The 89,865-nt window shown below is 69.2% G+C and carries 85 protein-coding genes and 1 pseudogene (1 of these 86 only partly in view); 54 read left to right on the plus strand and 32 right to left on the minus strand.

Features of this window, described 5'->3' with window-relative positions; all coding sequences use genetic code 11:
• Both ON41_RS12990 and ON41_RS12995 read right to left on the minus strand, forming a co-directional pair.
• Positions 1 to 2,153 carry the 5' portion of a HelD family protein gene (locus ON41_RS12990; RefSeq protein WP_051161344.1) on the minus strand. The gene continues 154 nt to the left of window position 1, outside the view, so 2,153 of the gene's 2,307 nt are visible here — the first part of the coding sequence; it begins with the start codon at positions 2,151 to 2,153; its stop codon lies off the left edge, out of view.
• 128 nt (positions 2,154 to 2,281) lie between these two features.
• Complete coding sequence (locus ON41_RS12995; protein ID WP_306307779.1) at positions 2,282 to 3,619, minus strand: diguanylate cyclase domain-containing protein; 1,338 nt, start codon at positions 3,617 to 3,619, stop codon at positions 2,282 to 2,284.
• Between the two features lie 256 nt (positions 3,620 to 3,875).
• Here ON41_RS12995 and ON41_RS13000 point away from each other — a divergent pair, with 256 nt between their 5' ends.
• Positions 3,876 to 5,018, plus strand: coding sequence for a beta-ketoacyl synthase N-terminal-like domain-containing protein (locus ON41_RS13000; RefSeq protein ID WP_040747916.1), 1,143 nt, complete (start codon positions 3,876 to 3,878; stop codon positions 5,016 to 5,018).
• 169 nt (positions 5,019 to 5,187) lie between these two features.
• Positions 5,188 to 8,169, plus strand: coding sequence for an excinuclease ABC subunit UvrA (gene uvrA / locus ON41_RS13005; protein ID WP_040747833.1), 2,982 nt, complete (start codon positions 5,188 to 5,190; stop codon positions 8,167 to 8,169).
• A gap of 4 nt (positions 8,170 to 8,173) precedes the next feature.
• Here uvrA and ON41_RS13010 read toward each other — a convergent pair whose 3' ends face one another.
• The 4 genes from ON41_RS13010 to ON41_RS13025 form a co-directional block, all read right to left on the minus strand.
• A complete protein-coding gene (locus ON41_RS13010) occupies positions 8,174 to 9,490 on the minus strand; it encodes a hypothetical protein (protein ID WP_040747834.1) in 1,317 nt (438 codons plus the stop codon).
• A complete protein-coding gene (locus ON41_RS13015) occupies positions 9,490 to 9,711 on the minus strand; it encodes a hypothetical protein (protein ID WP_040747835.1) in 222 nt (73 codons plus the stop codon). The genes ON41_RS13010 and ON41_RS13015 overlap by 1 nt, the downstream gene beginning before the upstream one ends.
• A 152-nt stretch (positions 9,712 to 9,863) precedes the next feature.
• A complete protein-coding gene (locus ON41_RS13020) occupies positions 9,864 to 10,565 on the minus strand; it encodes an alpha/beta fold hydrolase (protein WP_040747836.1) in 702 nt (233 codons plus the stop codon).
• 60 nt (positions 10,566 to 10,625) lie between these two features.
• Positions 10,626 to 10,985, minus strand: coding sequence for a DUF1844 domain-containing protein (locus ON41_RS13025; RefSeq protein WP_040747837.1), 360 nt, complete (start codon positions 10,983 to 10,985; stop codon positions 10,626 to 10,628).
• A 386-nt stretch (positions 10,986 to 11,371) separates the two neighbouring features.
• Here ON41_RS13025 and infC point away from each other — a divergent pair, with 386 nt between their 5' ends.
• From infC to ON41_RS40190, 5 genes are all read left to right on the plus strand, one after another.
• On the plus strand, positions 11,372 to 12,046 hold the full coding sequence (gene infC / locus ON41_RS13030; RefSeq protein ID WP_083905309.1) for a translation initiation factor IF-3: 675 nt from the start codon (positions 11,372 to 11,374) through the stop codon (positions 12,044 to 12,046).
• A 68-nt stretch (positions 12,047 to 12,114) separates the two neighbouring features.
• Positions 12,115 to 12,309 (plus strand): 50S ribosomal protein L35, encoded by a 195-nt coding sequence (gene rpmI / locus ON41_RS13035; RefSeq protein ID WP_040747839.1) that lies wholly within the window; start codon positions 12,115 to 12,117, stop codon positions 12,307 to 12,309.
• A 63-nt stretch (positions 12,310 to 12,372) separates the two neighbouring features.
• Positions 12,373 to 12,753: a 50S ribosomal protein L20 gene (rplT, locus tag ON41_RS13040; RefSeq protein WP_040747840.1), complete on the plus strand. Its 381-nt coding sequence runs from the start codon at positions 12,373 to 12,375 to the stop codon at positions 12,751 to 12,753.
• A 7-nt stretch (positions 12,754 to 12,760) separates the two neighbouring features.
• Positions 12,761 to 13,672, plus strand: coding sequence for a TrmH family RNA methyltransferase (locus tag ON41_RS40185; protein WP_083905310.1), 912 nt, complete (start codon positions 12,761 to 12,763; stop codon positions 13,670 to 13,672).
• A 71-nt stretch (positions 13,673 to 13,743) separates the two neighbouring features.
• Positions 13,744 to 14,460 carry an HAD family hydrolase gene (locus tag ON41_RS40190; RefSeq protein ID WP_083905323.1) on the plus strand — a complete coding sequence of 239 codons (717 nt, stop codon included), beginning with the start codon at positions 13,744 to 13,746 and terminating at the stop codon, positions 14,458 to 14,460.
• Here the strand turns inward: ON41_RS40190 and ON41_RS40195 are convergent.
• On the minus strand, positions 14,457 to 15,941 hold the full coding sequence (locus ON41_RS40195; RefSeq protein WP_083905311.1) for a helix-turn-helix domain-containing protein: 1,485 nt from the start codon (positions 15,939 to 15,941) through the stop codon (positions 14,457 to 14,459). The genes ON41_RS40190 and ON41_RS40195 overlap by 4 nt on opposite strands.
• Positions 15,942 to 16,102: 161 nt before the next feature.
• On the opposite strand from ON41_RS40195, the gene ON41_RS13060 reads away from it, so the two are divergent.
• The 5 genes from ON41_RS13060 (at position 16,103) to ON41_RS13075 (ending at position 19,088) form a co-directional block, all read left to right on the plus strand.
• Positions 16,103 to 17,266, plus strand: a complete 1,164-nt coding sequence (locus tag ON41_RS13060) for a radical SAM protein (RefSeq protein ID WP_083905312.1) — start codon at positions 16,103 to 16,105, stop codon at positions 17,264 to 17,266.
• Positions 17,263 to 17,886, plus strand: a complete 624-nt coding sequence (locus ON41_RS13065; RefSeq protein WP_051161346.1) for a 3'-5' exonuclease — start codon at positions 17,263 to 17,265, stop codon at positions 17,884 to 17,886. Before ON41_RS13060 ends, ON41_RS13065 begins: the two co-directional genes overlap by 4 nt.
• The gene (locus ON41_RS13070; protein ID WP_157185448.1) at positions 17,883 to 18,509 is read left to right on the plus strand and encodes an AAA family ATPase; all 627 of its coding nucleotides are present in this window, start codon (positions 17,883 to 17,885) and stop codon (positions 18,507 to 18,509) included. The genes ON41_RS13065 and ON41_RS13070 overlap by 4 nt, the downstream gene beginning before the upstream one ends.
• Positions 18,510 to 18,620: 111 nt before the next feature.
• Positions 18,621 to 18,881 carry a hypothetical protein gene (locus tag ON41_RS41525; RefSeq protein WP_157185449.1) on the plus strand — a complete coding sequence of 87 codons (261 nt, stop codon included), beginning with the start codon at positions 18,621 to 18,623 and terminating at the stop codon, positions 18,879 to 18,881.
• Positions 18,882 to 18,890: 9 nt separating this feature from the next.
• Positions 18,891 to 19,088 (plus strand): hypothetical protein, encoded by a 198-nt coding sequence (locus tag ON41_RS13075; RefSeq protein ID WP_083905324.1) that lies wholly within the window; start codon positions 18,891 to 18,893, stop codon positions 19,086 to 19,088.
• A gap of 34 nt (positions 19,089 to 19,122) precedes the next feature.
• Here the strand turns inward: ON41_RS13075 and ON41_RS13080 are convergent, their stop codons facing one another.
• Positions 19,123 to 19,803, minus strand: coding sequence for a cysteine hydrolase family protein (locus ON41_RS13080; RefSeq protein ID WP_040747845.1), 681 nt, complete (start codon positions 19,801 to 19,803; stop codon positions 19,123 to 19,125).
• Positions 19,804 to 20,154: 351 nt separating this feature from the next.
• Between ON41_RS13080 and ON41_RS43760 the strand changes: the two genes are divergently transcribed.
• Both ON41_RS43760 and ON41_RS13090 read left to right on the plus strand, forming a co-directional pair.
• A complete protein-coding gene (locus tag ON41_RS43760; protein ID WP_373281345.1) occupies positions 20,155 to 20,610 on the plus strand; it encodes a MarR family winged helix-turn-helix transcriptional regulator in 456 nt (151 codons plus the stop codon).
• Entirely contained in the window at positions 20,607 to 21,449 is an 843-nt protein-coding gene (locus tag ON41_RS13090) for a DMT family transporter (protein WP_246829519.1), read from the plus strand. The genes ON41_RS43760 and ON41_RS13090 overlap by 4 nt, the downstream gene beginning before the upstream one ends.
• Here ON41_RS13090 and ON41_RS13095 read toward each other — a convergent pair whose 3' ends face one another.
• From ON41_RS13095 to ON41_RS13105, 3 genes are all read right to left on the minus strand, one after another.
• Positions 21,450 to 22,064 (minus strand): hypothetical protein, encoded by a 615-nt coding sequence (locus ON41_RS13095; protein ID WP_157185450.1) that lies wholly within the window; start codon positions 22,062 to 22,064, stop codon positions 21,450 to 21,452.
• Positions 22,065 to 22,205: 141 nt separating this feature from the next.
• Positions 22,206 to 22,841 carry a DUF1345 domain-containing protein gene (locus ON41_RS13100; RefSeq protein ID WP_083905313.1) on the minus strand — a complete coding sequence of 212 codons (636 nt, stop codon included), beginning with the start codon at positions 22,839 to 22,841 and terminating at the stop codon, positions 22,206 to 22,208.
• A gap of 129 nt (positions 22,842 to 22,970) precedes the next feature.
• Positions 22,971 to 23,435, minus strand: coding sequence for a hypothetical protein (locus ON41_RS13105; RefSeq protein WP_040747848.1), 465 nt, complete (start codon positions 23,433 to 23,435; stop codon positions 22,971 to 22,973).
• Positions 23,436 to 23,559: 124 nt separating this feature from the next.
• Here ON41_RS13105 and ON41_RS13110 point away from each other — a divergent pair, with 124 nt between their 5' ends.
• Positions 23,560 to 24,183: a PadR family transcriptional regulator gene (locus ON41_RS13110; RefSeq protein WP_040747849.1), complete on the plus strand. Its 624-nt coding sequence runs from the start codon at positions 23,560 to 23,562 to the stop codon at positions 24,181 to 24,183.
• Positions 24,184 to 24,475: 292 nt separating this feature from the next.
• Here ON41_RS13110 and ON41_RS13115 read toward each other — a convergent pair whose 3' ends face one another.
• On the minus strand, positions 24,476 to 26,806 hold the full coding sequence (locus ON41_RS13115; RefSeq protein WP_040747850.1) for an MFS transporter: 2,331 nt from the start codon (positions 26,804 to 26,806) through the stop codon (positions 24,476 to 24,478).
• A 257-nt stretch (positions 26,807 to 27,063) separates the two neighbouring features.
• The gene (locus tag ON41_RS13120) at positions 27,064 to 27,669 is read right to left on the minus strand and encodes a TetR/AcrR family transcriptional regulator (protein ID WP_246461688.1); all 606 of its coding nucleotides are present in this window, start codon (positions 27,667 to 27,669) and stop codon (positions 27,064 to 27,066) included.
• A gap of 68 nt (positions 27,670 to 27,737) precedes the next feature.
• Here ON41_RS13120 and ON41_RS13125 point away from each other — a divergent pair, with 68 nt between their 5' ends.
• The 9 genes and pseudogenes from ON41_RS13125 (at position 27,738) to ON41_RS13165 (ending at position 38,575) form a co-directional block, all read left to right on the plus strand.
• Positions 27,738 to 29,165 carry a DHA2 family efflux MFS transporter permease subunit gene (locus ON41_RS13125; protein WP_040747852.1) on the plus strand — a complete coding sequence of 476 codons (1,428 nt, stop codon included), beginning with the start codon at positions 27,738 to 27,740 and terminating at the stop codon, positions 29,163 to 29,165.
• 137 nt (positions 29,166 to 29,302) lie between these two features.
• Complete coding sequence (gene pheS / locus ON41_RS13130) at positions 29,303 to 30,364, plus strand: phenylalanine--tRNA ligase subunit alpha (RefSeq protein WP_040747853.1); 1,062 nt, start codon at positions 29,303 to 29,305, stop codon at positions 30,362 to 30,364.
• A gap of 31 nt (positions 30,365 to 30,395) precedes the next feature.
• Positions 30,396 to 32,899 (plus strand): annotated as a pseudogene (gene pheT / locus ON41_RS13135) (phenylalanine--tRNA ligase subunit beta).
• Positions 32,900 to 33,009: 110 nt separating this feature from the next.
• Entirely contained in the window at positions 33,010 to 34,329 is a 1,320-nt protein-coding gene (locus tag ON41_RS13140; protein WP_040747922.1) for an ABC transporter substrate-binding protein, read from the plus strand.
• On the plus strand, positions 34,326 to 35,231 hold the full coding sequence (locus tag ON41_RS13145) for a carbohydrate ABC transporter permease (RefSeq protein WP_040747854.1): 906 nt from the start codon (positions 34,326 to 34,328) through the stop codon (positions 35,229 to 35,231). Before ON41_RS13140 ends, ON41_RS13145 begins: the two co-directional genes overlap by 4 nt.
• Positions 35,231 to 36,088: a carbohydrate ABC transporter permease gene (locus ON41_RS13150; RefSeq protein ID WP_040747855.1), complete on the plus strand. Its 858-nt coding sequence runs from the start codon at positions 35,231 to 35,233 to the stop codon at positions 36,086 to 36,088. The genes ON41_RS13145 and ON41_RS13150 overlap by 1 nt, the downstream gene beginning before the upstream one ends.
• Before the next feature lie 39 nt (positions 36,089 to 36,127).
• Positions 36,128 to 36,910, plus strand: coding sequence for an alpha/beta hydrolase (locus tag ON41_RS13155; protein ID WP_040747856.1), 783 nt, complete (start codon positions 36,128 to 36,130; stop codon positions 36,908 to 36,910).
• Between the two features lie 127 nt (positions 36,911 to 37,037).
• Positions 37,038 to 37,520: a PspA/IM30 family protein gene (locus ON41_RS41055; RefSeq protein WP_040747857.1), complete on the plus strand. Its 483-nt coding sequence runs from the start codon at positions 37,038 to 37,040 to the stop codon at positions 37,518 to 37,520.
• Positions 37,521 to 37,555: 35 nt separating this feature from the next.
• The gene (locus ON41_RS13165; protein WP_040747858.1) at positions 37,556 to 38,575 is read left to right on the plus strand and encodes a hypothetical protein; all 1,020 of its coding nucleotides are present in this window, start codon (positions 37,556 to 37,558) and stop codon (positions 38,573 to 38,575) included.
• 2 nt (positions 38,576 to 38,577) lie between these two features.
• Here ON41_RS13165 and ON41_RS13170 read toward each other — a convergent pair whose 3' ends face one another.
• From ON41_RS13170 to ON41_RS13180, 3 genes are read right to left on the minus strand one after another with little or no spacing between them, the layout of a single operon-like run.
• The gene (locus ON41_RS13170; protein ID WP_040747859.1) at positions 38,578 to 38,985 is read right to left on the minus strand and encodes a RidA family protein; all 408 of its coding nucleotides are present in this window, start codon (positions 38,983 to 38,985) and stop codon (positions 38,578 to 38,580) included.
• Positions 38,978 to 39,751, minus strand: a complete 774-nt coding sequence (locus ON41_RS13175; protein ID WP_040747860.1) for an IclR family transcriptional regulator — start codon at positions 39,749 to 39,751, stop codon at positions 38,978 to 38,980. The genes ON41_RS13170 and ON41_RS13175 overlap by 8 nt, the downstream gene beginning before the upstream one ends.
• Positions 39,748 to 40,785, minus strand: coding sequence for a sugar kinase (locus tag ON41_RS13180; protein WP_040747923.1), 1,038 nt, complete (start codon positions 40,783 to 40,785; stop codon positions 39,748 to 39,750). Before ON41_RS13180 ends, ON41_RS13175 begins: the two co-directional genes overlap by 4 nt.
• A gap of 233 nt (positions 40,786 to 41,018) precedes the next feature.
• Here ON41_RS13180 and ON41_RS13185 point away from each other — a divergent pair, with 233 nt between their 5' ends.
• The 4 genes from ON41_RS13185 to ON41_RS13200 are packed head-to-tail and all read left to right on the plus strand — an operon-like array spanning position 41,019 to position 46,011.
• Positions 41,019 to 42,290, plus strand: a complete 1,272-nt coding sequence (locus ON41_RS13185; RefSeq protein WP_040747924.1) for a type III PLP-dependent enzyme domain-containing protein — start codon at positions 41,019 to 41,021, stop codon at positions 42,288 to 42,290.
• Between the two features lie 14 nt (positions 42,291 to 42,304).
• Positions 42,305 to 43,915, plus strand: coding sequence for an N-acyl-D-amino-acid deacylase family protein (locus tag ON41_RS13190; RefSeq protein ID WP_040747861.1), 1,611 nt, complete (start codon positions 42,305 to 42,307; stop codon positions 43,913 to 43,915).
• A 22-nt stretch (positions 43,916 to 43,937) separates the two neighbouring features.
• Positions 43,938 to 44,558 carry a bifunctional 4-hydroxy-2-oxoglutarate aldolase/2-dehydro-3-deoxy-phosphogluconate aldolase gene (locus ON41_RS13195; RefSeq protein WP_040747862.1) on the plus strand — a complete coding sequence of 207 codons (621 nt, stop codon included), beginning with the start codon at positions 43,938 to 43,940 and terminating at the stop codon, positions 44,556 to 44,558.
• A gap of 10 nt (positions 44,559 to 44,568) precedes the next feature.
• Positions 44,569 to 46,011 (plus strand): GntP family permease, encoded by a 1,443-nt coding sequence (locus tag ON41_RS13200; RefSeq protein WP_040747863.1) that lies wholly within the window; start codon positions 44,569 to 44,571, stop codon positions 46,009 to 46,011.
• Between the two features lie 404 nt (positions 46,012 to 46,415).
• Here ON41_RS13200 and ON41_RS13205 read toward each other — a convergent pair whose 3' ends face one another.
• Both ON41_RS13205 and ON41_RS41530 read right to left on the minus strand, forming a co-directional pair.
• Entirely contained in the window at positions 46,416 to 47,393 is a 978-nt protein-coding gene (locus ON41_RS13205) for a glycoside hydrolase family 43 protein (RefSeq protein ID WP_051161352.1), read from the minus strand.
• Positions 47,394 to 47,442: 49 nt separating this feature from the next.
• Positions 47,443 to 47,814 (minus strand): antibiotic biosynthesis monooxygenase family protein, encoded by a 372-nt coding sequence (locus ON41_RS41530; RefSeq protein ID WP_051161354.1) that lies wholly within the window; start codon positions 47,812 to 47,814, stop codon positions 47,443 to 47,445.
• Positions 47,815 to 47,937: 123 nt separating this feature from the next.
• On the opposite strand from ON41_RS41530, the gene argC reads away from it, so the two are divergent.
• Genes argC through ON41_RS13240 form a run of 6 tightly spaced genes read left to right on the plus strand, consistent with a single transcriptional unit; the run spans position 47,938 to position 53,758 of the window.
• Positions 47,938 to 48,996 carry an N-acetyl-gamma-glutamyl-phosphate reductase gene (gene argC / locus ON41_RS13215; RefSeq protein WP_040747864.1) on the plus strand — a complete coding sequence of 353 codons (1,059 nt, stop codon included), beginning with the start codon at positions 47,938 to 47,940 and terminating at the stop codon, positions 48,994 to 48,996.
• Positions 48,993 to 50,210, plus strand: a complete 1,218-nt coding sequence (gene argJ / locus ON41_RS13220; protein WP_040747865.1) for a bifunctional glutamate N-acetyltransferase/amino-acid acetyltransferase ArgJ — start codon at positions 48,993 to 48,995, stop codon at positions 50,208 to 50,210. Before argC ends, argJ begins: the two co-directional genes overlap by 4 nt.
• The gene (gene argB / locus ON41_RS13225) at positions 50,207 to 51,133 is read left to right on the plus strand and encodes an acetylglutamate kinase (RefSeq protein ID WP_040747866.1); all 927 of its coding nucleotides are present in this window, start codon (positions 50,207 to 50,209) and stop codon (positions 51,131 to 51,133) included. The genes argJ and argB overlap by 4 nt, the downstream gene beginning before the upstream one ends.
• Complete coding sequence (locus tag ON41_RS13230; RefSeq protein ID WP_040747867.1) at positions 51,130 to 52,320, plus strand: acetylornithine transaminase; 1,191 nt, start codon at positions 51,130 to 51,132, stop codon at positions 52,318 to 52,320. Before argB ends, ON41_RS13230 begins: the two co-directional genes overlap by 4 nt.
• Positions 52,317 to 53,258: an ornithine carbamoyltransferase gene (gene argF / locus ON41_RS13235; protein ID WP_040747868.1), complete on the plus strand. Its 942-nt coding sequence runs from the start codon at positions 52,317 to 52,319 to the stop codon at positions 53,256 to 53,258. Before ON41_RS13230 ends, argF begins: the two co-directional genes overlap by 4 nt.
• A complete protein-coding gene (locus ON41_RS13240) occupies positions 53,255 to 53,758 on the plus strand; it encodes an arginine repressor (protein WP_040747869.1) in 504 nt (167 codons plus the stop codon). Before argF ends, ON41_RS13240 begins: the two co-directional genes overlap by 4 nt.
• Before the next feature lie 23 nt (positions 53,759 to 53,781).
• Here ON41_RS13240 and ON41_RS41535 read toward each other — a convergent pair whose 3' ends face one another.
• A complete protein-coding gene (locus ON41_RS41535; RefSeq protein ID WP_157185451.1) occupies positions 53,782 to 53,949 on the minus strand; it encodes a hypothetical protein in 168 nt (55 codons plus the stop codon).
• A gap of 386 nt (positions 53,950 to 54,335) precedes the next feature.
• Between ON41_RS41535 and ON41_RS13245 the strand changes: the two genes are divergently transcribed.
• The 10 genes from ON41_RS13245 to ON41_RS13290 all read left to right on the plus strand — a co-directional run bounded on the left by ON41_RS13245 (position 54,336) and on the right by ON41_RS13290 (position 62,830).
• A complete protein-coding gene (locus tag ON41_RS13245) occupies positions 54,336 to 55,538 on the plus strand; it encodes an argininosuccinate synthase (RefSeq protein ID WP_040747870.1) in 1,203 nt (400 codons plus the stop codon).
• A 67-nt stretch (positions 55,539 to 55,605) separates the two neighbouring features.
• Positions 55,606 to 56,508, plus strand: a complete 903-nt coding sequence (locus tag ON41_RS13250; RefSeq protein ID WP_040747871.1) for a class I SAM-dependent methyltransferase — start codon at positions 55,606 to 55,608, stop codon at positions 56,506 to 56,508.
• A complete protein-coding gene (argH, locus tag ON41_RS13255) occupies positions 56,508 to 57,929 on the plus strand; it encodes an argininosuccinate lyase (protein WP_040747872.1) in 1,422 nt (473 codons plus the stop codon). The genes ON41_RS13250 and argH overlap by 1 nt, the downstream gene beginning before the upstream one ends.
• Positions 57,930 to 57,978: 49 nt before the next feature.
• Positions 57,979 to 58,149 carry a hypothetical protein gene (locus tag ON41_RS42670; RefSeq protein ID WP_157185452.1) on the plus strand — a complete coding sequence of 57 codons (171 nt, stop codon included), beginning with the start codon at positions 57,979 to 57,981 and terminating at the stop codon, positions 58,147 to 58,149.
• A 118-nt stretch (positions 58,150 to 58,267) separates the two neighbouring features.
• Positions 58,268 to 58,567: a helix-turn-helix domain-containing protein gene (locus tag ON41_RS13265; RefSeq protein WP_040747927.1), complete on the plus strand. Its 300-nt coding sequence runs from the start codon at positions 58,268 to 58,270 to the stop codon at positions 58,565 to 58,567.
• Between the two features lie 110 nt (positions 58,568 to 58,677).
• Complete coding sequence (locus ON41_RS41545) at positions 58,678 to 59,514, plus strand: heavy-metal-associated domain-containing protein (protein ID WP_157185453.1); 837 nt, start codon at positions 58,678 to 58,680, stop codon at positions 59,512 to 59,514.
• 62 nt (positions 59,515 to 59,576) lie between these two features.
• On the plus strand, positions 59,577 to 59,900 hold the full coding sequence (locus ON41_RS13275; protein ID WP_040747873.1) for a DMT family transporter: 324 nt from the start codon (positions 59,577 to 59,579) through the stop codon (positions 59,898 to 59,900).
• Between the two features lie 113 nt (positions 59,901 to 60,013).
• Complete coding sequence (locus tag ON41_RS13280; RefSeq protein WP_040747874.1) at positions 60,014 to 60,775, plus strand: ATP-binding cassette domain-containing protein; 762 nt, start codon at positions 60,014 to 60,016, stop codon at positions 60,773 to 60,775.
• Positions 60,772 to 61,824 (plus strand): ABC transporter permease, encoded by a 1,053-nt coding sequence (locus ON41_RS13285; protein WP_040747875.1) that lies wholly within the window; start codon positions 60,772 to 60,774, stop codon positions 61,822 to 61,824. The genes ON41_RS13280 and ON41_RS13285 overlap by 4 nt, the downstream gene beginning before the upstream one ends.
• A gap of 28 nt (positions 61,825 to 61,852) precedes the next feature.
• The gene (locus ON41_RS13290) at positions 61,853 to 62,830 is read left to right on the plus strand and encodes an ABC transporter substrate-binding protein (RefSeq protein ID WP_040747876.1); all 978 of its coding nucleotides are present in this window, start codon (positions 61,853 to 61,855) and stop codon (positions 62,828 to 62,830) included.
• A 10-nt stretch (positions 62,831 to 62,840) separates the two neighbouring features.
• Here the strand turns inward: ON41_RS13290 and ilvA are convergent, their stop codons facing one another.
• From ilvA to ON41_RS13315, 5 genes are all read right to left on the minus strand, one after another.
• The gene (gene ilvA / locus ON41_RS13295; RefSeq protein WP_040747877.1) at positions 62,841 to 64,067 is read right to left on the minus strand and encodes a threonine ammonia-lyase; all 1,227 of its coding nucleotides are present in this window, start codon (positions 64,065 to 64,067) and stop codon (positions 62,841 to 62,843) included.
• Positions 64,068 to 64,260: 193 nt separating this feature from the next.
• Positions 64,261 to 64,821, minus strand: a complete 561-nt coding sequence (idi, locus tag ON41_RS13300) for an isopentenyl-diphosphate Delta-isomerase (protein WP_246829520.1) — start codon at positions 64,819 to 64,821, stop codon at positions 64,261 to 64,263.
• On the minus strand, positions 64,818 to 65,696 hold the full coding sequence (locus tag ON41_RS13305) for a geranyl diphosphate 2-C-methyltransferase (RefSeq protein WP_040747878.1): 879 nt from the start codon (positions 65,694 to 65,696) through the stop codon (positions 64,818 to 64,820). The genes idi and ON41_RS13305 overlap by 4 nt, the downstream gene beginning before the upstream one ends.
• Before the next feature lie 66 nt (positions 65,697 to 65,762).
• A complete protein-coding gene (locus ON41_RS13310) occupies positions 65,763 to 67,178 on the minus strand; it encodes a family 2 encapsulin nanocompartment cargo protein terpene cyclase (RefSeq protein WP_040747879.1) in 1,416 nt (471 codons plus the stop codon).
• A 13-nt stretch (positions 67,179 to 67,191) separates the two neighbouring features.
• Positions 67,192 to 68,598 (minus strand): family 2B encapsulin nanocompartment shell protein, encoded by a 1,407-nt coding sequence (locus tag ON41_RS13315; RefSeq protein WP_040747880.1) that lies wholly within the window; start codon positions 68,596 to 68,598, stop codon positions 67,192 to 67,194.
• A 446-nt stretch (positions 68,599 to 69,044) separates the two neighbouring features.
• Between ON41_RS13315 and ON41_RS13320 the strand changes: the two genes are divergently transcribed.
• Entirely contained in the window at positions 69,045 to 72,008 is a 2,964-nt protein-coding gene (locus ON41_RS13320; RefSeq protein ID WP_040747881.1) for an AMP-binding protein, read from the plus strand.
• 75 nt (positions 72,009 to 72,083) lie between these two features.
• On the opposite strand, the gene rffA is transcribed toward ON41_RS13320, so the two are convergent.
• On the minus strand, positions 72,084 to 73,220 hold the full coding sequence (gene rffA, locus ON41_RS13325) for a dTDP-4-amino-4,6-dideoxygalactose transaminase (protein WP_040747882.1): 1,137 nt from the start codon (positions 73,218 to 73,220) through the stop codon (positions 72,084 to 72,086).
• Positions 73,210 to 74,244, minus strand: a complete 1,035-nt coding sequence (locus ON41_RS13330; RefSeq protein ID WP_051161371.1) for a glycosyltransferase — start codon at positions 74,242 to 74,244, stop codon at positions 73,210 to 73,212. Before ON41_RS13330 ends, rffA begins: the two co-directional genes overlap by 11 nt.
• Before the next feature lie 355 nt (positions 74,245 to 74,599).
• Between ON41_RS13330 and ON41_RS13335 the strand changes: the two genes are divergently transcribed.
• From ON41_RS13335 to ON41_RS13345, 3 genes are read left to right on the plus strand one after another with little or no spacing between them, the layout of a single operon-like run.
• Positions 74,600 to 76,801 (plus strand): putative glycosyltransferase family protein, encoded by a 2,202-nt coding sequence (locus ON41_RS13335; RefSeq protein WP_040747931.1) that lies wholly within the window; start codon positions 74,600 to 74,602, stop codon positions 76,799 to 76,801.
• Positions 76,798 to 77,265, plus strand: coding sequence for a GtrA family protein (locus tag ON41_RS13340; protein ID WP_246829521.1), 468 nt, complete (start codon positions 76,798 to 76,800; stop codon positions 77,263 to 77,265). The genes ON41_RS13335 and ON41_RS13340 overlap by 4 nt, the downstream gene beginning before the upstream one ends.
• A 10-nt stretch (positions 77,266 to 77,275) precedes the next feature.
• Positions 77,276 to 77,497 carry a Trm112 family protein gene (locus ON41_RS13345; protein ID WP_040747933.1) on the plus strand — a complete coding sequence of 74 codons (222 nt, stop codon included), beginning with the start codon at positions 77,276 to 77,278 and terminating at the stop codon, positions 77,495 to 77,497.
• Here ON41_RS13345 and ON41_RS13350 read toward each other — a convergent pair.
• The 5 genes from ON41_RS13350 to ON41_RS13370 all read right to left on the minus strand — a co-directional run bounded on the left by ON41_RS13350 (position 77,457) and on the right by ON41_RS13370 (position 82,090).
• The gene (locus ON41_RS13350) at positions 77,457 to 78,146 is read right to left on the minus strand and encodes a TetR/AcrR family transcriptional regulator (protein WP_051161358.1); all 690 of its coding nucleotides are present in this window, start codon (positions 78,144 to 78,146) and stop codon (positions 77,457 to 77,459) included. The two genes, ON41_RS13345 and ON41_RS13350, sit on opposite strands and share 41 nt — an antisense overlap.
• A complete protein-coding gene (locus ON41_RS13355; protein ID WP_083905317.1) occupies positions 78,143 to 78,928 on the minus strand; it encodes an ABC transporter permease in 786 nt (261 codons plus the stop codon). Before ON41_RS13355 ends, ON41_RS13350 begins: the two co-directional genes overlap by 4 nt.
• Positions 78,925 to 79,656: an ABC transporter ATP-binding protein gene (locus ON41_RS13360; RefSeq protein WP_040747883.1), complete on the minus strand. Its 732-nt coding sequence runs from the start codon at positions 79,654 to 79,656 to the stop codon at positions 78,925 to 78,927. The genes ON41_RS13355 and ON41_RS13360 overlap by 4 nt, the downstream gene beginning before the upstream one ends.
• An 82-nt stretch (positions 79,657 to 79,738) precedes the next feature.
• Positions 79,739 to 81,253 (minus strand): multicopper oxidase family protein, encoded by a 1,515-nt coding sequence (locus tag ON41_RS13365; RefSeq protein WP_040747884.1) that lies wholly within the window; start codon positions 81,251 to 81,253, stop codon positions 79,739 to 79,741.
• Between the two features lie 135 nt (positions 81,254 to 81,388).
• Positions 81,389 to 82,090, minus strand: a complete 702-nt coding sequence (locus ON41_RS13370; protein ID WP_040747885.1) for a DsbA family oxidoreductase — start codon at positions 82,088 to 82,090, stop codon at positions 81,389 to 81,391.
• 145 nt (positions 82,091 to 82,235) lie between these two features.
• Here ON41_RS13370 and ON41_RS13375 point away from each other — a divergent pair, with 145 nt between their 5' ends.
• The 4 genes from ON41_RS13375 (at position 82,236) to ON41_RS13390 (ending at position 85,652) form a co-directional block, all read left to right on the plus strand.
• A complete protein-coding gene (locus tag ON41_RS13375; RefSeq protein WP_040747886.1) occupies positions 82,236 to 83,420 on the plus strand; it encodes an NAD(P)/FAD-dependent oxidoreductase in 1,185 nt (394 codons plus the stop codon).
• 17 nt (positions 83,421 to 83,437) lie between these two features.
• Positions 83,438 to 84,331 (plus strand): RNA polymerase sigma-70 factor, encoded by an 894-nt coding sequence (locus tag ON41_RS13380; RefSeq protein WP_040747887.1) that lies wholly within the window; start codon positions 83,438 to 83,440, stop codon positions 84,329 to 84,331.
• A gap of 313 nt (positions 84,332 to 84,644) precedes the next feature.
• Positions 84,645 to 84,983, plus strand: coding sequence for a DUF3761 domain-containing protein (locus tag ON41_RS13385; protein WP_063709872.1), 339 nt, complete (start codon positions 84,645 to 84,647; stop codon positions 84,981 to 84,983).
• Positions 84,984 to 85,028: 45 nt separating this feature from the next.
• Positions 85,029 to 85,652: a DNA-3-methyladenine glycosylase gene (locus tag ON41_RS13390; RefSeq protein ID WP_040747888.1), complete on the plus strand. Its 624-nt coding sequence runs from the start codon at positions 85,029 to 85,031 to the stop codon at positions 85,650 to 85,652.
• On the opposite strand, the gene ON41_RS13395 is transcribed toward ON41_RS13390, so the two are convergent.
• A complete protein-coding gene (locus ON41_RS13395) occupies positions 85,653 to 87,089 on the minus strand; it encodes a 2-isopropylmalate synthase (RefSeq protein WP_246461686.1) in 1,437 nt (478 codons plus the stop codon). It abuts the gene before it with no gap.
• Between the two features lie 172 nt (positions 87,090 to 87,261).
• Between ON41_RS13395 and ON41_RS13400 the strand changes: the two genes are divergently transcribed.
• Entirely contained in the window at positions 87,262 to 87,930 is a 669-nt protein-coding gene (locus tag ON41_RS13400; protein ID WP_040747889.1) for a FadR/GntR family transcriptional regulator, read from the plus strand.
• Between the two features lie 162 nt (positions 87,931 to 88,092).
• Positions 88,093 to 89,376: a tyrosine--tRNA ligase gene (tyrS, locus tag ON41_RS13405; RefSeq protein ID WP_040747890.1), complete on the plus strand. Its 1,284-nt coding sequence runs from the start codon at positions 88,093 to 88,095 to the stop codon at positions 89,374 to 89,376.
• Positions 89,377 to 89,865: the final 489 nt, after the last annotated feature.

Below are 89,865 nucleotides of genomic sequence, written 5' to 3' on the forward strand. Positions count from 1 at the left end.
GCGTCGAATTCGAGGCCCTTCGCCTCCGACACCGTCAGCACGCGCACGGAATCACTCGCCAGGCCCGCGTAGTCGGCGACCCGCGCGTGCGGGGCGAGGACCGCGGTGATGCCGGGTCGTTCGGCCTCCGCGCCGACCAGCCGGGCCACCGTCGCCACGGCCTCGTCGTCGGTCACCCGGAACGCCTCCGGCTCGTGTCCGGATTCGCGCACCGAGCGCGGCGCGGACGCCTCCGGATCGATCGCGGCCAGCACGTCGGCGGCCACCGCCATGATCTCCGCGGGCGTGCGGTAGTTGACGGTCAGCTCGGTGAGCTTCCACCGCCGCGCCACATACGGTTCCAGCATCCGCTGCCAGGACGAGGTCCCGGCCGGATCACCGGTCTGCGCCACGTCGCCGACCACCGTCACCCAGCGATTCGGTATGCGCCGCATGACCATTCGCCACGCCATCTCCGAAAGTTCCTGCGCCTCATCGATGATGACGTGGCCGTAGGTCCAGGTGCGGTCGCCCGCGGCGCGTTCGGCGGTGGTCTGGCGGGTGCCGACGTTCTGGCGCTCGGCCAGCTGGCTCGCGTCGATCAGGTCGTAGGCCATCAGGATCTCCGGATCCAGATCGTCCTCCAGATCCTGTGGCGCCGAACCGGTCAGGATGTCGAGGGCCTCCTGCGCCTCGGCGAGCTGGGCGCGCCAGCGGCGGCGGGCGCGCTCGCGCTCCTCGGCGTCGTCGACGCCCAGCAGTTCGGCCAGCTCGTCCAGCAGCGGCGCGTCGGCCGCGCCGAAGCGGCCGTCGTCGGGGCGGTACAGCTCCTGGCGGTCCTCCGGCGACAGATCCCCGGCGGCGCGGGCCAGGCGGTCCGGATCGGCCCACAGCCCGGCCAGCACCTCCTGCGGCGACAGGATGGGCCACAGCGCGGCGATCTCGCGCTGGATATCGGCGTCGGCGCGCATCTCGTCGCGGATCTCGGTGAGATCGGCCTGGCTCAGCAGATTCTTGCCGCCCGTGAGGTCCCGCCCGAGCACCTGCGCCAGCTGATCGGTCAGCGCGTCCACCACCGACGCGGCGAAGATGGGCCGGGCCAGGTTGTGCGGACGCCGGGACGAGCGGGCGCGGCCCCGGGCCTTGGTGACGATCTTGCGGTCCAGGGTGAGGTCGTAGCCGTCGAAGCTCAGCCGGATCGGCTCGCGGGGCACCTGCTGCCAGTCGCGCACGCCCTTCTTGAGGACCTCGAGCATGTCCAGCGAGCCCTTCAGCTCCCCGGCCCGCAGCGAATCCTCCAGTTGCGCACGCACTCCCGGATACAGATCGCCGATCGTCGAGAGCAGCACGCCGGTCTCACCGAGGGACGGGAGCACCTGGCCGATGTAGTCGAGGAAGGTCGTATTCGGCCCGATGATCAGCACGCCGGCCTTGTCCAGCTGCTGGCGATAGGTGTACAGCAGGTAGGCCGCGCGGTGCAGCGCCACGGCCGTCTTGCCGGTGCCCGGCCCGCCCTGCACCACCAGCACGCTCTTGTGCTCCGAGCGGATGATGGCGTCCTGCTCGGTCTGGATGGTCTCGACGATGTCGCTCATATGCCCGGTGCGGGCGGCGTTGAGCGCGGCCAGCAGGGCGCTCTCGCTGCCCACCCCGGCCTCGTCGGAGTCGATGGCCCCGGCCCGGCGCGCGGTCTCCAGATCCAGATACTCGTCGGTGACCGCGGTGACCTTGCGGTTGCGCGAGCGGATGTGCCGCCGCCGCGTCACCCCGTCCGGCTGGGCGGTGGTCGCCAGGTAGAACGGGCGAGCCAGCGGCGCGCGCCAGTCCAGCAGCAGGGTGGCGTAGTCGTCGTCCTCGTCCAGGATGCCGAGCCGCCCGATGTAGCGATGATCGTCGCCGTCGTTCTCCGCCAGATCGATCCGCCCGAAACACAGACCGTGCTCGGCAGCGTCGTACTTGGCCAGATCCTCGGTGTAGAGCTGGGTGAAGGATTCGCGTTCGCTGCGGGCCTGCGGGGTGCCGCCGGCCTCCAGCAGGACGGTTTTCAGGCGGCGCTGGGCGTACTCGCGCATGGCGTCGAGCCGCTGGTACAGCAGCGTCAGATGATCTTGTTCGGCCAGCGTTTCGGCCGCGCGGTCGGTTGCCGGGTGATCCTCGGTGAGGCGGTCGGGCAAGACGTCAACTCCTTGTCACCACGGTCGGCCGGGCACGGGGCCGTGCAACGGAAAACAGAGTTGTCGAGTCTAGTTCGGGTTCGGCGCGCTCGCCGTAATCGCAGGTGAGGCGTCGGCCACCGCGGCCGTCAGGAGGCGTGCGTGCTGTTGGGCCGCCGCCCGAGCGTATTGCCCTCGCGGCCGGTGGCCGGCTTCGCGCGGTACATGGCCAGATCGGCATCGTGCAGTACCGCCTCCGGGGTCCGGGTGTCGCCGGGGTGCAGGGGAGTGACGCCGATGGAGGCGTCGATGTGGATCCGGTGCCCGCGCGCGATGATGGGCTCGGCCATGCTCTGGCGCAGGCGTTTCACGAGGGCGTCGAGATCGACCGGCAGGGTGTGGCCCGACAGCAGCACCAGGAATTCGTCGCCGCCGAGGCGCCCCACCACGTCGTCGTGGCGCAGGCTGCGCTGCAGGCGCTGCGCGACGATCTGCAGCACGGTGTCGCCGATGGCGTGGCCGAGCGTGTCGTTGATGGCCTTGAAGCCGTCCAGATCGATGAACAGCACCGTCGAGACCGGCAGGTCCTCGCTGGTGCCCAGGGCGGCCGCCAGCCGCGACAGCACCAGCGAGCGATTGGCCAGCCCGGTCAGCGGATCGTGCGTGGCCTGATACTCCAATTGCCGCCTGCTTGCCCGGAATTCGGTGATGTCGTTGAACGACGAGACGGCCGGCGACGCCGGGTCGCCGGGATTGAGCAAACGGCTCGAGCCCGACAGCCACCGGCGCTGCCCGTCCGGGCGGTCGACGCCGAACACGTAGCGGGTGATGGTCTCGCCGGTGGCGAGGGTGCGCGCGACCGGATGCCGCAGCGGCGGCAGCGGCTGGGCGTTGGCGTCCAGCAGCGCCAGCGGCAGCGCGTCGATCCGGATGCCGACCAGATTGCCGTCGTGGCCGAAGATCCGCTTGGCGGCGGGATTCACCGATTCGATGCGCCCGTCGCGGTCGATCACCACCACGCCCTCCTCCAGCTGGGAGACGACGGTGGTGAAGTGCTGCTCGGCGCGGCGCTGCGCGGCCTCCGCCCGGCGCTGGGCGGTGAGGTCGTGGATGACGACCTGATAGGCGATGTGGTCGTGCCAGGCGGTGAGGACGGAGACGGTCTCGACGTCGACCATCCGCCCGTCGCTGCGGATCAGGGTCATCTCGGCGGGGTCGGACGCGTCGCCGGTGGACTCCAGGCGGCCGATGCGCTCCAGCATCGCCGGGATCGAGCGGGGGTCGACGAAGCGCGTCACCGGCTGTCCGACAAGCTGATCGGTATCCTCGACAGCAAGTAGCCTTACTATTGCTGGGTTGGCAAAAACGATGATGCCGCGCTCATGGACCACCACCCCGTCGGGGCTGTGCTCGACCAGGGTGCGGTACCGCTGGGCAAGCTGTTCGGCATCGATCGGGGCCTCCCGGTCGTCACCCACCTCAACCACACGTACCCCCTGATCTCGATGACTTGCGTCAATGGCACATGGGATCATTCTGGTATCGGCGTGCAGAGATCACAACGCCGACGGTATTGGATCAGTCACAGTTCGGGCACTTCATCGGGCCCTGATTGGCGATCATTACAGCTACCGGTTTGCTCAGTGATGGCGGTTTATTCGCTATTCGGCCCGGGACCGGTGAAGGAGCGAGGCTATGCCAGGCACCACCACTCCGCAGCCCGCGGAACACTATCAAGATCATATGACTATCGCCGGGATCGGTGTCGTCAGTGGTTACGGCTGGGGGCGTGAAAAGCTCTGGCAGGGGCTGCTGAGCGGTAAGTCCGCGGCCGGGTTGTATCCAGGGTACGGCCCCGGCCGCGACGAGCACGCCTGGGTCGCCCGACTACCCGAGGGCGGCGATCCGGCGATCAGCCCGCGCCGCTACGGCCGGGCGACCCACGCCTCGGCGCAGGAGGCGATCACCGACGCGATCGACCGGGGCTGGCAGCCGGGCCGGACGGTCGGCGTCCTGCACGCGATCGTGCTGGGCGACGTCTACGACTGGCGCGAGTTCTACACCGTCGACCACGGTCATCGCAGATCCCGGGACTACCTGCGATTATTACCCTCGACCCCGATCTCGGTACTGATGCAGGAATACGGCTTCCACGGTCCGTCGATGAACGTGTCGGCGGCGTGCAGCTCGGCGAACGTCGCGCTGATCACCGCGAAGCTGTGGCTGGACCAGGGTTTCGCGGACGACGTGATCTGCGTGACCACCGACGTGTCCGGCAGCCCGGACATGGTCGAACATTTCGTACGGATGGGCGCGGCGGTCTCCGATACCGAGCCGATGGAGGCGTGCCGTCCGTTCCAGGAGGGGAGCCGGGGCTTCAGCTTCGGCGAGGCGTCGGTGTCCTTCGTCGCGACCCGCTCGGCCGCGCGGCCCTACGCGCGGATCCTCGGCGGCGCCATGACCAACGACGCCTACCACGTGGTCTCGGTGGAGCCGAGCCTCGAGCAGATCTTCGAATGCACGCGACGCGCACTGGATTTCGCGGGCGTGCGGGCGTCCGATATCGCCTATTACAACGCCCACGGCCCCGGGACCGCGCAGTGTGACGTGGCCGAGACGACCGTGCTGCGGGAAATATTCGACGACCGCCCGCTGCTGTACTCGACGAAACAGCTGACCGGCCACTGCATGGGCGCGGCCGCCGGCGTGGAGGTGGCGGCCGCGGCGCTGGGATACGCGCGCGGCATCCTGCCCGCCCCGCCGATCGTCGCCCGGGCGCACCCGCGGCTCATCGACGGCCCGACCCGGTTCGAGGGCGGCCTGACCGTGAAGACGTCGCTCGGCATGGGCGGGCACAATTCGGTGCTCGTGCTCGGTCCCGCCTGAGACCCCCGCGGCACGTAGGCTGGACGGGGCCGGCCGGCCGCGTGGCCGCCGGGAAATCCCACGTCCGGAGCCTCTCGGCCCGCTGGAACCCGAACTTGTCGGTGGGTGGTTCTAGCATGTCGGCGGGGGCAATTCTGGACGCCGAAAAACGATCGAGAAGGGACGACCTGTGGCGGATCGCCTGACGGTGCGCGGAGCGCGGGAGCACAACCTCAAGGGAGTGGACCTCGACCTGCCCCGCGACAGTCTCATCGTCTTCACCGGGCTGTCCGGATCGGGCAAGTCCAGCCTCGCGTTCGACACCATCTTCGCCGAGGGACAGCGCCGCTACGTGGAGTCGCTGTCGGCCTACGCGCGCCAGTTCCTCGGCCAGATGGACAAGCCGGACGTGGATTTCATCGAGGGCCTCTCGCCCGCGGTCTCCATCGACCAGAAGTCCACCAACCGCAACCCGCGCTCCACTGTGGGCACCATCACCGAGGTCTACGACTATCTGCGCCTGCTCTACGCGCGCGCCGGTACCCCGCACTGCCCGGTCTGCGGCGAGCTGATCGCCAAGCAGACCCCGCAGCAGATCGTCGACCAGGTGCTGGAGATGGAGGAGGGCGTCCGGTTCCAGGTGCTGGCCCCAGTGGTCCGCACCCGCAAGGGCGAATTCGTCGACCTGTTCGACCAGCTGAAGACCCAGGGCTACTCCCGCGTCCGGGTGGACGGCGTGGTCCACCCGCTCACCGACCCGCCCAAGCTCAAGAAGCAGGAGAAGCACGATATCGAGGTGGTCGTCGACCGTCTCGCCGTGAAGCCGGGTTCCAAACAGCGCCTGACCGATTCGATCGAGACCGCGCTGCGCCTGGCCGACGGCATCGTCGTCCTCGATTTCGTCGACCGCGACGAGCACGCCCACGACCGCGAGCGCCGCTTCTCCGAGAAGCTGGCCTGCCCCAACGGCCACCCGCTCGATATCGAGGATCTCGAGCCCCGCTCGTTCTCGTTCAACTCGCCCTACGGCGCCTGCCCCGACTGCGTCGGTCTCGGCATCCGCAAGGAGGTCGACCCGGACCTGGTGGTTCCGGATCCGGACCTGAGCCTCAACGGGGGCGCGATCGCGCCGTGGTCGCGCGGCCAGACGGCCGAGTACTTCACCCGGCTGCTGTCGGGCCTGGCCGAGTCGATCGGCTTCTCCATGGACACCCCGTGGAACGGGCTGCCCGCCAAGGCCCGCAAGGCGGTGCTCGAGGGCAGCACCGACCAGGTGCACGTCTCCTACACCAACCGCTACGGCCGCAAGCGCTCCTACTACGCCGACTTCGAGGGCGTCATGCCCTTCCTACAGCGGCGCATGGACAACACCGAGTCCGAGCAGATGAAGGAGCACTACGAGGGCTACATGCGGGACATCCCGTGCCCCGTCTGCCGCGGCGCGCGCCTGCGGCCCGAGATCCTGGCCGTCACGCTGAATTCCGAAGGCGGACATCGCTCCATCGCCGAGGTCTGTGACTTCTCGATCCGCGACTGCTCCAAATTCCTGAACTCCCTGGAACTGGGGGAGCGAGAGGCGGCCATCGCGGGCCAGGTGCTCAAGGAGATCCAGGCGCGGCTGGGCTTCCTGCTCGATGTCGGCTTGGAGTACCTCACGTTGTCGCGGGCTGCGGCCACGCTGTCCGGTGGTGAGGCACAGCGCATTCGCCTCGCGACGCAGATCGGCTCGGGCCTGGTGGGCGTGCTGTACGTCCTCGACGAGCCGTCGATCGGCCTGCACCAGCGCGACAACCGCCGCCTGATCGAAACCCTCTCGCGCCTGCGCGATCTCGGCAACACGCTGATCGTCGTCGAGCACGACGAGGACACCATCCACGCCTCGGACTGGGTGGTCGACATCGGCCCGATGGCCGGCGAACACGGCGGCCAGGTGGTCTACAGCGGCCCGTACAAGGGCCTGCTCGCCGACCGCACCTCGCTCACGGGCGGGTACCTCGCGGGCCGCGAGCGCATCGAGGTGCCGATGGTCCGGCGCCCGGTGTCCAAGAAGAAGCAGCTCACCGTCGTCGGCGCGAACGAGCACAACCTGCGCGGCATCGACGTCGACTTCCCGCTGGGCGTGCTGACGGCGGTCACCGGCGTCTCCGGTTCCGGCAAGTCCACCCTGGTGAACGACATTCTCGCCACGGTGCTGGCCAACAAGCTGAACGGCGCCCGCCAGGTCCCCGGCCGGCACACCCGCATCAACGGCCTCGACCACCTGGACAAGCTGGTGCAGGTGGACCAGTCGCCCATCGGCCGCACGCCGCGCTCGAACCCGGCCACCTACACCGGCGTCTTCGACAAGATCCGCACCCTGTTCGCCGCGACCACCGAGGCCAAGGTGCGCGGCTACCAGCCGGGCCGGTTCTCGTTCAACGTCAAGGGCGGCCGCTGCGAGGCGTGCTCGGGCGACGGCACTCTGAAGATCGAGATGAACTTCCTGCCCGACGTCTACGTCCCGTGCGAGGTGTGCCACGGCGCCCGCTACAACCGCGAGACCCTCGAGGTGCATTACAAGGGCAAGACCATCGCCGAGGTGCTGGATATGCCCATCGAGGAGGCGGCCGAATTCTTCGAGCCGGTCACCTCGATCCACCGCTACCTCAAGACCCTGGTCGACGTCGGCCTCGGCTACGTCCGCCTCGGCCAGAGCGCGCCCACGCTCTCCGGCGGCGAGGCGCAGCGCGTGAAACTGTCCGCCGAACTGCAGAAGCGCTCCACCGGGCGCACCGTCTACATCCTGGACGAGCCGACCACCGGCCTGCACTTCGAGGACATCCGCAAACTGCTCGGCGTCATCAACGGCCTGGTGGACAAGGGCAATACGGTCATCGTCATCGAGCACAACCTGGACGTCATCAAGACCTCCGACTGGGTGATCGATATGGGCCCCGAGGGCGGCTCGGGCGGCGGCACGGTCATCGCCCAAGGCACCCCGGAAGACGTTGCCGCCGTAGCGGAGAGCTACACCGGCCAGTTCCTCCAGGGAGCCTTGGCGGCCGCCGCGCCGCAGGCCCCCGCGAAGACGGCCAGGAAATCCGCCGTCAAGAAGGCTCCGGCGAAGAAGCCCGCCGAGGCCGATCCCAAGCGCGCGGCGGCCGCGCGCCGCAAGGCCGCCGCCCTGCGCTGATCGCTCAGCGGTGGAATCCGCCCGCGGCGGCGCCGAATTCGGTGCCGTCGCCGGGGCCGCGGCGGCGCATCTGGCGGCGGCGGAAGAACACTTCCTCGACCGAGACGTCGGGGACGGCGGCGTGCAACCCGGCCAGGCGCGGATCGGCCCCGCGCTGCTCGAGGTGGCGTTGCAGGCCGACGCGGCGCTCCGACGGCAGCGCGGCCCACACCGTGCCGATATGGGCCTGCACGTCGGCGTCGGCGTCGGCGAGGGTGTCCAGCAGCAGCGGCCACAGGCCCGCCTCCGTCGCGCGCGAGGGCAGGGCGGCGACCGTGTGCCGGGGAAGTTCGGCCAGCAGCCGCGTAATCGTCCGCCGCACAGCGGGTTCGGCGCGCGCCGCGATCTCCAGCAGCCCGCGCCACACGCCCGAGACGGTATCCGGGCGCAGGACACCGACCAGGGCGGTGAGCGTATTCCGGTCGGAGAACACGGAATTCGTGGCCATCCGGTCGAGCGCGACCGGGCTCAGCCGGCCGGTGAACGCCAGCAGTTCGATCGTCACACCCGACCGCGTGGCATTGACGATGAGAGAGCCGATAGCGGCCGCCGACCCTTCGCCGAACAGGATGTCACCGACCTCGCTGACCACATTGGGTTCGCAGCGCCCGAAGACCGACAGCGCCGCCGCCTGCAGATCCGGCGCCCCGGCGAGGACGGCGCGCACCATACGCGGCACGCGCTGCGCCGGGCCGGCGAGCAACTGGCGCACGATCATGCTGATCGCTTCCCCGGAATAGGCGAAGGCCGCGGAGAAGATCAGGCCCTCGTCGTCGGGCACGCCGCGCTCGACCGCGGCGATCAGGCGCGGGGTGGCCGCGGCGAGGAAGGGGCCGGCCGTCACGTAGTCGCGGCGGCGCAGCACCTCGTTCACGATCTCGAGGACGGCGTCGATCGGCGCCACGTCGGCCAGCATGCCGACCGTATCGGGATCCAGGTACTGGGCGCAGTCGGCGACATACGACGTGCGCAGCAGCGAGAGCACCTCCGACGCCTTCTTCGGATGGTCGGCGCCGACCGCGCCCGCGGCCCGGCCGGTCATCATCGGCGGCACGATGCGCTGCACCAGCGGCATCGAGATCGACAGCGGGATGAACGGCACCAGCTTGCTGATGCGGCGGAAGGTCTCGGCGTGGTCGTCGAAGATGACGGCCGCCATCCGCTGCTGCAGGTCGGCCAGCTGATCGGCGCCCAGGCGCTCGAGGTGGGCCAGCCGGTGCGGCGACACGTGCAGGGTGCGCGCCAGCAGGATGACCTGGGCGCGGGTGACCAGTTCGCTCATCAGTCGACAGCGTCCCCGAACATGATCCGCTTCGTCACCCCGCGCAGCGGTCGCGGCAGGGCGCCGATCATGCCGTCGATGGCCTCGGCGAGTGCGAACTTCTCCTGCTGGCGGGCCGCGCGGAACAGGGCGACCAGGTCGGCGGTCTCGCTCTCCGACAACAGGTCCGTGGCCGCTGTCGGGCCGCGAAGTTCCTTTTCGAGGTCGGATCTGGCGGTCATGCTGCTCCTGACTGTCGAGCCCTGGCAGCTGAAATTACCCGCAAATACATCCCTCGAATCATATGGGTGCGCAGCCGCGTAGGGGGTCCGAAATGCGTGAATTGCGCCGCAGCCCAAGCGAAACGACACCGGGAAGGGTGTCGTCACAACGGTCACCGGGCGGCGGTGGCATGGATCAACTCGGCGAGTTCGGCGGGGCGCGACCACATCGGCCAGTGCCCGGTCGGCAGGTCGATGTAGTCGGCGTCGATCCGAGTGAGTTCGGCGAACATCCGCAGCTCACCGGCGTCGCGCAGCTGCCGCACCTGGTCGGCCGGATAGCTGGTGCAGATGATCGTCGTCGGAATCGACAGGCGGGCAGGGGAATCGCTGAGCCGCAGCGGCGCGGCCGCGATACCCGCCGGCTCCGACACGGCGCGCTCGCGGAACCGGGCCAGGGCCGCGTCGTCGAGTCCCTCGATGCTGTTGCCGGTGGCCTCCAGCTGTGGCCAGTCCGGCAGCGGCAGGTCCGGCGAGTCCAACGCGGGCAGGACCGTGAATCCGTCCGGCACCGGCGCGGTGTCGACATAGATCGCGCGCGCGAACCGGCTCGGCGCGATATCGGTCGCGAGGTAGGCGGGCAGCGCGGCGCCCGAGTGCGAGACCAGGACCGCTCCGCCGTCGGCGCCGGCCGCATCGATGATGGCCCTGGCCTGGGTCTCGAAGGTCGCCGCCAGCCGGTGCGGATCCTCGGGATCGAGCCCCGGCAGGGTCAGTGCCAGCACGTCGTGGCCCCGCCCGCGCAGATCCTCGGCGACGGCATCCCAGGCCCACGCGCCGAGCCAGAACCCGGGGGCCAGAATTATTCGCGCCATGGGAGGAGCATCCCACGCCTCATCGAATGCCGCGCCTCGTGGCGTCGCCGCCCTCCGCGGTCAGTAGACCGGGCCCGTGTACTTCTCGCCCGGCCCCTTGCCCGGCTCGTCGGGGTGGGCCGACGACTCGCGGAAGGCGCGCTGCAGCGACTGCAGGCCCTCGCGGATCGGGCCGGCGTGCGGGCCCAGGTATTCGACGGAGGCGGTGACCAGTCCGGCGAGGGCGGTGATGACGCGCCGGGCCTCGTCCAGGTCGCGGCGCGGGCTCGTATCCGGGTCCTCGTCGGCGAGGCCGAGCTTCTCGGCGGCCGAACTCATCAGCATCACCGCCGCGCGGCTGATCACCTCGACGGCCGGGATATCCGCCAGCTCGCGCACGTCCTCGTCCGGCCCGGCGGACTGCGGCGACACCTCACTCATGCCCGGTAGCATGGCATCCGAGACCGACGTGCCTGGTCGCGGGGGCGGGCGATTGGGAGTTGCGGGTAGCCGGATGTTATGCTTTCCGGCGACGACCGCCCCGGATGGTTCATGCCGCCTGGGGCCCATAAGTGGAGCCCGACTCCCACCGTCGGCCACAGTGCTCAACGGCACGCGTTCGGCCGGGCGGTCCGGTCACCCGTCACAGCCGACGGGTTCCTCGCGGGGATCATCTCGCGCAGGGTCGATGCGAGAATGCTCGCGCCGACGACCGGTCGACATCGGGCCCCGTGGCGGTGAAATACCGTGGCGGGGCTTTCGTGTTGGATATGGGGTTGCAGTTATAGCGCGGTCGTTGGACGACACCGCTTGACCTAGGAGGCCCCATCAGCACTGAGACTCGCATCAACGATCGCATTCGCGTCCCTGAGGTCCGACTCATCGGACCCGGTGGCGAGCAGGTTGGGATCGTGCGTGTTGAAGATGCACTCCGCGTCGCGCAGGAGGCAGATCTCGATCTGGTCGAGGTCGCGCCCGACGCGCGACCGCCGGTCTGCAAGATCATGGACTACGGCAAGTTCAAGTACGAGACCGCGCAGAAGGCGCGCGAGTCCCGGAAGAACCAGCAGCAGACCGTGATCAAGGAGCAGAAGCTCCGACCCAAGATCGATGACCACGACTACGCGACCAAACGGGGACACGTGATGCGGTTCCTGGAGGCCGGGTCGAAGGTCAAGGTGACGATCATGTTCCGCGGTCGCGAGCAGTCGCGGCCCGAGCTGGGCTTCCGGCTGCTGCAGCGGCTGGCCTCCGACGTGGCCGATCTCGGCTTCGTCGAGACCTCTGCGAAGCAGGACGGCCGGAACATGACGATGGTCCTCGCGCCGCACAAGGGTGCGAAGACGCGCGTCAAGGCGCAGCAGACAGCGTCGCAGTCGCAATCGCAGCGGGGTCCCGCGCCGGCGGGTGGCGGTTCCGCCGCCAGCACCGCGGCGCCGAGGCCGACGCCGGGAGCCAATCCGGCCCCCGCGCCGGAGGCCGAAGCGGTCACCCCGTCGTAGAACCGATACAGCACCGGAGGTAGCGCGGTAGAACGCTGCCTCCGGGACGAGACAGATTAGAGGAACCCATGCCGAAGATGAAGAGCCACAGCGGCGCCTCGAAGCGATTCAAGGTGTCGGGTAAGGGCAAGCTGCTGCGCCAGCAGGCCAACCGCCGCCACCTGTTCGAGTACAAGTCCAGCCGCCGGACTCGTCGTCTGGAAGGCACGGTGTCCGTCGCCAAGGCCGACGTCCCGCGCGTCAAGAAGCTGCTCGGCATCTGAGCCGCCCCCATCCCCGACCACCCGGGCGCCGCGAGCGCCCCTCGATCGAACAAGGACTGACCAGTGGCACGCGTCAAAAGGGCCGTCAACGCTCAGAAGAAGCGCCGTAGCATCCTCGAGGCCTCCAAGGGCTACCGCGGGCAGCGCTCGCGGCTGTACCGCAAGGCCAAGGAACAGCAGCTGCACTCGCTCACCTACGCCTACCGGGACCGCCGGGCGCGCAAGGGTGACTTCCGCAAGCTGTGGATCGCCCGCATCAACGCGGCGGCCCGCGCCAACGACATCACCTACAACCGCTTCATCCAGGGCCTGAAGGCCGCCGGCGTAGAGGTCGACCGCAAGATCCTCGCCGAGCTGGCCGTCTCGGACGCCGAGGCGTTCACCGGCCTGGTCGCCGTCGCGAAGGCCGCGCTGCCGGCCGACGTCAACGCCCCCGCCGCCTGACTCCGGCTTGACGGACCATACGTCGAAACGACCCGCGGACGCGCCCCTCTCGGAGCGCAACCCGCGGGTCGTTTCGGCTGTCAAACTCCACCGCTCCCCCCAACGCCGCAAAACCGGCCTGTTCCTCGCCGAGGGCGCCAACTCCGTTGCCGCCGCACTGGATACGGAGCGAGTGGAGGAGCTGTACTTCTCGAACCGAGCCGCCGAGCGGGAGCACGAGCTGGTGGCTTCGGCTGCGGCACTGGGGGTTCGGACGACGTTGGTGAGTGATCGGGCGGCAGAGCAACTGGGGGAGACGGTGACCCCGCCGGGGTTGGTCGCGGTGTGCCGTCAGGTGGATGTGCCACTGGCCCAGGTGCTCAGCGCGGACACGACCGGTTCGAATGTGGGCACTCGTGGTGCCCCGGAAAATCCTTCTGTCGCAGATGATTCCGGGAGATCAGTACCAACCGGCGCACGATTGCTCGCGGTACCGGTGGAGATCTCCGACCCCGGCAACGCAGGCACCCTGATCCGAGTCGCCGACGCTGTAGGCGCCGACGGCGTCGTCCTGACCGGCGATTCGGTAGACCCCCACAACGGCAAATGCGTCCGAGCCTGCGCCGGAAGCCTTTTCCACGTCCCCATAGCCCGCGAACGCGACATAAACACGGTCCTCACCGACCTCCGCACCGCCGGAATCACCGTCCTCGCCACCACAGCCCGCGGCGAAGTAGACCTGGACGGCGCCGACGACATCCTCCACGGCCCCGTAGCCTGGCTCTTCGGCAACGAGGCCCACGGCCTCCCACCCTCCGTAGCCGCCGAGGCTGATCACCGAATCCGAATCCCCATCCACGGCCGAGCCGAAAGCCTCAACCTAGCCGCAGCCGCAGCCATCTGCCTCTACGCCAGCGCCCGCGTCCAACACCACAGCTGAACCCGTCGATATCCCGAATACGAGACGGTGTCGTAAGTGGCGAGACAGACCCTCGTGTCAGAATGCTCGATATGAGCGGGGCGTTCGCAAGTCTGGTCGTTTGGGACGTTGACGGCACCCTGATACCGGCTGACCTGCGGTGGCTCCGAAGGGCTGTCGCCCGCACCTACGGTATCCAGGACGAGTCGATCGTTTTCCCCAAGGCGCGAGTGCACGGCTATACAGATGAGTCGATCGTCGTGGACACGGCCGTCGCTTCCGGAGTGCAGCCGGACGTCGCCGAGGATGGCGTCGAGCGGTTCCACGAGGTGCTGGCCGATGTCATGTCTGAGGGAGAGGAAGAACTTGCCCGCGATCAGCCAGCGTATCCCGGGGCGTTCGACTCGATTGCTTCGCTGCACGAGCATGGGTTCGCGCAGACAGTTTTGACCGGAAACCTACGTGTAGCAGCTGAAGTCAAACTTCGTGTATCCGGTCTGGACCAATACCTGGATCTGGGTATAGGCGCGTTCGGTGATGATGCGCGTGAGCGCTTCGAGCTTCCTGCCGTGGTCACCGAGCGATTCGCTGAAAAATTCGGCACCAAGCTTGATGTGAGTCGGACGGTTGTTATCGGAGATGCTCCGAACGATATCGCCTGTGCCCGGCACGCGGGATTTCACGTGATCGCTGTCGCGCATCGAATCCCCCGCGCGGAGTTGGAACAGCATTCTCCCGACGCGATTTTGGACAGGCTGGACAGAGATACAGTGGTCTCGACCGTAGCTGCATTGACGGATAAAATTTAGGAGACCGGGAGGGCCTTTATTCGCTCTCGTAGCTCCCGAATGGGTGTTTCGGATTTCCATGGTTCGAGTCGACCTAATGCACACTGGGCGCGTTCGACTCCTCGTGAATTTCCCGCTGCGACAAGAGTTTCGTATGCGTCCCCCAGCATTCGGCACCCTTCTTCCAGTTCACCGTCCAAGGCATGGGCGCTCGCGAGGTCGACTTGCGCGGCGAGTACGACATTCCGATTGTCTGCGGTGGTCGTGCTGATGGCTCGGGTCAGTGCGGTTATCGACTTTTTGGGTTCGTTGAGGAACAGCCAGCACGTTCCTTCGTAGACCGCCAGTCGAGTTGGATTCCAATCACTGAAAAGGCCGGTCTGATCGGGCTCGGTGATCTCGTCGACAGCCCGGCCTGCGCGCGCTAGTGCGTCCCTGCATTCTCTGTTCAGCCCCAACACGGCGAACGCTTGCGCTTGCTCTGCCGCTATCCGCGCTCGCGCCGAGGGGGGAAGCGCGTCGGCGACGGCAGCAGCTTCGCGGAGCAATTGGAGGCCGTTCACGATGTCACCGTCCGAACCTATCAGCGTTGCAGCGTCCGATCGGAGATTGCTTTCGAAAATTCTTGCGACCCCACCGAGTGCCGGATCTCTGATGTCATCCGCAAGACGCTTTGCGAATGCGCAACTAGCCAGCGCCATCGGACGATCTCCGATTGCGCTCCAGAGTCGACTCGCCACGATCGAGGTTTCACCGAGGAGGAAGCCGATCTGTTTCTTGACACGTTCGTCGCTGGCACTCCGAAACAGGGCTGTCACTGAATTTCGGTGCGCTGAAACGAGCGTCAAGAGTACTGCGGGATCAATACTTTGCCTTTGACCCGCAAGTAGGCGGGTCACGGCTGTGAAGCTGGTAATGGTGCGCTCGGAAATATTCTTCGAGTAGATGACGGACTCGACCGCGTCGGCGTTACGAATAAAGTCGGGGTCCAACGCGCCGGTGGTGGCTACAGCAATTCCGTGGATGAAGAGTGTTCGACGGTTTATCACAGATAATTCCGCATCGTCTTCGTGTTCATCAGTGGGGCCGACAAGATTACTGCACGCTGGACCGAGAGTACGCGAGTCGAGAGGCAGCGTTACGAGTCGGCCCTCGACGATCACCGGCAATGCGACGGCAGTGGTGTTGCTGATCTCGGTTTCCGAGGTGGCCGTCCTGTTGCGCACGCGTATGGCTCGCTGCTCGTCGTGTGCCTGCGCGCGCAGGGTGACCAATGCGCCGTCCGCACCGAGACCAGCGTCCAGCACGGCGACGAGCGACCGCGATGGAAGGACTCCATCCGCGGTCTCGGCCATACCGACGTATTGACGTGTGTAGCGGATCTTGGCGGCAAGCTGCCGCTGACTCAGGCCCGCAGCCTGCCGGCGGCACTTTATTTCGCGGGCCAATTGATCAGCGATACTTGCCGATTGCGGTCCTGGTTCGCTGATCGGTTCGTTCATCGGTACCCCCTGGTCATTGGTTCATTCTCACCTATCGGGTGTGGAGGCAAATCGGCTTTCCTGTGATTTGCCACCTTCTTTGCCCGCGGGGTGCAGCGGTCTGCTCGATGGGGCCACGCGAAATCGGTGGCTCGGAATCAACTGGGAGGCAGGCACAAGCCATGACGACGACTCGCCACGGCGTCCCGCTACTGGCTGTGGCACAGCGAGCGGGACTGCGGTCGGAACTGCGGGACGTGATCGAGTACCGCAAGTCCGGGCTGAGCCTGAACTGGATCGTAGGATGCCCGCTGGATTGTGGGTATTGCGTGCGACATCTGTTCGACAACTTCGAGATGAAGGTACCGCGAGCCTTGATGGACGACCGGGAGGCCGCCGAGCTGCTGACTGGTCACAAGTACTTCCGGCCGCATGTGACACCGATTCAGCTGCTCAACCGGGCTACAGACCCGATGTTGCCCCGGGTGAAGCAGCACACCTTCAACATGCTGGGTCTGCTGGGTGCGCGCGGGCTGACCAACCATGTTCTGGTGATCACCCGGTGGCGGATCGAGCCGGAGGACTGCGCAATCTTGAACTCGATCGAGAATCTGAAAATCACCGTGCTGGTTACGCATTCGGGAATCGATGACCCGCGTGTCGAGCCGGTGGACTCCGCAATCGCAGCGCAGTCGCTGGTGACGGCGTTCGAGCACGCGGACCGTTATCGGGTGGTGCTGTACTGGCGGCCGATCGTGCCGGGCCTCAACGACTCGGATGTGCACCTACGCCGCACGCTCACGCTGAGTCAGCACGCGCACGCGACTGTGTTCACTGGTCTGTTCTTCAAAGATCAGATCCGCGATTATTACCGAGCGAACGGCTTGCCGGAGCCATATCCGGAAGGTGCCCGGCGCAAGGTGTTTCCCGAGGCTCTGGAACGGCGGATACTCGCGGCCGCCGGCACAGGCCGGCCTGGTTCGCCGTTGTTTCGCAAGACCAGCTGTGCGGTCGCCTACGCGCACGCCGTGACGGACTACAACGGCCACTACGGCATTCGGGAATTGTGTGACATCTGCCCGGCCGCGCAGCTACAACGGTGCGCGCGGGCATGGCGACGCCCTGATGAACGGCATGTCGCAGACCAGTCCGCAGAGCTGGGCGGAACTCTCATAGAGGTCAACGACCGTGCCGTGGTCGTGGCCGGGCTTGATGAGCAGCGCCGCTACTACCTGCAGCACGGTCACGGCTATCAGGTGCACGACATCGACAAGCCGCATCACCGGGACCGGCACGGCCGCGCCGATCTCGGCTGGCCCACTACGAGAGAGAACACGCCATCATGACGACCCCGCATGCATTCCCGAATGTCCTGCACGAGCGGCAGTTGGCCGTGGTTGATGTCGAAGGCAACGGGCAGAATCCGCCGGAGATCATCGAGATCGCGGTGTTGCTGGTCGACGGGTCTACGCCACCGGATGCGTTGCGTTCCTGGTTGGTTCAGCCGCAGCAGCCGGTGACATCCATCGTCGCCCGCAAGGTCCACGGGATCACCAACGCGGATCTCGCCGATTGCCCGCAGTGGCAGGAGATTGCCGAGGAGGTCGCGGAAGCCCTGTGCGGGCGGACATTGGTCGCCCACAATGCCACCGTCGAGCGCAGGGTCCTCGCGGCGCATCTGCCGGATTGGAAGCCGCCGTTGATTCTGGACACGCTGCGGCTGGCGAAAACGGTCTGGCAGGGCCTGGATTCGTATGCGCTGGACAAGCTCATCGAACGCGGCCAACTCGACACCGGCTCCGGTGCTGGGCAGGGCTATCACCGCGCCGGATACGACGCATGGGCGGCGTGGCAGTTGCTGTGCGCCTTGATCACCGACGGCGCATTGGACTGGCCCGAGCTGGTCGTCGCGGCCGGCCTCCCCGAGTTCCTGCCTGCACCCGAACCTGAAGGAGGTTTGTGGTGAGCACCCTCGATCAGCCGGTCACCATCGCTGTTGTCGGCGCGCATTCCACCGGCAAGAGTACGTTCCTTGCCCGGCTGGCCCATGAGCTGAGGCGCAGGGGCCTACAGGTTTCCGCGGTCGCGGACTTGGGGGAACAAGCGCAGCGCATGGGGTTGCCGATCCTGTGGAATCACACGTGGACTTCCACGCTTTGGATCATGACGCGCGGTATCAGCAACGAGGTCGAGGCGTGGCTGCACGGTGATGTCGTGCTGGTTGACCGTGCCGTCCCCGATGCGCTGGGTTATTACCGAGCCGCGCTCGAATATCGCGGCGAGACCCCGGACCCGGAGGGATGGGGATATCTGCAGACACTGGCCCGCGTCCACAGCGACCGCTACCACCTCATCTTTCGTACGCAGCTCGATCCGGATATCCCATTGGGCACCAACAAGCCCCGCGATGGCAATCGGCAATTCCGGGCTCTCGCAGATCGTCACGTCAGTGCCGTGATGACCGAGCTGGCTATACCCTGCCTGCCCCTGGCCGCCGACCATGACGCCGCGCTTGCCCTGGCGACGTGCTTCGTCGCCGAACAACTCGGCAACGAAGCGTGCTCCGGTACAACCGGGGCTACCGCATGAGTGCCTGATCGTCTCCGAATTCATCAATCTTCGTGGCGTACCGGTTCTGGTGGCAAACCCCTTGATACCGGTACCCCGACCGCCTTCCTCGACTCCGGAGGTATTGGAACGATGCCTTACTACACGCTTGCCATCCATCAATTGGCTGCGATGACTCAGGAGGAAACACGGCCGACCAATCGGTGCACGCAGAACCCGCGTCATATCCGGATCGAATCCGGCGCGCTGTGTCTGGACTATCGCGCATCGGCGGAGCAGGTGCAAAGCGTTGCCGATGAGTTGGGGAGAGGATCTCTGGGGGTCGTCGTCACGGTGGACGACCGTGTGACGGAAGATCTTCCGACACTGCCGTGTGCTCGGTTGTGGGACTGATTCGTGTCGATGCCGGAACCTTTGGGCGACAGGGCATTTGTGCATGCGGATGGCCGGTTGGCCGAGTTCATGTGCCAGGTGTATTTGATGGAGCTGACCGTCGAACGGGCGCGGGAGTTGCGGTATATCCATCGTTTTCACAGTCCGGATGAGTGCATCGTGCACCTGGAGGCGGCGTATTTGCTGCTGACCGAGGAGGGCTTGTGAGCGACACCATCGAGGGCACGCCCGTGACTCGGTGTTAGGGGGTGTCGGTTGGTTCGGTCCAGTAGTCGGGGTTTCTGCCGTAGTTGGGGGTTGTGTAGGCGCGGTCCCAGGGGGCGTTGTCGGCCAGTAGTTCTCGCCATTCGGCGACCTCGACGTAGATCACACGCATCGAGTTCAGGGCGCTGTGGTGGAGGTCTGGGCCGTCGGTGGTGACGGCGTCTTCGGCGACGGCGACCTCGTAGTTGTGTTCCAGTGCCGCGCGCACGGTTGCCTCGACGCACACGTTGGTTTGCAGGCCGGCTACCAGGAGTCGGTGCGCTCCAAGGCTTTTCAGTACCGGTCCGAGTTCGGTGTAGGCGAAGAAGCTGTGGCGGGTCTTGTCGAGCACGATGTCCCCGGGTTGTGGCGCGACCGCGTCCATGATCTCGGTGCGCCACTGCTTGTCTTCCGGTGACAGGACCGGCAGCCGGTGCCGACGTGAGCGCAGGTGGCGGGCGGCACGCGGGTTGGCGGCCAGTGCACCGGCCGGGCTGGTGATCTGGCGCGAATAGACGATCGGGACGTGTGCTGTGCGGGCGGCGGCGAGCAGGTCCGCGCATTCGGTGATCACCTCGTCGAGCCGCCAGATCGGCGGCCATCCGAGCGCATCACGCAGCCCGTCGTCTGCGATATATCCGTTCTGCATGTCGACCATCAGGACAGCGAGATCCGGCATGGATGAACCCTCCCTGCTACTACGTGACGGTGTAACTATGGTCGCTGCCGCGCGGGGATGTTGCATCCGCAAGATGCCACGGGCACAAGGTAACCGCTAGCCGCACGTGGTGAATCGGTCGCAAGGGTGCTGATGGAATCGTCGCGGAGTTCGTGATGGATTCGTCGCAAGGGTCGTGGTGGAATCGTCGCCCCGGGGACGACGGAATCGTCACGGGGTGCCGTTCTGGGATTCGTCGAAGTCGCAAACGGTTGTGTGTTTACTTCGGGCTCGTCGAGGTATGCATGAGGCATGCATATGTCACGGGTGGCGAACCTGCTGGGTGCGGCTGCGCTTGCGGTGAGCGACAGGATGGTCAGCGATGTCACCGCGCAGTCGCAGCTGAGTCCTAGTGCGTCGGCGGCGCTGGTCGTGCTGCTCGAGTCCGGACCGGTCGGGGTGACGGAGTTGAGTCGGTGTCTGGGGTTGACGCAGTCTGCTGCCACTCGGACTCTGGATGCGCTGGAGAGTGCGGGGTTGATTCGCCGGACGACGGTCGGGCGTGGGCGGTCGGTTGCGCTTACCGATGCGGGGCGGCGCGAGGCTACCAAAATTTTGCGGGCGCGGGTCGGGTGGTTGGAGGGTCTTGTCGGTGCACTTGATGAGGGGGATCGGGCGCACCTCGAGCGGATTCTCGGGCGGTTGCTGACCGCGATCTATGACGCGGTGCCGGAGTCGAATCTGCTGTGCAGGCTGTGTGATCGGCGGGCGTGTACTCGCGGGCAGGTGTGTCCCGTCGGGCAGGCCGCGCGGGATCGGTCCGGGTGAGTGTCGTGGCCTGGATGTTGGCTCTGGCCTCGGCGGTCTTGTATGGCCTGTCGGACTATGTCGGCGGGATAGCCTCGCGCCGAATACATTTCGCTGTCACCGCGATCCTCGGGCAGGTCGTGGGTTTGGTGGTGGCCGTGGTGTTGGCTGCGGCGAATGGGTCCGGGGTGCCGCGTGTGGCGGATCTGGGGTGGGGTGCGCTGTCCGGGATGGGGACCGCTCTGGGGATGGCGGCGCTGTTTCGTGGGCTGGGGCGCGGGACCATGAGCACGGTGGTGCCTACCAGCACGCTGACGGGTATGGGGCTGCCGGTGTTGTTCGGTGTGGTGGTGGAGGGGCAGCGGCCGACCCTCGCGGCCGGTATCGGGATCGTGGCCGCGTTGCCCGCGCTGTGGTTGGTCGCTCGCACGCCCGATGGCGCGTCCACCGCGTCTCGTGCGGCGGTGCTCGACGGTCTGGTCGCCGGTGTCGGTATCGCGATCCAATATCTGGCGCTGGCGCACGCCGCGCCGGTCTCGGGGTTCTGGCCGGTGGCCGCCGGCCGGGTTGCCGCCGTGTGTGCGCTGGTTCCGCTGGTCCTGTGGGTGCGAGCCGTGTGGGTCGCGGAGTTCCGGCCGATCTGCCTGGCTGCCCTTGCCGGGGCGACTGCGGCGTTGGCGCTGGCGGCGTATCTCGCTGCGGCACAACGGCAATTGGCCGTCGTTGCGGTCTGCTTGTCGTCGCTGTATCCGGTGATTCCGGTACTGCTGGGCATCACCGTCCTGCACGAGCGCCTCACTCGTGCCCAATGCGTCGGCCTTTTTCTGGCGACGATCGCGGTGGTATTGCTCGCGGTCTGATCACATTCGGCGGCGGCGCTTGGGCGGTGAGGTGCGTGCCCCGAGTTCCCCTGCGGCCATGACCAAACCGCCGATGGCGAAGATCGCGAATCCGGTGCTGGGCGTGCTCTGGGACGTGTGCTGGGCGATGCCGAGCATCATGATCGCCCAGCCGAAGGCGGCGATCGCGCCGCCGATCCACAGGCACGCCTTCGTCCATCCGGGTGCTCCGGACAGATCGTCCGGCTGGGGAGCGTAGTGGTCGTAGATCCAGATATCGCCCGCCGCGGTGTGGCCGTCGCCGGTTCCGCGGAGCACCGTCCGGCCGCCGCGGCCGGTGTGCGTCATCGTGTACTGATTTCTCGCTCGATCGAGTTGATCCCGCAGGTCGGCCAGTTCACGCTCGAACCGCTCGTCGGTGTCGGCCGCATGCTCGATCGCGGCCGCGACCCGTTTTCGCGTGCGGATGCTGTCCGGATTCTCGGTGAGATCTTCGATGGGTCCGCGGCCGAGCTTCCGAACCACCAGCTGGGAGAGAGCGGCCAATCCCTGATCCAGGGAGTGGTCCAGCAATCGATCACCGGCTCCCCCTATCGCCGTGGCCAAATAGTTGGCGATTACCGTTCCGTCGATCATGCCCGTCTCCTCAGTCGCCACCCGGGGCATTGCACTCACCTAATCGTCGCGTCGATCGCCTTTGTTTCAAGGGCCCTATCGCGAATTAGTTTGTGAGAACAGGTAATTGGCGACCGTCGGGTTTGCTGTCAAGAAGGCGGCTCAGCCAGTGGCGAGGCCCGCGACAAGGTTGATCGTCGTGGCGAGGACGACTGTGCCGAAGACGTAGGAGAGGAGGGTGTGGCGGAGGACTACGGCGCGGATCTTCTGGCTGGAGACGCCGGTGTCGGAGACCTGGTAGGTCATGCCGAGGTTGTAGCTGAAGTAGAAGAAGTCGCGGTAGGCCGGTGGGGCCTTGGAGTTGAAATCGATTCCGCCCTTAGGGTTTTCGTAATAGAGGTAGGCGTAGCGCGTTGTGTACATGAGGTGCAGGCCGGCCCAGGCCATGAAGACTCCGCACAGTGCGATCGCCGCTGCGGCCGGGCCCTCCTCGGAGTGGCCGAGTACGAGGATCATGACGATGCCGACGAGGCCGCTGAGCGCGGCGGTCACGACGGCGAGTTCCTCGACGACCGGCCGGAAGTCCTCGCGTCGTGAGTAGGCCCGGGTCTCCTCGGCGTCCAGCGGCCACAGCGCCAGCCAGCCGACCGTGACGAAGAGGACGGCCGTCGTCGCGATTCCGGCCGTGATGCCGAGTGGTCCCGCCGTGCACACGCCGACCACCACGCCCGCCACGAGCCCCGCGGCGACCGAGAACACCAGCCTGGTGACGGCGGACAACAACAGCCGGTTGCGCATGTCCGAGCACTGTACTGACTGATCGCCGTCCGATGGTCCCGGCGCGGCGCATAGGCGAAGACCGCCTTCGGCGTGAGAGGCGAAGGCGGTCTTCGGAGTACCGGGCGTTTGCCGCCGCCCGGTGGGTGCTCAGCGTGGCGCGTTGGCCGGGTCGGCGAGGGTGGGGGTGCGGCCCTGCTTGTGCGCCTGCTTGGCGTCGTCGAAGAATTCGCGGCTGAACAGGGCCGAGAGGATCGCGATGCCGCCGCGGTGGATTCGGAACTCGCTCTTGGCGCTGGCGCCGGTCAGCCGGATGACGCGGCCGGTGGCCTGCTGCGGCGCGGCGTAGTCCTTGACCCGGCCGCGTCCGGTCCAGTCCAGGTCGCTCTGGTCGATGACGGCGTCGTCCGGAACCAGGAGCTTGACCATGGCGTGGTCCAAGCCGGCGTGCACCTCGATCGGGCCCTCGCCCTCGATCCACGGCGAGCGCAGGTCGAGGACGACGCTCGCGTAGCGGGCCTTCACCTCGAAGTCGGTGGCGTGAGTCCAGTCGCCGAGGCGCTTGACGGACGTGTGGTCGGCGTGGATGCGGACGGTGTCGGTTCTGGTGGTCATTGCTCTGGTCCTTTCGGATCGCACTGGTCGGGTTCGCCTGCTCCTCAATAGTGTCATGAGAACTAGTATCTTCGCAACTAGTTTTAGGGAATCTAGTTGTAGGGCACCTAGTAGGATCGGCGGTATGACGACAGCGGACCGGTTCAAGCGATCGCCGCTCGCGATGGCGGTGCTCGGCATCCTGCACCTCGAGCCGATGCATCCCTATGCCGTCCAGCGCCGCATCAAGGAGTGGGGTAAGGACCAGGTCGTGAACGTGGGTCAGCGCGCCCAGCTGTACAAGACGATCGCGCGGTTGCAGGAGGCGGGGCTGGTGGCGGTTCGTGCGACGGATCGCGATCAGCAGTACCCGGAACGCACGGTCTACGAGATCACCGATGCGGGTCGGGCGGCGTGCATGCGATGGATCACCGAGATGATCGGCGCGCCCCGCAACGAGTTTCCGGAATTCCCTGCGGCCCTGTCGTTTCTGATGCTCCTCGGGCCGGAGGGGGCGCACGCCGAACTGAGTCGCCGCGCAGCGGCCCTGCGCGCCGAACTCGCCGAACTCGACGCGGGCATATCGCAGGCCACGCAGTTCGGCCTGCCCCGTGTCACCCTGCTCGAAGACGAATACCGGCGAGCCGTCGTCGACGCCGAAATACGGTGGCTGGACGGCGTTGTCGCCGATATCACCGACGGCAGGCTGACGTGGTCGATGGAATCGCTGGCGCAGTTCCAGGACCAGACCACCGCGTCGAAGGGCTAGCGGGTCCCGGCCGCAATCATCGCCATTATCGGGCAGATGCCCGGGCGGTATCAGATGGACTTCGGCGAGAGGTCCCGTCGTTGCGGCCCCAGGGGGCCGCAACGACGGGAAAGTAGGGGAGGAGCGGACCACGGGATTCTTTGTGGCTGTGGTTGTTACGGATTCTTTGTGTCCGTGGTTGTTACGGATGCGCTGTGGCTGCGGTTGTTACGGATGCGTTGTGGCTGTGGTCGTTACGGATGCGTTGTAGCTATGGTCGTGACGGGAGGTTTTGTGGCCGTGGTTGTTACGGCTACTCGCCCGGGTAGGAGAGTTCGATGTCGTGTCCGTCCGCTGAGCCGGAGCGCAGGGCGACGGTGCGGGTTGTCTCCGGGTAGCCGGAGGCGATGACCGTGTAGTCCCCGTTGCCGAGGTTGGTGAAGGCGTAGGTCCCGTCGACGGCCGTTGTGGCCGTGCCGATGACCGCGCCCGCGGTGTCGACCAGGGTGACCCTGGCGTCGGGGAGGGGGCGGTCGGAGGCGTAGACGGTGCCGTGGAGCTGGGCGCCTCGGGAGAGGGTGAGGTCGAGGCGGGTGAGGCCCTGGCCGTGAACCTCGGCGGAGACGGCGACCGGCTGGAAGGCGGCGGCGTTGACGGCGACGGTGACCGGGCCGGGGATCAGGTCGGCCAGTTCGTAGCGGCCGTCCTCGCCGGAGGCGCCGGCGGCCATGACCTCGCCGCGGCTGTCGGTGACGATCACCACCGCGTCCGGGACCGGGGAGCCGTCGTCGGCGGCGCTCAATGTGCCTGCGAGACCGCTCATTCCGCTCAGCTGGAAGTCGTAGCCGAAGGGGCGGCCGTCGACGGTGATCGGCGCGGCCTGCGGCTGGAATCCGTCCGCGGACGCGATGAGCACGTAGGCCCCGGACTCGGGAGCGTCCAGTCCGAACCCGCCGTCGTGGCGGGCGAGCGCGCGGCCGACCTGCCGTCCCGCGGGGGAGATCAGCGTCAGGGCGGCGCCCGGCAGTGGCGCGCCGTCCCCGGCTCGCACGTGGCCGTACACCATCGCCTCGGGCTCTTCGACCGGGACCGTCGCCGCGTCCCCGACCTGAGTCAGTTCGGTGATCGCAGTCGGCTCGACGGGGGCCGAACTCGACGTCCGCAGCGCGACCTCCTTGATGAACAGCGTCAGCACGAACGCGACGAACGCGACCGGCGCGGCGTAGAGGAATACGTCGGCGATGCCGTGCCCGTAGGAATCCTCGACGATCGTGCGGATGGGCCCCGGCAGCGCCGCGAGATTCGGCAGTTCGTGACCCGAGCCGCCCGTGGCGCCCGCCGCGGCGGGGCCGAGCTTCGACAGGCCGTCGCTGACGTAGTCGCTCACCTTGTGCGCCATGATCGCGCCGAGCGCGGACACGCCGATCGCGCCACCGAGCGAGCGGAAGAACGCGACGAGCGAACTCGCGGCCCCGAGATCCTTCGGCGCGACCTGATTCTGCGTGCACAGCACCAGGTTCTGCATCGTCATGCCGATACCGAGACCCATGAACGCCATGTACACCGCGACGAGCCAGTAGTTCGTGTCGTAGCGGATCGTGCCCAGCAGGCCGAGTCCCGCGGTGATCAGCGCGGCGCCGCACACCAGCCACGCCTTCCAGCGCCCGGTGCGGGTGATGATCTGGCCGGAGATCGTCGAGGCGACGAACAGCCCGCCGATCATCGGGATCGTCATGACGCCGGACATGGTCGGCGACTCGCCGCGCGCCAGCTGGAAGTACTGGCTGAAGAACACCGTGCCGGCGAACATCGCGGTGCCGACCATGAGCGAGGCGGCCGAGGCCAGCGAGATGGTCCGGTTGCGGAACAGCCGCATCGGCACGATCGGCTCCGCCGCCCGGAATTCGGCGAAGACGAACACCACCGCAAGCAGCAGCGCACCGAGCACCATGACCAGCGTCTGCCAGGACAGCCAGTCGTACTTGTTGCCCGCGAAGCTGACCCAGACCAGCAGCAGGCAGACCGAGGCGGTGACCAGGAACGCGCCCAGCCAGTCCACCTTGACCTCGCGCCGGGTGGTCGGCAGATGCAGGGTCTTCTGCAGCACCACCAGCGCGACCAGCGCGAACGGCACGCCCACGTAGAAGCACCAGCGCCAGCCCAGCCAGCTGGTATCGGTGATGACGCCGCCGAGCAGCGGGCCGCCGACGGTCGCCACGGCGAAGGTCGCGCCCAGATAGCCGCTGTAGCGGCCGCGTTCGCGGGGCGCGATCATCGCGGCCATCACGACCTGGGCCAGGGCCGACAGCCCGCCCGCGCCGATGCCCTGCACCACGCGGCAGGCGATGAGCATCGCGGCGTTCTGCGACAGACCGGCGACGACCGAGCCACCGATGAAGATCAGCAGCGCGATCTGGACCAGGGCCTTCTTGTTGTAGAGGTCGGCCAGTTTGCCCCAGAGCGGGACGGTGGCCGTCATCGCGAGCAGGGCGGCGGTGACGACCCAGGTATAGGCGGTCTGCCCGCCGCCGAGCGTGCCGATGATCTTCGGCAGCGCGTTGGAGACGATCGTGGAGGAGACGATGGCCGCGAACATGCCGAGCAGCAGGCCCGAGAGGGCCTCCATGATCTGCCGGTGTGTCATCGGCGCATCGTCCGGCGGTGCGGCGGGGACTGCTGCGTCCACGCTCGCGGTTGCTGATGCCATCGGTTCTCTTTCTCGGACGTGGGCCGGGGGCCGGGGCGCTGGGCATCCCGGCCCGCCGTGGCCGCGTCGTAACGACGTTGTCGAATAAGGGAGCAAGGTAAACAAGTTGGTTGCTACAGCTAACTATAAATCCCGACCTCGCCCGTTGTCACGCAGGGGCGGGGGAGTGGCGGAGTCGCCTTCGTCACCCGGGGTCAGTTCCCCTGGAAGCACTCCATGATCTCGTCGGCCCACGGCGTCGGCACCGCGCCCGGCCCCGCGACCTGCATGGCGGCCATGACGGTCAGGAGCATGCCGCCGGCGAGGAAATTGCGGGTCTCGTCCGCCGACGCCCCGGTCAGCTCGCGGACCAGCCGGTAGATGCGGCCGAACCGGTCGCGGACCTCGGTGCCGATCGCCGGTTCGGAACTGGCGGCGAAGCCGTGCAGCAGGACCAGCAGCAGGGCGCGATCGGCGAGGAAGGTCCCGTAACCGTCGCCGAGGACGTCCAGCGCCTGCTCCGGGGTCGCATCCGGGGGGACCTGGCTCGCGGCCTCCCGGAAGACCTCCTCGACGCGGTCGCAGACCCGGTTGGCGGCGGCGATGAACAGCTGCTGCTTACTGCCGAACAGCCGGATCACGTACGGCTGCGACACCCCGGCCAGGCGTGCGATCTCGTCGGTTTTCGTTGCGGCATACCCGGATTCGGCGAAGGCGGTGACGGCCGCGTCCAATACCTGCTCGCTGCGCTCACCGGCGGTCATGCGCGTCCGGGGTGTCACCGTCGTCCTCCTGGGGTCGTCGAGATCTGCTGTTGACATGTTATCAGTCGATGCATACTCTTCGATACATCAAGTTATCAGTCGATAACAACAAGGAGTTCGACATCATGACCACCACCGTCGAGACGTCCGGATCGGCCGTCGCCGAATCGGCCGGCGCCCGCCGCACACCCCCACTCGCCGCGGTGCTCGCCGCCGTCGGCATCCCCACCTTCATGGTCACGCTGGACAACCTGGTCGTGACCAACGCGCTGCCGGTGATCCGCACCGAGATGGGCGCCTCGCTGAGCGATCTGCAGTGGTTCGTGAACGCCTACACGCTGGCGTTCGCCTCGCTGCTGCTCACCGCTTCCGCGCTGGGTGACCGGCTCGGCCGGCGTCGTGTCTTCCTGGCCGGGATCGCGGTGTTCACGCTCGCGTCGGCGGCCTGCGCACTGGCCACCGAGCCGTGGATGCTGATCACCGCCCGCGCGGTGCAGGGGCTCGGCGCCGCGGGCGTCATGCCGCTGTCGCTGACATTGCTGTCGGTCGCGGTGCCGGAGCGGATGCGCAGCGCGGCGATCGGCATCTGGGGCGGCATCACCGGACTCGGCGTGGCGGTCGGGCCGGTCGTCGGCGGCGCGGTGGTCGACGGCCTGAGCTGGCAGTGGATCTTCTGGCTGAACGTGCCCATCGGCCTCGCGGTGCTGCCGTTCGTGGCGCGGGTGCTCGGCGAATCCTTCGGCGGCGCCAAGCGATTCGATCCGCTGGGCCTGATACTGGCCTCCGGCGGCGTCCTCGCCGTGGTCTGGGGCGTCATCCACGGCGCCGACGACGGCTGGACCTCCGCGCCGGTGCTGACCGCCCTGATCGGCGGCGCGGCGCTGCTGGCGGCGTTCGTCGGCTGGGAACTGCGGACGCCGGAACCGATGCTGCCGCTGCGGCTGTTCCGCTCCCGGGCGTTCGGGGTGAGCAACGTGGTCACCTTCACCTTCTCGGTCGGCGTCTTCGGCTCGGTGTTCCTGCTCGCGCAGTTCTTCCAGGTCGTGCAGGGTCTCTCGCCGCTGGAATCCGGCGTGCGCACGCTGCCCTGGACGCTGGCGCCGATGGTGGTGGCCCCGATCGCGGGCCTGATCGTCGACCGGGTGGGCGCGCGCACGCTGCTCACGACCGGCCAGGTGTTCCTGGCCGGGGGACTGGCGTGGATGGCCGCGGTGACGACCGCCGACGTCGCGTACGGCTCCTACGTCGGGCCTTTCCTGCTGGCCGGGATCGGTATGGGTCTCACCTTCGCACCCAGCGCGACCGTCGTGATGGCCAGCGCCGCCGCGCGCGACCAGGCGATGGCCTCGGGCACCAACAGCACGCTTCGCGAGGTGGGCGTGGCGATGGGTGTCGCGGTGCTGGCCTCGGTATTCGCCTCGCACGGCTCGTACCTCGGCCCGCAGGCGTTCGTCGACGGACTGGTGCCCGCGGTGTGGGTCGGCGCGGGGATCGTGGCCTTCGGGGCGCTGGTGTCGGTGCTGCTGCCGCGCCACATCGGCGTCACTCGCTAGCCTCGCCCCGCGGCGGTGTGATCGGCGGCGAAATCCGCGTGAGGTGGCCTGCGTGCAGTGCGTACGATTCGACCCGCAACAATGTGGGGTAGGTAAACCGCCGACACCCGTACCAGCCAGGGGAGAGACGAAGCATCGTGGCCGACGAGAACGCACGAGCCGAGCAGACCGCGGCACTGAGCGAGGAATCGCTCTCGGCCGCCGCAGCAGCAGCGGAGAAGGCGTTCGCCGCGGCAGCCGACCTGGATGCGCTCGCGGCCGCCAAGACCGAGCACATGAGCGGCAAGTCGCCGATCGCGCTGGCGCAGCGGGCCGTGGGCGCGCTGCCGAAGGAGGAGAAGTCCGACGCGGGCAAGCGGGTCAACGTGGCCCGCTCCCGCGTCTCGGAGGCGTTCGAGACGCGCCGCGCCGAACTGCTCGCCGAACGCGACGCGGCCGTCCTGGTCGCCGAGACCATCGACGTGACGCTGCCCGCCCCGCGCGGGCCGATCGGCGCGCGGCATCCGATCACCGTCCTGTCCGAGCGGATCGGCGAGGTCTTCGTCGGCATGGGCTGGGAGGTCGCCGAGGGGCCCGAGGTCGAAACCGAGCACTTCAACTTCGACGCGCTGAACTTCCTGCCCGATCACCCCGCGCGCACCATGCAGGACACCTTCCACGTGGCGCCGGAGGGCTCCCGGCAGGTGCTGCGCACGCACACCTCACCGGTCCAGGTGCGGTCCCTGCTCGAGCGTGAGCTGCCCATCTACGTCGTATGCCCCGGCCGCACCTTCCGCACCGACGAGCTGGACGCCACGCACACCCCGATCTTCTCGCAGGTCGAGGGCCTGGCGGTGGACAAGGGCCTGACGATGGCGCATCTGCGCGGCACGCTCGACGCCTTCGCGCGGGCGCTGTTCGGCCCCGACACCCGAACCCGCATGCGCCCCAGCTTCTTTCCCTTCACCGAACCCTCCGCCGAGGTCGACGTCTGGTTCCCGGACAAGAAGGGCGGCGCCGGCTGGGTCGAATGGGGCGGGTGCGGCATGGTGAATCCGAACGTGCTCGTCGCCAGCGGTATCGACCCCGAGGAGTACAGCGGGTTCGCGTTCGGGATGGGTATGGAGCGGACCCTGCAGTTCCGCAACGGCATCCCCGATATGCGCGACATCGTCGAAGGCGACGTGCGGTTCACGCTGCCGTTCGGCATCCAGTCCTGACTCACACACCAACGAGGAAGCGAAACGTCACGTGCGAGTAGCGCAGTCCTGGCTGACCGAAATCCTGCGGCGCACCACCCCGGAGTGGTCGGTGACCCCGGAAGAACTCGACGCCGGATTCGTCCGCGTCGGCCTCGAGGTCGAGGAGATCGACACCCTGGAGCGGATCACCGGCGGACCCGAGCGGCCGCTGGTGGTGGGCCGGGTCGCCGAGATCACCGAGCTGACCGAGTTCAAGAAGCCGATCCGGTTCTGCAAGGTCGATATCGGTCGTCCCGAGTTGCAGGAGATCGTCTGCGGCGCAACCAATTTCGCGGTCGGTGACCTCGTTGTCGTGGTGCTGCCCGGCGGCATCCTGCCCGGCGGGTTCGAGATCAGCTCGCGCAAGACCTACGGGCACGTGTCCAACGGCATGATCTGCTCGGTCGCCGAATTGGGTATCGGCAAGGACCATTCCGGGATTCTGGTGCTCGAGCCGGGGACGGCCGAGCCCGGTGACGACGCCAACGAGGTCCTGGGCCTGGACGATACGGTCGTCGAGCTGGCCATCACGCCGGATCGCGGGTACGCCTTCTCGGTGCGCGGTCTCGCGCGCGAACTGGCCTGCGGGTTCGACCTCGAATACGCCGATCCGGCCGTGCGTTCGCTGCCGGACGACGAAGCCGACGCCTGGCAGGTGCGGCTGGAACCCGAATCGCTGTGCACCCGGTTCGCCGCGCGGCGGGTGACCGGCATCGATCCGGCGGCGGTCAGTCCGTGGTGGTTGCAGCGGCGGCTGCTGCTGTCGGGCGTGCGGCCGATCTCGCCTGCGGTCGACGTCACCAACTACGTGATGCTGGAGCTGGGCCAGCCGCTGCACGCCTTCGACGCGGCCAAGATCACCGGTGGCCTGGTGGTCCGGCGCGCGCACACGGGCGAGACGCTGCGCACCCTCGACGACGCCGAGCGCGTCCTGGACGCCGAGGACGTCGTGATCGCCGACGACACGGGCGTCGTCTCGCTCGCGGGCATCATGGGCGGCGCGTCCACCGAGGTCGGCGACGACTCCACCGACATCCTGCTGGAGGCCGCGACCTGGAACCCGGTCGCGATCGCGCGCACCGCGCGGCGGCACAAGCTGGCCTCGGAGGCGTCGCGGCGCTTCGAGCGCACCGTCGATCCCGAGATCAATGTCGCGGCGCTGGACCGCGCGGCCACGCTGCTGGCCGACATCGCCGGTGGCACAGTGGAATCCGAACTCACCGACGTCCGGGTCGCGACGCCCGAGCGGGAGCCGATCCGGATGGATCTCGACCTGCCCGACCGGACCGCGGGCGTCTCCTACCCGCCCGGGACGTCGGCGCGGCGGCTGGCGCAGGTCGGCTGCGCGGTAGAGGTGAGCGTCAGCGACTCCGGGCACGGCCAGCTCGTCGTGCGCCCGCCGAGCTGGCGGCCCGATCTGGTGCAGCCCGCCGACCTGGTGGAGGAGGTACTGCGGCTGGAGGGCCTGGAGAAGATCCCGTCCGTCCTGCCCACCGCCCCCGCCGGTCGCGGCTTCACCGCCGCGCAGCGCCGCCGCCGCGCGGTGAGCCGGGCGCTGGCCTTCGCCGGTGCGGTCGAGGTGCCCGCTCCGGTCTTCCTGCAGGAGGGCGTCTTCGACGCCTGGGGCCTGGACGCCGACGACCCGCGCCGCGGCACCCTGCGCGTGCTCAACCCGCTCGATGTCGAGCGCGCCGAACTGGTGACGACGCTGCTGCCGGGACTGCTGGAAGTGGCCGCCCGCAACATCTCCCGCGGCGAACGCGACCTGTCGATCTACAGCATCGCCCAGGTGGTGCTGCCGACCGGCGAGACCCGCCCGGTGCCGCCGCTGCCGGTCGACCGCCGGCCCACCGACGACGAGGTGGCGGCCCTGGTGGGATCGCTGCCCGACCAGCCGGTACGGGTAGCCGCGGTGCTGACCGGGCGGCGCGAGCCGCGCGGGCCGTGGGGCGCGGGACGCGCCGCCGAGGCGGCCGACGCGTTCGCTCTCGCCGACGCCGTGGCCGACGCCGCCGGGGTGGCGCATCGAGCGCCGGGCGGCGTCGTACCTTCCGTTCCATCCGGGCCGACTGCGCGGAGCTGGTGGTCGACGGGACGGTCGTCGGTCACGCGGGCGAACTGCATCCGGCGGCGCTGGAGCGGTCGGGCCTCCCGCCGCGCACCTGCGCCTTGGAACTCGATCTGGACGCGTTGCCGCTGCGCGAAACCCGGCCCTCCCCGGTCGTTTCCGCGTTCCCGGCGGTGCTGCAGGACGTGTCGGTCTCGGTGGAGAAGGCGGTCCCGGCGGCCTCGGTGGAATCGGCGCTGCGCACCGGCGCGGGCACGCTCCTCGAGGACATCGCGCTGTTCGACGTCTACGAGGGCGCGCAGGCGGGCGAGGGCCGCAAGTCCCTCACCTACGCCCTGCGTTTCCGCGCCGTCGACCGCACCCTCACCGAGGACGAGGCCAGTGCGGCCCGTGACGCCGCCGTCGCCGCGGCCTCCGACGCCGTGGGGGCCGTCCTGCGCTCCTGACCTCACTTCCCGCCCTGCCTTCGGCGAAATCCGTGTGAGCGTGCACACCTTCGGTTACCGTGAGTGGCGTTTGATCTCAAGGGGTTTCGAGGGCACGGACGGAGGTGGCGATGCTGAGCCGGCGCACACTGCTGCGAGGTGCGGCGGTGGCGGGCGCGGCGGCCACGGTGCCCGCGCTGAGCGGCTGCTCCGACGACTCCGACGGGCTGACGTTCTTCTTCCAGGCCGCGCCCGAGGAAGCGAAGGTGCGGCGGCAGATCATCGACGCCTTCGCGAAGGTCCGGCCGGATATCCCGATCCGCGTGCAGATGTCGGGCATCGACCCGCAGCAGCAGATCCTCACCTACTGCGCGGGCGGCAAATGCCCGGATGTGCTGATGCAGTGGGAGTCGTATTCGCGATTCGCCGAACTCGGCGTGCTCCAGGACCTCAACGTCATGCTGGACCGCGACCCGGCCTACGCCGCCCGGCTGCGCGACGACGCCATTCCGCAGCTGTCGGAGACGTTCCGGTTCAAGGGCGGTCAGTACGCGCTGCCGGAGCAGTGGGCCGGAGTATTCGTCTACTACAACCGGAAGCTGTTCGACGAGGCCGGGCTCCCGCCGCCGCCCACGCGCTGGGAGGACGCCTGGACCTTCGACGAGTTCCTCACCGCCGCACAGGCATTGACCAAGCGTGACGCGTCCGGCAAGACCACCCGCTGGGGCTTCATCGACGCGTGGCCGGTGCCGTGGTGGTCGGCGTCGCTGTTCGGCATGAACAACGGCGGCGAATGGTTCACCCCGGCGATCGACCCGCAGCGGGCGAGCCTCGACGACCGGTTCGTCGAGGGTTTCCAGTTCTACGCGGATCTCGCGGTGCGGCACCGGGTCGCGCCGCTGTCGGCGGATCTGCAGTCGGTCTCGGCCTCGATGTCGGCGCTGGACCTGTTCACCCAGGGCAAGGCCGGCATGGTGATGACCGGGCACTGGCAGTACAGCGCGTTCGCCGCCGCCGACGATCTGGACTTCGACGTGACGGTGCTGCCGCGCGGGCCGCACGGCCAGGCCGCCAAGTCCGATATCGGCACCACCGGGCTCGCCATCTCCGCCGCCAGCCCCAAGAAGGATCTGGCCTGGGAGTTCGTCAAATTCGCCACCGGGCCGGAGGGGCAGCGGGCCGTGGCCGGGTCGGGACTGTTCGTGCCCGCGCTGCGATCGGCGTTGGAATCGCCCGAATTCGTGAAGGCGCACACCAGGATTCGCAATCTCGAGGTGCTGACCGGCGGGCCGGTCAACTCCCACCACGTGCCGGTGAGTCCCCGCTGGCCGCAGGTCGACGCCGCCTACCGGCGCGCCTGCGATCGTGTCCTGCGCGGCGCGGCCCCGGCGACGTGGTTCCAGGACGGCTTGGTCGACGAGCTGAACCGGCTGCTCGCGGGGTCGGTATGAGTACCGGCGGTCGCGTCTCCGCGCTCACCCGTCGCCGCGCGGCGGCCGGGCGGGCGTTCATCGTGCCGAATCTCGTCGGGGTGCTCGTATTCCTGCTGTTCCCGCTGGCGTTCTCGCTGTATCTCAGCTTCCACCACTGGAATATGTTCGACGCGCCGCGATACGTCGGGCTGGAGAACTACCGGCGGCTGTTCACCGGCGACCGGCTGTTCTATATCGCGCTGGCCAATACGGCCGTCTTCACGATCGCCACGCTGGCGCCGACGCTGGTGATCAGCCTGGCCGTCGCCGCGGGGCTGAACGCGAAGGTCAGGGGCATCGGATTCTTCCGCAGCGTGCTGTTCCTACCGCTGGTGGCCTCGACCGCGGCCATCACCATCGTGTGGGGCTTCATGTTCAACACCGAGGGCGGGCTGTTCAACACGGTGCTGGGCTGGTTCGGGATCGGGCCGGTGCCCTGGCTGGTCGAGCCGGCGTGGTCGCTGGTGTCGCTGTGCCTGGTCAGCATCTGGAAGAGCGTGCCGTTCGCGGCGGCGGTCCTGCTGGCCGCGATGCAGGGCGTGCCGGAGGATCTGCACGAGGCGGCGCGCATCGACGGCGCGGGCGGGCTGCGGCGGTTCTGGTCGGTGACGCTGCCGCTGATCCGGCCGGCGCTGGGTTTCGTCTTCGTCATCTCGATCATCAACTCGTTCCAGGCCTTCGACCAGGCGTATGTGCTCACCGGCGGTGGCGGCGGACCGGAGACCGGGACCTTCCTCGTCGGAATCATGTTGTTCCAGAACGCCTTCGCGTTCAACGATCTCGGCTACGCGTGCGCGCTGGCGTGGGTGGTCTTCGCGATCCTGCTCGCGCTGACCTATCTGCAACTGCGGCTCGGGCGCGACGATACGGGGGAGGCGTGATGGCGACCCGGGACGCCCGCACCCGGCGGGTGATCGTCCGCCGCACGGCGCGCGGACTGCTGATCTACCTCGCCCTGGCCGTCATGGCCTGGTGCGCGCTGCTGCCCATCCTGTGGGCGCTGTCGGGGTCGCTGAAGAAACAGGGCGAGGTCGCCGGATCGGCGCTGATCCCGTCCGAGCCGCAGTGGTCGAACTATCTCTCGGTGTTCGAATACGTGCCGTTCGGGCGCATGTTCCTCAATACGGTTCTCTACGCGGGGTGCGTGACCGCCGGGCAGGTCTTCTTCTGCTCGCTGGCGGGATACGCGTTCGCGCGCCTGCCGTTCAAGGGCCGTGACGTGGTGTTCCTGGCGTACCTGGGGACGCTGATGGTGCCGCTCACGGTGACCGTGATTCCGCAGTTCATCCTCATGCGCACCTTCGGCTGGGTGGACAGCCCGCTGTCGATGATCGTGCCCGGGCTGTTCGGCAGCGCGTTCGGCACCTACCTGATGCGGCAGTTCTTCCTCACGCTCCCCGTCGAATTGGAGGAGGCGGCGATCCTCGACGGGTGCAGTATCTGGCAGACCTACTGGCGGGTTCTGCTGCCGCACACCAAACCCGCGGTCCTGGTCCTCGCGGTGCTCACCTGGGTGACCGTGTGGAACGACTTCCTGTGGCCGCTGATCATGTTGCAGCGCAACAGCATCGCCACCCTGAACCTCGGGCTGGTGTGGATGCAGGGCCAGTACACCGCGCACTGGCCGGTGTTCATGGCCGCCTCGCTGATGATGCTGGCGCCGATGCTGATCGTGTACGCCTTCGTCAACAAGGCGTTCGTGCGCGGGATCGCCACCGCGGGCCTCGCGGGCCGGTAGATCCGGGCCGGATTTACGCGCTCGAGGTATGAAGGGACTATGCGACACCCGGCCACACCCGTACTCAACGCGCTGACGTACTTTCCCGAGCGCCGGATCACGGTGACGCCGGAGCGGCTGGGCCTGCGGTACGAGGACCTCTACTTCACCGCCGCGGACGGGGTGAGGGTGAACGGGTGGTTCGTGCGGGCGGAGGAGCCGTTCGGGCACGTGCTGTTCGCGCACGGCAACGCGGGCAATATCGGGGACCGGTCGCCGGTGCTGGCGCTGCTGGCGGCGGCCGGATTCGACGTGCTGGTCTTCGACTACCGCGGCTACGGCCGCAGCGAGGGGCATCCGGCCGAGCACGGCCTGTACCTGGACGCCCGCGCCGCCCGCACCGCGCTGCTGGAGCGCCCCGGCGTCGACCCCGACAAGGTCTTCTACCTGGGCAAGTCGCTCGGCGGCGGCGTCATGATCGAGCTGGCGGGGGAGTTCCCGCCCGCGGGCCTGATCCTCATGTCCACCTTCACCGGTCTGCGCGACGCCGCCAAGGCGATCTACCCGTACCTCCCGAAATCCCTTGTCCCGAACGCGTTTCCGAGCCTGAGCCGGATCGGCGCGCTGCGCACCCCCACCCTGATCATGCACGGCGACGACGACGAACTCCTGCCGGTCGAGATGGGCCGCGCCCTGCACGCCGCCGCCGCCGAACCCAAATCCCTCAAGATCTACCCGGGCGGCCGCCACAACGACCTGATCATGATTCCGGGGTGGAGCCGGGATGTGGCCGGTTGGGCCCGGAACGTGCTCGCGCACGCCCCCGCTGCCGCGGGGGAATAGAGGAGTGCGGGGGAATAGAAGGGGCGCGGGGGAATAGAAGGGCGCGGGGGAATGGAAGGGCGCGGGGAATAGAGAGGCGCGGGGGAATAGGAGGACGCGGCGCCTGCGGCCACCGTAGCCTGGTCCCATGTCGGATACCAGTGATTTCGCGGCGCTGCTGGCGGCCCTGCCGGACGAGGAGCTGCTGGCGGTGGTGGTGGCCGCGACCACCGGCCGCCCGGGGCTCGACCGGCTGCATGTGGTCGCGGCCGAGCTGGCGGCCGGAGCCGGTCATGCGGCGCCGGACGCGGCTGTGACGTCCACCACCAACGATCCGGTTGGTCCGCATGTGTCTGAGACATTCGGGCAGGTCGTGCCGAGTGCTGGAATACCTGTACCACCCACGGGTATTTCGGGCGTCGGCGGATACTCCGAATCCGGTGTCCCTACTTTCGAGTCAGTTCGGGATAAGGTCGAGCAGCGCTTCGGAACCGCGGAGGGGATGAGCGAACTCGATCGGCAGACACCCGCGGGCCGCAGCGTCGAAGAACACTGGGAGGCGCGGGACAAGGCCGCGCGGGAACGTCTCGACCGGATCCGGGAATCGATGCGCGGCAACGAATCCGGGTGATCGGCCGACTCAGGAACGGATAGAGGGTGGATGCGATGACGGAACCGCGGGCGATCGCCGAACGGCTGCTCGACGCGCAGGTGGACTTCATCATCGGGGAGGTGTCCGGCGACCGCTTCGCCGAGGTCGTCGCCCGCGACGTGGAGTCGGTGATCGGCGTCGCCGACACCGTCGTCTTCCGGGACGTGGTGAAGCCCGATGAGGCCAAGCGCACCGTCCGCACAATTGTCGACCGCGGCGACAGCCCGATCGCGCGGGACCTGGTCGGGGTGCTGTCCGACGCGTTCTACGACCACATCGCCGCCAACGACGACTACACGCTGGGTGACGTGGTCGAGCGCGAGCCGGTGGAGGCGCTGCTGGAGAAGATCCTCGGCATGCACGGCGCCCACGAGCGGCTGCTGGATCGGCTGAGCGAGGCGCCCACGGCGGGGCCCGTGGCCGCGAAGTTCACCGACATGCTGATCGACGACATCCTCGAGGCGAACAAGAAGATCGCCGGCAAGGTGCCGGGCGTGAACTCGCTGATGTCGATCGGCCAGTCCGCGGTGAAATCGGCGCGCAAGGCCGCCGAGGGGAGCCGGGTCGGCGCGCTGGCCGAGCGGGGCACGCTCTACGCGCTGAAGCGGGTGACCAACGCCATCCGCGAGACGCTGCGCGACGCGCCCGTGCACGGCGCCGCGATGGAATTCTGGGATGTGCACGCGGGCGAGCCCGTGAGCGGCCTCCGCGACTACCTCACCCAGGCCGACCTGCGCGAGATCGTGCTCGTCGTGCACCGCATCGTGATCACCACGCGCAACAAGGAATACGTGGGCCTGCTGCTGGACGAGGCCGTCGACGTCTTCTTCGAGAAGTACGGCGACTACACCCTGGCCGGCCTCCTGCCCGAACTCAACATCACCCCGGACGATATCGCCGAGGAGATCCTCGCCTACGGCCCCGCCGTCATCGAGGCCGCCAAGCGAAACGGCGTGCTGGCCAAGCTGATCCGCGAACGGCTGGAGCCGTTCTACACGTCCGAGCAGGTGCTGGGGATCCTGGCCGACGCCTGACGTCAGTCCGTGACGATCGCGATCGCGTCGATCTCCACCAGCATCTCCTCCCGGGGCAGGCCGGTGAAAACCGTGGTGCGGCAGGGCAGTACCTCGCCGGTGGTGCGGGCCTCCACGAACTTGCCGTAGGCCTCGTTCATGGCGGCGAAGTCCTCGCGCTCGGTGAGATAGACGCGCAGCATGGTGACGTCGTCGAAGGTGGCGCCGCTCGCCTCGACGATGGCCGCGACGTTCTCCAGGGTCCGGGTCGTCTGGGCCGCGACGTCGCCCGGGTGGAGGTATTCGCCGGTGGCCGGGTCCACCGGGCCCTGACCGGAGACCTGGACGAACGGGCCCTTGCGGACGCCCTGGGAGAAGGTGTGCGCGGGCGCGGGGGCGGCGGTGGTGCGGACGGCGATCTTCTCACTCATGGAGGGCCTTTCGGGGATCGGGGCTCGGGCTCCAGCCGAGCTCGTCGGAGACGGCGTCGGCCGCCGCGCGGACGCGCGGCAGCAGGCCGAGGACCTGACTGTGGTCGAGCAGCATGTCGGGCACCGAGACCGAGACCGCGGCGACCACCGTGCCGGTGCCGTTGCGGATGCCGGCGGCGACGCAGTTGACGAAGCTCTCGTGCTCCTCGTGGTCCTCGGCGAAGCCCTGGGCGGCAACGGTTTCCAGTTCGGACAGATAACGCTCGGGCGTGCGGATGGTGCGGTCGGTGAACCGGTGGTAGTCCAGCCGCTCGGCCACCTCCCGCCACCGCGCGCGGGGCAGCGCCGAGACCAGGATCTTGCCGACCGCCGTGCAGTGCAGCGGCGCCGGGCGGCCCACCCGCGAATACATCCGCACGCTCTGGGTGGCGTCCAGCTTGTCGATGTAGACGGCCTCGCCGGATTCGTAGGTGGCCAGGTGCACGGTCTGGCCGGTGTCGGCGTTGAGCTTCTCCAGGTGGCGGCGGGCCACCGTGCGCACGTCGCGGCGCTCCAGCGACCGGTTCGCCAGCTCGAAAAGCCGTGTGCCCAGCGAATATCGGTGCTCCGCGTCGTGGGTGACGAAGCGTTCGGCCTCCATGGTCTGCAACAGGCGCAGCACCGTCGATTTGTGCACGCCCAGCCGGGACGCCAGCTGGTCCAGGGTCCGCTGGTCCTCGCCGAGTTCGGTGAGGATGGTCAGGGCGCGCTGCAGGCTCTGGCTCATGAGGCCACATTCTCCCGGACGGCCGCCGGGAAACGCATCTCCGACCAGTCGGAAGGCGTTGCGGCGGCGTATGTTTCGAGACGGCTCAGGGGCGGCAGCTCGGCGATGTCGCCGGTGCCGGTGAGGGCGGCCGCCGCGCACAGGTGCCCGAATCGCAGCAGCTGGTCGTGCGGGCGGCCCTGGAGCAGCGCGGCCAGGTAGCCGCCGGCGAAGGCGTCCCCGGCGCCGATGGCCTCGGTCACCTCCAGACTCAGCGCGGGCACGTCGAGATACTCGGCGCCGAGAAATCCGGTGACCGAATGCCCGCTGTTCTTCACGACCAGATGCCGCGGCTGCGGGAACAACGCGCGCAGCCGGGCCGGATCGCCGGTGCCGAACACCTCTTCGGCCTCGTCGGCGCCGAGGAAGGCCACATCGCTGCCGCGCACCTGCCGCGCGAGGATCTCACCCGCCGATTCGGTGCGCCGGATCCACAGTGCCGGACGGTAATTCAGGTCGAAGCTCACCAGCCGCCCCCGTCGCGGCAGCGCGACGAGCCGGTCGCCTAGTTCGGTGGCCGTCGCCGACAGAGCGGTGGTGACGCCGGTGAAATGGATCAGCTCGCAGCGCTCGATCAAGTCGGCGGCGGCGTCCAGATCGGCCGGAGACAGGGCGCTGGCGGCGGATCCGGTGCGGTAGTACAGCATCCGGCTCGCCCCTGCGGGCAGGTCGGCGGTACGGTCCGAGCCGCCGCCGCGCTCCTTCACGTAGAGGCCGGTGGGCCGCGCGGGATCGGTGTAGACGGAGGCGGTGTGCACGCCGCGCTCGGCCAGGTGCCGCACCAGGTACCGGCCGAATCCGTCGTCGCCGACCCGGGAGATCCACGCGGTGCCGACGCCGAGCTGGGTGAGCACCGTGGCGACATTGGCCTCGGCGCCCCCGGCGGAGCGCTCGAACGCGGGGGAGTCCTCGAGCGGACCCGGGCACGCGACGAGGACGGCGAGCCCCTCGCCGACGGTGACAGCCCGCGGGCGGGCCGGCGTGGGCCGGTTCACACCGATCTCCTTCGAACGCTTGCGGGTATCGGACACTTCGTGCAGACTAACCACCGAAAACGTTATACGCAACGTGCGTTGCAAATTACGCAATGTGGGAAGTGTATGGCGGCGAAGGGAAAAGGAGCGTCGTGGTGAGGGACAGCGGCGGGGGTATCGATATCGGGGGCGGCCCGGACGTGCGGCAGCGGGCCACTGATGGCGATGCCGCGGTGCGATCGCGTGCCGAGGGCATCGATACCGCGGCCGTCGCGGCGCTGCACGATCGCGTGCTGGGGCCCGAACACAAATCCCTGCCACCGGCCGCGTGGGGTCGCACGGTGCGCGAATTCCTCGCCACCGCACCGCATCTGGACGACCTCGAGACGCCCGTGCTGACCGTGGAGCGGGCCGCGCTCGACGTCAACCGCGAGGTGATGGCCCGCTGGGCCGCGACCGCGGGCGTGCGGCTGGCCCCGCACGGCAAGACCACCATGTCCCCGCAGCTGTGGGCCGAACAGCTGGCCGCCGGCGCCTGGGGCATCACGCTGGCCACGGCCTGGCAGGCGCAGGTCGCGCGCTCGTTCGGGGTGCGCCGCATCCTGCTCGCCAACGCCCTGGTCGATCCGGCCGGATTGCGCTGGGTGGCAGCGGAATCGGCCCGCGACCCGGACTTCGAGTTCGTGTGCTGGGCGGACGGCGTGGACACCGTCGCGCAGATGGACCGCCACCTTCCCGAGGGCGCCCGCCTGCCCGTCCTGATCGAGCTGGGCGGCCCGCACGGACGCACCGGAGCCCGCGGCGTCGACGCGGCGCTGGCGGTCGCCGAGGCGGTGCTGCGGTCGGACCGGCTGGAACTGGCCGGGGTCGGCGGCTACGAGGGCGCGCTCGCGCACGACCGCACCCCCGACGCCGTCGCGGCGGTGCGCGGCTATCTCGACGACCTCGCCCGACTGCACCGCGCGCTCGCCGGCCGCTACGAGCGGTCCGCCCTGATCACCGCGGGCGGCAGCGCCTATCCGGACCTGGTCGTGGAACGGCTGGCGGGCCTGGCCGACGAGCAAGGCGCGCACGGTGTTCCGGTCACGGTGGTGCTGCGGTCGGGCGCGTATCTGATCCACGACGACGGCTTCTATTCCGGGATCTCGCCGCTGACCGCGCCCCGCGCCGAGCGACCGCTGCGCGCGGCCATGCACGGCTGGGCGCGCACGGTGTCGCGGCCGGAGCCGGAGCTGGCGCTGCTGGACGCCGGGAAGCGGGACCTGCCGTTCGATGAGGGGCTGCCGGTACCGCAACGGTTCGCGAACGGCGGCGCCGTGCCGCCGGGCGCGCACGTCTCGGCGCTCAACGATCAGCACGCCTTCCTCCGGCTGCCCGGCGGCGGCGACGTGCCCGTCGGGAGCGTGGTGCGCCTCGGCCTGTCGCATCCGTGCACGGCGTTCGACAAATGGCGGCTGATCCCGGTGGTCGACAGCGCCGCTGCCGCCCGCCCGCGCGTGGTCGATCTCCTGCACACCTTCTTCTGATCCGGCGGACCATCATGGGCGAGTTGTTGATTCGCGACATCGACGTCGTGGACGGCACCGGCGACCGCCGGTACCGGGCCGATGTGCTGGTGCGCGCCGGGCGGATCGCCGAGATCGCCCCGCCGCGCGCGATCGCGACGGCGGACCGGGTCGTGGAGGGTGAAAACCTCGCGCTGGCACCGGGTTTCATCGATATGCACGCGCATTCGGACCTGCATCTGCTCACCGAGCCCGATCATCTGCCGAAGCTGACCCAGGGCGTCACCACCGAGGTGATCGGACAGGACGGGCTGTCCTACGCCCCCGTGGACGACGCCGCGCTGGCCCTGCTGCGCCGCCAGATCGCCGGGTGGAACGGCAATCCCGCCGATCTCGACTTCTCCTGGCGAACGGTCGGCGAGTATCTCGACCGCCTCGACCGGGGCATCACGCCCAATGCCGCCTACCTGGTGCCGCAGGGCACGTTGCGGTTGCTGGTCGTCGGTCCCGACCGCCGCCCGGCGACCGGCGCGGAGATCGCGCGGATGCGGGACCTGCTGGCGGAGGGCCTGGCGGCGGGTGCGGTCGGCATGTCCAGCGGGCTCACCTACACGCCCGGAATGTACGCCGACACAGCCGAACTGGCGGCGCTGTGCGAGGTGGTCGCCGCCGCGGGCGGCTTCTACGCCCCGCACACCCGCTCCTACGGCGCGGGAGCCCTGGAGGCCTATGCCGAGATGATCGGCCTGGCCCGCACGACCGGCTGCGCGCTGCACCTGACCCACGCCACCATGAACTTCGGCGTGAACCGCGGCCGCGCACCGGAACTGCTGGCGATGATCGACGCCGCGCTCGCCGACGGCTGTGATATCAGCCTCGACACCTACCCGTACCTTCCCGGCAGCACGACCCTGTCGGCGCTGCTGCCCAGCTGGTCCATGTCGGGCGGCCCGGAGGCGGCGCTGACGCGGCTGGCCGACGAGGGGGAGCGGGCCCGCATCGCGCGGGATGTCACCGTGCACGGCTCCGACGGCTGCCACGGGGTGACCGCCGACTGGGAGACCATCCAGATCAACGGAGTCGCGAATCCCGCGCTCTCCGGCCGGGTCGGCCGCACGGTGGCGGAGATCGCGGTCGCCGAAGCCGTTGCGCCGGAAGACATCTTCTTCGACCTGCTGCGCCGCGACCAGCTGGCCACCACGATCCTCCAGCACGTCGGGCACGAGGAGAACGTGCGCGCCATCATGCGCCACCCCCGGCACATGGGCGGCAGTGACGGGCTCCTGGTCGGCGCCCGCCCGCATCCGCGCGCCTGGGGCACCTTCCCGCGCTACCTCGGCCACTACACCCGCGACCTCGGCGTATTCGGGCTCGAGGAGTGCGTGAACCATCTGACCGGCCGCCCGGCCGAACGGCTGCGGCTGCGCGAGCGCGGCCTGATCCGGCCGGGCTACGCCGCCGACCTCGTGGTCTTCGATCCGGTGACCATCGCGGATACCGCGACCTTCGACGATCCGAAACAGCCGGCGCGCGGCATCGTGCACGTGCTCGTGAACGGCCGCTTCGCCCTCGACGACGGCGTACCGACCGGCGTCCGCGCCGGACGCTCCCTGCGCCTGGACCCCGGCCGCCGGGAGACCCGATGAGATCCGACACCGAGGAGACCCGTTGACCACCGCCCTGGACGTGATCCGCGCCGACCGCGCGCTCACCGTGGTCCGCGCGCCGCGCATCCCCGACCCGCTCGCCCTCGCGGACACGTTGGCCGGAGCCGGAATTCGCGCGGTGGAGCTGACCTTCACCACTCCGGACGTGACCGCCGCGTTGCGCGCCGCGTCGGCCTCGGAGCGGGCCGTCGTGGGGGCAGGGACCGTCACGACCGGGGAGCAGGCCGAACAGGCCATCGGCAGCGGCGCCCGCTTCCTCGTCACCCCGGGGCTGCGGCCCGAGGTCGCGGCGGTGGCCGCCCGCCACGACATCCCGGTCGTCATGGGCGCGTTCACGCCCAGCGAGGTCATGCGGGCACTGGACCTGGGCGCGGCCGCGGTGAAGATCTTCCCCGCCCGCGCCCTCGGCCCCGGCTACCTGAAGGATCTGCGCGGGCCGTTTCCGAACGTGCCGCTCATCCCGTCGGGCGGCGTGCACGCCGGGAACGCCGCCGAATTTCTCGCGCACGGCGCCGTCGCCGTCACGGCCGGCACCGATGTCGTCCCGCCCGCGGCGGTCGAGGCGGGCCTGTGGTCCGAGATCGCCGAGCGGGCAACGCTTTTCGTTGGATCCATGAAGTGAGGTACCGTCCATGAGCGCCGCCGTCGACTGGCTCCGCACCACCACGCCCGGGCTGCTGGTGCTCTGCGGCCTCGCGATCGCCGTCCTGCTGGTCGCGATCATCAAGGTCAAATTGGAACCGTTCATCGCCCTGCTGCTGACCGGGCTACTGCTGGCGCTGGCGGCCGGGTTGCCGGTGTCGCAGATCGTCGGCACCGCGCTGAAATCCGGTGACTCCCTGCTGGAGACGGGCTTCGGCAGCATCCTCGGGCATATCGCCGTCATCATCGGGCTCGGCACCGTCCTGGGCGCGATCCTCGAACGGTCCGGTGGCGCGGACGTTCTCACCGCCCGGCTGCTGGCGCTGTTCGGGCCCAAGGGCGCCCCCGTCGCCATGGGTCTGGTCGGGCTCATCTTCGGGATCCCGGTGTTCTTCGACATCGGCATCTTCGTGCTGGCGCCGCTGATCTACGTGGCCGCCAAGCGCGGCGGCCGCTCGCTGGTGCTGTACGCCATGCCGATGGTCGCGGGACTGTCGATGACCCATGCGTTCCTGCCGCCGCATCCCGGACCGGTGGCGCTGGGCGGGCTGCTCGGCGTCAGCCTGGGCTGGCTGATCCTGATGGGGCTGGTCTGCGGCCTCCCGGGATTCGTCGCCGCGGGCATCGTGTGGGGCACGTATATCGGTAACCGGGTGCGGGTCGAGGTGCCCGACGAATTCCTGGTGCGGCCGGAGCGCACGGGGTCGGGGCCGGGCGCCACCACCGCCCCGGAACCCGGTGAGACGCTGGAGAAGTCACCGCCGTCGGCCGGGCTGATCGGTGTCATCATCGCCATCCCGCTGGTACTCATCCTCGGCGCGACTTTCGGCACCCAGTTGCTCGACAAGGGGTCGAAACCGTTGCAGGTGCTGACATTTCTCGGCACGCCCGCGGTGGCGCTGCTGATCGCCGTCCTGGTCGCGTTCTACGTCCTCGGCGTGCGCCGCGGATCGACCGTGCGGGAACTGAGCGAGATCACCGCCGATTCGCTGCGGCCGGTCGGCATGCTGCTGCTGGTGGTCGGCGCGGGCGCGTTCTTCGGCAAGGTGATCTCGGCGACGGGCATCGGTGACGCGCTGGCGCACACCATGTCCGACGCCGGGCTGCCGGTGATCGTGCTGGCCTACCTGATCAGCTGCGGCCTACGTATCGCTCAAGGCTCTGCCACGGTGGCCATCGTGACCACCGGCGGTATCGTGGCGCCGCTGGTCGGCGGCCACGGCTACTCGCAGATGGCGATCGCGCTGATAGCCATGGCGATCGCGGCGGGATCGATCGTCCTCAGCCACGTGAACGACGGCGGCTTCTGGATCATCTCGAAATTCTTCAATCTGACCGTCAAACAGACGTTGCAGACGTGGACCGTGCTGGAGACGATCCTGTCGGTGGTGAGTTTCGCGGTGTCGGCGGCGTTGTTCGCGATCGTGGCGTGAGCGCCGCCGCGGCGGTCCCGTCGTAGGTGCAGGTGCGCAGGCGGACGACCGGCTCGGGGGCGACGGGCTCGATGACGATCGGGGCGGACCGGAACCGCCGGCGCGGAGCCGGTGCGCCGCCGATGTGGCAGGTCGTGAGGATGCCCAGCGCGATGGCGGCGGCGATCAGGACGACGAGTAGTAGGAACAACGGACTCTCCCTGGCAGAGCAGTGCGGATGCTGCGGGCAAACGCCGCGGACACCCCCGGTTACGGCAGGGCTCGTAGGACCGCGTTCCCTGTCATGAGGTGAATCGGCCCGCGGCAATCGGCGTTACCGTTGCGCGCGTTACGTTTCCGCATACCCCGGGCAATCCGTCCGGCTGGCGAGTTTCGGCCATCCGGGAATCGCCGGGTCTACGCTCTCAGACGCGGCTGGCGTCGGCGGTGGGGTCGGGCGCGACGCCCACGCCCGGATCGCCGGCCGGAAGCGGAATATCGGCGGACAGGGCCGCCGGCGTGCCGAAATTCGGTGTGCCGTCGGGATTCCAGGTGTACTTCTGGGCGCGCGTGGTGCGCCCGTCGTAGGTGTAATCGGCGGTTTCCTTGCCGTGGTAGACGATCCAGTCCTCGCGGCCGTCGGGGCTGCGGAAGAAGCCGTTCGATCCCGGGCCGAAGACCCCGGCCGCGTCGTCGCGGGTGAAGACCGCAGCGGGATGCTGGATCCAGCTGCCCGGGTCCAGGGGATCGGCGCCGGCCGGGAGCGAGCGCATCCACAGCTGGTAGTCGGGTTTGCCGGTGTCGCAGGTGGAATAGACGAGGAAGGTGGTCCCGTCCCGCTGGAGGATCGCGGGCGCCTCGCGCACCTCCTCGCAGCCGCCCTGGGACTCCAGATAGACCGCGGGCCCGGAGACCGTGATCGGATCGCTCATGGGGGCGATCTGCAACAGGTTGTCCGGGCCGCTCCAAGTGAGGTAGAGGCGGTCACCGAGGCGGAGCAGTTCGGGGTCGATGGCCCAGACGTCGGGCGCGCCGAGCTGGGCGGCGAAGTCGTAGGGTCCGAGCGGATCGGCGCCCCGCGATTTCAGGACGTAGAGCCGGTGGCCCTCCTCGGTGCCGTCGCCCGCCGTGTAATAGAAGTACCAGTGCCCGTCGATCAGGTGGAACGACGGCGCCCACATGTCCTGATTGCGGGACGGGTCGCCGTCCTGCCAGACGGTGACCGGCTGTGCGGCGGTCAGCCCGGCCAGCGACGGCGCCTTCCAGATGCGCAGGCAGTCGTTCTGGCTGGAGGACAGGTAGTAGTCGCCCTCGTGGAATATCAGGAAGGGGTCGGGGCCCGGATTCAACGGATTGCGGAACGTCTGGTCGGCCACGAGATCCTCCCCCGCCCTGACGGGCATCGCACTGCGCTGTACGGGTCGGACTCTAGGGCATCACCCCCGGCGCGTTCTACCCCGCCGCCGGGTCCGGATCGTGATCCGTTGGGGCGGAAGGGGTTCGGGCTTCCTCGGTGAAGACCACCTCGCACGGCACGGGGTCGACGCGGTCGGCGAGTTCGGCCACCCGGGCCGAGAACGCCCGGAACTCCTCGGTGCTCCGGGCCCGGTCGTACAGTTCGCGGCTCTCCCACTGGCCGTAGTTCACCAGCCGCGTGGAGTCCTCCGTGCGGTGCAGGTTGGCCGAGCGGAATCCGGGCTGCCGTGCGATGAAATCCGTTGTGGTGCGTTCGATCTCGGCGAGAAGCGCATCACAGTTCTCGGGCCGGACGTGCAGGGTGATGATCAGCGTGAGAATGCCGGGCCGGGTGGTGATGACGGACATGAGCTGTTGCCTCCGGTCGTCGTTCGGTGCCTGCGGCCGAGGGTAGTATTGATATGCGCGCTTATCAACTGATGAGTGAACCCCGCCCGTGAATGAGCTTGCACAATCATGCATAATCATCACATGGCGGATACCTCGAGTGGGCCCGTGCTGCGGGTCGCGGTGGCTGGTGCGAGCGGATACGCGGGCGGTGAGGTCCTGCGCCTGCTGCTGGGGCATCCGGAGCACCGATCGGGGCGCCTCGAGATCGGGGCGCTGACCGCGGGATCCAACGCCGGAACCACGCTCGGCCAGCTCCAGCCGCAGCTGCTGCCGCTGGCCGATCGCGTCCTCCAGGAGACCACCCCCGAGGTCCTGGCCGGGCACGACGTGGTGTTCCTCGGGCTGCCGCACGGCCAGTCGGCGGCCATCGCGCGGGAACTGCCCGAATCCACCGTGATCATCGACTGCGGCGCCGACTTCCGGCTCACCGACGCCGAGGCGTGGGAGAAGTACTACAAGTCCCCGCACGCGGGCAGCTGGCCCTACGGTCTGCCGGAACTGCCCGGCGCCCGGGACGCGCTGCGCGGCGCCACCCGCATCGCCGTACCGGGCTGCTACCCGACGGTGTCCACCCTCGCGCTGGCCCCGGCCGTCGCCGCGGGCATCGTCGACCCGGCCGTGACCGTCGTCGCCGTGACCGGGACCTCCGGCGCGGGCCGCAAACTCGACGTGGGCCTGCTCGGGTCCGAGGTGATGGGCTCGGTCCGCGCCTACAACATCGCCGGTGCGCACCGGCACACCCCGGAGATCGCCCAGAATCTGAAGGCGGTCGGCGGCGCCGACGTGACGGTGTCCTTCACGCCGGTGCTGGCGCCGATGCCGCGCGGCATCCTGGCCACCTGCACCGCACCCACCCGGGTCGACGCCGCACAGGCCCGCGCGGTCTACGAGAAGGCCTACGCCGACGAGCCTTTCGTGCACCTGCTGCCGGAAGGCGTGCTGCCCCAGACCGGTTCGGTGCTCGGCTCCAACGCGGTCACGCTCCAGGTGGCCGTGGACGCCGACGCCGGGCAGCTGGTGGTGATCGGCGCGATCGACAATCTGACCAAGGGCACCGCGGGCGCCGCGGTGCAATCGATGAACCTGGCGCTCGGTCTCGACGAGACCGCCGGACTTTCCACCGTAGGAGTGGCACCGTGACATCGACCGATATCGCCGGCGGAAAGCTGGTCCGCACCCAGGGCGTGACCGCGCCGCTCGGCTTCCGCGCCGCCGGGATCGCGGCCGGTATCAAGGCCAGCGGAAATCCCGATCTCGCACTGGTTTTCAGCGAGGGCCCCGAATACTCGGCGGCGGGCGTATTCACCAGCAACAAGGTCAAGGCGGCCCCGGTGCTGTGGTCGCAGCAGGTGCTGACCGGTGGTCACCTGCGTGCGGTGATCCTGAACTCCGGCGGCGCCAACGCCTGCACCGGACCGGGCGGCTTCCAGGACACCCACGCCACCGCCGAGGAACTCGCGAAGGCGTTGAGCAACTGGGGAACCGACACCGGCGCGGGCGAGATCGCCGTCTGCTCGACGGGTCTCATCGGCGACCGGCTCCCGATGGAGAAACTGCTGCCCGCGGTCACCGAGATCGTGCGCGAGATGGGCGGCGGGCTGAACGGCGGCACCGACGCCGCCTACGCCATCATGACCACCGACACCGTGCCCAAGCAGACGGCCTTCCACCACGCCGACAAGTGGAACGTCGGCGGGATGGCCAAGGGCGCGGGCATGCTGGCGCCCTCGCTGGCCACCATGCTGGTGGTGCTCACCACCGACGCGGTCGCCACCCCGGAACAGCTGGACCGCGCGCTGCGCAACGCCACCCGCCGCACCTTCGACCGGCTCGACGTCGACGGCTCGTGCTCCACCAACGACACCGTGCTGCTGCTCGCCAACGGCGCGAGCGCGGTGACCCCCAGCCAGGAGGACCTCGACGCCGCGGTGCTGGCGGTGTGCGACGACCTGGCCGCGCAGCTCATGGCCGACGCCGAGGGCGTCACCAAGCGCGTCCTGGTCACCGTGACCGGCGCCGCCGACGAGGACGAGGCGCTCGTGGGCGCCCGCACCGTCGCCCGCGACTCGCTGGTCAAGACGGCGCTGTTCGGCTCGGACCCGAACTGGGGCCGGGTGCTGGCGGCCGTCGGCATGGCGCCGATATCGCTGGAGGCGGACCGGATCTCGGTGTCGTTCAACGGACGTCCGGTGTGCGTGAACGGTACGGGCGCGCCCGGCGCGCGCGAGGTCGACCTGTCGGGGGCCGATATCCACGTGGTGATCGACCTCGGCATGGGCGAGGGCGAGGCCACCATCCGCACCACCGACCTGTCGCACGGGTACGTCGAAGAGAATTCGGCGTACAGCTCATGAGTCTGCCTCTGACACAGCAGCTCTCGGCGCTGGACAAGGCGCACGTGCTGGCCGGCGCGCTGCCGTGGCTGCAGAAGTTCCGCGACAAGATCGTGGTCGTGAAGTACGGCGGCAACGCCATGGTCGACGACAACCTCAAGGAGGCGTTCGCGGCCGATATGGCGTTCCTGCGCACGGTCGGGGTGCATCCGGTCGTGGTGCACGGCGGCGGCCCGCAGATCAGCGCCATGCTCCAGAAACTGGGCCTGCAGGGCGAATTCCGCGGCGGCTTCCGCGTCACCACCCCCGAGGTGATGGAGGTCGTGCGCATGGTGCTGTTCGGCCAGGTCGGGCGCGAGCTGGTCGGGCTGATCAACGCGCACGGCCCGTACGCGGTCGGCATCTCCGGCGAGGACGCGCGGCTGTTCACCGCGACCCGCCGCACCGTCACCGTCGAGGGCGTGGCCACCGATATCGGGCTGGTCGGCGACGTCACCTCGGTGGACCCGGACGCGGTGCTGGATCTCATTCGGGCGGGCCGGATTCCGGTGGTCTCGACCATCGCCCCCGACGCCGACGGCGTGGTGCACAACATCAACGCCGACACCGCCGCCGCGGCGCTCGCCGAGGGGATCGGCGCCGAGAAACTGGTGGTGCTCACCGATGTCGAGGGCCTCTACACGAACTGGCCGGACCGCTCGTCGCTCACCACCCACATCGACACGGCCGCGCTGACCGCGCTGCTGCCGAGCCTGGACGCCGGGATGGTGCCGAAGATGGAGGCGTGCCTGCGCGCCGTCCTGGGCGGCGTGCCGACCGCGCACGTGATCGACGGACGCGTCCCGCACGCGGTACTGCTGGAGCTGTTCACCGGGGAAGGTATCGGAACGATGGTGACCCCCGGCGGGCCGGGGCACGACACGGTAGGAACGGAAACGCCATGAGCACCAAGGACTTACAGCAGCGGTGGTCGTCCGCGCTGATGAACAACTACGGCACCCCGAAGGTGGCGCTGGAGCGCGGCGCGGGCGCGGTGGTCTACGACGCCGACGGCAAGCGCTACGTCGACTTCCTCGGCGGCATCGCGGTCAACAGCCTGGGGCACGCGCATCCGGCGATCCTCGCCGCGGTCACCCAGCAGCTGGGCACGCTCGGGCACGTCTCGAATCTGTATGCCAGCGAACCGGTGATCGAACTGGCCGAGCGGCTGCTGGCGCCCTTCGGCGACGGCAGCGGGCGGGCGTTCTTCTGCAACTCCGGCACCGAGGCCAACGAGGCGGCGTTCAAGATCGCGCGGCTGACCGGGCGCCGCAAGATCATCGCGTGCGACGAGGCGTTCCACGGCCGCACCATGGGCGCGCTCGCACTGACCGGCCAGCCCTCGAAGCGGACGCCGTTCGAACCGCTGCCGCCGGGCGTCGTGCACATCCCGTACGGGGATCCGCTCGCGCTGGCCCGCGCGGTCGACGAGGACACCGCCGCGGTCTTCCTGGAACCGATCATGGGGGAGAGCGGCGTCGTGGTGCCGCCGCCGGACTATCTCGCCAAGGCGCGCGCGATCACCGCGGACCACGGCGCGCTGCTGATCCTCGACGAGGTGCAGACCGGGATCGGCCGCACCGGACGGTTCTACGCGCACCACGCGGCGGGCATCGTGCCCGACGTGATCACCCTCGCCAAGGGGCTGGGCGGCGGGCTGCCGATCGGCGCGGTACTCGCGCAGGGCCCGGCGGCCGAGCTGCTCGCCCCGGGCCTGCACGGCACCACCTTCGGCGGCAATCCGGTCTGTGCCGCGGCGGCGCTGGCGGTGCTGCGCACCATCGACGAGAGCGGCCTGCTCGCCCATGTCGAGGCGGTCGGCAAGACCCTGATCGACGGCATCGCCGACCTCGGCCATCCGCTGGTGGATCACGTGCGCGGCGCGGGCCTGCTCATCGGAATCCAACTGACACAACCGGTCTCGGCGCGGGTGGAAGAATCCGCCCGGGCGGCGGGCTACCTGGTGAATCCGCCCAAGCCGGACGTCATCCGGCTGGCCCCACCCTTGGTCCTCACCGAGGCTCAGGCCGAAAATTTCTTGTCGGACCTGCCGGGCATCCTGGACACCGCACAGACCGAGGGGGAGCAGTGAGCATTCGCCATTTCCTGCGGGACGACGACGTCTCACCCGCCGAGCAGGCCGAGATCCTCGCGCTGGCGGCGGAATTGAAGAAGTCGCCCTTCGCGCACCGGCCGCTGGAGGGGCCGCGCGGGGTCGGGGTGATCTTCGAGAAGAACTCGACCCGCACGCGGTTCTCCTTCGAGGTCGGCATCGCGCAGCTCGGCGGCCACGCGGTCGTGGTGGACGGCCGCGATACGCAGCTGGGCCGGGAGGAGACGCTGGCCGACACCGGCCGCGTGCTGTCGCGCTATGTCGACGCGGTGGTCTGGCGCACCTTCGAACAGGAGCGGCTGGACGAGATGGCCTCCGCCGCCACGGTTCCCGTGGTGAACGCGCTGTCCAACGAGTTCCACCCGTGCCAGGTGCTTGCCGATCTGCTCACTCTGGCCGAGCACAAGGGCGACCTCGCCGGGCGCACCCTCACCTACCTCGGCGACGGCGCCAACAATATGGCCCACTCGCTGCTGCTGGGCGGCGTGACCGCGGGCCTGAACGTGACCGTCGCCGCGCCCGCCGGATTCGAACCGGCCGACTGGGTCCTCGAGGCCGCCCGCAAGCGCGCCGCGGAGACCGGGGCGACGGTCGCGGTCTCGGGCGATCCGGTCGCGGCGGTCGCGGGCGCCGACGCCGTTGTCACCGACGCCTGGACGTCGATGGGCCAGGAGAACGACGGCCTGGACCGGGTCGGCCCGTTCCGCCCGTTCCAGCTCAACGGCGAGCTGCTGTCCCACGCCGCCGCGGATGCCGTTGTGCTGCACTGCCTTCCGGCTCATCGCGGGGAGGAGATCACCGACGAGGTGATCGACGGCCCGCACAGCGTGGTGTGGGACGAGGCGGAGAACCGGCTGCACGCGCAGAAGGCGCTACTGGTCTGGCTGCTGGCCAAGCGCGCCGGCGGTGCGCGATGAGCGAGCGAACCAAGCCCGGCCCGCTGGTCGCACGGACCCGGGCCGGGCGCCAGCAGCGGATCGTGGAACTGCTGTCCGCCCACGCGGTGCGAAGCCAGACCGAGCTGGCCGCGCTGCTGGCCACCGAGGGCATCGAGACCACGCAGGCCACCCTGTCGCGCGACCTGGACGAGCTGGGCGCGGTGAAGCTGCGCGCCGCGGACGGCGGTGCGGGAATCTACGTGGTCCCCGAGGACGGCAGCCCGGTCCGCGGCGTCACCGGCGGCACCGACCGCCTGTCCAAACTGCTCGGCGATCTGCTGGTCTCCACCGACCACAGCGGCAATATCGCCGTGCTGCGCACGCCGCCCGGCGCGGCGCACTTCCTGGCCAGCGCCCTGGACCGCGCGGCCCTGCCGGAGATCGTCGGCACCATCGCCGGCGACGACACCATCGCCGTCATCGCCCGCGAACCCTTGACGGGCGCCCAGCTCGCCGCGAAGATCGAGCACTGGGCCTGAGCCGGGCCGGGAAGATACGGCGCCTAGGCCAGCGGATACTGCCCCGGCGGATATGCCCCGCCGCCCCCGTGCCCGCCGGGCCCGGATCCGCCGATGCCGATGATGTGCTCGACGAAGCTCAGCACGGCCTCCCCGATCCCCAGCACATCCCGCCCGAGCACGCCGAAGTACTCCGCAAACGTCGAATACATCCGCCCTGTCCTTCCGCCGTACCGGTCACCTGCCCATCCAGCGTCGCACGGCGGGAGCCCCGGATGTCGGTAATCCCTTGGTCGCCTTGGGGTTCAGTCAGGTTTGTCCCGATTCGCCCGGGTGTCGCGCCGGGTGTCCCACCCGCGCGCTTTTCTCGGCACCCTGTCGTCTTCCCATGCGTGCCGAGGTTGCTCTCGGGCCCCCGAGGGATGCTTGCCACCCCTGCCGGCGCTCCCCGATACCCCCAGTTATGAATGGGCTTGCATCGTCGTGCATAATCATTTGTACGTGGTGGGTGCCGTCCCGGGGAGGGGGCCTGGCGCCGCCCGGCTCGCGGAGCGGGCACCGGACTTGGATACGCACGAAACCTGAGGAGCTAACAGATATGGCCGATCGCGTCGTACTCGCCTACTCCGGCGGGCTGGACACCTCCGTCGCCATCAGCTGGATCGGCAAGGAGACCGGGGCCGAGGTGGTCGCGGTCGCGATCGACCTGGGCCAGGGCGGCGAGGATATGAACGTCGTGCGGCAGCGAGCGATCGACTGCGGCGCCGTCGAGGCCATCGTCGTGGACGCGCGCGACGAGTTCGCCGACGAGTACTGCCTGCCGACCGTGCAGGCCAACGCCCTGTACATGGGCCGCTACCCGCTGGTCTCGGCGATCAGCCGCCCGCTGATCGTCAAGCACCTGGTCGAGGCCGCCGAGTACCACAACGCCTCCACCGTCGCGCACGGCTGCACCGGCAAGGGCAACGACCAGGTCCGCTTCGAGGTCGGCATCGGCGCGCTGGCCCCGGACCTGAATGTGATCGCCCCGGTCCGCGACTACGCCTGGACCCGCGAGAAGGCCATCGCCTTCGCCGAGGAGAACAGCCTGCCCATCACGGTCAGCAAGAAGTCGCCGTTCTCCATCGACCAGAACCTGTGGGGCCGCGCGGTCGAGACCGGCTTCCTCGAGGATCTGTGGAACGCCCCGACCAAGGACGTCTACGACTACACCGTGGACCCGACCGTCAACTTCGAGGCCCCCGACGAGCTGATCGTCACCTTCGACAAGGGTGTGCCGGTCGCCATCGACGGCCGTCCGGTCAGCGTTCTCGAGGCCATCACCGAACTCAACACCCGGGCCGGCCGTCAGGGCGTGGGCCGCCTGGACATGGTCGAGGACCGGCTCGTCGGCATCAAGAGCCGCGAGATCTACGAGGCCCCGGGCGCGATCGCGCTGATCGCCGCGCACCAGGAACTGGAGGCGGTCACCGTCGAGCGCGAACTGGGCCGGTACAAGCGGCAGGTCGAGCAGCGCTGGGGCGAGCTGGTGTACGACGGCCTGTGGTTCTCGCCGCTGAAGCGCGCGCTGGACGCGTTCGTGCGCGACACCCAGGAGCACGTGTCCGGCCAGATCCGGATGGTGCTGCACGGCGGCAACGTCGTCGTCAACGGACGCCGCAGCGAGGAGTCGCTCTACGACTTCAACCTCGCCACCTACGACGAGGGCGACACCTTCGACCAGTCGCTGGCCAAGGGATTCGTGCAGATCCACGGCCTGTCGTCGAAGGTCGCCGCGCGCCGGGACCTCAGCAAGAAGTAGTAGCCTGCGACCGGAGCCGAGCAGCCGCGGATTTCCCCGGCCGGCGCCGCGAGACAGGAGGCGCCCGTTGCGCACCGACGACGACAGCTGGGACATCACCGAGAGCGTGGGCATCACGGCCGTGGGCGTGGCGGCCATGCGCGCCGTCGAATCCCGGCGGCCCGACGCGCTGTTCCGGGATCCGTACGCCGAGCGGCTGGTGGACGCGGTCGGATCGGGCTGGACCGAGATCATGCGCGGCGAGGTCCGCAGCGAGTCCGGGCGGTTGTACGGGCCGATGGGTGCGGTCCTGATCGCGCGCACGGTGTACTTCGACGAGTACTTCCATGCGGCCGCCGCCGACGGTATCCGGCAGGTGGTGATCCTGGCCTCCGGCCTCGACGCGCGGGCCTACCGGCTCGAATGGCCTTCGGACACGGTGGTTTTCGAGCTGGATCAGCCGAAGGTGCTGGAGTTCAAGGCGCGGGCGCTCGGCGGTGAACGCCTGTCGATCGAGCGGCACGAGGTGGCGGTCGACCTGCGGCAGGACTGGCCGAAGGCGCTGCGGGACAACGGATTCGATCCCGCCGCGCCGACGGCCTGGCTGGCCGAGGGGCTGCTGCGCTACCTGCCCGCCGACGCGCAGGACCGGCTGTTCGCCGAGGTCGTGGCGCTCAGCGCGCCGGGCAGCCGGATGGCGCTGAATATCGGCCGCGACCAGCGTGCGGACTCGGCCGAGATCCGCGAATTGCAGGCCCGGCGCAGCGAGGCCCTCGCGGCGGCCGGGATCACCGTCGACGTGCGAGACCTGTGGTACTCGTGGGAGGGCCGCTCGGATCCGCGCGACTGGTTCGCCGACCACGGCTGGACTGTGACCGCGGCGGAACCGGCCGACGTCCTCACCGGGCACGGCCGCGAGGCGACGGACGTATCCCGACCCGAGATGAACCGACACATTCTGATGACCGCGACACTAGGAGACGACAACTGATGACCCAGGGCGGCGGCACCAACGAAGGGGCGCTGTGGGGCGGACGGTTCGCGTCCGGCCCGGCCGCGGCGATGGCCGCGCTGAGCAAGTCGACCCACTTCGACTGGGCGCTGGCGCCCTACGACATTCGCGCGTCCAAGGCGCACGCGCGCGTGCTGCACAAGGCGGGCCTGCTGTCCGACGGTGACCTCGACGGCATGCTGACCGGGCTGGACCGGCTCGCCGCGGATGTGGAGTCGGGCGCGTTCGGCCCGGCCGACTCCGACGAGGATGTGCACGGCGCGCTGGAACGCGGCCTGATCGAGCGGGTCGGCACCGAACTCGGTGGGCGGCTGCGCGCGGGCCGCTCGCGCAACGATCAGGTGGCGACGCTGTTCCGGATGTGGCTGCGGGACGCGGTGCGCCGCGTCGCGTCGGGCGTGCTGGACGTGGTCGACGCGCTCGTCGCGCAGGCGGCCGCCCACCCCGACGCGGTGATGCCGGGCAAGACGCACCTGCAGGCCGCACAGCCCGTTCTGCTGGCGCATCAGCTGCTGGCACACGCACATCCGCTGCTGCGCGATGTCGACCGGCTGCGCGACTTCGACAAGCGGGCGGCCGTGTCGCCCTACGGGTCCGGCGCGCTGGCGGGTTCGTCGCTGGGCCTGGATCCCGAGGCGATCGCCGCCGACCTGGATTTCGATGCGGCCGCGGCCAATTCGATCGACGCCACCTCTTCGCGCGACTTCGCCGCCGAGGCCGCCTTCGTGCTGGCCATGATCGCGGTCGACCTGTCGCGCATGGCCGAAGAGGTGATCATCTGGAGCACACCGGAATTCGGCTACATCACCCTCGCCGACGCCTGGTCCACCGGCTCGTCGATCATGCCGCAGAAGAAGAATCCGGACGTGTCGGAGCTGACCCGCGGTAAGGCGGGCCGCCTCATCGGCAACCTCACCGGCCTGCTCGCCACCCTCAAGGCGCAGCCCCTCGCCTACAACCGGGACCTGCAGGAGGACAAGGAGCCCCTGTTCGACTCGGCGGCTCAGCTGGAGCTGCTCCTGCCCGCCATCGCCGGCCTGGTCTCCACCCTGACCTTCCACACCGACCGCATGGCCGAACTGGCCCCCGCCGGCTACACCCTCGCCACCGATATCGCCGAATGGCTGGTCCGCCAAGGCGTCCCGTTCCGCGTCGCCCACGAGGCCGCCGGCGGCTGCGTCCGCGCCGCCGAATCCCGCGGCGTCGGCCTCGCCGAACTCACCGACGAGGAATTCGCCGCCGTAGACCCCGCCCTCACCCCCCAGGTCCGCGAGGTCCTCACCGTCCAGGGCTCCATCGCCTCCCGCAACGCCCGCGGCGGCACCGCAGGAGTCCAGGTAGCCAAGCAACTGGAAGAAGTCCGCTCGGCAAGCACCGAATCCCGCAACTGGCTGACCTGATTCCCGAATCCACGGACGCGACCATTGCGATCGATATAACGTCCGTGTTATGAATTGGGGAGAGGTGGAACTGGAGCCGGAGGTCGAGAAGTGGTTCGACTCGCTCAACGACGACGATCAGGAGACGGTGGTCTTCTACGTCGATCTCCTGGCCGCACGGGGAGCGCTGCTCGGCGAGCCGTGCACGCGGCTTACTGGATCGCCCCTGGAAGACGCATAATCCTGCTGACCGTATTTCGCACGCATCGGATGCGGGAGTCTGCGGAGATACATCGTGGCGTTCGAGCGATGCGTCGCTGCGTCGATGAGGCTCATGCCGTGGAGGAGGAGTGAATTCCATGGGTGCACACAAGAGTTGGGCCGAGATGCGCGCCGAGGTGTTGTCGCGCCCGGGCGCGGGCGCCGCCTACGAGGCTGCGCGCATCCGATTCGAGGTGGGAACGGCGGTGCGCGAGCGGCGCGAGCACCTCGGGCTAACTCAGGCGGAGCTTGCCGACCGTGCGGGACTGAAACAGCCGGCGGTGGCGCGGCTCGAGGGAGGCGGCACGATGCCGACGATCCCCATGCTGGAGCGAATCGCCGAGGCGCTGGAAGTGCGGCTGAGTGTTGAGTTCCATCCACTGCGTGAAGCTGGCTAACCGGTCGGCGGGCGGGCCCTACCACTCGATCATGCCGTTGCCCGGTCGCTGTCGTCCGGCACGGATGCTGCGTGTCGCAGCATGTCGTACGCCGCGCGCATACTTCATGAGTGGTGGAGGACAGCGATATTCGATTTGCGGCGATGGTGGATGTGCTCGAGCGGCACATGCGAGACAACTTAAATCCGGAGTTCTCCGGCTACGGGGGGCAATTGATGTTGGGCCAGCACTCGATCGAGTCGTTCGAAACGCTCGCGCAGGCGCGCAAGGCATTGAGGATCGCTGGTACACGTCTCGGATGGACAGTACGCACTCATCACAGCGGCAATCATCAACAGTTGATCGCATGGGACGACCGTGAGCCGCCCGACGCAGTGCATCATCTGATGATGAGGTTTGCCGCCAACGCGATGAGTGCAGCTCTGAAGTCTCCGGATGCGCACGAACAAGACGGTGCTACAGCCGAAATGCCGGGCGTCGACAGCGTGTCAGTCGACGCGGATACACATCCAGCAGCCGTCCGTACCGATCCGGTTCGGCCGGAGGTTTCGGCCGTTCGTTCGGCGCCGCGAACGCGTGTCGGAGAAACGTCGATCGAGCGACGAGAGTCTCAACTGTCGGCACGATTCGAACGATGGATGACCAACCGCGGGCACGATATACAGCGCTTTCGTATCACCGTGCCTGGCGAACCGCCGCTGTTCACCGACTTGTACGACGCCGATGCGCGCGTTCTGTACGAGGTGAAGGGCGCGAGCACACGTGAGTGCGTACGGATGGCTGTAGGTCAACTGTACGACTATCGGCGCCACGTGATCCCGGCCGGTCCCAGGCTGGCGGTGCTACTTCCTTCCTTGCCGCAAGACGACGTGAGGGCGCTGCTGGGTGGTTTGGATATTGCACTCGTCTGCCCCCTCGGTGATGGGTTTCACGGGCTGCCTGACTGACGACGGATTCTGCGCCGACCCGCGTCGAGCTTTCGGCAGTCGTTGCCGATTATTCTGCGGCCATGACGTTTCTGCTGCTTGTGCTGGCTATTGCTTGTGAGGTGTCGGCGACGGTGTCGCTGAAGTTGTCCGAGGGGTTTACGAAGCTGGTGCCTTCGGTGGTTGTGGTGGCGGGGTATGCGGGGGCGTTCTTCTTTTTGTCGCAGGCGTTGAAGCGGGGGATGGCTATCGGGGTGGCGTATGGGGTGTGGTCGGCCATCGGGGTGGCCGCGGTGGCGATCATCGGGGCGCTGTTTCTCGACGAGGGGCTGACGCTGGTTCAGGTCGGGGGGATCGGGCTGGTCATTCTCGGTGTGCTGGCGCTCGAGCTCGGTGCGGCGCACTGACGACGGCGGTTCGGTGATCTTCGCGATTCTCCTCCGGGGGCATCACGTGAGCGTTAACATCGGCCGGGCGGACCGGACGTCCGCTCAGCCGATATCTGCCGGGGTGATCGCCGATGCCTGCCGTTGTTCTGGAAGCCGAGGGGCTGACCAAGCGTTACGGCGGCGTGGAGGCGTTGCGCGGCGCCCACTTTCGGATACATGCGGGTGAGGTCACCGCGCTCATCGGCGATAACGGCGCCGGTAAGTCGACGCTGGTGAAATGCCTGTCGGGCGCCGAACAGCCCGACGGCGGCCGGATCCTGCTCGACGGCGAGCCGGTGCGCATGGCGTCGCCGACCGCCGCCCGCCGCCTGGGCGTGGAGACGGTGTATCAGGATCTGGCCGTCGCGCCGGACCTCGATCCGGCGGCCAACCTGTTCCTCGGCCGCGAGCTGTTCCGCCGCGGGCTGCTCGGCCGCCTCGGCATGCTGGACCGCAAGACCATGAGAAGTGAAGCGGCCGAACACTTCCGGCGGCTCGGGGTGACGCTGCCGCGCGCCGACGTGCCCATCGGCGCGCTGTCGGGCGGGCAGCGGCAGACCGTCGCGGTGGCGCGGGCGGTGCTGTGGGCGAGCAAGGTGGTGTTCATGGACGAGCCGACCGCCGCGCTCGGGGTGGTCCAGCGCGAGCGGGTGCTCGACGTCGTCCGCCGCGTCCGCGATCAGGGCATCGCGGTCGTGCTGATCAGCCACAACATGCCGGAGGTGCTCTCGGTCGCGGACCGGGTCGAGGTGCTGCGGCTCGGAAAGCGGGTGGCCCGCTTCGGTTCCGACGCGACGCTCGAGCAATTGGTCGGCGCTATGACCGGTGCTCTGACTCACGAGGACGCAGCATGAGCGAATCCAGTAGCGACACCACCGTGAACGCACCCGACCCGGCGCCCCTTCCGGAGCGCACGTGGTGGCAACGGCTCGCCGGCGCCAGCACGCTGTGGATCGGCCTGGTGCTGATCGTGCTCTACGCCGCGTTCAGCGTGCTGCGCCCGGACGCGTTCCCGACCCGGTTCACGCTGCAGACCCTGCTCATCGAGACCGCGGTGCTGCTCGTCCTGTCGATCGGGATGACCTTCATCATCATCACCGCGGGCATCGACCTGTCCGTGGGCATGGTGCTGATCTTCGCCGGGGTGATCGGCGCCAAGACGATGGAGTGGCTGAGCCCCGGTCAGGACGCCACCCATGCCGGCTGGGGGATCATCGCGATCGGTTTCGTGGGTTCGCTTGCGGGCGGGGCGTTCTGGGGCCTGGTGAACGGATTGCTGGTGGCCAAGGCCAAGATCCCGCCGCTGATCGTCACCCTGGGCTCGTTCGGCGCCGCACTGGGCGCGGCGCAGCTCATCACCGGCGGCGTCGATACCCGCACGGTGCCCGACAACCTGCGCGACACACTGGGTTTCGGCACGCTGCTGGGCGGGATACCGGTGCTGGTGCTGGTCGCCGCCGTGGTCACGCTGGCGGGGGCGTGGCTGCTGCACACCACGCGATTCGGCCGCTACACCTACGCCATCGGCTCCAGCGCGGAGGCCGCCCGGCGCGCGGGCATCGGCGTCACCCGGCATCTGATCCTCGTGTACCTCATGGCCGGAACCCTCGCGGGGCTCGCCGGTTTCATGAATCTCGCCTACTTCGGCACCACCACCATCGCCGGGCACACCACCGACAATCTCGACGCCATCGCGGGCGTCGTCATCGGCGGCACCAGCCTGTTCGGCGGGGCGGGTTCGGTGCTGGGCACCGTGATCGGGGTGTTCATCCCGTCGGTGCTGCGCAAGGGTTTCGTCATCGCGGGGGTGCCGGTGTTCTGGCAGCCGATCGCGGTGAGTGTCGTGCTCGTGGCCGCCGTGTGGTTCGACCAGATCCGCCGGCGGGCGCGAGACCGGAAGTGACACAATCTATCTCGAAGGTGAGGCCGAGATGAGGACCGGACGACGGACCGCCGTCCTGCTGGGTGTCGCGGTGACGGCCGCGGCGATGCTGGCGGGATGTGGTGGCAAGGTAGGGGATTCGGGCAGCGCGGACAAGCACCGGATGGTGCTGGTGCCCGGAGTCGCCAACGAGCCGTTCTACATCTCGATGCAGTGCGGCGCGCAGGAGGAGGCGAAGAAACTCGGCTACGACCTGGACACCCAGGCCCCCACGCAGTTCGACGCCACCCAGCAGACGCCGATCGTCACCGGCGTGATCTCGAACAAGCCGGGCGCCCTGCTGATCGCGCCGACCCACGCCACGGCGATGGCCAGCCCGATCAAGCAGGCCAAGGATTCCGGCGTCAAGGTAATCGAGGTCGACACCGCCCTGGACGACACCTCGGTGGCGCTGTCGTCGATCTCCTCCGACAACCGCAAGGGCGGTCAGCTCGCGGCGCAGACGCTGGCGAAGCTCGTCGGTGGTGGCGGCGGCTCGGTCCTCGTGATCAACACCAAGGCCGGGACGTCGACCACCGATCTGCGCGCGCAGGGCTTCGTGGACGAGCTGAAGAATCAGCCGGGCCTGACGTCGGTGGGCGTGCAGTACAACAACAACGAGGCCGCCCAGGCCGCCTCGATCGTGACCTCCACCCTGGCGGCGCATCCGGATCTGGTCGGCATCTTCGCCACCAACCTCAGCTCCGCCGAGGGCGCCGCGACCGGCCTGCGCAACGCCGGCAAGCTCGGCCAGGTGAAACTGGTCGGCTTCGACGCCAGCCCCAAGCAGGTCGAGGATCTGAAGGCCGGGACGGTGCAGGCGCTGATCGCCCAGGACCCCGCCGGTATCGGCGCGCAGGGCGTGGACCAGGCGGCGGCCGCCATCGACGGCAAGCCGGTCACCCGCACCATCCAGACCGACATGATCGCCATCACCCAGGCCGATATGGCGGACAACGCCAAATACTTCTACAAGAGCAAGTGCTGAGCGGAGCGGCTCAATCCTGAACGCGCACGGTGTATCCGGCGCGTTCCAGGCCGTCGAGGACGTCGTCGCGGTGGCCGTGACCGCGGGTCTCGAGGGTGAGCAGCACCTCGACCTCTTCGATCGCGAGCCACGCGCCGGTGCGGGAGTGCACGACATCCAGCACGCTCGCACCGGTCGCGCCGACGGCGGCGAGCAGGCGGCCGAGGCTGCCCGGGCGATCCGAAATCGTCACGCGCACGGCCAGATAGCGGCCCGCTGCGCTGAGGCCGTGGCCGATGAGGCGGGTCAGCAGCAGCGGATCGACATTGCCGCCGGACAGGATCGCGCACACCGGGCCGCGCAGATCGAGTTCGCCGGCGTGGCACAGCAGCGCGGCGACGGCGGCCGCCCCGGCGGGTTCGACGATCAGCTTGGCCCGCTCCATGCACAGCAGCAGCGCGCTCGACAGCGCGTCCTCGCCGACGGTGACCACGGTGACGCCGTGGTCGGCGACGTGGGCGAACGGCACCTCGCCGGGCAACCCGACCGCGATACCGTCGGCCATGGTCGACATCCGTTCCAGCGCAACGGGTTTACCTGCCGCCAGGGATTCGGGCCAGGCGGCGGCCTGCGCGGCCTGGACGCCGATCACGCGCACGTCCGGCGCGAGGTGACGCAGGGCGGCGGCGATCCCGGCGAGCAGCCCGCCGCCGCCCGTCGGCACGATCACGGTGCCCATCTCCGGCAGTTGCTCGAGGAGTTCGAGCGCCACGGTGGCCTGGCCCGCCACGATATCGGGATGGTCGAAGGGATGGATCAGCGTCGCACCCGTGGACTCCGCGAAATCCATTGCCGCGGTGAGTGATTGGTCGATGATATCGCCCACCTGGTGCACGGTGGCGCCGTAGGCCCTGGTGGCCACCAGTTTCGGCAGCGACGCGCCCACCGGCATGAAGACCGTGGAATCGATGCCGAGGGTCGTGGCGGACCAGGCGACTCCCTGTGCGTGATTGCCCGCGCTGGCCGCCACCACGCCCCGTTCCCGGTCGGCCGCCGGGAGATTCGCGATCCGGTTGTAGGCGCCGCGTGGCTTGAACGACCCGGTGCGCTGCAGATTCTCGCATTTGAGCCGCACCTCGAGCCCGGTGCGCTCCGACAGCACCCGCGACGACACCAGGGGCGTGCGCCGGATGACCGGCCCCAGCAGTCGCGCCGCCGATTCGATGCGATCCAGCCCGATCAGTTCCATGGCCGACATGCTGCCAGAGGATTGCGGTGCGGGCCGCGCAGGCGCCGCGTGGTCGGCGGACTGCCGATTATTCCGGCGCGGGACCCAGCCTTGCTACGCAACTCGCACAGCGGGATCCGCGCCGGGTTGGCCGACAATTCCTCGTGACCCTCGATTCGGCGACCGGCCACCCGATCACTGGATCTCCGGAGTCGCTGCGCCCCTAGGCGTTCGGAACCTCGCCCGCGTGTTCGATCACCCCGAGCACGCCGGACAGCCACGGCGTGTACCGGTCCGGATCGGCCGCCATCGCGTCGGCGAGGTCGGCCGGCCACACCCAGGCGTAGTCGGCGATCTCGGCGGGGTCCGGGCGGGGCGGCACGCCGTCGAACCGGCCGATCAGGACATGATCCCATTCGTGCTCGACCCGGCCCGTCGCCGGATCGCCCGCCCGATAGGTGAACGCGCCCACCTCCGTCAGCGCCGCCCGGATGCCCAGTTCCTCGACGAGCCGGTCCACCGCCGCGTCCGCCGCCGCGGCCCCGGGCGCGGGGTGGCCGCAGCAGGTATTGGTCCACAGCAGCGGGAATCGGGTCTTCACCGCGGCGCGCTGTTGCAGCAGGACGCGGCCGTCGGCATCGAACAGCAGGACGGAGAACGCCCGGTGCAGGCGGCCCGGCGCGGCGTGCGCCTCGGACACCGGGCACGCGCCGACGGCTCGGCCCCGCTCGTCCACCAGCTCGACGGGCAGGGCCTCGCGGTCGGTTGTCGCTTCGGCGGTCACCGTCCCACTTTATCGGCCGCGATCAGCAGGTACTGGAAGCTGCCCTCCCGATACGCGGTCAGGAACGGTTTCTCCACCCCGGTCGCCAGCTCGGAGTTGGTGCGCAACTCCCAGTAGGGGATGGTGGCCGGGGTCAGGTCGACGACGGTGATCGGGACCAGGCCGTGCGCGGCGAGGGCGCGGAAGTACTCGCCGCGGGGGTGGATCATGCAGCCGTAGTGGGCGTCGATCCAGCTGACCGAGGACGAGCGGCCGCCGGTGACGTCGTTGGAGCAGCCGGTGATACACACGTAGCGGCCGCCCGGCCGCAGCACGCGCGCGAATTCGCCGAACAGGTTGTCCAGATCGACGTACATGGTCGTCTCGTTGGTCCAGATCCCGCGTACGCTGCCCGCCTCCAGGCCGGTGTCGAGCATGTTCCGGAAGTGGAACCGCACGGCGTCGCCGACGCCGCGCTCGCGTGCCTGGTCGTTGGCGAATCCGGCCTGGTACTGCGAGATCGTGACCCCGTCCACCTGGCAGCCGAAACGCTGATTGGCCATGATGCTGGTGCCGCCGCGGCCGCAGCCGGCGTCGAGCAGCCGGTCGCCGGGGCGGATGTCGCCGAGATGGTCCAGCAGCAGGTCGGCCTGTGCGGTCTCGAGCCGGTGCAGATCCCGCACGATCCGCTCCTGCCGGGTCTCGGCCGGGCCCTCGAGGACCGACCAGTCCGGATCACCGACACCGTAGTGGTGGTGATAGAGCCCGTCGACCTCGCCCAGTTTGGTGTTGACGCGGTCGTCGTTCGGATTGTTGTTCCAGTAGTCGGCGACCGAGCGCTGGTAGCTGGTGCGCAGGACGGCGTCGGTCTCGGCGTCGTGGTCGAGCATCGTCATCGCAGATCATCCTCTCGAACCTGGGTGGAGCCGGGGTCGTGCACGGATAACGAGATACGGTGAGTCTCAGCTCTGGTCGTGATAGCGGCGGCTGTCGGCGTGCCAGGCCCGGTTGCCTCCCATCCAGGCCCACAGGCCGCCGAGGAAGCGGCGCAGTTCGGGGGATCCGGCCCCCGCGAGCGCCGCCGCCTCCCGCTCGAAGCGGTGGACCAGCTCGTCGTGCACCTGCGCGGTGCGGCGCACGGCGTCGGAGCGCGGGCAGTCCTCCTCCGCGGCCAGGACCGTCGGCAGGTTGAATTCCCTTCCGCCGGACAGGTCTTCGCGGGCCATCGAGTACAGATCGTTGACCATCTGCGAGGCCAGCGCGGCCGTGGTGACCACCCGGCGGACGCGGGGATCGGTGTACTCCGGCGCGCTCAGCTCGTAGCCGCCCACGACATCGATCGGGGCCATGCACGGCAGGAAGCTGTGCGGTTGCCGGTTGGTCAGGTACTCCCACACCGGCGGCATGCGGCCGGCGGTGCGCCACCCGGCCTCGGCGCCGAGGGCGATGAACCAGCCGCCGATCTCGGTCCGCAGCCGCGCCAGCTGGGTGGGGGTGGCGTAGTGGGCCAGATGTTCGAACGAGGTGCGGAAGGCGCGCAGGATCGGATCGGCCCGCAGCGCGCGCTCCAGCTGGACCTGGTAGCGGGCCGGGAGGTGGACCGGGTCCATGGCGGCCGCGGCCAGTTCGAGCCGCGGGCCCAGCTCCGCCTCGGCGCTGGACGGGGTTCCGTCGGGGGCGTGGTCGTCGGCGTCCTCCTCGCAGTAGTAGTCGTCCACCGACCATTCCGAGACCGCGCATTTCGCCGCGGCCAGCAGCCGGTCCGGATCGTCGCAGTCGGGATGCGCGAGCATGATCAGCCGCCCGAAGTCGGCCTTGCGCAACTCGTCGAGCCGGCCCTCGTACAGCCCGATCGACTCCGCCCAGCGGAGGATCCCCTCGTTCACGGCCTCGGCGAGGGAAGGGTTGTCGCGCACGGGTGGCGGGCAGTACAGCGGCGGGATGCGGGATTCCCCTCCGGCGGTGCCCGTGTGGCCCGCCGGCGCATTGCCGCCCGAGGGTGCGGACACCGGCGCCGACTCGCCGCTCGGTAGGCGTGGCCGGAGCGAAGTGGTGCCGATTCCCGTGGGGCCGAACGGGATTCGCGCCGAGGAGGCTCGTTCCGTGACGGACCGGTCTACCGCGGGGCTCGGTGCGGGGGGCGGGTCGGGTGGGGGTAATAGGCCGGGCGCGCCGAGGCCGGTCGGGCCGAGCAATCGGCGGGGCGCGACGGCCTCGGCCACATCGTCGAGTGCGGCGGCGGCCGCGTGGATGTCCGATTCTCCCGGAACCCGCAGCCGGGCCGGGGGAGCGTGGTCGAGGTTGGTGAGTAGCGCGGCGACGACCGCGGCCACCTCACCGGTGGCCTGCGGCGCCGCGGCGCGGGAGAGCACCGACATGGTCCGGCTCCCGTCAGTCGGCCTGCCGGGCGACGACCACGTTGCCGAGGATGCCCAGGGCGTCGGGTACCAGAACGGCCGCCGAGTAGTAGCAGCTGACCAGGTACGAGATGATCGATTGATCGTCGATGCCCTTGAACCGCACATTCAGGCTGGGCTCGAATTCGTCGGGGATGCCGGTCTGGTGCAGGCCGACGACGCCCTGGTCCTGCTCGCCGGTGCGCATCGCCAGGATCGAGGTGGTCTGGTTGGCGTCGATCGGGATCTTGCCGCACGGGTAGATGGGCACGCCACGCCACGACGGGAGGCGGTGGCCGTCGATCTCCACCGGGTCCGGGTAGACGCCGCGCCGGGTGCACTCCCGGCCGAACGCGGCGATCGCTTTCGGATGTGCCAGAAAGAGTTTCGTGCTGCGGCGCATGCTCAGCAGCTCGTCCATGTCGTCCGGGGTCGGCGGGCCGGATTCGGAGTAGATGCGCTGCTTCAGGTCGCAGTTGTGCAGCAGGCCGAAGTCGGGATTGTTGACCAGGTCGGATTCGCGGCGCTCGTAGAGGGCCTCGATAGTCAGCCGCAACTGCTGCTCGATCTGGTTGTGCGGCTCGTTGAACAGGTCCGCGACGCGGGTGTGCACCCGCAGCAGGCTCTGCGCGAGGCTCAGCTCGTACTCGCGCGGGCTCGCGTCGTAGTCGACGAAGGTGCCGTCCAGTTGCGGCTCGCCGCTGTGGCCGGAGGAGATGCCGATCTCCGCCTCGCCGTGTTTGTTCTGCGGCCGCGACTGCGCGGCGGCGCGCTGGGACAGATGGTTCCGGAGCGCGGGCGCCTCCTCGGCGATGCGGTCGAGTTCCGCGCGCGGCAGGGCGAGCAGGGTGGCGAAGGTGGTCGTCCGGATGGTGGTCGGCCAGATGGCGCCCGGATCGGTCAGCAGCGTATCGCCGAAATGATCTCCGTCGGAAAGCATTCCGAGCAGGGTGGTGCCGCCGTACTCGCCGGTGCCGGTCTTGCTCAGCCGACCGTGCACGACCAGGAACAGCTGGTCCATCGGGTTGCCGAATTCGGTCACGATCGTGCCGGGTTCGAGGTCGCGTTGCTCGAAGCGTTCCGCGAGGGCGCGCAGGACCTCCTCGTCCTCGAGGCCGCGCAGGGCCGGCAGTTCGCGCAGCTCCTGCGGGATGACCTGGGCGCGGCCGCCGTCGATGACGAATTCGACCGCGCCGTCCCCGACGGTGTGGGTCAGGCGCCGGTTGACGCGGTAGATGCCGCCGTGGACCTGCACCCACGGCAGCGTGCGGGTCAGCCAGCGCGAGCTGATGCCCTGCATCTGCGGTTCGGACTTGGTGGTGTGCGCGAGTAGGTGGGCGGCGGTGGTGGAGAGGCTCTTCTGGACGTGATTCTCGGTGTGTGCCGGCAGTTCGATGGTCATGCTGCAGTCCTCACCTCGTAGTAGCCACGGTGAAACCGGGGCGGAGACAGGGCGATACGGCAGGCAGAAGGGTGCCTGCAAACGAGCGACTCGAGCGAATCGATAAGGGCGACAGTGCGTTCCAGCACCTCGATGGTAGGGGCAGGGTCGGGCGCGTCGCTACCCGTTTCGCGAACGAATGTGAAATTCCGTGTGGGATAACGATTCGGGATCGCTCGACTACGGGTAACGATCCGCAACGCGCGGGCAACGAACGCCACGAATTCGCCAGCCGGATGCGGGACGTTGGTCATGTGACCGGTCGACTCCCGCCCCTAGCGCGCCCGCCGATCGCCGATGCGGCTCGTCACAGCGCCCGCGAAGTAGGGTGAGGGTGTGGCAAGCTCATCTGGACAGGCAGGGGTCCGTGACGGGTGTCGCGCGCAGGGCGAGGGCTGGGAGTTACCGTGAAGTTCGATACGAGGTTCGTGACGCAGTCGGTGCAGCGGCTGGTGGCGACCGCGCAGAACGGCCTCGAGGTGGTCCGCTTCGGGGGCCTGACGCACGACGTCGAGTCCTCCCCGTACGAGGTCACCGAGCGCAAGCGCATGTATCGGCTGCGGCACTACTTCCCGGACGACACCACGCCCGGCCGCCCCGTGGCGCTGCTGGTGCCGCCGCTGATGGTGAGCGCCGACATCTATGACGTCAACGCCGAGGGCGGCGCGGTCGGCATCCTGACCCGCGCCGGAATCGACTGCTGGGTCATCGATTTCGGCTCGCCGGCGAGTGAGGAGGGCGGCTGGCAGCGCGATCTGGCCGACCACGTGCTCGCCCTCGACGGCGCCATCGAGACCGTCAACGAGCTGACCGGTCACGGCGTGCACCTGATGGGGTACTCGCAGGGCGGCATGTTCGCCTACCAGACCGCCGCGTTCCGCTACGGCCGCGGCGTGGAGAGCATCGTCACCTTCGGCAGCCCCGTCGACATCGTGGCCGGCCTGCCGTTCGGGCTGCCGCACGGCCTGGTGTCCGACGTCGCCGATTTCGTCGCCGATCACGTCCTCAACCGGCTGCCCATCACCGACGGCATGGTGCGGTTCGGCTTCCAGATGCTGGATCCGGTCAAGACGGCCAAGGCCCGCATCGACTTCCTCCGCCAGCTGCACGACCGGGAGGCGCTGCTGCCCAAGGAGCGCCAGCGCCGGTTCCTCGAACACGACGGCTGGGTGGGCTACCCCGGCGCGGCGGCCGCGGACCTGCTCAAGCAGTTCGTCGCGCACAACCGGATGATGCTGGGCGGGTTCGTGATTCGCGATCAGCCGGTGTCGCTGGCGGAGTTGAAGTGCCCGATCCTGGCGTTCGTCGGCGAGGTGGACGACATCGGGCAGCCGGCCGCGGTGCGCGGCATCGTCCGGGCCGCCCCCAACGCCGACGTCTACGAGGTGTCGCTGGTGGCCGGGCACTTCGGCCTGGTGGCCGGATCCATGGCGACGCAGCAGACGTGGCCGCTCGTGCGGGACTGGGTGGGATGGCTGTCCGGGAACGGCGGCCTGCCCACGCAGATCGTGCCGATGCAGGAGCACGTCGCCACGAACCGGCCGCGCTCGGTCGCGACGCGCGTCGTGCACAGCGCCGCCACGCTGGCCGAGGCGGGCGCCGGGCTGGGCTCGGCATTGGGCAGTATCGCGAACAGCACTCTGCGCGGGTCGATGGAGCTGACCGGCGAGGCGGCGCGCGCCCTGCCCCGCCTCACCCGGCTGGGCATGATCCAGCCACACACCCGCATCTCCCTGGGCCGCCTGCTGGCCGAGCAGGCCCGCCGCGCGCCACTGCGGGATCTGTTCCTGTTCGACGACCGCGTGCACACCAACGCCGCGGTGAACGTCCGCATCGACAATGTGGTGCGCGGGCTCATCTCGGTCGGCGTGCGCCCGGCCACCCGGGTCGGCGTCCTGATGGAGACCAGGCCGAGCGCGCTGGCGGCAGTGGCCGCGCTGTCGCGGCTGGGCGCGGTGGCGGTCCTGCTCGCACCCGGCAGCGAACTGCAGCGCGCGGTCGAGCTGACCGGCGCCAAGACCGTCATCGCCGATCCGGAGAATCTGCGCGCCGCGGCCGAGACCGGGGCGCGGGTGCTGGTACTCGGCGGCGGGGACGCCCGCGAGCTGGACGTGCCGCCGGGCCGGCAGGTGACCGACCTCGAGCGGATCGACCCGTCGCGGGTGGTGCTGCCCGGCTGGTTCCGGCCGGATCCGGGCTTGGCGCGGGAACTGGCGTTCGTGCTGGTCACCGGCACCGGCGACAAGCTCGACATCAAGTACATCACCAATCACCGGTGGGCGGTGTCCGCGTTCGGCACCGCCGGTTCCGCCGATCTGGACCGCGGGGACACGGTGTACTGCCTTGCGCCGCTGCATCATTCGTCCGGGCTGCTGGTGAGCCTGGGCGGCGCGGTGGCCGGTGGCAGCCGGATCGCGCTGGCCCGCTCGCTGGATCCGGCCCGCTTCGCCGAGGAGGTGCACCGGTACGGGGTCACGGTCGTCACCTACACCTGGACGATGATGCGCGACATCCTGGACGCCGATACCTTCCCGAACGGCCATTCGCATCCGATCCGGTTGTTCATCGGCTCCGGCATGCCGGCGGGGCTGTGGCGGCGCACCACCGAACGGTTCGCTCCCGCACGGGTTCTGGAGTTCTACGCCTCGATCGAGGGCGATGTGGTGCTGGCCAACGTCTCGGGGGCCAAGGTCGGCAGCAAGGGCCGCCCGGTGCCGGGCGCGGCCCGCGTGGAGCTGGTCTCCTACGATCCGGAGACCGACGAGATCGCCACCGACGCACAGGGTTTCGCGCGCCGGGCCGCCGACAACGAGGTCGGGCTGCTGATCGGCAAGGCGGGCGATACCGTGGACATCTCGCGCGGCGGGCTGCGCGGCGTCTTCGCGCCGGGTGATGCCTGGGTGCCGACGGAGAACCTGTTCCGCCGCGACCGCGACGGCGACTACTGGCTGATGGACCGCCGCGACACGGCCATCCGCACCGCGCACGGCCCGGTGTACAACCAGCCGATCGTGGACGCCCTCAACGATATCGCCGCCGTGGATCTGGAGGTGGCGTTCGCGCTGCCGGTGCCGACCGGTCCCGCCGCGGCGGACCGCGTGCTCGCGGTGGCGGCGGTCAGCGTCCGGCCCGGCCACCGGCTCGAGCCCAAGGACGTCACCGAAAGCCTGCGCGCCCTCGACCCCGCTCGCCGCCCCGACGTGGTCTTCGTCGTCGACGAGATCCCCCGCAGCTCCACCTATCGTCCCTCCACCCGCGCGGTCCAGGCCGCCGTGCGCCTGGAGCCGGGCGAACGGACCTGGTGGCACAACCGGACGACCGACGCTTACGAGATCCTGACGCCCGAGGCCCTGTCGGCTCTCCTGGCCTGACCCCGGCGGAAAGAACACCGCCGGGCCTTGGGGTGCCGAGCACGCGGGACCTCAGAGAATCGCGACCGGGGAAGCTCAGACCTGGAAGGCGGTGACCGCCTCGACCACTCGGTTCACCTGGGTGTCGGTGAGGGCGGGCCAGAGGGGGAGGCGGATGAGGGTGCTGGAGAATTCCGCCGTGCGAGTGCAGGGGTTGGGGGTGCGGCCCAGTTTCAGCCCGGCGGGGCTGGAGTCCAGCGGGACGTAGTGGAACGGGGCCGAGATGCCCTGGGCGCGTAGGTGATCGATGAGATCGTCGCGGGTGCGCTCGGTGGGGGTGCGCAGGTAGTAGAGGTGCGCGGTGTGCTCGCGGTCGGCGGGCACCTCCATCAGGCGCACGTCGTTGCGTGCCGCCCAGTCCGGCAGCGCGGCCGCGTAGGAGTTCCAGACCCGGAAGCGGCCCGCCTGGATGGCCTCGAACTCGGCCAGTTGCGCGTCCAGCACCGCGGCGTTGAGTTCGCTGGGCAGATAGCTCGACCCGATGTCCTGCCAGGAGTACTTGTCGACCGCGCCGCGCAGGAAGCGCGCGCGGTCGGTGCCCTTCTCGCGGATGATCTCCGCGCGGCCCATCAGGATCTCGTCGGTGAGCAGTACCGCGCCGCCCTCGCCGCAGTGCACGTTCTTGGTGTCGTGGAAGCTCAGCGCGCCCGCCGTGCCGATGCTGCCCAGCGGGCGGCCCCGCCAGGTGCCGCCGAGGCCGTGCGCGTTGTCCTCCACGATGGCCAGCCCGTACGCGTCGGCGACCGCGAGCAGCCGGTCCATCTCGGCCGCGACGCCGCCGTAGTGGATCACCACGATCGCCTTGGTGCGCTCGGTGACCGCCGCCGCCACGGAGTCGGCATCGATGTTGCCGCGCTCGTCGATATCGGCGAAGACGCAGGTGGCCCCGCGCAGCGCCATGGCGGTGGCGGTGGAGGTGAACGCGAAGCTGGGCACGATGACCTCGTCGTCGGGCCCGAGCTCCAATAGCAGACCGGCCATCTCCAGCGCGTGCGTGCACGAGGTGGTCAGCAGCGCGTGCGGGGCGCCGGTGATCTCCTTCAGCTTGGCGGTGGCCGCCGCCGTGAACGGGCCGTCGCCGTGGCTCTGATCGGAGGACAGCACGGCCTCGAGATTGGCCAGTTCGCGTGCGGCCCGGTAGGGCCGGCTGAAGATGATGCGGTCAGTGCTCACCCGGGTCGTTCCCCCCGTTCGCTGCGGTCGTGGTCAGGGCCGGCGCCCGATATCCGGCGGCGCCGCCGGGACGCGGTGTGGGCGAATCTACCGTCAGGTAAAGGGGTTTGCCCACCAGCACGTGCAATGCCACGCCCAGATACTCGGCGATCAGGCCGAGTGAGAACAGGATCGCCCCCGAGACCAGCAGCAGCACGACGATGGTCGAGGCCCAGCCCTCCGGGTCGTCGCCGCTGCCGAAGATCGCCTGCGACACGATGATCACCGCGAACACCAGGCCCGCCAGCGCCAGCGTCACACCGAGCATGCTCACCAGCCGCAGCCCGCGAGTTCCGCTGCACAGCACCATCTTCCAGAACAGCGAGAACAGCCGCCGGTAGTTGTAGCCGGACTCCTCGCGCCCCTCCGACCGCAGCACCACCGGCGCCTGCGCGGCGTTGCCGACCACCCAGGTGAGCGCCACGTCCAGGTACACGCCGTTGGAGGCGACCTCGGCCAGCTGCCGACCGATGTCGCCGCGGATCAGCCGGTAACTCTCGAACCGGGTGGAGTCGGGGAAGGCGAACACCGTCGCGAGCACCAGTTTCGCCCCGCGCGAGGTGAGGTTGCGCAGGAAGCCGTGCGGGCGGGTGTTGGTGGGCTTGGAGTAGACCAGATCGGCCCGCTCGGCCAGCGCGGTATCGATGAACGAGCCGATGAAGCCCGGATCGTGCTGGCCGTCCTCGTCCATGGTGACGATCCACTCGCCGCGGGCGGCGGCCATCCCGGCGATCGTGGCGGCGTCCTGGCCGAAGTTGCGGCTCAGCCACACCACGCGCACCTGCTCGTACTCGCGGTCGAGCTGTTGCAGCACCACATCGGAGCGGTCCGGGCCGTGATCGTGGACGAGTACGATCTCCGCGACGGTGAATTCGGCGCCGTCGGGCGTGGTAGCGGGCCGGAGCAGTTCGTGCAGCTCGGCGACCAGCCCGGCGATGGTCTGCTCACCCCGGTACACCGGCACCACGACGGAGACCTCGTGCACCCGGGCCGGACGGCCGTTGGACGACGCCGTATCGGCGTCGGTGCTCGATCGTGCGGTGGGAATCGGCATCAGCTGGTTCGACTTTCGGGACGACGGTGCGCGCCGGAACTCCTCGTTGCAGTACAGAGCCCGAATCGCGGTGAACTCTAACACGCAGCGCCACCCCCTCCCGGTCGCGGCAAGGGATCCATGGATCATCACCCCGTCCTCGGTGAATGCCAACCGTCACGTCGCCCTGTAGGGTCTGGAACTCGTGGTGGAAAGTGCAGTGTCGACGGCGCTCGCCGAATCCCCGGTGGCCGAGGAACCCCAGCTGGTCCCCGACGATGCCGCGGGCGAGAAGTCGCGCAAGGCCGTGTATCGATGGGGCGGGATCACCGTCCTCGGCGTGATCCTCGGCTATGTCGCGGTGTTACTGGCCGACGCCCGCCACTTCTTCACCGACGACACCGAATCCCAGTACACCCCGCTGTGGGTGATGCTCGGCAACCACCTGCGCGAGGGCAGCCTCCCGGTGCTGATCCCCGAGCAGTGGATGACGGGCAATTACACGATGGAGGAGGCGGGTCTGTTCAACCCGCCGCAGCTGCTGATCGATCTGATCGCGCCCTCGGTCGACAATCTCGCGGTCTACGCGACGCTGGTGAAGCTGCTGTTCTCGATCATCGCCGCGCTGGGCGTGTACCGGGTGTGCCTGGCCTACGGCGGGCGGGTGCAGTGGGCGGCGGTGGCCGGCGTGGCCTTCCCGTTCACCGGCTGGTTCCTGTTCTTCGACACCGCCAGCTGGATGACCTCCCTGACGGGCACCGCCTGGATGGTGCACGCGTGGGCGTCGGCGGTCCGGTATTCGCGGGGCAGGGGCGGGCCGATCCCGGTCTTCGTCTTCCTCTATCTGGCGATCTCGGTCGAATACGTCTTCCCGGCCGTGGAGTCCGCGCTCATGCTGCTGGCGGTCGCCGTGGGCGAGCTGGTCTACCAGCGCAAGTGGCAGCCGGTCGCGCGGCTGGCGACGGTGGCGGTATTCGCGGGCATGGCGGGCCTGCTCACCTACCTGCCGAGCATGCTGTCGGCGAAGGTGACCTGGCGCGGCACCTCGCAGATCAACAACGACCAGTTCCTCACGGTGCCCTGGTCGGAATCGCTGAACGCCTCGCTGCCGTCCGCGGTGCCCGCGCTGAATTCGTGGTGGGGCTATATCCAGCCGCTGCCGATGACCTATATCGCCTGGTTCCTGATTCCGGCGCTGGCCTTCGTCGACTGGGGCCGGGCGCGGGCCGCCTGGCGCGAGCTGACGGCGGTGGCGCTGTTCGCGATCATGTTCCTGATGTGGGCCGCCGGGCCCGGGACGGTGGGCCCGCTGCGCTGGCCGGCCCGCGTACTGCCGATGCTGGCGCTGGGCCTGCTGGTGCTGGTGTGCGTGCTGCTCGGCCGGTTCGGCACAGTCGCGAACTGGCGCAATCGGTGTATCGCGGCGGCGGTGCTGATCGGGCTGCTGTGGGTGCGCACGTTCTCCGCCGATCCGCACAATGTGCTGTGGCACGTGCTGTCGGCGGTCGCGGTGGCGGCGATCGGGGCGGCGGTGGTGTGGCTGGCCCGCACGCGCGGTGCGGCCGCCGCGGCGCTGCTGACGATCGCGGCCATGTTGCCGATCGCGTACTCCCAGGTGGAGGCCGCGCAACCGAATCCGATGAGCTGGAAGCTGCCCACCAACCGCTCCGACGCCAAGGCCGTATTCCCGCAGTTCCCGGGGGTCACGCTGCAACTCGGCGACCGCGGTCTGCTGCAACCGCAGGACCGGACGCTGCACGGCGCCTACGGGTCGCTGGCCTTCGGCAACTACGCCAAGGATGTGGAGCAGAACTACGTCAACGGCTACACGCCGAACGGGCACTACTGGTTCGGCGAAATGCTGTGCATGCGCTGGGATTCCAGCGTCTGCCCCGACGCCTACCGGCGGCTGTTCACCCCCGAGCCGACCACCGGCCGCACCCTCGCCGATCTCATGAAGCTGGACCGGATCGTGCTGCAGAAGGCCATGTTCCCCGACGCCGGGACGCAGCCCGCGCCGGACGGCTGGAAGTGGGTGGAGTCGCCCGGGCACGAGCGCTACATCGCGGTGCTCGAACGCGTCGACGGCCCGATCTCCACGGTGAACGGCCGCGTCGCCGACGCCCACGACGCCACCGCGACCTCGGTCTCGGAGTCCGGGACCTCCAGCAAGGTGCGGGTGTCGTCGGCCGACGGCGGGCGCGTGGTGTTCGCGCGGCTGGGCTGGCCGGGCTACCGGGTCAGCCTGAACGGCAAGGAGATTCCGTTCACGACGGTGGCCAAGTCCTTCGTGGCCGTGAACATCCCGGCCGGCACCGACAACGCCACCCTCGAGGTGACCTGGCGGCCGCCGGGCTGGAAGATCGGCATGACCACCGCCGTTCTCGGGCTGCTCGGTCTCGGCGTCATGCAGTGGTGGTACGTCCGGTCCCGCCGCCGGGACGAGGGCGATCCCGACGCGCCCGAGCCCACCTCGCCGGAACCTCCACTGGCGGAATCACTCCCGTGACCGAGATCGTCCCGGACGCGGCCGCGACACCCCCGCCCGGACTCCTGCTGCGGCTGATCCGGCGGCAGGAGGTCGCGTTCGCGGCCGTCGGCGGCGCCAACACGCTGCTGGGCATGGTGCTGACCGTGCTGTGGCTGAAGGTGCTGCCCGACAGCTGGCCGCCCGCCTCGGCGGTGGCGCTGGCCTACTGCATCAGCATCGTGTTCGCGTTCGTCGCGCACCGGACGCTGGTGTTCCGGGTGCGTGGGCACGTACTGCGCGACTTCGTGCGGTTCGTCCTGGTGAACTCCGGCGGGATGCTGCTGAACATGGCCGGCGTGCAGCTGGCCGTCGGTGTGGCGAAGCTGCCCGAGACGCCCGCGACAGTGGCGGTGATGGGCGTGGTGGCGGTGGCGAGCTACTTCGGTCACCGTCACTTCTCGTTCCGGCGGGCACCGCGGGAGCCCGCCGCGGCCGACCGGTAGGTTGTCGGTCATGCCGGAGGAAACCTTGGACCCCACCCTGCTGAGCCTGCTGGCCTGCCCGGAGGACAAGGGCCCGCTGTCGCTGGTCCACGACCGGGACGGCAACAGCGCCCTCTACAACCCCCGCCTGCGCCGCGCCTACCCGATCGACAACGGTATTCCGGTGCTGCTGATCGATGAGGCCCGCGAGGTCACTCCCGAAGAGCACGAGGCGTTTTCGGCTCAGGGCTGAGCGCCGCGTCGGGCAGGTCGAGGTCGCCGGTCAGGTAGCGCTGGACGGCCGGTCCGACGAGGACGGCCAGCTGGTCGGGAGTCAGGGAGGCCAGCGGCTCCACCCCGACCACCTTGCGCGCCACGAGCAGGCCGATCATCTGCGACGCGGCCAGCAGCACCCGCGCGGTCCCCGACCCCGGCGGGTCGTCGACCCGGTCCCGGACATCGCGCAGCACGACTTCCAGCAGGAACGCGCGGGCCAGCGCCGGATCGTTCGTGCCGCCGAGGATGCTGCGGAACGCCGCCACCGCGTGCACGCCGACCGGTGAGTCCCAGATGCCCAGCACCGTGCGCACGATGGTCTCGCCGATCCGGTCGCTCGGCGCCGCGGCGATCCGGTCCCGGATCAGGGCGGGATCGAGCGGCAGATCCAGTGCGGCCGTGAGCAATTGCTGTTTGGCGCCGAAGTAGTGGTGCACGAGTGCGGGATCGACACCCGCCTGGGCGGCGATGGAGCGGACGGACGCGTTGTCGAAACCCACCTCGGCGAAGCGGATTCGCGCCGCGTCGAGGATCGCCTCCCGGGTCCCGGGCCGTCCGGGCCTGCGCCCGCTGCGCCCGGCGGCCCGCTCGTCCGGACCGCCGGCGTCGGCGTTCGGGTCCGTCACGCGGTCCGCCTGCGTAGCGTCGCCGCGCCGAGAGCCAGTGCGACGGCGGCGAATCCGGCGACGACGCCCAGATCGCGCCACATCTCGCCGGTGGCGCCGGTGTAGCGCGACACCTGCTGCAGCGCGTCGACGGCGTAACTCAGCGGCAGGACGTTGCTGATCGCCTCCAGCCAGTCCGGCAGCTGCCCGCGCGGCACCAGCAGTCCGCACAGGAAGAACTGCGGCCCGACCACGAGCGGCATGAACTGCACGGCCTGAAACTCCGTGCGCGCGAACGCACTCGCCAGCAGCCCGAGCGCCACCCCGAGCACCGCGTCCACCACCGCGATCAGGAGCACCAGCCAGACGCTGCCCTCCGACCGCAGGCCGAGCAGCCCGAAGGCGACCAGGCAGGCCAGCGCCGCCTGGCCCGCCGCCGCGGACGAGAAGGCCGTGCCGTATCCGGCGAGCAGGTCCAGCTTGGACAGCGGCGTGGTCATCAGCCGCTCCAGCGTGCCCGAGGTCCGCTCCCGCTGCATGGCGATCGCGGTGATCAGGAACATGACGATGAACGGCAGGATGCCGAGCATGCTGATGCCGACCCGGTCGAACATCCGCGGCGCGCCCGGCGCGGACGGGGTGTCGTGATAGACGAAGTACAGCAGCGCGATCAGTAGCGCCGGGACCAACAGCAGCATGGCCACCGTGCGGTGGTCGGCGCGCAACTGCTTGAGGATGCGCAGGGTGGTGGCCGTGTAGCAGCGCAGCGGCCGGGTGATCGCGGGCGCGGAAGTCGTTGTCACCGGGGCTCTCCCATCTTGATCAGCGCGAGAAAGGCACTCTCCAGGCTGGTTTCGCCGGTGTCGGCGCGCAGCTCGTCGGGGGTGACCTGGGCCAGCAGCTGTCCGTCGCGCATGAGCAGCAGCTGCCCGCAGTGTTCGGCCTCGTCCATGACGTGGCTGGAGACCAGCAGCGTGCGGCCCTGGGCGGCCAGGGCGTGGAACTGATCCCAGAGTTCCACGCGCAGAACGGGATCCAGGCCCACGGTCGGCTCGTCGAGAACCAGGAGTTCCGGATCGGCGACCAGCGCGCACGCCAGCGAGGCGCGGGTGCGCTGCCCGCCCGAGAGCTGATTGCCGCGCTGCCGGGCGTGCTTCCCCAGCCCGACGGCATCGATGGCGGCCTTGGTATCGCCGGACGAACGCCCGTACAGCGCGGCGAAATACGAGACGTTGTCGGTCACGGTCAGGTCGTCGTAGATGCTCGGCGCCTGCGTGACGTAGCCGACGCGAGCCCGCAGACCCACGCTCCCGGCGACCTCGCCGAGTACCCGCACGCTGCCGGCCTCGATCACCTGTGTGCCCACGATGCTGCGCATCAGGGTGGTCTTGCCGCAGCCGGACGGGCCGAGCAGTCCGGTGATACTCCCGCGCGGCACGGTCAGCGAGACATCGTGCAGGACCTCGCGCCCGCCCCGGTGCACCCGCAGGTGTTCTACCGCGATGGCAGGGGACGAATCCGGTGCCGTCATTGGTCACCCTCTATTTCATCGAGTGTGGAATTCATTATGTGATGAATTCTGCGCCCGATGCGTTCCGAACGCAAGACCCGCGTCAGTGCCCGCTGTGGTGCGCGGGCGTTCCGGCCGATCCGCCCGGCTCGACCACGACGAACTGGCCCATCATTCCCTGGTCCTCGTGCCACAGCAGGTGGCAGTGATACATGTAGGGCGCGTCCGGATCGGCCGGTCCGTCGAAGCGCAGCAGCAGCGTCACCGTGGTCCCCGGCGGGAGGGCGACCGTGTCCTTAGGCCCGGTGAGAGCGGGCGGCGGTGGCGCGCCGTCCACCTCCCGCACCGCGAACTGCACGTCGTGCACGTGGAAGTTGTGCGGCATGCCGTCGGTGTTGCGGACCACCCAGGTCTCGGTGGTCCCGCGGACGACGGTGGCGTCGATGCGGTCCATCGCCATGGGCCGGTTGTTGATTCCCGCGAGTTGCAGGTCGAAGGTGCGTTCGCGGACCGAGTCGGTGGCGCGGGGGAGCTGTGACGATGTCAGTTCGTCCGGCAGACGTGTTGTGGCGCGCAGTGTTTCGGCGGCGCGCAGTTCGAGGATGTCGAAGGTGTCGTCACCGCCGCTGAACCGGCGGTTGTAGAAGTCGAGGCCGAGATCGGTCGGGTAGCCGCGCAGGACGGCGCGTTCGCCGGGACGCATCCGCACCACGATCTCCGCGCGCTCACCGGGCGAGAGCTGGACGCGGGCCATATCGGCGGGGCGTTCCAGCAGGCCGCCGTCGGTGCCGATCAGCGCGAACGGGCGGTCGTCGGCGAAGCCGAAGTTGTAGATGCGGGCCGTCGAGGCGTTGAGCAGCCGCAATCGCACCAGTTCGTCGCCGACCTCGCGCGAGGGTGCGAGCGAACCGTTGACCATGGTGCGATCGCCGAGAAATCCGGTGTCGGACAGCATTCCGCGGCCGTGGTCGAATCCGGCGCCGCGGAACTTCACGTCCTGCACGATGAGCGGCAGGTCGTCGACGCCGTAGGTCCGTGGCAGCGGCAGGGATTCGGAGTCGTCGTCGACGAGGAACATTCCGGCCAGCCCGCGCTGCACATGGGATTCGGTGGCGCCGTGTGGATGTGGGTGGTACCAGAGCGTCGCGGCGGGCTGGTCCACGGTCCACCGCGGTGACCAGGTGGCGCCGGGCTCGATCGGCTGATGCGGCCCGCCGTCCATCGCCGCGGGCAGGTGCATGCCGTGCCAGTGCACGGTCGACGCCTCGCCGAGCGCATTGCGGATATCGGCCCGCACCTTCTCCCCGCGCCGTGCACGCAGCGTGGGACCGAGGTAGTCGCCGTTGAACCCCCACGTCGCGGTCGCTTGGCCCGGTCGGAATTCCTTTGTCCCCGAACGCATCTCGAGGTCGAAGACGCGCGTCCCGTCCGGCTCGATCCGCGACTCCGCCAGGGGTGGTACGGGGAGTTCCTCGGTGAAGCGCACCTGCCCGACCGTCGACACCTTCGCATCGGTGTAGAGCCACACCACACCGGCACCCACAGCGATCACGGACACCACCCCGAATGCGCCGAGCCATAACAGAATTCGCCGCACCCGCGACCGCCGATCACTCATCCCTCGACGCTAGGAACCGCGGCCTTCCGGCGGAATCGGGAACAGTCCCGATTCGTTCCCTGGATACGCCCACAACTCCCTCAGGGTTCCACCTGATCCGGTTGATTTCCGGCACGCTTCTGGCCGGAAACCCCCTCAGCAGCCGTCCGGCCCGCAGGCAGCCCCGTCCGCGACGACCTCCAGCGCAGGCTCACGCTCCTCCCACGCACGTTCGAGGGCCTGGCCGAAGACCTCGGGCGGCTGGGCGCCGGAGACGGCCAGCTTGCGATCGAAGACGAAGAAGGGCACACCCCGAGCGCCGAAGCGCGCCGCCTGATCCTCGTCGGCGCGGACCGCGTCGGCGTACGCCTCGGGGTCGGCGAGCACCGCCCGCGTATCGGCCTCGTCCAGCCCGGCGCCGACGGCCAGTTCCACCAGCCGCTCGGTGTCGCCGAACAGCGGGCGCTCCTCGGCGAAATTGCCGCGGTAGAGCGCGTCGAGCACCTCTTCCTGCTTGCCATGGTCGAGGGCGTAGTGCAGCAGCCGGTGCATATCGAAGCTGTTGCCGAAGTCGCGGCCCGCCGTCCGGTACGGCAGGCCCGCCTCTTCGGCCTGTGCGCCGATGCCGCGCTCGTTGGCGGCGGCCTGGGCCTCGCTGATGCCGTACTTCTCCGCGATATGCCCGATCACGGGTCCGGTGTGATCGGCCGGAAGCGTCGGATCCAACTCGAACGACCGGTGCACCACCCGCACGTTCGCGCTGTGCGGGAAATCCGCGAGGGCCTGTTCGAACCGCCGCTTCCCCAGGTAGCAGAACGGGCAGTTGATATCGGTCCAGATCTCGACCTGTACGGCCATGTCACCTCACTCGGATACGGGTTGTCCTCTCCTGCAACCATGACTCGCCCACCTGTGTTCCGGGCCCGCGACCAGGCACAATGTCTGTGATGTGGTTCACAGTCACCTCCTGTCACGTTCCCCGCGGGCGCCTTGTCCGATGGGCATGAACACCACCACGAAACCTCACGAGATCGTCGTCCTGGGCGCGGGCTACACCGGCATGCTGGCCACGCTTCGGCTGGCCCATCGGACCCGCCGGCAGCAGGTGCGCATCACCCTGGTCAACCCCTCCGACCGGTTCACCGAACGGCTGCGGATGCATCAGATCGCCGCCGGGCAGGACCTGGCCGACCATCGCATCCCCGAACTGCTCGACGGCTCGGGCGTGGATTTCCGCCGCGCCGCCGCCACCGCCCTCGATCCGGACGCCCACCGCGTCACCCTCGACAACGGTGCCGTCCTCGACTACGACACTCTGATCTACGCCCTCGGCAGCACCACCGATACGACCTCGGTGCCGGGCGTCGCCGAACATGCCTGGACCCTGAACGACCCGCGTCTGGCACACCGCTTCGCGCGGCGGCTGGCCGATATCGCCGCGACCGGCGGGACCGTCACCGTCGTCGGCGGTGGCCTCACCGGGATCGAGGCCGCGACGGAGATCGCCGAGAGTCACCCGGACCTGACGGTCACCCTGATCGCCGCCGCCGAACCGGGCGCGATGATGGGCGAGCGGGCCCGCGCCCACCTGAACCGGGCGCTCGATCGGCTCGGCATCGTCCGGCGCGTCGGCGGGCAGGTGACCAAGGTGCTGCCCGACGCCGTGCGACTGGCCACGGGTGAGCTGGTGGCGTCGGATCTGACCCTCTGGACCGCCGGCGTTCGTGTTTCCCGCTTGGCCGCCGAAGCCGGAATCGCCACGGACGCACGAGGTCTCGTCGTCACCGACCCCGCTCTGCGCTCGGTCTCGCACCCGGACGTCCATGCCGTCGGCGACGCGGCCGCGGTGCGCATGCCGTGGGGGACGCTGCACGGCACCTGCCAGAGCGGTATGCCCACTGCCGCCTACACCGCCGATGCCCTCGCTCGGCAATTGCGGGGTAAGGCGGTGCGGCCGTTCCGGTTCGGGTACATCCACCAGCCGGTCAGCCTCGGCCGCCGCGATGCGGTCATTCAGTTCACCCACGCCGACGACACACCGCGGCGCTGGTATCTGAAGGGCCGCCCGGCGGTCTTCTACAAGGAAAGTGTGAGCGGCAGCCCGATTCCCTTCTTCAGGATGAGCAGGATGATGAATGTCCCGGCCGCGCTGTCGAAGGGCGGCCGGACCACCCGTCACACCTCCTGACCGGAAAGTACGAGGCCATGCAGGACGCCACCGACGACCTCGGCGCGGACGACCCCTTCGTCGCGCACCGGCGGCTGCTGTTCGGCACCGCCTACCGGATGCTGGGCAGCGTGTCCGACGCCGAGGACGTCCTGCAGGACGCCTGGCTGAAATGGCATGCCGCCGACCGCGACGCCGTCGACCACCCCAAGGCCTACCTGGTGCGCACGGTGACGAACCTGTCGCTCAACCGCCTCACCTCGGCGCGGGCCACCCGCGAGACCTACGTCGGGCCCTGGCTTCCCGAACCCCTGCTGACCGCGGCCGATGCCGCCGAGGAGTCCGAGATGGCCGACAGCGTCTCGACCGCGATGCTGGTCGTCCTGGAAACCCTGAGCCCGGTCGAGCGCGCGGTCTTCGTGCTGCGCGAGGTATTCGGGTTCTCGCACGCGGAGATCGGCGGCATCCTCGACCGGCCCGAGGCGACGGTGCGGCAGATCGCCCACCGCGCCCGCGACCACGTGCGGGCTCGCCGCCCGCGCTACGACACCGACCCGGCCGGGCGCCGCGAGGTGACGCGGAAATTCCTGGCCGCCGCGCACGGCGGCGACGTCAACGCCCTCATGGAACTGCTCGCCCCCGACGTCACCCTCTGGAACGACGGCGGCGGCAAGGTCACCGCCGCCCGCCGCCCCCTGCACGGCGCCGACCACGTCGCCCGCTGGATGCTCGGCACCATGGCCAAACCGATAGCCGCCGGCATCCACATGAAACCGGCCACCATCAACGGCGAACTAGGCCTCCTCGCCGTCCTGGGCGAAACCCCCATCGGCGCCCTCACCTACGACATCGTCGACGGCCACGTCACCGCCATCCGATTCCAGGTCAACCCGGACAAACTAACCGGCCTGCACCCGCCCGGCCCGCACTGACGGCCAGCGCCCCTCCGCCCCCCGATTGCCGCTCCGCCCCCACCCATTGCCTGCTCCGCTCCGCCCCCACCCATTGCCTGCTCCCACCCATTGCCCGCTTCGCTCCGCCCCCACCGATTCCCCGCGCTGCCCCACCCGTGCTGGTTGTCCCGGCGTGCTTTTGGCCGGGACCGGGGTCACCAGCCCGTAGGGACTTTCGTCCTCTTTGCCACGCGATCGCCCGAAACCGACTGGACGCTGCGATAAAGTAGCTTCGCTGGGGGGAGATCGTTGCCTTCCGGCTGAATTATGTTCTGCTGTAAGGGATTTAATCATGCTCACCACATCGATCCGGGCCGTCCGCCGGAGTCGCCCGGCGGTTTCCGGACGCCGGATTCCCCTCCTCGCCTCGGGGCTGTTCGCCGCCGCCGTCGCCACCTCCGCGCTCGTCGCGCCCACCGCCACCGCGGGCCCGGTGCAGCTGGTCTGCGGTGCGGGCCAGTACGAGAACGTCGATCACGCCTGCGTCCAGCGCCCCGAGCAGAGCGCGACGGTTCCCGACGGCGCCACCGCCCAGTGCAACGACGGCGCGTACAGCTTCAGCCAGCACCGGCGCGGTTCGTGCTCGGGCCACGGCGGCGTCGATCGCTGGCTGGTCGACCTGCCCAAGTAGACGCCCTCGGCGCGGCCGGCGCGCGGTCCGGGACAATGGGTCGCTGTGTCTGCCGAGGAACTAGCCGTCGAACCCCTCGCCGCCGCGCACCGGCTGCTGGGCGCCACGCTGTGGTCGGGTCCCGTCGGCGTGCGCATCGTCGAGGTCGAGGCGTACGGCGGGGACCCGGCCGGGCCGTGGCATGACCCGGCCGCGCACTCCGGCCGTGGCCGTACCCCGCGCAATGCCGTCATGTTCGGCCCGCCCGGGGTGCTCTACGTCTATTTCAGCTACGGGATGCACGTCTGTGTGAATGTCACCAGCGGCCCGGACGGCCTCGCCAGCGCCGTCCTGATCCGGGCCGGTGAGGTGATCGCGGGGCACGAGATCGCCCGATCGCGCCGCCCGGCCGCCCGCACCGACGCCGGCTTGGCGAGGGGCCCGGGCAACCTCGGCAGCGCGCTCGGAATCACCCTGGACGACTACGGAACCCCGCTGTTCGACCCGGAGTCCCCGATCCGCCTGGAACTGGGCCCCGAGATCACCGACGTATCGGCGATAGGCGTCGGCCCCCGCGTGGGGGTCAGCCTCGCCGCCGACCGCCCGTGGCGACTCTGGCTGACCGGCTCCCCCGCCGTCTCGGCCTACCGCCGCAGCCCCCGTGCTCCGCGTCTCGAGCACCCGGCCTGATCAGCACCGCATGCCGCGCTCCCGGGCATCCGACACGCCGGCATCACATCGCGAGGCATCCGCGCGAAATTCGGTGAGCAGCCGCAGCAGCTCGGCCGCCGAGGCCTCCGTTCCGGTCGCATCGGTGAAACGCTGTACGTGCCGGGCGAATTCGATCTGCTCGGAGCGCTCGAGCGTCACGCCGTACTCGGTTTCCAGCAGATAGGCGATACCGCCCTTGCCGGACTGCGAGTTGACCCGGATCACCGCCTCGTAGGAGCGTCCCACATCGGCCGGATCGATCGGCAGATACGGTACCTCCCAGCCGATTTCGCGTTCGGAGACGCCCTCCCGCGCCGCCCGCTCGCGATGGGCGGCGAAGCCCTTCTTGATGGCGTCCTGATGGGTGCCCGAGAACGCCGTGTACACCAGGTCGCCCGCGTACGGATGACGCGGATGGATCGGGATGCGCGTGCAGTATTCGACCGTCGCGCGGATCTCGTCGATATCCGAGAAGTCGATCCGCGGGTCGACGCCCTGCGCGTGCAGATTCAGCGCCAGCGTGGCGATATCGACATTGCCGGTCCGCTCGCCGTTGCCGAAAACGCAGCCCTCCACCCGCTGCGCGCCCGCCAGCACGGTCAGTTCGGCACAGGCGATGCCGGTGCCGCGGTCGTTGTGCGGATGAACCGACAGCACCACGCTGTCGCGGCGGGCCAGGTTGCGATGCATGTACTCGATCTGGTCGGCGTACACGTTCGGCGTCGCCACCTCGACGGTCGCCGGGAGATTCAGCGTCACCGGCCGCTGCGGGGTCGCGTCCCACAGCGCCGTCATCGAATCGCACACCCGCAGTACGAAATCGGGCTCGGTGAGGATGAAGACCTCGGGGGAGAACTGGAACCGGACGTTGGGCAGATGCCCGGCCAGTTCCAGGATGTCGCGCCCGCCGGACAGGATCAGCTCGGCCAGCTCGTCGCGCGAACGACCCAGCACCACGTCCCGCCACCGCGGCGCCGTCGCCGTGTACATGTGGATGACGACGTCGTTGGCGATGCCGTCGATCGCCTGCACGGTCCGCTCGATGAGATCCCGCCGCGCCGGGGTGAACACCACCAGCGTGACGTCCGCGGGCGCCAGTTCCGCGTCGCGGATCAGCCGGACGAAGTCGAAATCGGCCTGCGAGGCGCTGGGGTAGCCGACCTCGATCTCCTTGTAGCCCATGGCGACCATCAACTCGAAGAACCGCCGCTTGCGGGCCGGATCCATCGGCTCCGCCAGGGCCTGATTACCGTCGCGCAGATCGACGGGCACCCACAGCGGCGCCTCGGTGATCCGGTTGGCCGGCCAGTGCCGGTCGACCGTGGGGACCGAAACCCGTTCGTAGACATCGCGATACCGGTGTGACGGCATGGCGGAGGGGCGCTGGCGATTCCACGGGGCGGGGGAGGTGAACATGAAAGGCGCTACTTTCGCGTCGGAGGTGATGACCGGCGCAGCCCAGCGACCCGCGGGCAGGGTGCCGGTCGATCAGACCCCGCCGCGGCGGCCGAGGAGAAGCAGACCCTGTCCCATGTGGCCTACACTAACTGCTGTCAACTCCTCAGACAAGTAGAGAGGTGTGCGGGCTGTGGCGCACGTACAGAGGCATCCGCTGGCCGCGCAGGCCGCCGAGGTACTGCTCGCCCGGATCCGGGCGGGGGAATGGCGGCTCGGGCACAAACTGCCGGGGGAGACCACCCTGGCGGCGCAGCTGGGCGTCGGGCGCTCGACCCTGCGCGAGGCGATCCGGGAACTGGCGGGCAAGGGCGTCCTCGAAAGCCGCCAGGGCGCGGGCGTATTCGTCACGGCGCTGGAGGTGACCGAGGACTGGGATACGGTGCTGCGCCGCGCCGACATCGTCACGGTCATCGAGGCCCGGCTCGCGATCGAGGCGGAGGCCGCCGCGCTCGCCGCTCAGCGCCGTACTCCCGCCGACCTGCGGGCCATGTGGCGCGCGCTCGCGGCCCGCGCCGAAGCCGGCGATGCGGTCGATGACCTGGTCGACGCCGATACGGCATTCCACCGGACGGTGGTCACAGCCGCCCACAACGACGTGCTGACCGGGATGTTCGACGCCTTCGTCCCGCGCCTGCGGCACGCTATGATCGATATGCTCCGCCTCCGCCCGCTACCCGACGAGCGCGCCGACCACCACGCCCACGAGATTCTGCTGGACGCCATCCGCGCCCGCGACAGCGCGGTCGCCACCACCGCCAGCCGCACCCACCTCACCTCGTTGAAAGAGGCGTTCACCTGAGAGAGTCGCCGCCGATAATTCGTTCGACCACGGCTCACCCCCGGTGCACGATGGCATCGGGGGTGAGTCATGTAGGCGATCCGGCCGGTCGCCCGTGGGAACGAGAACCGGCGACGGACCTGTCCACGAGAGGCGGAAGCGCGTGCGGAAAGATGGGACGGCGTGAGCGTCGACATCATCGATGAACTGACCTGGCGTGGGCTGATCGCGCAATCCACCGACCTGGACGAGCTGCGGTCCGATCTGGCGAAGGGTGTGCTCACCCTCTATGCCGGCTTCGATCCGACCGCGGCGAGCCTGCACGCCGGGCACCTGGTTCCGCTGCTGACGCTCAAGCGTTTCCAGCAGGCCGGGCACCGCCCGATCGTGCTGGCGGGCGGCGCCACCGGCCTGATCGGCGACCCGCGCGACGTGGGCGAGCGGGTGATGAACTCGACCGATACGGTGGCCGCCTGGGCGGACCGGATCCGCGGCCAGCTCGAGCGCTTCGTCGATCTCGACGACTCGCCGACCGGCGCGATCATCGTGAACAACATGGACTGGACCGGGCAGCTGTCGGCCGTGGACTTCCTGCGCGATATCGGCAAGCACTTCTCGGTGAACGTCATGCTGGCGCGTGAGACCGTGAAGCGTCGTCTCGACGGCGAGGGCATCTCCTACACCGAATTCAGCTACATGCTGCTGCAGGCCAACGACTTCGTGCAGCTGCGCCGGCGGCACGACTGCGCGCTGCAGGTCGGCGGCTCCGACCAGTGGGGCAACATCATCGCCGGTGTCGAGCTGAACCGGCGGCTCGACAGCGCCCACGTCCACGCGCTCACCACACCGCTGGTGACATCGGCGGACGGCAAGAAGTTCGGCAAGTCCACCGGCGGCGGCAGTCTCTGGCTGGATCCGGAGATGACCAGTCCGTACGCCTGGTACCAGTACTTCGTGAACACCGGCGACGCGGATGTCGTCCGGTACCTGCGCTGGTTCACCTTCCTCGATCGTGAGGAACTGGCCGAGCTGGAGCAGGCGACCGCGGAGCGACCCCACGCTCGCGAGGCCCAGCGCAGACTGGCGGCCGAGATGACGACGCTGGTGCACGGCGAGGCGAACACCCGCGCGGCACAGCTCGCCAGCCAGGCCCTGTTCGGACGCGGCGACCTGCACGAACTCGACAAGTCGACCCTGGGCGCCGCCCTGACGGAGGCCGCGGTGGACGGCACGGTGGCCGAGGCCCCCGAGGGCGCGACGATCGTGGACCTGCTCGTGGCCTCGGGTCTCTCGGAGAGCCGGGGCGCGGCGCGTCGGGCCGTCAACGAGGGTGGCGCATCGGTGAACAACACCCGCGTCGCCGATCCCGAATGGACCCCCGCGGATTCCGACTACCTGCACGGGGACTGGCTGGTGCTGCGGCGCGGGAAGAAGAACTTCGCGGGCGTGCGACGGGCCGGCAGCTGACGATGATCATGACCTGAGTCACATCCGTGTGACTCAGGTCCGGCAGCGGATCGATCCCGACCCTCCTACCTGCGAAAACGCCAGCCGTCTTGGGGATTTGACGATCCGTTATCCGACACGTAACTTATTCAACGTCAGAGCGACACGGACGCCGACCCGGGCCCCAGCGGCCAGGGAAACGAGGTAGGACGAGGAGCGCCTGATCTCAGCACGGCCGACTACACCCCGGGGCTTGACTCCGAGGGTGGAAGTGGCTAGGCTGGAGAACCTGCCTGTTAGAGAAAGTCGATGAATTCGGCCGGATCTTCTGTGCGTGTGTTCTTTGAGAACTCAATAGTGTGTCGATGAATGTCAGTGCCAATTATTTTTTGGTTCCGGTCTTCACCCCCCGTGTGAGGGTCGGACATTTTAGTCAGCTATTTTCCGGCTGGCGTTTTAGTTAGGTTTTCGGACTCTGGTTCGAGTTACTTCCGATTGCACCTTCGGGTG

It is taken from the genome of Nocardia transvalensis NBRC 15921, from assembly GCF_000308875.1.
Classification (GTDB): Bacteria; Actinomycetota; Actinomycetes; order Mycobacteriales; family Mycobacteriaceae; genus Nocardia; species Nocardia transvalensis.

Bases quoted from the DNA above. Each gene is read 5' to 3' on its own strand.
- ON41_RS41535 (WP_157185451.1), bottom strand. From the start codon at position 53,949: ATGTATTCGACGTTTGCGGAGTACTTCGGCGTGCTCGGGCGGGATGTG.
- ON41_RS13020 (WP_040747836.1), bottom strand. From the start codon at position 10,565: ATGGCGCGAATAATTCTGGCCCCCGGGTTCTGGCTCGGCGCGTGGGCC.
- argB (WP_040747866.1), top strand. From the start codon at position 50,207: ATGAGTCTGCCTCTGACACAGCAGCTCTCGGCGCTGGACAAGGCGCAC.
- ON41_RS13375 (WP_040747886.1), top strand. From the start codon at position 82,236: ATGAACACCACCACGAAACCTCACGAGATCGTCGTCCTGGGCGCGGGC.
- argC (WP_040747864.1), top strand. From the start codon at position 47,938: ATGGCGGATACCTCGAGTGGGCCCGTGCTGCGGGTCGCGGTGGCTGGT.
- ON41_RS13395 (WP_246461686.1), bottom strand. From the start codon at position 87,089: ATGTTCACCTCCCCCGCCCCGTGGAATCGCCAGCGCCCCTCCGCCATG.
- ON41_RS13265 (WP_040747927.1), top strand. From the start codon at position 58,268: ATGGGTGCACACAAGAGTTGGGCCGAGATGCGCGCCGAGGTGTTGTCG.
- ON41_RS40195 (WP_083905311.1), bottom strand. From the start codon at position 15,941: ATGAACGAACCGATCAGCGAACCAGGACCGCAATCGGCAAGTATCGCT.
- ON41_RS13080 (WP_040747845.1), bottom strand. From the start codon at position 19,803: ATGCCGGATCTCGCTGTCCTGATGGTCGACATGCAGAACGGATATATC.
- ON41_RS13245 (WP_040747870.1), top strand. From the start codon at position 54,336: ATGGCCGATCGCGTCGTACTCGCCTACTCCGGCGGGCTGGACACCTCC.
- ON41_RS13155 (WP_040747856.1), top strand. From the start codon at position 36,128: ATGCGACACCCGGCCACACCCGTACTCAACGCGCTGACGTACTTTCCC.
- ON41_RS13100 (WP_083905313.1), bottom strand. From the start codon at position 22,841: ATGCGCAACCGGCTGTTGTTGTCCGCCGTCACCAGGCTGGTGTTCTCG.
- ON41_RS13150 (WP_040747855.1), top strand. From the start codon at position 35,231: ATGGCGACCCGGGACGCCCGCACCCGGCGGGTGATCGTCCGCCGCACG.
- ON41_RS13345 (WP_040747933.1), top strand. From the start codon at position 77,276: ATGCCGGAGGAAACCTTGGACCCCACCCTGCTGAGCCTGCTGGCCTGC.
- ON41_RS13305 (WP_040747878.1), bottom strand. From the start codon at position 65,696: ATGACGATGCTCGACCACGACGCCGAGACCGACGCCGTCCTGCGCACC.
- ON41_RS13275 (WP_040747873.1), top strand. From the start codon at position 59,577: ATGACGTTTCTGCTGCTTGTGCTGGCTATTGCTTGTGAGGTGTCGGCG.
- ON41_RS13025 (WP_040747837.1), bottom strand. From the start codon at position 10,985: ATGAGTGAGGTGTCGCCGCAGTCCGCCGGGCCGGACGAGGACGTGCGC.
- ON41_RS13360 (WP_040747883.1), bottom strand. From the start codon at position 79,656: ATGACGGCACCGGATTCGTCCCCTGCCATCGCGGTAGAACACCTGCGG.
- ON41_RS13175 (WP_040747860.1), bottom strand. From the start codon at position 39,751: ATGAGCCAGAGCCTGCAGCGCGCCCTGACCATCCTCACCGAACTCGGC.
- ON41_RS13240 (WP_040747869.1), top strand. From the start codon at position 53,255: ATGAGCGAGCGAACCAAGCCCGGCCCGCTGGTCGCACGGACCCGGGCC.
- ON41_RS13105 (WP_040747848.1), bottom strand. From the start codon at position 23,435: ATGACCACCAGAACCGACACCGTCCGCATCCACGCCGACCACACGTCC.
- ON41_RS13170 (WP_040747859.1), bottom strand. From the start codon at position 38,985: ATGAGTGAGAAGATCGCCGTCCGCACCACCGCCGCCCCCGCGCCCGCG.
- ON41_RS41525 (WP_157185449.1), top strand. From the start codon at position 18,621: ATGCCTTACTACACGCTTGCCATCCATCAATTGGCTGCGATGACTCAG.
- ON41_RS13365 (WP_040747884.1), bottom strand. From the start codon at position 81,253: ATGAGTGATCGGCGGTCGCGGGTGCGGCGAATTCTGTTATGGCTCGGC.
- ON41_RS13075 (WP_083905324.1), top strand. From the start codon at position 18,891: ATGCCGGAACCTTTGGGCGACAGGGCATTTGTGCATGCGGATGGCCGG.
- ON41_RS13315 (WP_040747880.1), bottom strand. From the start codon at position 68,598: ATGACCATCGAACTGCCGGCACACACCGAGAATCACGTCCAGAAGAGC.
- ON41_RS13120 (WP_246461688.1), bottom strand. From the start codon at position 27,669: ATGTCAACAGCAGATCTCGACGACCCCAGGAGGACGACGGTGACACCC.
- ON41_RS13060 (WP_083905312.1), top strand. From the start codon at position 16,103: ATGACGACGACTCGCCACGGCGTCCCGCTACTGGCTGTGGCACAGCGA.
- ON41_RS42670 (WP_157185452.1), top strand. From the start codon at position 57,979: ATGAATTGGGGAGAGGTGGAACTGGAGCCGGAGGTCGAGAAGTGGTTC.
- ON41_RS41530 (WP_051161354.1), bottom strand. From the start codon at position 47,814: ATGTCCGTCATCACCACCCGGCCCGGCATTCTCACGCTGATCATCACC.
- ON41_RS13125 (WP_040747852.1), top strand. From the start codon at position 27,738: ATGACCACCACCGTCGAGACGTCCGGATCGGCCGTCGCCGAATCGGCC.
- ON41_RS13200 (WP_040747863.1), top strand. From the start codon at position 44,569: ATGAGCGCCGCCGTCGACTGGCTCCGCACCACCACGCCCGGGCTGCTG.
- ON41_RS13280 (WP_040747874.1), top strand. From the start codon at position 60,014: ATGCCTGCCGTTGTTCTGGAAGCCGAGGGGCTGACCAAGCGTTACGGC.
- ON41_RS13285 (WP_040747875.1), top strand. From the start codon at position 60,772: ATGAGCGAATCCAGTAGCGACACCACCGTGAACGCACCCGACCCGGCG.
- ON41_RS13230 (WP_040747867.1), top strand. From the start codon at position 51,130: ATGAGCACCAAGGACTTACAGCAGCGGTGGTCGTCCGCGCTGATGAAC.
- argH (WP_040747872.1), top strand. From the start codon at position 56,508: ATGACCCAGGGCGGCGGCACCAACGAAGGGGCGCTGTGGGGCGGACGG.
- ON41_RS43760 (WP_373281345.1), top strand. From the start codon at position 20,155: ATGGTCAGCGATGTCACCGCGCAGTCGCAGCTGAGTCCTAGTGCGTCG.
- ON41_RS40190 (WP_083905323.1), top strand. From the start codon at position 13,744: ATGAGCGGGGCGTTCGCAAGTCTGGTCGTTTGGGACGTTGACGGCACC.
- ON41_RS13115 (WP_040747850.1), bottom strand. From the start codon at position 26,806: ATGACACACCGGCAGATCATGGAGGCCCTCTCGGGCCTGCTGCTCGGC.
- ON41_RS41055 (WP_040747857.1), top strand. From the start codon at position 37,038: ATGTCGGATACCAGTGATTTCGCGGCGCTGCTGGCGGCCCTGCCGGAC.
- ON41_RS13190 (WP_040747861.1), top strand. From the start codon at position 42,305: ATGGGCGAGTTGTTGATTCGCGACATCGACGTCGTGGACGGCACCGGC.
- ON41_RS13385 (WP_063709872.1), top strand. From the start codon at position 84,645: ATGCTCACCACATCGATCCGGGCCGTCCGCCGGAGTCGCCCGGCGGTT.
- ON41_RS13010 (WP_040747834.1), bottom strand. From the start codon at position 9,490: ATGAGCGAACTGGTCACCCGCGCCCAGGTCATCCTGCTGGCGCGCACC.
- ON41_RS13145 (WP_040747854.1), top strand. From the start codon at position 34,326: ATGAGTACCGGCGGTCGCGTCTCCGCGCTCACCCGTCGCCGCGCGGCG.
- rpmI (WP_040747839.1), top strand. From the start codon at position 12,115: ATGCCGAAGATGAAGAGCCACAGCGGCGCCTCGAAGCGATTCAAGGTG.
- ON41_RS13065 (WP_051161346.1), top strand. From the start codon at position 17,263: ATGACGACCCCGCATGCATTCCCGAATGTCCTGCACGAGCGGCAGTTG.
- ON41_RS13290 (WP_040747876.1), top strand. From the start codon at position 61,853: ATGAGGACCGGACGACGGACCGCCGTCCTGCTGGGTGTCGCGGTGACG.
- ON41_RS13015 (WP_040747835.1), bottom strand. From the start codon at position 9,711: ATGACCGCCAGATCCGACCTCGAAAAGGAACTTCGCGGCCCGACAGCG.
- ilvA (WP_040747877.1), bottom strand. From the start codon at position 64,067: ATGTCGGCCATGGAACTGATCGGGCTGGATCGCATCGAATCGGCGGCG.
- ON41_RS13205 (WP_051161352.1), bottom strand. From the start codon at position 47,393: ATGCCCGTCAGGGCGGGGGAGGATCTCGTGGCCGACCAGACGTTCCGC.
- ON41_RS13310 (WP_040747879.1), bottom strand. From the start codon at position 67,178: ATGTCGGTGCTCTCCCGCGCCGCGGCGCCGCAGGCCACCGGTGAGGTG.
- ON41_RS13380 (WP_040747887.1), top strand. From the start codon at position 83,438: ATGCAGGACGCCACCGACGACCTCGGCGCGGACGACCCCTTCGTCGCG.
- ON41_RS13000 (WP_040747916.1), top strand. From the start codon at position 3,876: ATGACTATCGCCGGGATCGGTGTCGTCAGTGGTTACGGCTGGGGGCGT.
- ON41_RS13095 (WP_157185450.1), bottom strand. From the start codon at position 22,064: ATGATCGACGGAACGGTAATCGCCAACTATTTGGCCACGGCGATAGGG.
- ON41_RS13370 (WP_040747885.1), bottom strand. From the start codon at position 82,090: ATGGCCGTACAGGTCGAGATCTGGACCGATATCAACTGCCCGTTCTGC.
- ON41_RS13110 (WP_040747849.1), top strand. From the start codon at position 23,560: ATGACGACAGCGGACCGGTTCAAGCGATCGCCGCTCGCGATGGCGGTG.
- ON41_RS13165 (WP_040747858.1), top strand. From the start codon at position 37,556: ATGACGGAACCGCGGGCGATCGCCGAACGGCTGCTCGACGCGCAGGTG.
- ON41_RS13140 (WP_040747922.1), top strand. From the start codon at position 33,010: ATGCTGAGCCGGCGCACACTGCTGCGAGGTGCGGCGGTGGCGGGCGCG.